98 protein-coding genes and 2 riboswitches (2 of these 100 cut by a window edge) are annotated in these 115343 nt (G+C 45.2%); of the genes, 94 read left to right on the top strand and 4 right to left on the bottom strand.

Annotated features, from left to right (window positions below; translation table 11 throughout):
• The 3 genes from ychF to prmC all read left to right on the top strand — a co-directional run.
• On the top strand, positions 1-314 hold the 3' portion of the coding sequence (gene ychF, locus AC0YN6_RS15680) for a redox-regulated ATPase YchF (protein WP_475747959.1). It extends 787 nt beyond the left edge of the window; 314 of the gene's 1101 nt are visible here — the last part of the coding sequence; the start codon falls outside the window, past its left edge; its stop codon occupies positions 312-314.
• A 245-nt stretch (positions 315-559) separates the two neighbouring features.
• The gene (gene prfA, locus AC0YN6_RS15675; protein ID WP_475747957.1) at positions 560-1630 is read left to right on the top strand and encodes a peptide chain release factor 1; all 1071 of its coding nucleotides are present in this window, start codon (positions 560-562) and stop codon (positions 1628-1630) included.
• A 439-nt stretch (positions 1631-2069) separates the two neighbouring features.
• Complete coding sequence (gene prmC / locus AC0YN6_RS15670; RefSeq protein ID WP_475747955.1) at positions 2070-3026, top strand: peptide chain release factor N(5)-glutamine methyltransferase; 957 nt, start codon at positions 2070-2072, stop codon at positions 3024-3026.
• Positions 3027-3614: 588 nt separating this feature from the next.
• Here prmC and AC0YN6_RS15665 read toward each other — a convergent pair.
• Together AC0YN6_RS15665 and AC0YN6_RS15660 are read right to left on the bottom strand one after the other, a co-directional pair.
• Positions 3615-4052 carry a carboxymuconolactone decarboxylase family protein gene (locus AC0YN6_RS15665; RefSeq protein ID WP_475747954.1) on the bottom strand — a complete coding sequence of 146 codons (438 nt, stop codon included), beginning with the start codon at positions 4050-4052 and terminating at the stop codon, positions 3615-3617.
• 108 nt (positions 4053-4160) lie between these two features.
• Positions 4161-5033, bottom strand: a complete 873-nt coding sequence (locus AC0YN6_RS15660) for an RNA polymerase sigma-70 factor (RefSeq protein WP_475747953.1) — start codon at positions 5031-5033, stop codon at positions 4161-4163.
• Positions 5034-5217: 184 nt separating this feature from the next.
• Here AC0YN6_RS15660 and spoIIR point away from each other — a divergent pair, with 184 nt between their 5' ends.
• From spoIIR to AC0YN6_RS15390, 54 genes are all read left to right on the top strand, one after another.
• Positions 5218-5973 carry a stage II sporulation protein R gene (gene spoIIR, locus AC0YN6_RS15655; protein ID WP_475747952.1) on the top strand — a complete coding sequence of 252 codons (756 nt, stop codon included), beginning with the start codon at positions 5218-5220 and terminating at the stop codon, positions 5971-5973.
• Positions 5974-6098: 125 nt separating this feature from the next.
• On the top strand, positions 6099-7160 hold the full coding sequence (locus AC0YN6_RS15650; protein ID WP_475747951.1) for an L-threonylcarbamoyladenylate synthase: 1062 nt from the start codon (positions 6099-6101) through the stop codon (positions 7158-7160).
• A gap of 130 nt (positions 7161-7290) precedes the next feature.
• Entirely contained in the window at positions 7291-7851 is a 561-nt protein-coding gene (locus tag AC0YN6_RS15645) for a manganese efflux pump MntP (RefSeq protein WP_475747949.1), read from the top strand.
• Between the two features lie 42 nt (positions 7852-7893).
• Complete coding sequence (locus AC0YN6_RS15640) at positions 7894-8472, top strand: low molecular weight protein arginine phosphatase (protein WP_475747948.1); 579 nt, start codon at positions 7894-7896, stop codon at positions 8470-8472.
• A gap of 104 nt (positions 8473-8576) precedes the next feature.
• A riboswitch (ZMP/ZTP riboswitch) is annotated at positions 8577-8657 on the top strand.
• A gap of 98 nt (positions 8658-8755) precedes the next feature.
• Positions 8756-9214 carry a ribose 5-phosphate isomerase B gene (gene rpiB, locus AC0YN6_RS15635; protein WP_475747947.1) on the top strand — a complete coding sequence of 153 codons (459 nt, stop codon included), beginning with the start codon at positions 8756-8758 and terminating at the stop codon, positions 9212-9214.
• 16 nt (positions 9215-9230) lie between these two features.
• The gene (locus AC0YN6_RS15630; RefSeq protein WP_475747946.1) at positions 9231-9836 is read left to right on the top strand and encodes a TIGR01440 family protein; all 606 of its coding nucleotides are present in this window, start codon (positions 9231-9233) and stop codon (positions 9834-9836) included.
• Positions 9837-9915: 79 nt separating this feature from the next.
• The gene (locus AC0YN6_RS15625; protein ID WP_475747945.1) at positions 9916-11163 is read left to right on the top strand and encodes a serine hydroxymethyltransferase; all 1248 of its coding nucleotides are present in this window, start codon (positions 9916-9918) and stop codon (positions 11161-11163) included.
• Positions 11164-11899: 736 nt separating this feature from the next.
• Positions 11900-13570, top strand: a complete 1671-nt coding sequence (locus tag AC0YN6_RS15620) for a peptide ABC transporter substrate-binding protein (protein ID WP_475747943.1) — start codon at positions 11900-11902, stop codon at positions 13568-13570.
• Between the two features lie 132 nt (positions 13571-13702).
• Positions 13703-14635, top strand: coding sequence for an ABC transporter permease (locus AC0YN6_RS15615; RefSeq protein ID WP_475747941.1), 933 nt, complete (start codon positions 13703-13705; stop codon positions 14633-14635).
• A complete protein-coding gene (locus tag AC0YN6_RS15610; protein ID WP_475747939.1) occupies positions 14632-15558 on the top strand; it encodes an ABC transporter permease in 927 nt (308 codons plus the stop codon). Before AC0YN6_RS15615 ends, AC0YN6_RS15610 begins: the two co-directional genes overlap by 4 nt.
• Positions 15559-15571: 13 nt before the next feature.
• Entirely contained in the window at positions 15572-16570 is a 999-nt protein-coding gene (locus tag AC0YN6_RS15605) for an ABC transporter ATP-binding protein (protein ID WP_475748115.1), read from the top strand.
• Positions 16567-17529 carry an ABC transporter ATP-binding protein gene (locus AC0YN6_RS15600; protein WP_475747937.1) on the top strand — a complete coding sequence of 321 codons (963 nt, stop codon included), beginning with the start codon at positions 16567-16569 and terminating at the stop codon, positions 17527-17529. Before AC0YN6_RS15605 ends, AC0YN6_RS15600 begins: the two co-directional genes overlap by 4 nt.
• A 367-nt stretch (positions 17530-17896) precedes the next feature.
• A complete protein-coding gene (locus AC0YN6_RS15595; protein ID WP_475747935.1) occupies positions 17897-19006 on the top strand; it encodes a glycine-rich domain-containing protein in 1110 nt (369 codons plus the stop codon).
• Positions 19007-19187: 181 nt separating this feature from the next.
• Complete coding sequence (gene upp / locus AC0YN6_RS15590; protein ID WP_475747933.1) at positions 19188-19817, top strand: uracil phosphoribosyltransferase; 630 nt, start codon at positions 19188-19190, stop codon at positions 19815-19817.
• A gap of 38 nt (positions 19818-19855) precedes the next feature.
• A complete protein-coding gene (wecB, locus tag AC0YN6_RS15585) occupies positions 19856-21004 on the top strand; it encodes a non-hydrolyzing UDP-N-acetylglucosamine 2-epimerase (protein WP_475747932.1) in 1149 nt (382 codons plus the stop codon).
• A 189-nt stretch (positions 21005-21193) separates the two neighbouring features.
• Positions 21194-21427: an AtpZ/AtpI family protein gene (locus tag AC0YN6_RS15580; protein WP_475747930.1), complete on the top strand. Its 234-nt coding sequence runs from the start codon at positions 21194-21196 to the stop codon at positions 21425-21427.
• The gene (locus tag AC0YN6_RS15575) at positions 21420-21788 is read left to right on the top strand and encodes an ATP synthase subunit I (protein ID WP_475747929.1); all 369 of its coding nucleotides are present in this window, start codon (positions 21420-21422) and stop codon (positions 21786-21788) included. The genes AC0YN6_RS15580 and AC0YN6_RS15575 overlap by 8 nt, the downstream gene beginning before the upstream one ends.
• Before the next feature lie 22 nt (positions 21789-21810).
• Positions 21811-22569 carry a F0F1 ATP synthase subunit A gene (gene atpB / locus AC0YN6_RS15570; protein WP_475747928.1) on the top strand — a complete coding sequence of 253 codons (759 nt, stop codon included), beginning with the start codon at positions 21811-21813 and terminating at the stop codon, positions 22567-22569.
• Positions 22570-22644: 75 nt separating this feature from the next.
• Entirely contained in the window at positions 22645-22860 is a 216-nt protein-coding gene (gene atpE / locus AC0YN6_RS15565) for a F0F1 ATP synthase subunit C (protein WP_053373757.1), read from the top strand.
• A gap of 85 nt (positions 22861-22945) precedes the next feature.
• Positions 22946-23428 carry a F0F1 ATP synthase subunit B gene (gene atpF, locus AC0YN6_RS15560; RefSeq protein ID WP_475747926.1) on the top strand — a complete coding sequence of 161 codons (483 nt, stop codon included), beginning with the start codon at positions 22946-22948 and terminating at the stop codon, positions 23426-23428.
• Positions 23425-23964: a F0F1 ATP synthase subunit delta gene (locus tag AC0YN6_RS15555; RefSeq protein ID WP_475747925.1), complete on the top strand. Its 540-nt coding sequence runs from the start codon at positions 23425-23427 to the stop codon at positions 23962-23964. The genes atpF and AC0YN6_RS15555 overlap by 4 nt, the downstream gene beginning before the upstream one ends.
• A gap of 25 nt (positions 23965-23989) precedes the next feature.
• Positions 23990-25504, top strand: a complete 1515-nt coding sequence (atpA, locus tag AC0YN6_RS15550) for a F0F1 ATP synthase subunit alpha (protein ID WP_475747924.1) — start codon at positions 23990-23992, stop codon at positions 25502-25504.
• 143 nt (positions 25505-25647) lie between these two features.
• Complete coding sequence (atpG, locus tag AC0YN6_RS15545; protein ID WP_475747922.1) at positions 25648-26508, top strand: ATP synthase F1 subunit gamma; 861 nt, start codon at positions 25648-25650, stop codon at positions 26506-26508.
• An 80-nt stretch (positions 26509-26588) separates the two neighbouring features.
• Entirely contained in the window at positions 26589-27992 is a 1404-nt protein-coding gene (gene atpD / locus AC0YN6_RS15540) for a F0F1 ATP synthase subunit beta (protein ID WP_475747921.1), read from the top strand.
• A gap of 24 nt (positions 27993-28016) precedes the next feature.
• Positions 28017-28415 carry a F0F1 ATP synthase subunit epsilon gene (locus AC0YN6_RS15535; protein WP_475747919.1) on the top strand — a complete coding sequence of 133 codons (399 nt, stop codon included), beginning with the start codon at positions 28017-28019 and terminating at the stop codon, positions 28413-28415.
• Positions 28416-28722: 307 nt separating this feature from the next.
• On the top strand, positions 28723-30945 hold the full coding sequence (locus tag AC0YN6_RS15530) for a methyl-accepting chemotaxis protein (protein WP_475747918.1): 2223 nt from the start codon (positions 28723-28725) through the stop codon (positions 30943-30945).
• Positions 30946-31115: 170 nt separating this feature from the next.
• Positions 31116-32729: a spore germination protein gene (locus AC0YN6_RS15525; RefSeq protein ID WP_475747917.1), complete on the top strand. Its 1614-nt coding sequence runs from the start codon at positions 31116-31118 to the stop codon at positions 32727-32729.
• On the top strand, positions 32726-33982 hold the full coding sequence (locus tag AC0YN6_RS15520; RefSeq protein ID WP_475747916.1) for a Ger(x)C family spore germination protein: 1257 nt from the start codon (positions 32726-32728) through the stop codon (positions 33980-33982). Before AC0YN6_RS15525 ends, AC0YN6_RS15520 begins: the two co-directional genes overlap by 4 nt.
• Positions 33983-33991: 9 nt before the next feature.
• Entirely contained in the window at positions 33992-34234 is a 243-nt protein-coding gene (locus AC0YN6_RS15515; protein ID WP_475747915.1) for a hypothetical protein, read from the top strand.
• A gap of 5 nt (positions 34235-34239) precedes the next feature.
• Entirely contained in the window at positions 34240-35475 is a 1236-nt protein-coding gene (locus tag AC0YN6_RS15510; RefSeq protein ID WP_475747914.1) for a GerAB/ArcD/ProY family transporter, read from the top strand.
• An 87-nt stretch (positions 35476-35562) separates the two neighbouring features.
• Positions 35563-35934, top strand: a complete 372-nt coding sequence (locus tag AC0YN6_RS15505) for an NADH-quinone oxidoreductase subunit A (protein ID WP_475747912.1) — start codon at positions 35563-35565, stop codon at positions 35932-35934.
• Positions 35919-36437 carry a NuoB/complex I 20 kDa subunit family protein gene (locus AC0YN6_RS15500; RefSeq protein WP_475747910.1) on the top strand — a complete coding sequence of 173 codons (519 nt, stop codon included), beginning with the start codon at positions 35919-35921 and terminating at the stop codon, positions 36435-36437. Before AC0YN6_RS15505 ends, AC0YN6_RS15500 begins: the two co-directional genes overlap by 16 nt.
• Complete coding sequence (locus AC0YN6_RS15495; RefSeq protein ID WP_475747909.1) at positions 36434-37072, top strand: NADH-quinone oxidoreductase subunit C; 639 nt, start codon at positions 36434-36436, stop codon at positions 37070-37072. The genes AC0YN6_RS15500 and AC0YN6_RS15495 overlap by 4 nt, the downstream gene beginning before the upstream one ends.
• 6 nt (positions 37073-37078) lie before the next feature.
• On the top strand, positions 37079-38179 hold the full coding sequence (locus AC0YN6_RS15490) for an NADH-quinone oxidoreductase subunit D (protein WP_475747908.1): 1101 nt from the start codon (positions 37079-37081) through the stop codon (positions 38177-38179).
• Positions 38179-39195, top strand: coding sequence for an NADH-quinone oxidoreductase subunit NuoH (gene nuoH, locus AC0YN6_RS15485; protein ID WP_475747907.1), 1017 nt, complete (start codon positions 38179-38181; stop codon positions 39193-39195). The genes AC0YN6_RS15490 and nuoH overlap by 1 nt, the downstream gene beginning before the upstream one ends.
• Positions 39196-39211: 16 nt before the next feature.
• Entirely contained in the window at positions 39212-39661 is a 450-nt protein-coding gene (gene nuoI / locus AC0YN6_RS15480; protein WP_475747906.1) for an NADH-quinone oxidoreductase subunit NuoI, read from the top strand.
• Positions 39662-40177, top strand: a complete 516-nt coding sequence (locus tag AC0YN6_RS15475; protein ID WP_475747905.1) for an NADH-quinone oxidoreductase subunit J — start codon at positions 39662-39664, stop codon at positions 40175-40177.
• Positions 40178-40181: 4 nt separating this feature from the next.
• Entirely contained in the window at positions 40182-40484 is a 303-nt protein-coding gene (gene nuoK, locus AC0YN6_RS15470) for an NADH-quinone oxidoreductase subunit NuoK (protein WP_339205398.1), read from the top strand.
• Positions 40485-40492: 8 nt separating this feature from the next.
• Complete coding sequence (gene nuoL, locus AC0YN6_RS15465) at positions 40493-42364, top strand: NADH-quinone oxidoreductase subunit L (protein WP_475747903.1); 1872 nt, start codon at positions 40493-40495, stop codon at positions 42362-42364.
• Positions 42361-43992: a complex I subunit 4 family protein gene (locus tag AC0YN6_RS15460; protein WP_475747902.1), complete on the top strand. Its 1632-nt coding sequence runs from the start codon at positions 42361-42363 to the stop codon at positions 43990-43992. The genes nuoL and AC0YN6_RS15460 overlap by 4 nt, the downstream gene beginning before the upstream one ends.
• A 3-nt stretch (positions 43993-43995) precedes the next feature.
• The gene (locus AC0YN6_RS15455; RefSeq protein WP_475747901.1) at positions 43996-45549 is read left to right on the top strand and encodes an NADH-quinone oxidoreductase subunit N; all 1554 of its coding nucleotides are present in this window, start codon (positions 43996-43998) and stop codon (positions 45547-45549) included.
• 609 nt (positions 45550-46158) lie between these two features.
• The gene (locus tag AC0YN6_RS15450; protein WP_475747900.1) at positions 46159-49263 is read left to right on the top strand and encodes a S8 family peptidase; all 3105 of its coding nucleotides are present in this window, start codon (positions 46159-46161) and stop codon (positions 49261-49263) included.
• Positions 49264-49401: 138 nt separating this feature from the next.
• On the top strand, positions 49402-49662 hold the full coding sequence (locus AC0YN6_RS15445; RefSeq protein ID WP_475747898.1) for a DUF1146 family protein: 261 nt from the start codon (positions 49402-49404) through the stop codon (positions 49660-49662).
• Positions 49663-49961: 299 nt separating this feature from the next.
• Positions 49962-51368 carry a UDP-N-acetylglucosamine 1-carboxyvinyltransferase gene (gene murA, locus AC0YN6_RS15440; protein ID WP_475747897.1) on the top strand — a complete coding sequence of 469 codons (1407 nt, stop codon included), beginning with the start codon at positions 49962-49964 and terminating at the stop codon, positions 51366-51368.
• Positions 51369-52785: 1417 nt separating this feature from the next.
• Positions 52786-54291 (top strand): efflux RND transporter periplasmic adaptor subunit, encoded by a 1506-nt coding sequence (locus AC0YN6_RS15435; protein ID WP_475747895.1) that lies wholly within the window; start codon positions 52786-52788, stop codon positions 54289-54291.
• Complete coding sequence (locus tag AC0YN6_RS15430) at positions 54288-55085, top strand: ABC transporter ATP-binding protein (RefSeq protein ID WP_475747893.1); 798 nt, start codon at positions 54288-54290, stop codon at positions 55083-55085. The genes AC0YN6_RS15435 and AC0YN6_RS15430 overlap by 4 nt, the downstream gene beginning before the upstream one ends.
• Complete coding sequence (locus AC0YN6_RS15425) at positions 55027-56217, top strand: ABC transporter permease (protein WP_475747891.1); 1191 nt, start codon at positions 55027-55029, stop codon at positions 56215-56217. The genes AC0YN6_RS15430 and AC0YN6_RS15425 overlap by 59 nt, the downstream gene beginning before the upstream one ends.
• Before the next feature lie 124 nt (positions 56218-56341).
• A complete protein-coding gene (gene spoIID, locus AC0YN6_RS15420) occupies positions 56342-57556 on the top strand; it encodes a stage II sporulation protein D (RefSeq protein WP_475747890.1) in 1215 nt (404 codons plus the stop codon).
• 81 nt (positions 57557-57637) lie between these two features.
• Complete coding sequence (locus tag AC0YN6_RS15415; RefSeq protein WP_475747889.1) at positions 57638-58381, top strand: peptidoglycan DD-metalloendopeptidase family protein; 744 nt, start codon at positions 57638-57640, stop codon at positions 58379-58381.
• Between the two features lie 191 nt (positions 58382-58572).
• The gene (spoIIID, locus tag AC0YN6_RS15410; protein WP_475747888.1) at positions 58573-58860 is read left to right on the top strand and encodes a sporulation transcriptional regulator SpoIIID; all 288 of its coding nucleotides are present in this window, start codon (positions 58573-58575) and stop codon (positions 58858-58860) included.
• A gap of 124 nt (positions 58861-58984) precedes the next feature.
• Positions 58985-59977 (top strand): rod shape-determining protein MreB, encoded by a 993-nt coding sequence (gene mreB / locus AC0YN6_RS15405; RefSeq protein ID WP_475747887.1) that lies wholly within the window; start codon positions 58985-58987, stop codon positions 59975-59977.
• A gap of 173 nt (positions 59978-60150) precedes the next feature.
• Positions 60151-61014, top strand: coding sequence for a flagellar hook-basal body protein (locus AC0YN6_RS15400; RefSeq protein ID WP_475747886.1), 864 nt, complete (start codon positions 60151-60153; stop codon positions 61012-61014).
• Positions 61015-61046: 32 nt separating this feature from the next.
• Complete coding sequence (locus AC0YN6_RS15395) at positions 61047-61886, top strand: flagellar hook-basal body protein (RefSeq protein ID WP_475747885.1); 840 nt, start codon at positions 61047-61049, stop codon at positions 61884-61886.
• A gap of 16 nt (positions 61887-61902) precedes the next feature.
• The gene (locus AC0YN6_RS15390; protein ID WP_475747883.1) at positions 61903-62217 is read left to right on the top strand and encodes a DNA-directed RNA polymerase subunit beta; all 315 of its coding nucleotides are present in this window, start codon (positions 61903-61905) and stop codon (positions 62215-62217) included.
• 129 nt (positions 62218-62346) lie between these two features.
• On the opposite strand, the gene AC0YN6_RS15385 is transcribed toward AC0YN6_RS15390, so the two are convergent.
• Positions 62347-64551, bottom strand: coding sequence for an Ig-like domain-containing protein (locus tag AC0YN6_RS15385; RefSeq protein ID WP_475747881.1), 2205 nt, complete (start codon positions 64549-64551; stop codon positions 62347-62349).
• 245 nt (positions 64552-64796) lie between these two features.
• Between AC0YN6_RS15385 and AC0YN6_RS15380 the strand changes: the two genes are divergently transcribed.
• The 17 genes from AC0YN6_RS15380 (at position 64797) to AC0YN6_RS15300 (ending at position 94543) form a co-directional block, all read left to right on the top strand.
• The gene (locus AC0YN6_RS15380) at positions 64797-65330 is read left to right on the top strand and encodes a CDP-alcohol phosphatidyltransferase family protein (protein WP_475747880.1); all 534 of its coding nucleotides are present in this window, start codon (positions 64797-64799) and stop codon (positions 65328-65330) included.
• 173 nt (positions 65331-65503) lie between these two features.
• Positions 65504-65935, top strand: a complete 432-nt coding sequence (gene fabZ / locus AC0YN6_RS15375) for a 3-hydroxyacyl-ACP dehydratase FabZ (RefSeq protein WP_475747879.1) — start codon at positions 65504-65506, stop codon at positions 65933-65935.
• Positions 65936-65968: 33 nt separating this feature from the next.
• Positions 65969-67696, top strand: a complete 1728-nt coding sequence (locus AC0YN6_RS15370; protein ID WP_475747878.1) for a phospho-sugar mutase — start codon at positions 65969-65971, stop codon at positions 67694-67696.
• 35 nt (positions 67697-67731) lie between these two features.
• Entirely contained in the window at positions 67732-69876 is a 2145-nt protein-coding gene (locus AC0YN6_RS15365; RefSeq protein ID WP_475747876.1) for a DUF5693 family protein, read from the top strand.
• Complete coding sequence (gene csaB / locus AC0YN6_RS15360) at positions 69840-71000, top strand: polysaccharide pyruvyl transferase CsaB (RefSeq protein WP_475747874.1); 1161 nt, start codon at positions 69840-69842, stop codon at positions 70998-71000. Before AC0YN6_RS15365 ends, csaB begins: the two co-directional genes overlap by 37 nt.
• A gap of 64 nt (positions 71001-71064) precedes the next feature.
• Positions 71065-71769: a WecB/TagA/CpsF family glycosyltransferase gene (locus AC0YN6_RS15355; RefSeq protein WP_475748114.1), complete on the top strand. Its 705-nt coding sequence runs from the start codon at positions 71065-71067 to the stop codon at positions 71767-71769.
• Positions 71770-71872: 103 nt separating this feature from the next.
• Positions 71873-73015: a glycosyltransferase family 4 protein gene (locus AC0YN6_RS15350; protein WP_475747873.1), complete on the top strand. Its 1143-nt coding sequence runs from the start codon at positions 71873-71875 to the stop codon at positions 73013-73015.
• Between the two features lie 263 nt (positions 73016-73278).
• Positions 73279-77451 carry an S-layer homology domain-containing protein gene (locus AC0YN6_RS15345; RefSeq protein ID WP_475747872.1) on the top strand — a complete coding sequence of 1391 codons (4173 nt, stop codon included), beginning with the start codon at positions 73279-73281 and terminating at the stop codon, positions 77449-77451.
• Positions 77452-78016: 565 nt separating this feature from the next.
• Positions 78017-80452: an S-layer homology domain-containing protein gene (locus tag AC0YN6_RS15340; protein WP_475747871.1), complete on the top strand. Its 2436-nt coding sequence runs from the start codon at positions 78017-78019 to the stop codon at positions 80450-80452.
• A 247-nt stretch (positions 80453-80699) separates the two neighbouring features.
• Positions 80700-82790: a hypothetical protein gene (locus tag AC0YN6_RS15335; RefSeq protein ID WP_475747870.1), complete on the top strand. Its 2091-nt coding sequence runs from the start codon at positions 80700-80702 to the stop codon at positions 82788-82790.
• A gap of 80 nt (positions 82791-82870) precedes the next feature.
• Entirely contained in the window at positions 82871-83365 is a 495-nt protein-coding gene (locus AC0YN6_RS15330) for a hypothetical protein (protein WP_475747869.1), read from the top strand.
• Positions 83366-83477: 112 nt separating this feature from the next.
• Positions 83478-83756, top strand: a complete 279-nt coding sequence (locus AC0YN6_RS15325; RefSeq protein ID WP_475747868.1) for a small, acid-soluble spore protein, alpha/beta type — start codon at positions 83478-83480, stop codon at positions 83754-83756.
• A gap of 162 nt (positions 83757-83918) precedes the next feature.
• Positions 83919-85133: a methionine adenosyltransferase gene (metK, locus tag AC0YN6_RS15320; protein WP_475747867.1), complete on the top strand. Its 1215-nt coding sequence runs from the start codon at positions 83919-83921 to the stop codon at positions 85131-85133.
• A gap of 152 nt (positions 85134-85285) precedes the next feature.
• Positions 85286-89674, top strand: a complete 4389-nt coding sequence (locus AC0YN6_RS15315; RefSeq protein ID WP_475747866.1) for an Ig-like domain-containing protein — start codon at positions 85286-85288, stop codon at positions 89672-89674.
• A gap of 187 nt (positions 89675-89861) precedes the next feature.
• Positions 89862-92570, top strand: coding sequence for a stalk domain-containing protein (locus AC0YN6_RS15310; protein ID WP_475747865.1), 2709 nt, complete (start codon positions 89862-89864; stop codon positions 92568-92570).
• A gap of 76 nt (positions 92571-92646) precedes the next feature.
• Positions 92647-93807, top strand: coding sequence for a sensor histidine kinase (locus AC0YN6_RS15305; RefSeq protein ID WP_475747864.1), 1161 nt, complete (start codon positions 92647-92649; stop codon positions 93805-93807).
• A 7-nt stretch (positions 93808-93814) separates the two neighbouring features.
• Complete coding sequence (locus AC0YN6_RS15300) at positions 93815-94543, top strand: response regulator (protein WP_475748113.1); 729 nt, start codon at positions 93815-93817, stop codon at positions 94541-94543.
• A 132-nt stretch (positions 94544-94675) separates the two neighbouring features.
• Here AC0YN6_RS15300 and AC0YN6_RS15295 read toward each other — a convergent pair whose 3' ends face one another.
• Positions 94676-95773, bottom strand: coding sequence for an LPXTG cell wall anchor domain-containing protein (locus AC0YN6_RS15295; protein ID WP_475747862.1), 1098 nt, complete (start codon positions 95771-95773; stop codon positions 94676-94678).
• Between the two features lie 31 nt (positions 95774-95804).
• Positions 95805-95888, bottom strand: a riboswitch (cyclic di-GMP riboswitch).
• Between the two features lie 246 nt (positions 95889-96134).
• Here AC0YN6_RS15295 and AC0YN6_RS15290 point away from each other — a divergent pair.
• From AC0YN6_RS15290 to AC0YN6_RS15195, 20 genes are all read left to right on the top strand, one after another.
• A complete protein-coding gene (locus AC0YN6_RS15290) occupies positions 96135-96596 on the top strand; it encodes a hypothetical protein (RefSeq protein ID WP_475747861.1) in 462 nt (153 codons plus the stop codon).
• A 116-nt stretch (positions 96597-96712) separates the two neighbouring features.
• Positions 96713-98842: an ATP-dependent helicase ComFA gene (locus AC0YN6_RS15285; RefSeq protein ID WP_475747860.1), complete on the top strand. Its 2130-nt coding sequence runs from the start codon at positions 96713-96715 to the stop codon at positions 98840-98842.
• Positions 98839-99732 (top strand): ComF family protein, encoded by an 894-nt coding sequence (locus tag AC0YN6_RS15280; protein WP_475747859.1) that lies wholly within the window; start codon positions 98839-98841, stop codon positions 99730-99732. The genes AC0YN6_RS15285 and AC0YN6_RS15280 overlap by 4 nt, the downstream gene beginning before the upstream one ends.
• A 104-nt stretch (positions 99733-99836) precedes the next feature.
• Positions 99837-100253, top strand: a complete 417-nt coding sequence (locus AC0YN6_RS15275; protein WP_475747858.1) for a TIGR03826 family flagellar region protein — start codon at positions 99837-99839, stop codon at positions 100251-100253.
• 108 nt (positions 100254-100361) lie between these two features.
• Positions 100362-100628 (top strand): flagellar biosynthesis anti-sigma factor FlgM, encoded by a 267-nt coding sequence (gene flgM / locus AC0YN6_RS15270; protein ID WP_475747857.1) that lies wholly within the window; start codon positions 100362-100364, stop codon positions 100626-100628.
• 8 nt (positions 100629-100636) lie between these two features.
• On the top strand, positions 100637-101140 hold the full coding sequence (locus AC0YN6_RS15265) for a flagellar protein FlgN (RefSeq protein ID WP_475747856.1): 504 nt from the start codon (positions 100637-100639) through the stop codon (positions 101138-101140).
• Between the two features lie 17 nt (positions 101141-101157).
• Complete coding sequence (gene flgK, locus AC0YN6_RS15260; RefSeq protein ID WP_475747855.1) at positions 101158-102717, top strand: flagellar hook-associated protein FlgK; 1560 nt, start codon at positions 101158-101160, stop codon at positions 102715-102717.
• 29 nt (positions 102718-102746) lie between these two features.
• Positions 102747-103718, top strand: a complete 972-nt coding sequence (flgL, locus tag AC0YN6_RS15255; RefSeq protein WP_475747854.1) for a flagellar hook-associated protein FlgL — start codon at positions 102747-102749, stop codon at positions 103716-103718.
• A gap of 123 nt (positions 103719-103841) precedes the next feature.
• On the top strand, positions 103842-104234 hold the full coding sequence (gene fliW, locus AC0YN6_RS15250; protein ID WP_475747852.1) for a flagellar assembly protein FliW: 393 nt from the start codon (positions 103842-103844) through the stop codon (positions 104232-104234).
• Between the two features lie 15 nt (positions 104235-104249).
• A complete protein-coding gene (gene csrA, locus AC0YN6_RS15245; RefSeq protein WP_475747851.1) occupies positions 104250-104474 on the top strand; it encodes a carbon storage regulator CsrA in 225 nt (74 codons plus the stop codon).
• A 130-nt stretch (positions 104475-104604) separates the two neighbouring features.
• Positions 104605-105420: a flagellin N-terminal helical domain-containing protein gene (locus AC0YN6_RS15240; protein WP_475747850.1), complete on the top strand. Its 816-nt coding sequence runs from the start codon at positions 104605-104607 to the stop codon at positions 105418-105420.
• Positions 105421-106075: 655 nt separating this feature from the next.
• Positions 106076-106486: a flagellar protein FlaG gene (locus tag AC0YN6_RS15235; RefSeq protein WP_475748112.1), complete on the top strand. Its 411-nt coding sequence runs from the start codon at positions 106076-106078 to the stop codon at positions 106484-106486.
• Positions 106487-106514: 28 nt separating this feature from the next.
• A complete protein-coding gene (locus AC0YN6_RS15230; protein ID WP_475747849.1) occupies positions 106515-108026 on the top strand; it encodes a flagellar hook-associated protein 2 in 1512 nt (503 codons plus the stop codon).
• Positions 108027-108037: 11 nt separating this feature from the next.
• Entirely contained in the window at positions 108038-108463 is a 426-nt protein-coding gene (gene fliS, locus AC0YN6_RS15225) for a flagellar export chaperone FliS (RefSeq protein ID WP_475747848.1), read from the top strand.
• Entirely contained in the window at positions 108423-108761 is a 339-nt protein-coding gene (fliT, locus tag AC0YN6_RS15220; protein WP_475747847.1) for a flagellar protein FliT, read from the top strand. The genes fliS (AC0YN6_RS15225) and fliT overlap by 41 nt, the downstream gene beginning before the upstream one ends.
• A 223-nt stretch (positions 108762-108984) precedes the next feature.
• Positions 108985-112563, top strand: a complete 3579-nt coding sequence (locus AC0YN6_RS15215; RefSeq protein ID WP_475747845.1) for a hypothetical protein — start codon at positions 108985-108987, stop codon at positions 112561-112563.
• Positions 112560-112856, top strand: coding sequence for an EscU/YscU/HrcU family type III secretion system export apparatus switch protein (locus AC0YN6_RS15210; protein ID WP_475747844.1), 297 nt, complete (start codon positions 112560-112562; stop codon positions 112854-112856). Before AC0YN6_RS15215 ends, AC0YN6_RS15210 begins: the two co-directional genes overlap by 4 nt.
• A gap of 59 nt (positions 112857-112915) precedes the next feature.
• Entirely contained in the window at positions 112916-113362 is a 447-nt protein-coding gene (fliS, locus tag AC0YN6_RS15205) for a flagellar export chaperone FliS (RefSeq protein ID WP_475747842.1), read from the top strand.
• 21 nt (positions 113363-113383) lie between these two features.
• Positions 113384-115147, top strand: coding sequence for a flagellin N-terminal helical domain-containing protein (locus AC0YN6_RS15200; protein WP_475747841.1), 1764 nt, complete (start codon positions 113384-113386; stop codon positions 115145-115147).
• A 100-nt stretch (positions 115148-115247) separates the two neighbouring features.
• On the top strand, positions 115248-115343 hold the 5' portion of the coding sequence (locus tag AC0YN6_RS15195) for a YaaR family protein (RefSeq protein ID WP_475747839.1). The gene runs 342 nt beyond the window's last position; 96 of the gene's 438 nt are visible here — the first part of the coding sequence; the start codon lies at positions 115248-115250; its stop codon lies off the right edge, out of view.

The following is a 115343-nucleotide window of genomic DNA, read 5'->3' as shown; positions in this document are numbered from 1 at the left end:
GCATGTCGGAGTCTGGCTTGAACCGTCTAATCAGTGCTGCTTACAAGCTGCTTGGTTTGTACACGTATTTCACAGCTGGCGTACAAGAGGTTCGCGCATGGACGATTCGCAGCGGAACGAAAGCGCCGCAAGCGGCTGGCGTTATTCATACGGACTTCGAACGCGGATTCATTCGTGCTGAGGTTGTTTCCTTTACTGATCTTGCAGCTGCTGGTTCGATGGTAGCGGCTCGTGAGAAGGGTCAAGTTCGCCTTGAAGGTAAAGAATACGTCGTACGTGACGGCGATGTTATCCATTTCCGTTTTAACGTGTAAATAATAGGGGAATAATAGAGCCCTGTAAGTGCATTATTGCGCTTGCGGGGCTTTCTTGCAGTTTGCTTGTGGTCTTAATGCCCGGTAACCATTGGTTTCTGCTTAGCATATGAAGAATAGAACGGTTGCTGAAACTGAAATTGGGCATGATTAGCTGGCTGTAAATCGAAACCAGCAGTCGATAGAAATTCGTTAATATGGTATAATGAACATTATCCTAATGGAATAAACAGAGGTGAATGATCGTGTTTGACCGTTTACAAGCACTCGCAGACCGGTATGAGAAGCTGAGTGAGCTATTGTGTGATCCGGATGTATCCAGTGATCCCAAGCGGCTTAGAGAGCTTTCCAAGGAGCAGTCAGATTTACAAGAGGCATATGATGCCTTTACGGAATATAAACAAGTTACCGAGCAGCTGAACGATGCTAAGTTGATGCAGGCTGAGAAACTCGATGACGAAATGCGTGAAATGGTTAAAATGGAAATCGACGAATTGAGCAAGCGTCAAGCTGAGCTTGATGAGACCATTCGTGTCGTACTATTGCCGAAGGACCCGAATGATGATAAGAACGTTATCGTTGAAATTCGCGGTGCTGCTGGCGGCGATGAAGCAGCTTTGTTCGCATATGAGCTTTATCGTATGTATACGAAGTTTGCAGATGCACAAGGCTGGCGTGTAGAGCTTATGGACTTCAGCGAGAATGACGTTGGCGGATTCAAAGAGGTTATCTTTATGATCAACGGCAAAGGCGCTTACAGCAAGATGAAATTCGAAAGCGGTGCACATCGCGTGCAGCGTATCCCAGTAACGGAATCCGGCGGACGTATTCATACATCGACTTCTACGGTAGCGGTTATGCCTGAGGTTGAAGATGTAGAGATTGAAATTTTCGACAAGGATATTCGAATTGATACATTCTGTTCCAGCGGTGCAGGCGGACAATCGGTTAATACGACGAAATCTGCGGTACGTGTATTGCACGTTCCAACAGGCATCATGGCTACTTGTCAGGATGGCAAATCGCAGAATGAGAACAAGGCGAAGGCACTTGCGGTTCTTCGTGCACGTATTTCCGACGTTCGTCGCCAAGAGGAAGAAGCAAAATATGCAGGCGAGCGTAAGAGCAAGGTTGGTACGGGAGATCGCAGTGAACGTATTCGTACGTACAACTTCCCGCAAAGCCGTGTAACCGATCACCGTATCGGATTGACGCTGCATAAGCTGGATGCTGTTATGAACGGGGATCTAACAGAAGTTATTGCGTCCCTGACGATTGCTGAGCAAGCTGATCTTATGGAACGTGAAATGGCTTAACCCTTTGCGCTGGGCTGCTGTTTGCTTATAATAAGCAAACAGTGGTCCGGCGTTTTGTTCGGTTTGGGGCAGAGAATGCCGCCAGAGGCCGTTTGGTGAAAGGGTTTAGGCTAGTTTGACCGCCGACGCGTGACCGAGCACCGCGTGCCGCGATGGCACCGCGCGCGGTGCGGAAAGTTGGCATTGATATGCAGTGTTCGATGTAAGTGAAACTCGATATAGAGAATAGTGATTGAGAGCTTGCTAACTATGCAATAAAGCATACTCTGCTTTTCTGTTCCCGGCGCCCTATACCAACCTACCCAGCGTGCTCCCAATCTACTGTCAATACGATTTTCGGCTCTAATATCGTGTTGCAAGTAGATTAGCAGCAGTTGTTTTTGTCGGAATGCGGTATTCGGATGGAGAATTAGTTTTTAAATAGAGAGGGCGATACGGAATGAGCAAGCATACGGAGGAGCAATGGTTTGTTGAGCCGTTAACGCTGCGGCAAGCTTCTGTGCAGGCGACCGCGATCCTGCAGTCGGAAGCAGTGGAGGAGCCTCGCAACAATGTAGAGATGCTGCTCATGCATCTGCTTCATTTGGACCGGGCTGCGCTGCTTCGCGATGGCATGGAGCCGTTTCCTTCTGAGCGGTTAGCGGAATGGGAAGGGCTCATACGCCGCAAAGCAGCAGCGGAACCGGTTCAATATATCATCGGCGAGGGATGGTTTTATGGCAAGCCGTTTACGGTTACGCCGGCAGTACTCATTCCGCGTCCCGAGACGGAGCTGCTCGTCGAGGCGGTGCTTGAGGCGGCGGATCTTATCTGGCCCCCTGCGCTGATTGCAGGGGATGCACAGACGCCGACGATCATCGACGTCGGCACAGGCAGCGGCGCCATCGCCGTAACGCTAGCTTCGCAGCGTCCCGCATGGCGCGTATGCGCGTCCGACCTATCGCCGGACGCGCTGGCAGTCGCCCGCACGAACGCGATCCGCCATGAAGCGGCGGATCGGATGAAGTTCGTGCAGGGCGACCTGCTCATGCCATTTATACATGGGCATGAGCAGAGTGAGCTGCAGCACGACGAGCTTCGCATCGACGTGCTCGTATCCAATCCGCCGTACATACCGGCGGCGGATATGCAAGGGCTGCAGCGCGAAGTCCGTGACTTTGAGCCGCATCTCGCGCTGGAAGGTGGGCCGGACGGGTTGATACCGTACCGCCGCATGCTGGAACAGCTTCCGCTGCTCGCGCAGATGCCTCGCATCGTCGCTTTCGAGCTCGGCATAGGTCAGCCTCGCATTGTAGCAGACATGCTGCGCGGCATGTCGCATTGGGATGACATTCGCATTATCAGCGATTACGCTGGAATTGAGCGTCATGTCATTGCGTCGCGCAAGGACAAATAAAAAGAATGCCTCGGTGTTTTATCTCCGAGGCATTATTTTTTTGTTATGGCTCTTATTGGGGGGAGAGTGTCTGCCTCGTCTAAATCAGGATGCTTGAATACACTCTATCTGCCCTGTGAATTCCCCGCAAACAGTGGAATGAGCAGCAGCCTATTGTATTAACTACAATAGAAACCTGACATGACAGCCCCAATACGGGCTACATTGCAGAAAGTACAATAGAATCAGGTTGCTGAGTGGATAACGGGGCGAAAAAGGACAATTCTATTGTACAAACTACACTGTAGCCCATGTATCGAATGTTGAGAAGTGTCTCGACTGCACACACTACACTGTAACCTAGTCTCGAATGTTGATTAGTGTCTCGACTGCACTAACTACACTGTAGCTTGGTCTCGAATGCTGAAAAGTTACTCGTTTGCACAAACTACACTGTAGCCTAGTCTCGAATGTTGAGAAGTGTCACGACTGCACAAACTACACTGTAGCCTAGTCTCGAATGTTGATTAATGCCTCGACTGCACAAGCCACACATTAGCCTCGACTCTAACCCTGTCCCACCGCCGAGCACTGCTTTACCCGCTAACCTTACTCTGGCATCATGTTCGTGCTTATCGCAATGCGGTTCCATGCATTAATCGTTACGATAGCCATAATGATTTCTCCGATTTGAATGCTGTCGAAATAACGAGCAACCTCTTCATACACGGCATCAGGCACATGCTCCTTCGTGATCACTGTGACACATTCCGTCAAGGCAAGTACTGCTCGCTCCTCCTTCGTAAAGTATGGGGTATCCCGCCAAGCGCTCAGAGCATAGATTCGCTGCTCGGTTTCTCCTAGGCTTCTGGCGTCCTTCGTATGCATGTTGATGCAGTACGCGCATCCGTTTATTTGCGATGCGCGAATTTTAATTAATTCCTGCAGCTGCTTGTTGATGCTTGTAGTGCCCAGGTATTTCTCCAGCCCACTCATAGCTTGATAGGCGGCGGGAATTTGTTTGGCAATAAGGACTCTTTCGGTCATGGTATTCATTCTCCTCTGCATTTTGTATGGTTTGTTCTCATCATCTAAGACAAAGCAGAGTCCTCGGTTGTGACAGCGGTCAAAAGATTTGATTTTTTATTTGATCTGTTAATCAACCTGAACATGCTTCAGCTTGTCAGGGTTCAACATTACAAATATCCGCTCTAACTTCTGCCCTGAAGCATCTAGCTGAAAGCTGATCACACTTCTTGGAGCACCGGCCTTCATAACAATGACACCGACTTGCCCGTTAACGACGGCGAATCGGTGACCATCTCCCATAAAACTTTTTGGTATAACGCCTTTCAAAAAGGCAATAACGCGCTCTCTGCTTATAATAGCGAAGATAGCCGCACGCACCTTGCCTCCCCCATCAGATATAAGAATTGCTTCTTCCGTGAGCATGGATATTAACTTATTGAAATTTCCAGAGGCAGCAGCCTCCATAAAGGCAGCTGCAAGCGGCTCAGCTTTGGTCTGATTTATAGGCAGCTGTGTCCGTTCTGCCTGGAGCTTCTCCTTGGCTCGGCTGTATATTTTTCGGCAGTTGGCCGCTGTTTTATGCAAACAGGAAGCGATATCCTCGTAATCATACTGCAAGGATTCTCTAAGAATGAACACAGCACGCTCCACGGCTGTAAGCTGTTCAAGCATAACTAGCAGCGCATAGGAAATGGTTTCATGCTCCAAGTAAAGCTCTGCGGGGTCTTGCTTGGAAGTGCTGACATCTGGCTCGGGGAGCCAGTGACCAATATAAATCTCTTTTCTTTTACGTGCTGATTGGCTGAGATTGATAGAACGATTCGTGATCATTCGTACAAGATAAGCTTTTTCATTCTGGATCTCACTGCCGTCTAGAAGACTGTAATCTGCAAGTACATCTTGTACTAAATCTTCAGCCTCGCTAAACGTGCCTAGCATCCGATATGCAATCGAATGGAGCAGCGGTTTATAAGAAGAATAGGTTTTTTCAAAATCCATTTAGCATCTCCTCTCCTTATTATTTCCATGTTCATAGTTTACTAATAGCTCGTACGAGAGATGATAAAAAAATAGATAGATTGCTAGGTTTATATAATCCGTTTGTCGGACATAATGACGGATAGATACGTTCCGGAACGCAAGCAGACGCACTGACGGGTGCGACGAGAGGAGCTTGTGTTATATGTCCAGCCATTATTCTATTCATTCCTATTCTAATATTTCTAAGTCTACTTCTTCTCATTCGAGTAATTCAAATAAGCTTGCTTATCGCAAATCATATGGCTTTATTATTTTTGCAATTATCGTTCTCATTATGAGCTGGGAAGCTCAGCAAATGGATGCTGCGGTCGCAGGCGGGCAAATTCCGCAGGAAGCGATTCGCCTTCGTATATTAGCCAACTCCGATAATCCTGCTGATCAAGTCGTGAAGCGTCTTGTTCGGGATGAAATCGTTAAAGCGATGAACAGCTGGGTGACAGGTCCTCAAACGATTGAGGAAGCACGCCAGACGATTATCGCTAATATGCCAGAGATTGAACGTATTACAGCAAAGGTACTGGAGAGCCGTGGTTTTGATTATGAGTTTTCAGCAGAGCTTGGCATGGTTCCATTCCCAACAAAAATGTACGGTAATGAAGTTTACCCGGCTGGCGAGTATGAAGCACTTCGTATTACGCTTGGTGAAGGTGCTGGTCAAAACTGGTGGTGCGTGTTGTTTCCGCCGCTGTGCTTCATTGACGCTGTAAGCGGAGAGGCATTGGCAGCGCCTAAAGCTGAGACTGAAGCCGTTGCCGCAGATGCTTCGACAGTGAAGACAGCCTCGCTGGAAACTGTTCCTGCTGACGCACCAATACAAGGAGAAGCGCCGGAAGCAAAGTTTTTTCTTTGGGAAATGATCAAATCTTTCATCGATTGGATTAAATCATTGTTTTCATAAGAAACGAGAGCTGCGCCTTGAATGGTGAAGACGCAGCTGTCGTTTCTGCTCGTTTATGGACGCTTATGCTATAATAAGCGAAAGACTAGACCATTTCATTTTGAAGCAAGGATTGAAGGATAGAGATGACGATAACAAACGTATGGCACGTGAAGCAGGCTCATGATAATCAACTGCATAGGGAGATTTCGGAAGCTGCGAATCATTTAAGAGAAGGCGGCCTGATTGCTTTCCCGACAGAGACTGTTTATGGGCTTGGAGCAGATGCAAGATGTACAGCGGCAGTCGAACGAATTTTCACTGCAAAGGGGCGTCCATCGGACAACCCCTTAATTGTGCATATTGCTGATCGAAAGCAACTAGATGAGCTAGTGCTGCCGTATCCAGCGCTGGCCTCGGCGCTTATGGACCATTTTTGGCCGGGACCGCTTACCATTGTGCTGCCGGTTCGTGATCATGTGCTCTCGCCGCTCGTGACCGCAGGGCTATCTACCGTGGGTATTCGGATTCCGGATCATAGAACGGCGCTTGCATTGCTTGAGTTGTCAGCGTGTCCGGTTGCTGCGCCGAGTGCAAATCGGTCAGGAAGACCAAGCCCTACGCTCGCCGAGCATGTACTCGAGGATTTAGATGGGCGCATCGATGGTCTTGTGGATGACGGCGCGACGGGTGTCGGTTTGGAATCGACTGTAATTGAGCTCAATGGCGAGCATGGTATCCGTATTTTGCGACCAGGCGGAATTACACTTGAAGCGCTGCGGGCAGCTGTACCCTCTGCGATAATCGAGAGCGGTTCGGTAGAAGAACCAGAGACAGCTCCGCGTTCTCCGGGCATGAAATATACGCATTATGCACCGCAGGGTGAGCTCGAGCTTGTACAGGGAGACTCTGAAGCTGTCGTAGCTTACATTCAAGAACAGGCGGCAGACGCGAGGGCGCGCGGTGAGATAACGGGTGTGCTTGCCTTTGAAGAGAGGCTGCAGCGATATGAAGCAGACCTCGTATTGACCTTAGGAAGTGAAGCGGAGCTTGGCGAAGCCGCGCATCAGCTGTATGCAGCATTGCGTAATTTTGACGGAGCTGGTGTGCAGCGCATTTGGGCAGAGGGCTGCGATGAGATGGGCATTGGCGCAGCGCTAATGAATAGACTTGTTAAAGCGGCAGGTAACCGAATAACTCGTGTATAGGTGGAAATTGTGCAATTGTTTTAGAATCATACTTTTAATAATAAATTAGCTTGATGCAGCTGTAGTATGTTTGTCCTCATGTCCGCATATGTTTGGTAAAGAAAACAGGCGGACATGGAGGAGATAGACTGTGGTAGAAGCACAATTGCAGGCTGGACAGTTTTTGACGCTGCTCATTATTGCGGTGGCACTCAGTCTAGACGCATTTTCTCTGGGGCTTGGCATTGGTCTCAAAGGCATTCGGCTGAGGGATGTTTTGAAGCTGGGCGTTGTGATTGCGTTGTTCCATATTCTGATGCCGCTGGCAGGCATTTTTACAGGGCAATACGTTGGTGCCCTCCTCGGAGATGTTGCCACGACTGCGGCAGGGATCTTACTGGTGCTGCTCGGAGGACATATGATTTATAGCTCACTGCGCGGGGAAGAGGTGCAATCCTTTGATCATAAATCTTTATGGGGTTTGCTCGTCCTTTCTCTTAGTGTCAGCATCGACTCCTTCTCGGTAGGAATTACGCTCGGTATGTTCGCAGCTAACATGTGGATGACGGTACTGCTTATTGGTCTGCTCGGCGGGCTAATGTCTATATTTGGCTTAATGCTTGGTCGTAAGGTGAGCGGCCAACTTGGTGAGTATGGAGAGGCTATTGGCGGAGGGATATTGTTCGTATTCGGCATCTTGTTTATTTTTTAATCGATAAAGAGCTTGTAATAGAATGCAAAAGGAGTGGGCAGTGTGAAACGTATTTTATTTGTTTGTACCGGCAATACATGCCGCTCGCCGATGGCAGAAGCAATGCTGCGCCGGATGGCTGCTTTGAGAGGGATTACCGTCGCTGTTCGTTCCGCAGGCATTTCCACCATCGATGGTCTGCCGGTGTCAGCTCAAGCAGTGGAAACACTTAAACAACGGGATATTGAACACAAGAGCACCTCGCTTGCACTGACAAGCGAGGCAGTTGGCTGGGCTGACATTATTTTGACTATGACAGTCAACCATAAGCGCGGGCTGCTGCAATGGCACCCTGAGGCAGTCGATAAAGTTTATACGTTAAAGGAATATGCGAATCTGGATGCTCGTGTGCTCGCTGATATTGAGGAGCTGGAGCAGTTGTATTCAGAGCTCCATATGAAGCAAGCGCTTGGTCAGCAGCTGACTGGGGAAGAAAGAAGACGTTTGCTTGAGCTGGAGCGCAGAATACCAAGCTTCGATATTGGAGATCCTTTTGGCGGTTCGCTCGCAATTTACAATAGCAGCGCCAATGAAATTGAGGATGCGCTTGTGAAGCTGCTGGATAAGCTGACCAAAAAATAATACTGCGTAACGTAAGATGAATCTCCCGAGGAAAGCTTTAGCGGGTTAAGCTAGTATGGATTGATTTTTGAAGATGTCTCAGTTATAATAAACTGACAATATACGGTTTCCGATGTAACTGGCGACGGAAGTGGGTAACCACGGTGGAGCATCGGAATATACGGCCGGTCGCCTGGGCAAAGAGCAGCATGCTAATTAGCATGTCTTGCTCTTTTTTCGTCTTTTTGAGCAAAAATAGGTATACTAGCACTGTGATGTTTCATTTCTAAGGAGGTCTTTTACGTTGAAAATTGCTATTGGTGCCGATCATGCAGGCTACCGTTTGAAGGACGAGGTTGTACCTTATCTTCAATCGCTTGGTCATGAAATTGAAGATGTTGGTTGCAACTGTGACCAATCGGTTGATTATCCAGACTATGCATTGCCCGTATGCGACCTTGTTACGAGCGGCAAAGCAGAGCGCGGTATTCTAATTTGCGGAACTGGAATTGGTATGTCGATTGCAGCTAATAAAGTACGCGGTATCCGTTGTGCACTCGTGAATGATATGTTCTCAGCCAAAGCAACACGGGAGCATAACGATACGAATGTTTTGGCGCTTGGGGAACGTGTTGTTGGTCCTGGAATGGCTTTGGAAATCGTTCGTATATGGCTGGAAACACCGTTCTCGAACGGGGAGCGTCATGTCGGTCGAGTAAATAAAGTGAAACAAATTGAAGAAAAGTACAGCAGCCAGTCCTAATTAGGGGGCCATCGCAATGAGCGTAAACGAAAACGTACAGCTTGGAGTCATTGCAGAGCAGGTAGAAGTCATTGTTCGAGAGCTGGTGTCGGCAGGCGGGCTTGTTATGAGTCAGCTGCTTGTAATCGGTGTAAGTACTAGTGAGGTGCTCGGTCACCGCATTGGGACTGCAGGAACGATGGAGACGGCTGCACAGATTTACGCAGGCGTGGAAGCTGTTCGACGCGAGGTAGGTTTCATTCCAGTTTATCAGTGCTGCGAGCATTTGAATCGCGCGCTTGTAATTGATCTAGCTGTTGCACAGCGATGGGGCTTCGAAATTGTTGGTGCAATTCCTGTGCCGAAAGCAGGCGGATCCATGGCGGCATACGCCTATCGTCAGCTGAAGGAGCCTTGTTTGGTGGAAACGGTACAAGCACATGCAGGCATCGATATCGGTGATAGTTTCATTGGCATGCATCTGAAGCGCGTAGCTGTTCCAGTTCGTCCGTCCATCCGTGAGATTGGGGAAGCCCATGTTACGATGGCCGTTACAAGACCGAAATTAATCGGCGGTTCCCGCGCAGTATACGAGCAGGACACGAGTATTACGGCAGAGCAATCGACTGGAGCATGCGAATAGCTGCGTGATGAGCCATGATGATTTTATTTTATAAACCATTTAATAATATAGGCTGTCTAATTTGAGGAGGAATTTGATCATGGAAAATTTGCGCAAACAAGACCCAGAAGTATTGAAAGCATTAGGACTCGAGCTTACGCGTCAGCGTGATAATATCGAGCTTATCGCATCCGAGAACATTGTTAGTGAAGCAGTATTAGAAGCAATGGGCAGCGTACTAACGAACAAATATGCAGAAGGTTACCCAAGCAAACGTTTCTACGGCGGCTGTGAGCATGTGGATATCGTTGAAGATATCGCTCGTAACCGTGCGAAAGAGCTATTCGGTGCTGAACATGCGAACGTGCAGCCTCACTCCGGCGCACAAGCGAACATGGCAGTTTACCTTGCAGCTTTGAAGCCTGGCGACACGGTTCTAGGTATGAACCTCGCACATGGCGGTCACTTGACTCACGGCAGCCCTGTTAATGCATCCGGCTTGCTTTACAACTTCGTGGCTTATGGCGTACAAGAGGATTCCTTCACAATCGATTACGAAGAAGTTCGCAAGCTTGCTTTCAAACACCGTCCTCGTTTAATCGTGGCAGGCGCAAGTGCATATCCGCGTACTATCGATTTCGAGAAGCTTGGCAAAATCGCTACTGATGTTGGCGCATTGTTCATGGTTGATATGGCTCATATCGCTGGTTTAGTTGCAGCTGGCCTTCATCCGAGCCCAGTGCCGCATGCACATTTCGTAACAACGACAACACACAAAACCCTTCGCGGTCCTCGCGGCGGTATGATCCTTTGTCGTCAACCTTGGGCTGCAGCTATCGATAAAGCTGTTTTCCCTGGTTCACAAGGTGGTCCATTGATGCATATTATTGCTGCGAAAGCTGTTGCTTTCGGCGAAGCGCTTAAACCTGAATTCAAACAATATGCAACACAAGTGGTCAAAAATGCGAAAGTCCTTTCCGAAGAGCTTGTTGCAAAAGGTTTCAACATCGTTTCCGGCGGTACAGACAACCACTTGATGCTGCTTGATACACGCAGTCTGAACATTACAGGCAAAGCTGCTGAGCATGTTCTTGATGAAGTAGGCATTACCGTTAACAAAAATGCGATTCCATTCGATCCAACTAGTCCGTTCGTTACTTCTGGTATTCGTATTGGTACACCAGCAGCAACCGCTCGCGGCATGGAAGAGAGCGCAATGAAGGTTATTGCTGAAGTTATTACACTCGTGCTTAACAGCCCGCAAGATCAAGATGTGCTTGCTAAAGCTCGTGGTATGGTTCGTGATCTTACGGCGCAATATCCGCTTTATCCAGGTATGACTTACTAATTTCAAATATTTATTACTTTAAATTAGGACCTACACGGTGCATATGCGCCGTTAGGTCTTTTTTGCTGTTTTAATCGTGTACAACTATTTTTTATGAAAATTTGTACAGGAATAATAAATGTATAAGTGATTCAGATGTAATGAGGTTGTATTTAATAGTAAAAGTGAAGGGCGTTACATCTATTTTTCCAGAAAATAATTAATGAATAAAATCAGAGGTTTTTGCTATGATTGAAGTGGATATGCAGTATTTTCATGAAATATACCGCTTGAAAACGATATATGATGGATTTAAATGGAATATAAAAGAATATATGTTTTAAATCGTAATTTATAAATTAAGACCTAAATTTGTTAAATATTAACTGGCAAAATAATAATTTTAAAAATTAACATCATAATTAATCGAATAAACGCTGTGAAGCATTAAAGCAACAGATTAATTAATTGAATAAACGCGTTAATGCGCTAAAGAAAAGTGTATAAAAGTATATTGAAACAAAAATTTACAGCTTACATATTCTTGATAAATAATTAACATGGTTGTATAGTGAAAAATATTATAAAACATTTATCTCATTGTTTAAATGGGGATGGTATTCAGCGCTGCTCAAGAGGATACGTATATTTGCATTGGACAAACTAGTTTTTGATGCAAATGTTTGTAAACGAAGCGCGTGCGTTGAACGATTTTACCCAAGTTGAACACAGTAGAGAAAAAAACGGGAGGATTACAATGAGAACAAGAAAGTCTGCTTTATCATTTATTGCTGCTTTACTCATTCTTGCTATTGTCGCTGTAGGTTGTACGCCGAAACCAGAAGCGGGCAACAACGGCAATACAAACGGAGGAACTTCCGGCGAGACATCCGAAGCGAAACCATTCCGTATGAATATTCACTCTGAGCCGTCTACTCTTGATCCTGCACTGATGGAAGACAATGTGTCGGGTACTTTGGCAACTGGAATTTACGAAGGTTTGACACGTAAAAACGAGAATGGCGAGTCCATTCCGGCTACTGCAGAAAAATGGGTAAAATCGGAAGATGGCAAAACCTATACATTTACAATCCGCAAGGATGCAAAATGGAGCAATGGTGACCCGGTTACAGCAAATGACTATGAATTTTCTTGGAAACGCGCAATTGATCCTAATGTAGGTTCAACTTATGCGTACCAATTTTACTACATCGTTGGCGCACAAGATTATAACGAAAGTAAAGTGGACAATGCTGATGGCGTAGGTGTTAAAGCGCTGGATGCTCAAACGCTTGAAGTTAAGCTTAATGCGCCTACTCCTTATTTCTTGAGCCTAACATCGTTCTCCGTGTACAATCCTGTTCATCAATCGGTGAAGGACAATGCCGCTTGGGCAGCTGATGCGAAAACAATCATCGGTAACGGTCCTTTCAAAATGAGCGAATGGCAGCACAATACGTCAATCAAGCTCGTTCCGAACGATAACTACTATGATAAAGACCAAGTGAAGTTTTCTGCTGTTGAATTTTCAATGATCTCTGATTCTGCAACTGAGCTTGCGAACTATGAGACTGATAAACTTGACTACACAGGTAAACCAACAGGTGAAATTCCAGCTGAACAAATCCCGGTTCTAAAAGAATCGAAGAAGGATGAGTTCTATACAAAAGGTATTGCAAGCTCGTACTACTACCAGTTCAATACGGAGAAAGCTCCTTTCAACAATGTGAAAGTTCGTAAAGCACTTGCGATGGCTATTGACCGTCAAGCAATCGTTGAGAGCGTAACGATGGCTGGCGAGGTTCCATCATTCGGTTTCGTTCCACCAGGCATCATTGGTGAGAAGGTAGATTACCGTACAGAAGTGAAAGATGATTTCTTCACTGAAGATGTGGAGGCAGCTAAGAAATTGCTAGCTGAAGGACTATCTGAGCTTAAGCTTGATAAGTTCCCTAAAGTTACACTAACTTTCAACACAAGTGATGGACATAAGAAAATTGCTGAAGCAATTGTTGAAATGTGGCGTATAAATCTTGGTATTGAGGTTGGTATCGAGAACCAAGAGTTCCCAGTTCTATTGGAAAACCGTTCATCAATGAACTATGACATTTCTCGCGCTGGCTGGGGAGCAGATTATAACGATCCAATGACTTACTTGGATATGTTTGTGACTGGCGGCGGTCAAAATAATACTGGCTTTGCATCTGCTGAATATGATGCTTTGATCAAAAAAGCAAATACAAGCGGAGATCAAAAAGAGCGTATGGCAGCTATGACTGAGGCTGAGAAAATCCTTATGGAATATATGCCGATCATGCCGATCTACTACTACAGCAACGTGTACATGCTTAAACCTGGATTCAAGAACATTTTCTCTGACTACAAAGGCGACGTTGACTACACAAGAGGTTATTACGAAGCGGAATAGTCGCCCTTCTTGCACCTGAAGCTAGGGATATATGCGGGGTGTCCGCATATATCCCTTTCTTGTTGACAGATTCAGACTTTAACACTAAAGCATTACTTCTTGTTTATATTCTGTAAGGAGGTGTCCATTGCGTTGATAAAATATGTATCCAAGAAGTTTCTGTCCATGATTGCTTCATTGTTTATTCTTGCGTCGGCTACTTTCTTTCTCATGAAGATTATTCCGGGCGACCCGTTCATTAGGGAAAAAGCGATTCCCGAAAAAATAAAAGAGCAGCTCTTTGCAATGTACGGCCTGGACCAGCCGTTGTTGAAGCAGTATCTCATGTATCTAAACAATTTGCTTCATGGCGACTTAGGGATGTCGATGAAACAGCAATATATGTCCGTATCTCGCATTATCAAGGACAGCTTTATTTATTCTGCTCAAATTGGACTTTTTGCAGTTATAGTATCACTGGCAATTGGTCTTATCTTAGGTATTGTCGCTGCACTTAATCACCGCAAATGGTTGGATAGCGCGACGATTATTATTGCCGTTCTTGGGGTATCGATCCCCAATTTCCTAGCTGCATCTATGTTGCAGTATGTTCTAGGAAGCAAGCTGCGCTGGCTCAATGTATCCGGTCTGAATGACCCGACAGATTTCATTATGCCTGTGCTTGCACTTTCCTTTCTACCGGCGGCATTCATTGCTCGTCTGACACGCTCAACCATGCTGGAAGTATTGTCTGCTGATTATATTAAGACCGCTCGCGCGAAAGGTTTGAGCGGCCGTATTATCTTGGTGCGTCATGCGCTGCGCAATGCTATTTTGCCTGTTGTCACTTATATCGGGCCGATGACTGCGAATATTATTACAGGTTCCGTCGTAGTCGAACAAATATTTGGTATTGGTGGAATCGGTAAATATTTTGTTCAAAGTATTACTAACCGCGACTATACGCTCATCATGGGGCTTACTTTATTTTACGGAATAATTCTTATGGTTGCTCGGTTCTTGACTGATATCGCTTATGGTTTAGTCGATCCGCGCATTAAGCTGTCAAGAGGAGGGGGGAAATGATGAAGGATAACAACTTTACGCCTGATCAATTCGCAAAGCTGAGCAAAGATGAGAAGCACACCGAAGTTGTTGTGCGCGAGAGCATATCCGCATGGAAAGATGCTTGGCTGCGTCTACGCTCTAACAAAATAGCGATGTTCAGCTTAGTTATTCTATTGATCGTCTCCCTGATGGCGATTTTTGGACCTATTATTTCAGAACAGGATTTTCAAACCAATCATCTCAAGGAGAAGAATCTAGGACCAAACTCTACTTATTGGTTTGGTACGGATGATCTCGGTCGAGATTTGTTTACAAGAACTTGGATGGGAGCAGGCATATCACTGCAGGTTGGTATTTATGCGGCTCTTGCTGATTTAGTTCTCGGTGTCATTATTGGCGGAATTATGGGTTATTTCGGTGGACGCGTGGATGAAATATTGAATCGTATTTGCGAAATTCTATACTCGATTCCAAATATGCTTATCATTATTCTTCTTATCGTTATACTCAATCCAAGCATGTTCACGATCGTTCTTGCGCTTAGTATAACCGGCTGGATCAGTATGGCCTGGATTGTACGCGGCCAAATTATGCAGCTCAAAAATCAAGAGTATGTCTTGGCAGCCCAAGCGCTCGGCGCAGGCACAGGACGTATTCTGTTCAGACATCTTATCCCTAATGCAATGGGTCCAATTATCGTAACGTTGACCCTGACTGTACCAAGCGCGATCTTCGCTGAAGCATTTCTAAGCTTCTTGGGTCTAGGGGTTCAATCCCCAGCGGCTTCTTTGGGTACGCTTATAAATGATGCAATAAAGGCATGGACGCTGTATCCATGGAGAATGATTTTCCCAGCAGCCGTTATAAGCATTACGATGCTTTGCTTTAATATTTTTGGCGATGGTCTGAGAGATGCGCTTGATCCGAAAATGAAGAAGTAGGAGGTGGTCAATGATGGAGAAGTTACTTGAAGTAAAAGACCTTCGTGTTAATTTCAAAGTTCGAGGCGGTATCGTTAAAGCGGTTCGCGGTGTGAATTTTCACGTCAACAAAGGCGAGGCAGTAGCCATTGTTGGGGAGTCCGGTTGCGGCAAGAGTGTAACCGCACAATCGCTCATGCGTTTGATTCCATCGCCTCCGGCCGATACTAAAGGATCAATTATGTTTAAAGGTAAAGAAATATTGAACATGTCCAAAAGTCAGATGGAGGACATTCGCGGCAAAGAGATGGGCATGATCTTTCAAGATCCAATGACCTCTCTAAACCCTACGCTAACGATTGGCCGTCAAATTACGGAAGGGCTAATCAAGCATCAAGGGATAAGTGGCGCGAAAGCGACGGAACGAGCGATTGAAATGCTCGATCTTGTAGGCATTCCAAACGCTGCTTCGCGGGTTAATCAGTATCCGCATCAGTTCTCGGGAGGCATGCGTCAACGGGCGATGATTGCCATCGCACTTGCATGTAATCCTTCGCTTCTTATTGCGGATGAGCCGACAACGGCGCTAGACGTAACGATTCAGGCGCAAATTATGCGAGTTATGAAAGATTTGCAGCAAAAAATGGGTACTTCTATTATTCTTATTACGCATGATTTAGGCGTTGTAGCAGATATGTGTGACCGCGTTATCGTTATGTATGCCGGTAAAGTTGTGGAAACAGGGACAAAATGGGAGATTTTCAAAAACCCTAAGCATCCTTATACAAAAGGATTGCTGCGTTCTCTTCCTCGTCTTGATCAGAAGAAGGATGAGCCATTGGTGCCGATTTACGGTATGCCACCAGATTTGATTAAACCTCCTGCAGGCTGCAGCTTCTGCGCTCGTTGCGATTATGCAATGAGAGTGTGCGTGGATAATGATCCTGAATTACTTCCAGTGGACGGCAATGAGGATCATGAGTCGGCATGCTGGCTAGCACATCCTTATGCAAATCGGGAGGTGTCAGTATGAGTACGCCATTAATTGAAATTAATAATTTGCGTAAATCTTTTAATTTAGGCGGAGGAGCGACGCTCCATGCCGTTAATGATATAACCTTCTCCATCAAAAAAGGAGAAACTGTCGGCGTAGTTGGCGAATCCGGTTGCGGAAAGTCAACAGCTGGTCGAACTATTATGCGACTTTATGAACCAACTAGCGGCGGTGTTAACTTCGACGGGCAAGATATTTATAAGTTGAAGGGCTCTAAGCTAAAGGATCTTCGCCGTGATATGCAAATGATATTCCAAGATCCATATGCATCATTAAACCCGCGTATGACGGTTATGGACATCATTGGAGAAGCGCTTGATATTCACAAGCTTGTTGCAAGCAGGAAAGAACGTAAGCACAGAGTTGAGAGTCTGCTTGATGTCGTTGGTCTTAATCCCGATCATGCAACAAGGTATCCGCATGAGTTCTCTGGAGGTCAAAGACAGCGTATTGGTATTGCGCGTGCGCTTGCCGTTGATCCGCGATTCATCATTGCGGATGAGCCGATCTCAGCGCTCGATGTATCTATTCAAGCGCAAGTAGTAAACTTAATGATGGATCTGCAGCGCAAGATGGGTTTGACTTACTTGTTTATCGCTCATGATTTGTCGATGGTTAAACATATAAGCGATCGTGTAGCGGTTATGTACCTTGGTAAAATTGTTGAGCTTGCAGAGAGCAGCGAGCTGTATGCAAGCCCTGCTCATCCTTACACAAGGGCTCTGTTATCAGCTATTCCAATTCCAGATCCAGAAATTGAAGCTACACGCGAGCGTATTGTATTGACAGGTGATTTGCCTAGTCCAATCAATCCGCCATCAGGCTGTCAATTCCACACACGTTGTCCAATTGCGACAAACAAATGTAAGGTAGATGAGCCTGCGCTTCTTGAAGTGAGAAAGGGGCATTTTGCCGCTTGTCACTATGCGTCAGTTTAAATATATAAAATGATTAATAAGGTGGAGCAAGGATCATTCCTGCTTCACCTTATTTTTGTTATGAACAAGTTGTACACAAGATTGTGCATAAGTTGTGGATAAATGTGGATAACCATTGATTTTATTGTGGATAACTATATGATTATTATTTATAATGTTAATAATATTATTAACATTATTCTTATTATCAATATTCTTCTTATTATTATTGTTCATATTATTATTATGATGTGAATAGATTGTTAATGATAGTTTGCAGAAATATATATTGTTCACCAATTAATCGCGAGGTAGAGCATTGCGTTGTCTCGTTCTCGCGGGAATTGTGTTAATATATGGGTAATACGAACTGATGCAGGAGGTTGAAATGGACCAAATAGCAACGATCATGGTTATAATTGTAATCTTTATTATTTTAGTGAGCGTGGTTTTAAAATCAAATAAATCTAAAGGCAATAATCAGCTCGGCAGAAGAGGAAGCGGCTCGGCGGGCCGTACGAACAGTTTTACACCTTGGCCAAATACTGAACTGCCTTCGGCGCTCGGGGTTCCTTACGGTCACCCGGCGAGAACTGCGGCAGAGCGTTTGGTATCTGCGCTAGGCCTGGATTTTGAGAGCCGAGTGAAGGATCGGGTACTAAAGGAGTTTCCGAGAATTTCAGATAAAGAATGGAATTGGACTTGGTTTGAGCTGAAGCGCTATTTTCTGATGTGCGGCATTATGCGCGGCGTTCCTATGTATAGCAAGCAGGCAGATGCGGTATGGCATGAAATGCTTATGTTCACGAGGGAGTATGAGCAGTTTTGCACGAAATTCTGCGGTGAGATGATCCATCATGCACCTCATGCGCCAAGTGCTCAGCCGCATCCTGGAGAAAGGGCGCTGTTTGACTGGGCTTATGGGGAATTATTCGGGCAAGCACCGGCGAGCGGCAGAATATGGGGGGCTTTTTACCGTACACGAATGTCGGAGCAAAGGCTGGAGGAACTTGCAGGATGGAGTCCTGAGGAGCTTCACAAGCAATGGTTTAATGTGAAAGCAACATCGCGGTATGCCGACCTGGATGCGACGGTCCGCTATATGATAGATCGAGCAAAATTACAGATTATTTCTGCTGGACACAGCAAGGAGCCGCGCAGTAATGATACACGCTTTGCAAACCGGCATGATTATGACCCTGCTCTAGGAGCAACCGGTTTGCTGTCCGGATTACTTATTTACAACTCTATTTCGCATCCAAACGATTTTGCTCAGCAAATGGATCAAGCGCAGTCCGAGGAAGAGCGTAAATCGAATGGCAGCGGAGATTCTACCTATGCATGCAGCGGGTCATCTGATGATGGGCGAGACCATTCAGGAGGAAGCGATAGCGGAGATGACGGATCAGGTGGCGATTCATCCTGCGGGAGCGGCGGAGGGGATAGCGGCGGGTCATCATGCGGGTCTTCCTGCGGCGGTGGCGGCTGCAGCAGCTAACGAAAAGGAATATACTTACAACTGACGGCGGCATCCATCTTGGTGACGTCGACAGTTGTATTCGCGTTCACAAAACACAAGATGCAACGGCTTGTTTACAATGCTATAATATACGGGATTGTGTCAAGACTACTGTAACAACACTACTAACATTAACAACAAACGGGAGGAATACCGCTCCATGAGCAAACTGATCATTTGCGACCATCCGTTAATTCAGCATAAGCTGACTTTTATTCGGGATAAAGAAACGAATACAAAAGATTTTCGGGAATTGGTTGATGAAGTCGCTACCTTGATGTCATACGAAATTACAAGAGAAATACCGCTGGATACGATTAAAGTACAGACTCCCGTAGCAGAGACAGACGCGAAAGTTGTATCCGGAAGAATGCTTGGGCTAGTACCTATACTTCGTGCTGGTCTTGGAATGGTCGACGGGATATTAAAGCTGATTCCATCGGCAAAAGTAGGTCATATCGGGCTTGCTCGTGATCACGAAACGCTGCAGCCGAAGGAATATTACATTAATTTACCAACGGATGCGCCGAATCGTCTTCTTATTGTCATTGATCCGATGCTGGCAACGGGGGGATCGGCTATCGCAGCGATCAATTCACTAAAGAACCATAATTGTGATCAAATAAAACTAATGTGCCTTATTGCTGCGCCGGAAGGCGTTAAGGCCGTACAGGAAGCACATCCTGATGTCGATATTTATATCGCGGCTCTGGATGAGCGGCTGGACGAAAATGGATACATTGTTCCAGGTCTAGGTGACGCTGGTGACCGCATGTTTGGAACGAATTAGCACAATGTCGTATGAAATGATAATAGGAGTGAAATCTTTTGTCTAAACTGAAGGTAATGACCATTTTCGGAACACGTCCGGAGGCAGTCAAGATGGCGCCGCTGGTACTTGAGCTGCAGAAGCGCGAGGACGAGATCGAATCGATCGTATGTGTGACCGCGCAGCATCGCCAAATGCTGGATCAGGTTCTTGATTTTTTCGAGATCCATCCGAACTATGATTTGAATGTAATGAAGGATCGTCAGACGCTAACCGAGACGACTGTGCGTGTACTAGAAGGCCTAGATCCTGTTCTTACACAAGCTAAGCCTGATATCGTTCTCGTTCACGGCGATACACAGACGACATTTCTCGCAAGCTATGCTGCTTTCTTAAAGCAAATACAAGTCGGACACGTTGAAGCAGGGCTCCGCACTTGGAATAAACTCTCTCCTTATCCTGAGGAGATGAATCGGCAGCTTGCCGGCGTGCTCTCTGATGTACACTTTGCACCGACGGAATGGTCGGCTAACAATTTGCGCAAGGAGAACAAGCCTGCTGCTGCTATTTATGTGACTGGAAACACAGCTACTGATGTATTTCAGTATACGGTAGATGAATCCTTCTCACATCCAGTCATCGACTGGGCGAAGGGGAAACGGATGATCCTTATGACAGCACACCGACGCGAAGCGCTCGGTGAGCCGCATCGCAACATTTTCAGAGCGGTGAAGCGGATTGCTGACGAGCATGAAGACGTCGTCGTCGTTTACGCGGTACATCCGAATCCAGCTGTAAGAGAGCCTGCAAATGAAATATTGGGCGACCACCCGCGCATTCGCTTGATTGATCCGCTCGATGTGTTTGAGTTCCACAATTTCTATCCGCATGCCTATATGATCATGACGGATTCGGGCGGTTTGCAAGAGGAGGCTCCATCGTTTGGCGTTCCAACACTTGTTCTTCGCGATACGACCGAACGCCCGGAAGGCATCGAAGCAGGAACGCTTGAACTTGTTGGTACGGATGAGGAGACGGTATACAGCAGGGCGCATGCGTTGTTAACCGATTCCCAGCTGTATGCTCGTATGAGCCAAGCTGCAAATCCTTATGGAGACGGTACAGCTTCCGAACGTATTGTAGACGCGATCTTGCATCATTTTGGCAGGCTAAAGGACCGTCCGGTTTCGTTCACACAACGTTCATAGATTGGTCCGAGGTAATGAGTTGAGAGGCGAATGTACAGCATACAGTAGTACTGTACGGTTTCCGGGACGCACAACACCTTATTTATCAAGGTTTTTGGTCAATATATTCATCAAAAGTTGCAGTGAATTCAATTGACAAACGTGTCTTAGCTTGGATAAAATAAATGAGGATTGACAGGGGTATGAACCATGAATAAAAAGGACAGAAGGGACAATCCGCTGTTTGCAGCCGGACTCGTTGGTGCACTCGGAGTGCAAGTCGCTGTTTGTATCTTTTTAGGCTATTGGATCGGCTCTTCCCTCGGGAACCGTTTTGGTGACGAGAAGGGATGGATGCTCGGTGGCATACTAGTCGGTCTGGCTGTCGGACTAATCTCAGCCATTCTGCTCGTTAAGAAGGTTATGGAGGAAGCCGATGGATAAAATAATGAAGACAGCATTACGCGCGCTTATTTATGCAATGGCGGTATGCCTGATCGTATGGGTGTTCCTTCCGGATTGGCGTACGGTGTCTCTCGGTCTTCTGGTCGGTTTGGCAGCAAGTTCCATGAATGCGTTTTTACTAAGACGCAGAGTAGAAATGGTCACCCTAGGAGCAGCGGGGGTTGGACCACGCAAGAGAGGCCTTGGTCTTGGAAATCGCATCGCAACAGTGTTGCTGGTTGCCATGATCGCCTATCGTTTTCCGGAGGATCTCAGCATGCCGGCCGCGTTAGCTGGCTGTATGGTCATGCCGTTTATTCTTTTGGTAGCAGCATATATTCACAATAAACGACAATCTTAGCGGAAAGGGGTGAAAATTTTAGATGCATGAATTTCCGGTGATGCCACTGGGGCCGTTTAATATCGACATTTCGACCTTGGTAGCACTTGTGGTTTCAGTCATTGTGACGTTCTTGATCGCTAAGCTGGCTGTTCGTAACCTTTCGGTGGACAACCCTTCGAAGATGCAGAACTTTTTGGAATGGGTCGTTGATTTCGTTCAAAACTTTATTTCAAGCACAATGCCTGCAAAACGAGTCAGACCGTTCATTTCTTTAGGAATGACGCTGATTATGTTCATTTTCATCTCCAACCTGCTCGGTTTGCCTTTCGGTATCGTAACCGAAACTAGTACTGTTAATGAAAATATCGGTGTTACGCAGGAGTTATTGGATGAGAAGCATGGTCACGTTGAACTTGCTTGGTGGAAATCGCCAACTGCTGATATTTCAGTAACGGCAGGGTTAGCGCTTATCGTATTCGTAATCGTCCATTTCCTTGGTCTGAAACAGAATAGAAAGCACTACTTGAAGCATTATTTCCATCCTTACCCAGTATTCTTCCCAGTTAACCTTATTGAGACAATCGCTAAGCCAGTAACACTTGCGCTTCGGTTGTTCGCTAACATCTTCGCAGGTGAAGTACTGATTGCAACAATCCTGATGATGGGCTGGATTGGTACGCCGTTCCTAGTTGCATGGCAGGGCTTCAGTCTCTTTGTCGGCGGTATTCAGGCTTTCTTGTTCACGATTCTGACGATGGTATATATTTCACAAGCTGCCATCCATGATGAAGAACATTAATTTTCGCTTTATGCCTTAGGTTAACACTGAGGTTGGCAATACAAAAAACAACAATTTTCGAGGAGGATTTTAAAAATGGAATTATTAGCAGCAGCTTTGGCAGTAGGTTTGGGTGCAGTTGGCGCAGGCGTGGGTAACGGTATGATCGTTAGTAAAACAGTTGAAGGTATCGCTCGTCAGCCTGAACTTCAAGGTAAATTGCAAACAACAATGTTTATCGGTGTAGGTATCGTCGAAGTTGTGCCTATCATCGGCGTAGTTATCGGCTTCTTGGCTTTCTTCCAAGCTTAATAACTGATACTGGCGGGGAAGGCCTTAGCCCTCTTCGCCTTCGTTATGATTAAGACAATATTGTGTTGGGAAAGGAGCGGCATCTATGTCATGGGTATGGGAATCGACAGTAATCGCAATGGTTGCGTTTGGTGTTTTGTACTGGTTACTCAATAAGTACGCATTTGGTCCATTATTCGAAGTAATGGAGAAGCGCAGACAGCTTGTGCTGGAACAAATGAATACAGCTGAAAGCAGTCGTAAAGCAGCTGAGCAGCAAATGGAAGAGCAGAAGGCTGCACTCCAGCAAGCTCGCAAGGAAGCTTACGAAATTATCGAACAATCCAGAACAACGAGCTCGAAGCAAGCAGAAGAGATCGTTCTTACTGCAAAAACAGAAGCATCCCGTCTGAAAGACGATGCTCTCAAAGATATCGAAAGCGAGAAAAACAAAGCTATTGCAGCTCTTCGTACAGAAGTTGGCGGCATTTCCGTGAAAATCGCATCGAAAATTATTGAGAAGCAAGTGGATGAGAAATCGCAAGAGCAGCTAGTTGGTCAATACTTGAAAGAAGTTGGAAATAAATGAGCCGCGACGCAGTCGTAGCGAAGCGCTACGCTAAAGCGCTGTTCGAAGTTGCTGTACAGCAAAAAGCTGTTTCAGAGGTAGAAGAGCAGCTTAAGCTGATCGTACAAGCTCTTGAACAGGACGCTGACATTGAAAAGTTTCTGTCTGTCCCAAGTATTGCTCCAGAACAAAAGATCGCTGTTCTAAAAGCAGCTTTCGGTGATCGTTTATCTGCACTGGTACTAAACACGGTTCAGATTCTTATCGCTCGCAGACGCCAAGATGTTATCGCTGATGTATATGCAGCATACACCAAGGTTGCGGGAGATTCGCTAGGTCAAGCACATGCTACGGTTTATTCCGCACAGGCTATGTCTGATGCTGAGCTTGCTGGTTTAGCTGCGCAGTTCGGACAAGTGACCGGCAAAACTATTATTGCACAGCAAATCGTAGAACCTGCTTTGCTCGGAGGCGTACAAGTACGCATCGGCGACCGTCTTTATGATGGAAGCTTGTCCGGCAAACTGGAACGTTTACAAAAATCGTTTAAAATCTAATGCACTGTAGATAGGGGTGAACGAATTGAGTATCAGACCTGATGAAATCAGCACGCTGATTAAACAACAGATCGAAAATTTTAAATCCGAAATTCAAGTCGTAGACGTCGGCACCGTAATCAATGTCGGTGACGGTATCGCCCGCGTACACGGTTTGGAAAATGCGATGCAGGGCGAACTGCTCGAATTCTCCAACGGTGTAGTCGGTATGGCTTTGAACCTTGAAGAAAGCAACGTCGGTGTCGTTATCCTTGGACCATACACGGATATTCGTGAAGGCGATCAAGTGAAACGTACTGGCCGTATTATGGAAGTACCTGTCGGCGAAGAGCTTCTTGGCCGCGTAGTAAATCCACTTGGTCAGCCGCTTGACGGCAAAGGCCCAATCAACACAACTCAATTCCGTGCAATTGAATCTCCAGCACCAGGCGTAATTGACCGTAAATCGGTTCATGAACCTATGCAAACAGGTATGAAAGCAATCGATGCAATGGTACCAGTAGGCCGCGGACAACGTGAGCTTATCATCGGTGACCGTCAAACGGGTAAAACGTCAATTGCAATCGATGCAATCATCAACCAAAAAGGCAACGGCGTAAAATGTATTTACGTTGCTGTTGGTCAAAAACAATCCACTGTAGCTAACGTAGTGGAAACACTTCGTCGCCACGGCGCACTAGAATATACAATCGTAGTAACTGCTGGTGCTTCTGAGCCGGCTCCATTGCTCTTCCTAGCTCCTTATGCTGGTTGCACAATGGGTGAATACTTCATGTATAAAGGTGAGCACGTTCTTGTTATTTACGATGATCTATCGAAACAAGCAGCAGCTTACCGTGAGCTTTCACTCTTGCTTCGTCGTCCACCGGGTCGTGAAGCATACCCAGGTGATGTATTCTACCTTCACTCCCGTTTGCTAGAGCGTGCAGCTAAGCTGAGCGATGCTAGAGGCGGCGGTTCAATGACGGCATTGCCATTCATTGAGACACAAGCATCGGACGTATCGGCATATATTCCTACGAATGTTATCTCGATTACTGACGGTCAAATCTTCCTAGAAGCAGATCTATTCTACTCCGGTCAGCGTCCAGCGGTTAACGTTGGTATCTCTGTATCCCGTGTAGGTGGTTCCGCTCAAATCAAAGCAATGAAAAAGGTTGCTGGTACGCTCCGTCTTGACCTTGCGGCATACCGTGAGCTTCAAGCGTTCTCGCAGTTCGGTTCTGACCTTGACAAATCGACGCTAGCTCGCCTTAACCGCGGTGCCCGCACGATGGAAATTCTTAAACAAGACGTTAATAAGCCGATGCCTGTTGAGAAGCAAGTTATCTCAATCTACTCTGCTGTTAAAGGCCACTTGGATGAGATTCCAGTTGTCGATATCCTTCGCTTTGAAGAAGAGTTCCACGCGTACTTGGATTCGAACAGCCCTGAAATCGGCAAATCGATCCGCGATACTAAGGATCTTGTTGCAGATAACGAGAAAGCTCTCGTTGATGCTATCAATAAATTTAAGAAAAGCTTCTCTGTATCCGCATAATTAAGCAAATACGGGTGAAACTTATACCTTCTTATTATCCAATATAGGTCTATGCCCGTTCATCATGTCCGGGCCTAGACTACTTTCTCCACCAACACCAGGCTTTGGAGCAGGTCCAAAGCAACAAAGGCGGGTGAAACCAAATGGCAAAAGGTATGCGCGATATTAAACGCGAAATCAAGAGTAAACAAAATACGAAGCAGATTACGAAAGCAATGGAGATGGTTGCCGCTTCCCGCCTAAGAAAGGCACAAGAAGCAGCGCAAGCATCACGTCCATATGCTGAGAAGCTGAAGGAAGTTGTAGCAAGCATCGCAGCTGGTACTAAAGATGTGAAGCACCCTATGCTTGAGAAGCGTCCAGTAAAGAAAACGGGTTATCTCGTTATTACTTCGGACCGCGGACTAGCAGGCGGCTACAATGCGAATATTCTTCGTAAAGTAACGCAAACGATTCGCGAGAATCATAAGTCAACTGACGAATATGTATTGTTCGTAATCGGACGGAAAGGTCGCGACTATTTCCGCCGCCGCAACATGCCTATCGTTGAGGAAGTTATTGGCTTGCCAGACTCTCCGACTTTCGCAGACATTAAATCGGTTGCTTATTCAGCCGTTAATATGTTCTCAGAAGGCGCTTATGATGAGCTTTACTTGTATTATAATGTATTCGTTAATGCAATTACTCAAGTGCCGTCAGATGTACGTTTATTGCCGCTTGAAGAAGTCGGCGGAAACGCATCCGTCACATCGTATGAATACGAGCCATCACCGGAAGGCGTACTTGAAGTGCTGCTGCCTAAATATGCGGAAACGCTTATTTACAGCGCGGTTCTTGACGGTAAAGCGAGTGAGTTCGGAGCACGTATGACTGCCATGGGAAGCGCAACGAAAAATGCAACGAAGATTATCAACCAACTGACGCTCACTTACAACAGAGCGCGTCAAGCGGCGATTACACAAGAGATTTCTGAAATCGTTGCAGGGGCAAATGCTCAATCTTAATATATATTCACTGCGAGGGCGAGGCGCTTGCGATAAGCGTACCGGCTTGCGGTAACAAGAAGGAACCAGGAGGGAAAACCATGAAAAAAGGACAAGTAGTATCCGTCATGGGTCCGGTCGTAGACTTAGAGTTCGAACGCGGCAATTTGCCGGAAATTTTGAACGCTGTCAAAATCGAGCAAAAGGGCGAAGCAGGCGGCATTGATATTAACTTGACGCTTGAAGTAGCCGTTCACCTCGGTGACAATAAGGTACGTGCCGTAGCTATGAGTACGACAGACGGTCTTGTACGCGGTATGACTGCTGTAGATACAGGCGCACCTATTACCATTCCGGTTGGTGCTCCAACGCTTGGTCGCGTATTTAACGTACTAGGCCAACCGATTGATGAAGCTGGCGATGCTACATCGGTAGTTAACCTTCCGATTCACCGCGCAGCACCTGCTTTCGACGAATTGTCCACGCAAGCGGAAATTCTTGAAACAGGCATTAAAGTAATCGATCTTCTTGCACCATACGCAAAAGGCGGTAAAATCGGCCTCTTCGGCGGCGCGGGCGTAGGTAAAACGGTTACGATTCAAGAGCTTATCAACAACATCGCTCAAGAGCACGGCGGTATTTCCGTATTCGCGGGCGTTGGTGAGCGTACTCGTGAGGGTAATGACCTTTACCACGAGATGAAAGATTCCGGCGTACTAAGCAAAACAGCGATGGTATTCGGACAAATGAATGAGCCGCCAGGCGCACGTCAACGCGTAGCTTTGACTGGTCTGACAATGGCTGAGTATTTCCGTGACGAAGAAGGTAAAGACGTACTATTGTTCGTCGATAACATCTTCCGTTTCACACAAGCAGGCTCCGAGGTTTCGGCCCTTCTAGGCCGTATGCCTTCCGCGGTAGGTTACCAGCCAACGCTGGCAACTGAAATGGGTCAATTGCAAGAGCGTATCACGTCTACGAAAAAAGGTTCAGTTACATCGATCCAAGCGATCTACGTACCTGCCGATGACTATACGGATCCGGCTCCTGCTACGACGTTTGCCCACTTGGACGCTACAACAAACTTGGAGCGTAAAATTTCCGAGATGGGTATCTTCCCAGCGGTAGATCCACTAGCGTCATCTTCACGTATCCTAAGCCCATCTGTTTTGGGTGCAGAGCACTATAACGTAGCTCAAGGCGTTAAGAAAATTCTTCAACGTTACAAAGAGCTTCAAGATATTATCGCAATTCTTGGTATGGACGAGCTAAGTGAAGAAGATAAATTGACCGTGTCTCGCGCACGTAAAATTCAACTATTCCTTTCTCAACCATTCCACGTTGCTGAGCCTTTCACAGGAACAAAAGGTAAATATGTACCTGTTAAAGAATCCGTTCGCAGCTTTAAAGAAATTCTCGATGGCAAACATGATGACCTTCCGGAAGAAGCATTCCGATATGTTGGTGTGATTGAAGAAGCCGTGGAGAAAGCCAAAACGCTTTAATAGCGAAAGGCGGGAGGAATCCACATGAGTTCTTTTTTAGTAGAGATCGTAACACCAGAGCGTAAAGTGTACGCAGAGACTGCGAAAATGGTTAGTGTAACAGGTGTTGAAGGTGAGCTTGGTATATTGCCAAATCACATTCCGCTTGTTACACCGCTTCGTATCGCACCTGTCGTTATCAAACGTGATAATAAAGTAGATGTTGTAGCTGTTAATGGAGGCTTTATCGAGGTACGTAAGGATAAGATCGTTATTCTTGCCGAGAGCGCAGAGCTTGCAACTGATATTAACATCGAACGTGCAGAAGCCGCTAAACAGCGTGCTCAGCAGCGTCTTGCTGCAAAGCAAGACCAGGTTGATTTCCGCCGTGCAGAGCTTGCTTTGCAGCGTGCGATGAATCGTCTGCATGTTAAACAAAAATAAGCATCACCCCAAAAAGCACTGTCCACGCCTTTCGAGGCGCGGGCGGTGCTTTTTTTTATACGAAGTTTAATGAATCATACATGAGAACGTTAAATACCTAACATAAATAGATGACCGAACGACTAATTGAGCAGAAATTGATGTAAGGTTGTCCGTGTGATTTCTAACTCAAGTCAGGTTCAATATTTAAATCTCCTATTTCTCCTTCGATTTCGACATAAAACTAGCAATTCGTATATTATTTCAAGAGTTGTATGTTAATATAGTTAACATAAATATAAAATGAATGCAGCGGGGGGAGAGTCATATGTTTGACTGGCTAGGGATAAAGGTAGGATTTCCGCTCTGGGTTTCATGGCAATTGAATAAAGATTTGAAGTCAGACGTTGAGCAAAGCTTTGAGGGGATTGCGGAGACGCGCAAGGAATTGCTTACGAACTGGGCGACGGAATATTGGAATTATATTGATCAATTAGGCGAACAGCTGAAAGCAGTCCTCGTTCAAAATGAAGATGGTTATACCTCTATCGTTCAGTCACAGATCGAACGACTTTTCGATAGAACCTATGCGCGCGGGATAGATATAACCGAACTTTTTTTCTTAGATGTGAGACAAACAGTTATCATCTCTACTTATGAGCCGCATATCGGAATGACCTATCAGGCGGGTAGTAGTTTGCAACAGGGTCTTGCATATATGATTCAAGAGAGCGGCTTCCGCAGATGTCTATTCGGCCCTTATAGTGACTCACTTACGTTAAAGCTGGGGCCTCGATCTTCATCCTTCCATGATAAAATGACTCTATTATTTATGCTTCCGATCTCCATGAATGGCAAATTAGCAGGGACATTGTGCGGACGTGTACCAAATGACGTACTGGGTGATTTGATCCAGCGTGAATCGGGTCACGTATACCCCGATTCGGGAGATAATTATTTATTTATGGCAAAGGCCGGCTTGAATAAGCAAATAGCACCGGGAACAGCTCTCTCACGCAGTCGCTTTGAGGATCGTACGTTTACGCATGGCGAGAATCTTAAGGATGGAGTAACTACGAATTGGGGTAAGGTTTCTATAAAGGAGCATACAGAGCTGGAGATCATATTTACAGATCCGGCTACAGGTCAACTGCATACAGGGGTAGCAAATACGATACGTAATGGAAGCAATTTATTTGTCGAATTTCCGGGTTACTCAGATTATAGACATATTTCTGTTATTGGAAAAGGAGTAACGTTTCAACTGCCGGATTGCCCCGATCAATGGGGCATGATGTGCGAGGGCGATTTGGAGGAAGTATATCGCATTCGCAGTATTGGTTGGAGACAACGCAAGCTGCTGCTTATATCAATGCTTAGTATAAGCGTTCTGACCATACTGCTCCTCCTGTTTGTAGCTGCTAATGCATCTGCTTTGGTAACTGCAATTGTCGGCGGCGTAATTAATCTATTAGGGGGCTTGCTGTTCAGTGTTATATTTCAGAAAAGGGAGTCTAAGCGGGTCGTGTCACACCTGCAAAAGATTAATCGCTTTATTCGAATAAATGCAGAAGGTAAAGGGGATTTGACGCAGCGTCTAAAACTAGGCGATTTCGATAATGATGAATCGAAGGAATTGGCCAAATGGATCAATAATATGATCGATTCCTTGGAAGGCATTATGCTTCAGGTCAGGATGGCTTCCGCAGATGTTTTAACCAGTCACAATGGGCTCAATGAATCGGCAGCGATCACATCGGCTTCTACAGAACGGGTGAGCGGGAAAGTAACCGATATGATTGGAAGCATCAGACTGCAATTGAAGGATATTGATATGGCGAAGGATGCGGCTGGTGACATGCGCACGACGCTGAGGCAGATCGAGGAACAGGCAGCCGAGCAGATCGCGATAGCCAAAAGCGAGGTTGATCGCATTGGGGATAAAATGCTTCACATTTCAGCTAAAGTTGGAGAGAGCAACGGCACCATTCATAAATTTATGGATACAGTGCAAGAAATACAAGGAGTCCTGCATGTCATTGAAGAAATATCAGCGCAGACGAATTTGCTCGCTCTAAATGCCTCTATTGAAGCAGCGAGAGTAGGCGAACAAGGAAGAGGCTTTGCGGTTGTAGCTTCGGAAATTCGCAAGCTTGCAGATATGACCAAAAAATCAACCGAAGAGGTGCATGGAATTACACGTCATATCTATGATGAAGCGAAGCGAGCTTATGCATCTATGGATGAAGGAACACGAGTGGTTGAGGAAGGCAATCAGCTTGTTGCGGCTGCAGCGAGTACGCTTGCTTCTGCGCATGCCGAGGATCTCCGCAAGACGCAGGTTGTAGATGAGGTTGTGCAGCTCATGGAGAAGATTGCGCTCGTGAGCAGAGAGAATCGTAAGGTTTCTTCCGATGTGGAGTGTAAAGTACAAGAGCTTATTGGCGAAATGATGAATGTCCGTCAGACATCACAAAGTGTTGAGTCGATTACGAAGCTGCTTCAGCAGCTTGTTGGTCAGTTTAAGCTGACAGAATCAAGAATTCGATAGTAATGATAATAAAGTGCCGCAGAAACCCGTATGAAAAACGGAGCTGCGGCATTTTTTTATGCAACGGTCAACGTTATTCCTGCATCTAATAGGGCTGAATACATAATTATGCCATGGAATAGTTATCCTATGAGTGAATCCAACCATGAACAGAGGAAGGTGAGGGGTGAATGTTCCGATCCTATAAGCAAGGAAACGGCGCGACTGGCAAGAAGGCTGATAATCGAATAGCCAAAGCCGAGAAGCATGAGAAGGAGCAGCTTCAACCTTTCGCGGAAAAGGCCCTTTTCACTTCTCTGGATCAGAATCTGGAGGAAATGAAGCGCGAGCTTGGAGAGAGCCAGGATGTTATTTTTCGAGAGCTGCAATTAACAGATGCAGGGCATACCAAAGTACTCATTGTCTATGTGCAAGGAATGGTTGATGATGACCGAATGGATGAGTTTGTCATCCAACCGCTTCATAGAGAAAGGTTTCCGCATGATGCTGAATTGAAGCCGCTTGAGCTGCTAAGCTTTATGAAGAGCAGTCTGCTTTCAACAGGCATTATTAACGATATACGTGATTGGAAGATGTTGTTTCAAAAGCTGTTAATGGGTTACTGCATCGTCATGATCGAGGGTGCAAGTCAGGCAATAGGAACCAATGTTGTAGGCGGAGCAAGACGAAGTGTAGAAGAACCGAGAACTGAAATGGCCATACGTGGTCCTAGAGAAGGCTTCACGGAGTCGATTCGAACAAACACATCTTTGCTCAGGAGAAAAATACGGAGTCCGAAACTATGGATGGAGCAATGGACGATAGGTGAGATTTCACAAACACCAGTATGCATCATGTACATCAAAGGTTTGACAGATGAGAATGTACTGACCGATTTAAGAGAACGGCTGGAAGAGATTCAGATTGACGGCATTTTGGAATCAGGGTATATCGAGGAATTGATCAATGATCAGAAGTGGTCACCATTCCCAACCATTATGAGTGTAGAGCGCCCGGATGCGGCAGCTGGCAATCTACTAGAGGGTAAAATCGCCATTTTCGTTGACGGAACGCCGTTCGTACTTATTGTCCCAACGATACTAAACATGTTTTTTCAGTCGCCAGAGGATTATTATCAACGATTTGATATTGGAACCTTCTTGAGGCTGCTTCGTTTTGTTTCTTTTTTAATCGCGCTGCTCATGCCGTCGATTTATGTTGCGATCGTTGGTTATCATCAAGAAATGATACCGACTCAGCTGCTGCTAAAGCTGGCCGCACAGCGAGAAGGCGTGCCTTTCCCTGCCTATTTAGAAGCTTTTATTATGGAGTTTGTGTTTGAAATTTTGAGGGAAGCCGTTGTGCGGATGCCGAGTGCTGCGGGAAACACGATTTCAATCGTAGGCGGTTTGGTTATCGGACAATCGGTCGTTGAGGCGGGCATTGTCTCGCCAGCAGTCGTTATCGTGGTTTCCTTCACTGCAATTGCCAGCTTCGTATCACCGAAATATAGTCTTGGTATTGCTGCACGATTGCTGCGTTTTCTTCTACTTCTCGCAGCCTCCACACTTGGTTTTTACGGAATTGGAATCGTTGTGCTGCTGCTTCTGCTGCATTTGAGCAATTTAAGGTCGTTTGGTATGCCTTATATAAAACCATTTGCACCGCTGTACTGGAAGGATATGAAGGATACGTTTGTGCGAGCTCCTCTCTGGATGATGCGTGAACGCCCGCAGAAGCTTGCTGCGGGGAATCGGATTAGACAAGATATTGATACGGAGCATAGGAAGGAGCCGGGGCAATGAGCGAGTGCAGCACCAATGCGAGCAAACGTTTAAATACGTTCAAGATAATAGGACCTAAACTCTCTCTTGTTTGGACTGTTTGTGTGCTGGCATTATTAAGCGGCTGCTGGGATCTGCGCTATTTGGACAAGCTTGGCGTCGTTCTCGCTCTAGGTGTGGATGAAGATCCAACTGAAAAAAATAAACTGCAGCTGACGGTTCAGGTCGTACTCCCGCAAAACGTTGCAGCGGAAACGAAGGGGGGCATTGGCGGTACAGCAGTGACGACGTTTACAGAGAACGGCGACACCATTTTCGAAGCGATTCGGAAAATGTCGACAAAAACGTCTAGAAGGCTTTTTTTCTCTCACACGCAAATGTTAATTATAAGCGATGAAATGGCTAAAAAAGGAATTTATCCGTTAGTTGACTTAATAGAGAGAAATCCTGATATACGTACGGATGTTTTTGTTGTCGTCACGCGAGGAGTGAAAGCGGCAGATATGCTGCGATTAACGACACAGACGGAACCCATTCCCGTTAATCAGTTTCGTGAAATGATTGAGGTGAACCAGTCTTCCTATGCGTTGAACTATGTCGTAGATGTTAAAGATCTAATCAAACAAACGGGAAAGGGGAAGCAGCAGGCCGTTCTCCCTTCTATCCGGATAGAAGGGAATGAGGGAATGGGACATTCGAACGATAATATCAATAGTATCCCGGCGAAGGCTATTCCAGTGCTGTCAACGATGGCTATATTTAACGAAGGGAAGCTTCTAGGTTACTTGAAGCCTGAGGAATCAAGAGGATTATCTTGGCTGCATAATAAAGTAAAAAGCACCGTTGTAAAGCTTGCTTGCCCAAATGCTGAGGGGGATTTGATGGTTGAGGTGCACGATGTATCGACAGAACATAAGGTCAAACGCGGTCCAGATAATAAGCCAATCATACGGATTGAGATTAGGGTGGTTGGAGGCATTCAAGAGATCATGTGCCCTGGCGTGAAAGTATCTCAGGAAAAGGTGCTGAATGAAATTGGCCAGTTGACAAGTAAAGCGATAGAGGCGGAGGTAGAGGGTACAATCAATCGTCTGCAAAAGATATTTCGTTCGGATGTATTAGGCTGGGGCAAAGAGATTTATTACCAGCAGCCAGCGATTTGGAGGGAATTAGAAGGTGATTGGGAAACAGAATTTCCGGAAGTGAAAAGTGAAGTAATCTGTACAACCTCAATCGTAGGTTCAGGTATTCGGGGAGAATCTATAGTGAAGTGAGTGAAAGATATGATGCCTCTCATTGTCATCTTCTTATTTACCGTTTCGATTGGAACGGTAATATGGAGACGAAACAGTCAAAAGCAGCGCAAAAGTGAACGAGGCTGGGCTTTGTTTATTTTGGCGATAGGTACGGTGCTCATTATGGCAATGCTTCTACACGTCCCGCTTCCTACTCCTGTGGATTGGATGATAGTCTTATTGTCACCTGTATATAAACCTATAATAAGGTGGATAGAGGAGGATTCATAACAGAAATGAGTAAATACGCAGGAATGAACAATGCAGAGATTACATCAGGGCAATGTGCCAAACTGTTGTTCATGTTCGCACTGGGCAGTGCGGGACTCCTATTGCCTACGACTGTCATTTCAATTGCCAAGCAGGACGGATGGATATCCATGCTGCTAGCTGGGCCGTTTAATTACTTTATTCTAATGATCTTCCTAGCGCTTGCCGACCGTTTTCCGAATATGTCGCTTGCTCAATACGCAGAGCGAGTACTTGGGGTCTGGCTGGGCAAGTTGCTTACTTTGTTTTATATTGTGTTTTTTCTATTGCTCAGCGCACTTGTACTGCGCAACATATCAGATTTCTTAAATCTATCCGTATTACCGCAAACACCCGAGTGGTTCATTGACGTCACCTTCATGATTGTCATCGTATATGGTGTTTTGCTCGGTATAGAGACGATTTCTAGAACCGGTGAGATTCTTTTTGGCTGGGGATTACTAGTTGTCACAGTTGTGTTATTTTCCTTGTTTAATCAATTTGATTTCCATAACTTTGAACCCTTCTTGTACGACGGATGGATGAGACCGGTTAAAGGTGTATTTCCGATTTTAGGCTTCCCGATTGCCGAATTCGTATTTATTGCAATGATATTTCCAATTGTGCGGCAACAGGATCGCAAAAAGCTGAGAAAATCACTCAAGCTTTCTGCTGCAGCTATAACTTTCCTATGTACGATAGTTACGATTTTTTTACTCGCCGTGATGGGAGTAGATGAGACGAGCAGAAGCCCGTTTGCAGTTTTTGATATGGCAAAAAATATTAATATCGAAGAAATATTGGTACGTGTTGAAATTTTCATTGCTATGATTTGGATTGGAACCGTCTTTATGAAGCTGGCGCTTTGTGTCTATGTGCTAACGGTCATAACCGCGCAAATGCTCAATTTGTCTAGCTACAGGCCTATGGTTGTTCCTTATTCGTTTATTATTGTACCGCTCTCGTTACTGGTCTATCGAAATTCCGCTCATGCGCAGCAATTTACAATGGGAGTATGGACGGTATATAGCTTATTGCATGGTTTTGTTTTCCCATCTTTGCTGCTTCTGGTAGCGGTGATTAGAGGGAAAAAGGATATGAGCGATTGTCGTTTCCGAGATGAGCCGGCTTCTCAAGGTTTCAAGCAGAAGGAAGAGAATTCGACAGAAAGTGCAACAGAATTAACGAACAATGAACCTGTCAGCAATCCAACTCCATCATAGACGGCAGTGGAAGCATTTGTTATAATTGTGAGGCAAATTGACCAAGCGGCAACGGTTCGTACCTATTGAATTAACGGAGGCGATCGTGTGGAAAACTACTCCAATAATTATGTCGTCGTGGCTATTTTTATCGTGCTTGGTATTCTGCTTCCGGTTGCTGCATTGACTGTCGGGAGACTGCTGAGACCGAATAAGCCGAATGTGTTCAAACAGACCACCTATGAAAGCGGCAATGAGCCGGTAGGTGAGGGGCAGGTCCGTTTTAACATCCGCTATTACTTGTTTGCATTAATGTTCGTCATTTTTGATGTGGAAACCGTATTCTTATATCCTTGGGCCGTTGCATATAATAAGCTCGGCTTATTTGTGCTAGTCGAAATGTTGATTTTTGCGGGAATGCTGCTTATTGGTCTTCTATATGCCTGGAAAAAGAAGGTGCTGAAATGGAATTCAGTTTAGAGTCAATTTCGATAGAGGAACGCAAAGAGCTGGAGCGCAACGTATTTATGGGCACCTTGGAGCAATTAAAGGCTTGGGCAAGAAGCAACTCGTTATGGCCAATGACATTCGGTTTGGCGTGCTGCGCAATTGAAATGATGGGAACGGGCGCATCGCATTATGATCTGGATCGGTTCGGGGTTATGTTCCGCACTTCGCCGCGCCAGTCCGATGTTATGATTGTGGCCGGTACAGTTACAAAAAAGATGGGGCCGCTTCTTAGACGTTTGTATGATCAAATGCCTGAGCCGAAGTGGGTTATCGCAATGGGCTCATGCGCAACGGCTGGCGGACCATATGTTAAATCATATTCAGTCATAAAGGGTGTCGATCAGATCGTACCAGTTGATGTGTATATACCAGGCTGTCCACCTAACCCGGCAGCGCTGATCTACGGCATTAATAAGCTGCAGGAGAAAATCCGCTACGAGGCGAAGACTGGGAAGCGGGTGACCGGTCGATGAGTGAAGAAGAGAAACCGCTTACAAATACACCTCCGGCAGACCCGGAACGGGAAGCGAAGCTGAAAGCGGCTGCTGAGGCGCGTGCGGCAAGGGCTGCTGCAAAGGTGCAGGCTGAAGCGGAAGCGCAAGCAGTGCAAGAGGAGCCTAAGCCGCCCTCACCAAGGCAGCCTGAACTAGAGTCTCTAGTAGCTCTCCTTAAGCAGGAGGTAGCTGAGGCTGCGGTTGAGGATGCCTACCTAAATGAATTGAACGGCGATATGCCCATGATCATTGTGAGCAACTCGCACTGGAGGGAATCAGCAAGGCTGCTTAAAGATCATGAACAGCTGCGATTTAACTTTCTGCGTAATGTGTCAGGTGTCGATTATGAGACACATATCGAAGTGGTTTATCATATGATTTCGCTCGGAACGAAGAGGGAAGTTGCGATTAAAATAAAAGCAGATCGGGAAGCGTCATCCGTATATTCCGCGACGCCTGTCTGGGCGACGGCAAATTGGAATGAACGAGAAATATATGATTTATTAGGAGTAGATTTTCCCGGACATCCTGATATGCGACGGATTATGATGCCGGACGACTGGGTTGGCCATCCGCTGCGCAAAGATTATGAGTCGATAGATTCGGAGGTGTAGGCAGCCTTGATTCGTACAGAAGAACTGCTCTTAAATGTTGGTCCGCAGCATCCGAGCACACATGGTGTATTTCGAATCATCGTTAAGCTCGATGGTGAAGTGATCACTGAGGCGACACCCGTCATGGGATATTTGCACCGAGGTACCGAGAAGATCGCGGAAAATCTTAATTTCACACAAATTATCCCTTACACAGATCGAATGGATTATGTCTCTGCGATGACAAATAATTATGTACTCGTTCATGCAGTAGAGACGATGATGGGTCTGGAAGTGCCGCAGCGAGCAGAGTATCTTAGGCTTGTCGTCATGGAGCTCCAGCGCGTAGCGAGCCATCTTGTCTGGTGGGGAACCTATCTGCTTGATATTGGTGCTATGAGTCCGTTTCTATATGCTTTCCGCGACAGGGAAATGATTATTGATCTATTCAATGAACTGTGCGGTGCCAGATTAACCTACAACTATATGCGTGTCGGCGGAGTGAAATGGGATGCGCCTCCAGGCTGGCTGGATAAGGTGCGAGACTTCATTCCATACATGGAGAAGAAACTGCAGGAATACGATAAGCTCGTCAGCGGAAATGAAATTTTTCTTGCTCGCATTAAGGGAGTTGGAACATACGATGCGGCAACAGCGATTGACTACGGCCTTACAGGGGCGAATCTTCGTTGTACAGGAGTAGACTTCGATATCCGCAAGGCAGAGCCATATAGCTTGTACAGCCAATTTGAATTCGATGTACCGCTCGGCAAAGTCGGAGATTGTTATGATCGTTATCGCATTCGGCTTGAAGAAATTCGTCAAAGCCTGCGTATTCTAAAGCAAGCGATGGAACAATTCCCTGGCAGCGGGGAAACGATGGGCAAGGTTCCGCGCGCGATCAGACCTCCTGCTGGCGAGGTTTATGTGCGTATCGAATCGCCGCGCGGCGAAATCGGATGCCATATCGTATCCAAAGGCAAAGCTGAGCCGTATAGGCTCAAGTTCAGAAGACCGTCATTCGTTAACTTGCAAATACTGCCGAAGCTGCTTGTAGGCGAAACGATGACGAACCTCATTACGATATTGGGCGGCATTGATATTGTCGTCGGGGAGGTCGATTGCTAATGCAGTCTTGGCTTAACCAATCGCTAACTTGGGGAAATGCGCTTGTACTATTTCTATGGGCCGTTGTATTCCTCTTCATCGTGCTTGGTTTCGTTACGTATGCGATATACTTCGAGCGGAAGGTGATTGGCTGGATGCAGCTGCGCATCGGCCCGAATCGTGTCGGTCCTCTTGGCTTGCTGCAGACGGTAGCTGATATCTTCAAGCTTCTGATCAAGGAAGATACGATTCCGCGCAAGGCGGATCGGGCTTTGTTCATACTTGCCCCTGTTTTAGCCTACATACCGGCTTTCTCCGTACTGGCCGTGCTTCCTTATACGCAAAACCTATATTTCGCAGATTTGAATGTCGGGTTGCTCTATTATGTGGCTTTGTCGGGGATCTCTACGCTTGCGATTGTGCTGGGCGGTTGGGCCTCTAATAATAAGTATGCACTCCTTGGGGGTATGCGCTCCGCGGCACAAATGATAAGCTATGAAGTACCGCTCGTCATTTCAGTTGTAGGTGTTATTTTACTGAGCGGCAGTCTGAATCTACGTGACATTGTAATGGCGCAGGACGGCGGCTGGTTTTGGAATTGGAATTTCATCCCTCAAATCATTGGATTCGTTATTTTCATTATTGCAGCGGTTTCGGAGCTCAATCGTACCCCATTTGACTTGCCGGAGGCGGAATCGGAGCTTGTTGCGGGTTATCATGTCGAATACAGCGGCTTTCGGTTTGCGTTCTTCATGCTCACGGAATACGTATACGTTTATGCCATAGCTGCTCTAACAACGGTACTGTTTCTGGGAGGCTGGCACGCTCCGGTGCCATTTCTTGATTTTGTACCTGGGCTTGTATGGTTTCTGCTCAAATTTGCGTTTATTGTGTTTTTCTTATTTTGGATTCGTGCGACGATGCCGCGTATACGTGTGGATCAGCTTATGGGGCTTGGCTGGAAGGTACTGCTCCCGGTGTCGCTGCTTAACGTATTTCTAACTGCTGTATATTTGGAGTTGTTTATTAAGAACTAGCAAAGGGGGGAAGGAAATGAAAGGAATGCTGCAAGGACTGGGTGTAACGCTCAAATCAATGACGGCTCCAAAAGTGACCACCTCCTATCCAGACGTGCCCTTTGTCATGCCGGATCGGTTCCGTGGTATTCAGCACTTTATTCCTGATTTATGCATCGTATGCAATCAATGTGCACGTATTTGTCCAACGGACTGCATTACGCTGACAGGCAAGCCGAACCCTGACCCTGAGAAAAAAGGCAAGGTAATTGAAACGTTCGATATTAATTTTGAAATTTGCATTTTATGTGATTTATGCACTGAAGTTTGTCCAACCGAAGCGATTGTCATGTCCAATCATTTTGAGCTGGCTACCTTCAGCCGTGATGATTTGTTTAAGGATGCACAGTGGCTGACGGACAATAACACACTTACTCGGCAGGATAATAACAATATCGGAGCGCCGGCCAAAGGGGGCGCAAAATAGTTGTTCAATATTGAATTTACAGGCGAGTTTATCGCTTTTTTTATCATCTCGGCTATAATAATCTGCGGCGCAGTACTCATGGTCAGCTTAGAGAAAGTTGTACATATGGTGATCTCCATGGCAGCTGTGTTTCTAGGATTAGCTGCAATGTTCGTCCTGCTTGAGGCGGAGTTTGTCGCATTCGTTCAGGTTCTTATTTACGCTGGCGCAGTATCGATTCTTATGATATTCGGAATTATGATGACGAAGCATCAGGCAGGGGAGCGGGACCCTGTGAAGCCGCTGCACGAGGCGCTTGCCGCAATTGGTGCGCTCAGTTTGTTCGGCGTATTGTTTTATGCGATCCGCTCGACCACCTTCCCTGAGCCGCAGCCTTTTAATCCGGGAGAAGACAATACGATGGCAATCGGAGAGCTTCTGTATACAGGGTATGTGATCCCATTTGAGCTGCTCTCGGTGCTTTTGACTGTAGCATTTATTGGAGCAATCGTGCTTGCCAAAAAGGAGGAGAATTAATTTCATGCTTCCTTCCTACTTAACGATGGCTGCTATCCTGTTCTGTATCGGGTTGTACGGTGCATTGGTGAAAAGAAATGCGGTCGTTGTTCTACTCTCGCTAGAGCTCATGCTAAACGCGGTGAATTTGAATTTAATTGCGTTTTCGAAGTATGGTGTCGTTCCGTCCTTGACGGGCCAAATCTTTTCCTTATTCACGATTACGGTCGCTGCAGCTGAGGCAGCGATTGGGGTAGCTATACTAATTGCTTTGTTTCGCTTGCGCGGGACAGTTAACGTCGATGAGTTTGACAAAATGAGGAGGTAGCGCAGCGTATGATTATGTACTCACAGTCGGCTTGGTTAATCCCGCTGTTTCCGCTGGCAGCATTCCTCGTTTTGACGGCGCTCGGCCGCAGCTATCGACGAGCTGGCGTTTCCATCGGATCACTTGGTTCATTTGGTGCTTTTGTTCTGTCTTTATTCATTATGATTGATCGACTTGGCGCCAATGAAGTGGATTATAATTATTCCTTTGATTGGATTTCGATTGGGGATTATACGCTTAAGATTGGGTTTGAGGTGACCAATCTCACAGCACTCATGCTGGTGGTTGTGACCCTAGTAAGCTTTCTTGTTAATGTCTACTCCGCCGGCTACATGAAGGATGATGAGCGGATTACCGTGTTTTATGGTTATGTCGCTCTTTTCACATTTTCCATGTTAGGGCTCGTATTATCCGATAACTTATTATCGCTTTATATTTTCTGGGAGCTAGTAGGCGTTTGTTCGTTTCTACTAATTGGCTTCTGGTATACACTTCCGCAAGCACGTGCAGCGGCGAAGAAGGCTTTCATCGTAACACGGATTGGCGATGTCGCCTTGCTTCTCGCCATTCTGCTTCTGTTCTGGTATATGCCGGATCATGCGCTTGACTTTACTACGATTCAAAGCGTGTTCCAAGGACAGTCAGGTGCGATTACGAATGGGATAACGACGTTGATCGCTTTGCTTATTTTTGTTGGCGCTATGGGCAAGTCGGGTCAGTTTCCGCTTCATGTGTGGCTGCCTGATGCGATGGAGGGTCCGACACCGATTAGTGCGCTCATCCACGCTGCTACAATGGTCGCGGCAGGAGTGTTTCTTATTGCGCGGACGTTTGATATTTTTCAGGATTCAGCGGCGGCAATGGAAACAATCGCTTATGTAGGCGGATTTACAGCCATATTCGCAGCAACGATTGCGCTGGCTCAAAATGATATTAAACGGATTTTAGCGTATTCTACGGTAAGCCAGTTAGGATACATGATGATGGCGCTCGGACTTGGTTCTTTAACAGGCGGCATCTTTCATCTATTCACACATGCATTCTTCAAAGCTTTACTTTTCCTTGGGGCTGGAAGCATCATTCATGCGGTGCATACCCAGAACATACATGAGATGGGTGGACTCGGATCCAAAATGCGAGTAACCGCATGGACCTTCGCGATTGGCGCATTGGCGCTTGCAGGCATTCCGCCATTATCAGGCTTTTGGTCAAAGGACTTGATTTTGACAATTGCATGGGAAACGAACCCATTGTTATTTATTGTGGGGCTGGCAGCAGCTTTTTGTACGGCGCTTTATATGTCTCGGCTGTTCATCCTTGTGTTTATGGGGAAACCAAACAAGGCTTCGTCTCATGTGAAAGAATCGCCTGTTTCCATGAAGGTGCCAATGATCGTACTGGCTGTACTGGCTATAGCTGCTGGATTCATTGAAACTCCTTGGAACGGCTGGTTCGGCTTGTGGATTAATGATGGAGCAGAAACGGTACATAGCAGCGGTGTAGCCATTGTTGCATCCATCGCGGTTGGTCTGCTCGGTATTTATATCGGTTGGCTCATCTACGGGAAAAATAGTGTGAACAGAAACGCATTGCAGGAAAAAACACCTAAGCTTGTGAAACTGCTTGAACGCGGTTATTACATAAATGAGCTTTATGAGGTTATTATTGTGAAGCCGCTAAAGCTGATCGGTTCCGCTCTTATGGTGTTTGATTCCTTTGTCGTAGACGGGATCGTCCGAATAACAGGTGTAGCGGTAACCGCAGCGGGGAAAGCCGTTGATCGGCTGCAGAACGGGCAGGTACAAACCTATGGTCTGGCTGCTGTCATCGGCTTTGTTATTCTTGTGGTTGCTATCGTTGGAAGGAGGTTCCTGCCATGAGCATCCTGAATGACATGCCTATTTTATCATTTATTTTGCTGTCACCATTACTTGGCATCATTGTGCTATTGCTGCTTCCTAAGCATCGGAGCAGTTGGCTGAAGACAACGGTTGTCATCACAACATTAGTTCCTCTGCTGCTCTCGCTTTGGCTTTATGCTGATTATAATAAACAGCAGGGCGGTTCAGCGTTCGACGAGCAGTACAGTTGGGTGGAGCTGCCTCTTAATAAGGAATCGCTAAATAACGCTTCTGAATTTATGTTTATATTCCAATATGAGCTGGGCGTCGATGGAATATCGCTTCCGTTGTTGCTTCTCGCGACACTTGTGTCCGCGATGGCCGCACTTGCCGCCGTCCATATTAAGAAGAGATGGAAATCTTTTTTTATATGGTTCTTGCTGCTGGAGATAGGAATGCTTGGCGTATTTCTAGCCCGCGACTTGTTTTTGTTTTTTATATTTTTTGAGCTTACGCTCATTGCGATGTATTTCTTAATTGGCATCTGGGGCTACTTCCATCGCGAACGAGCGGCAAATCAGTTTCTGATCTATAACGGAATTGGATCAGCTATTATGCTGATTGCCTTCGTTATTCTTGTGAATACAGCAGGCTTCCACATTGACCAGGCGGGCGATCAAATCAGCTTTATTTATAGCGGCAGCTATGCCGACATTTTCCACAACATGACTGATTCGGCGGCTTGGGTTAACATGACCCCAGAGCAGCTTGGCACAATCAATCCATTCCAAATGACGGATACGACGCAGTGGGTGCTGTTTATTATGCTGCTGGTCGCTTTCGGCATTAAGCTGCCGATTTTCCCGTTCCATACTTGGATGCTGAAGGTGCATACTGAGGCTCCAACCTCAATTGTAATGATTCATTCGGGCATATTGCTAAAAATGGGCACGTACGGCTTGCTTAGATTTGGGATATTACTCTTCCCGAGTCAAGCTCGAGAATATGCGACAGTGCTGGCTGTGCTCGGCGTCATTAATATTTTGTATGGAGCACTGCTAGCCTTTAGACAGCAAGAGTTCAAGCTCGTACTCGCTTACTCTTCCATCAGCCATATGGGGATTGTCTTGCTCGGGCTTGCTGCTATCAATGAAATTGGCCTGCAGGGAGCGGTGTTTCAGCTCGTATCTCACGGTCTCATATCCGCTTTGTTATTTTTGATCGTTGGCAGTATTTATGAACGCACGGGAACAACTGAACTGTCGGAGCTGGGCGGTTTAGCACGCTCTATGCCATTCATCAGCGGAATACTGCTGACGGCGGGCCTTGCATCTCTAGGGCTGCCGGGCTTGTCCGGCTTTATTGGAGAGTTTCTATCTCTGCTCGGTCTATTCGAGTCACATCGCTTGCTGACGGCAGCGGCGGCGCTTGGCATTATTTTGACCGCGGTTTATGTGCTCCGAGCCGTGCTGAAAATTACATTTGGTCCGCAGCGTGAGGCGTTTGGCGCATTGAAGGATGCGAGACTTATAGAGGCTGTTCCGATGATTGTGCTGCTTGCTTTCATTGTGCTTCTAGGTTGTTTTCCTTCCATCCTCACGGATACTGTACAGTATGGAATGGATAGGCTTTTCGGACAATTACTTGCAACAAGGGCGGGGGGATAAACCATGAACGAAGCTGTTTCATTCATACCACTGACATGGACCGATACGTTCTACCTTGCCCCTGAGTTTACGCTCGCCGTTATGTTTTTGCTTCTTGTAATACTGGATTTGTTGCTGCCGAAGCGTGTTAACAGACTTTCTATGGGTTGGTTAACGCTTGCAGGTATATTGGCGTCGCTGCTGTTTGTAATGCTTCGAATGGTGGATATGAATCAGGGCGGAGTTTCTGCTGAAGCGATACAGCTGCTCGGCAATAGCTACCGCATTGATGATTTCTCAAGCCTGCTGAAAATTGTGTTTTTGACAGGAACAGCGCTTATCATTCTGCTCGCAATCGGTTCGGAGCGAGACGAGGATGCGATAACGGAAAAAGCAGAGTATTTCTATCTGGTGCTGCCCGCTCTAATGGGAGCTATGATGATGGCCTCCTCAGGAAATTTGGTGACGTTGTACATTGGTTTGGAGCTGCTCAGTATAACCAGCTATGTGCTGGTAGGAATGAGACGCAAATCGTCATTATCAGCCGAGGCTGCATTCAAGTATGTCGTAACGGGCGGAATATCCTCCGCGATGGTGCTATTCGGAATGTCTTACATCTACGGCATAACGGGATCCGTTGATCTTGCTGTTATTGGAGAGGCTTTACCGCGAGCGCTGGAGGATTTCAAGGCACTTGCTTATGTAGGCTTCTTCTTTATGATTGCCGGCTTCGGTATTAAGATCGCCGCAGCTCCGTTTCACGCTTGGGCACCTGATGTATATCAAGGGGCTCCGACCCCTGTGTCAGCATTTCTGGCCGTAATTGCCAAAGGGGCGGCGCTGGCAGCGATATTCAGAGTCATGTTCAGCACGGGACTGTTAATCGTTGACGGGAATGCTGCTGAAGTATCGGGCGATATCTTCTTCGCACTATTAGTGCTTGCTGCTGCTGCGATGCTCGTAGGAACAACGGCCGCACTAACGCAAAGGAACATGAAGCGCTTGCTGGCACTGTCTGGTGTAGCCAACGCTGGATATTTGCTGGTGCCTATTGGGATTTCAATAACCGTGGTACATAGCAGCAACTTTTCTGAGTTTGTTTATTATCTGGTTGCGTATTTGTTTATGACGATCGGTGCGTTTGCTGTGTTTACTGTCGTAAGCCGCGCTTCGGGACACGAGGAGCTGAAGAGCTTCGCGGGGATGTACTACCGGGCGCCATGGACGGCCGCTGCTATGGTTGTGTTCATCTTATCTTTGTCGGGCTTGCCGATTTCCGGCGGTTTTTTTGGAAAGCTGTTCATCTTGCTGGGGGCAGCAAGTGCCAAAGCATACTGGCTAGCAGCTATTATCGTCGTAAGCAGCGTCATTTCTTACTATTTCTACTTTGGCATTGTGCGTCAGATGTTCATGCGAAGCGGAGAAGAGAACAACGAGATTCGTATCTCAGGAGCGACGGGACTCGTGATCTGGTTGTGTGCGGCGGCTACGGTTGCGTTAGGTATTTTCCCAGGACCACTAATGAAATGGATCGACACGATATTCTCTATTAGCGGTGATTTGATGATCACTAGATAAACCAATTGATTGGAAATTCATAAAAAGCGTCATTGTGATATGAAAGCTTAAAATGTGAGAGAACGTTCGAAAGGTATGGCAGCTATATAAAGATGAGAGAAGATCATTTAAGTGGATATTATCTGCTTAGATGATCTTTTTTATTTGGATGAGGCTAATTCAAGCGGAATTTCTTGATTTGGTTTGGTGCTAGTTTGGTTAAAAATGAGCAGAAATAACATATGACTGTTTCATTGAAGTTTGTTGTGGGTATTGTGCAGTAAGGGGACAATAGTAGATAAAGAGCACTATGCTATCTATGAAAGCGGGTTCGCGCTCGTCAATATTTACCGGGAAATAATAGATTGTGCCGAATTTTGCTTTTCTTATGTTTGAAGCGATTTAAATGTAGGACTTTTGTCCTTTTGTCTCTCTGAAACAAGGGAAATGATGTCTGTAACGAGAAAACATTATGATAGAGTATTCAAATTGTGATGCTGTCTGGAACGAGAAAAAATATGAAGGAATATTGAAAATGTAATGCTGTCTGTGATGAGAAAATATATTGAAGGAATTTCGTTTTAAATTGTGAATAACCTTCACCCATTTGATACGAAAAGGCAGGATAGGATGAGTAAACGAAAAGTATCGAGACTCTCGAAGATATCATATGCGTTTAGTCAGCGGCTATCGATAGATAGGCTGGCAATTGCAATAGCAAGCTTATACAAGCAAGCAAGCGGCATGGCTGCGCGAATGCTCATTCGTCGCGCCCTGCCCGCGCTGTTGGTCGGGAGCATCGCCCTTGGGGGCATAGCCCCCGGAGCAGCGCCTACGGCGTCCGCAGAGGTCATCTCTGCTGCGGACGCCGTAGGCGAAGATGCAGAGCAGCCGCAAAGCTGGCTGCTCAAATGGAGCGATCCCGCGCTCGCATATGAGCTGCGCGGGACGGAAGTGCTTCGCCGCCAGAATGAGGCGGCGGTCATGCTCGTACGTCCGGCTGCTGAAAGCGCGGACGTACAGGAATGGCTGCGCCGGCTGCGAAGCTTGCCGGGCGTAGAGTACGTGCACCCGAATAATCGGGTGCACATGCTTGCTATGCCTGCCGGCGAGTCTGAGGACGATGCCTCGGCAGGCGCAGGCATAGCGAGCGGCTCGGCGCAGCAGGAGCCGCAGGCGACTTCACCAGCAGAGCCTCCGGAAGCTGAGGCTTCTCTCTCGGCGTCGCGAGCAGCGGCAGCCTTGGCGGCCACGATGCAGGCCAATGATCCTGAGCTGCCTAAGCAGCTCTATCTCAAGCAGATCGGCGCGCAAAAAGCGTGGGAAACCGTTCGTGAGCAGCAGCAGCTTACCATTGCGATCGTGGATACGGGCGTTGATTTAGAGCATACGGATTTGAAGAATAATCTCGTTCCGGGAGCTAACTTAGTTAGTCCGGGAGATTCGCCTGATGATGATAACGGCCACGGGACTAGCGTAGCGGGTGTGATAGCAGCAACGGCTAATAATAGAATAGGCATTGCAGGCATTGTCTGGAAAGCCAAAATAATGCCGATCAAAGCGCTTGATCATCGAGGCGACGGTACCGAGCAGGAGCTTGGCGAGGCGATATTGTACGCGGTTCGCAGCGGTGCAAAAATCGTCGTGCTGTCAGTCGGCTTACATCGCTATTCTCCCTACATGCTCGATATTGTGCAATATGCAGAAAGCAAAAACGTACTGCTCGTGGCAGCGGCAGGAAACGACGGGGGAACCTTTGGAGAGAAAGCGGCGGTGAAATATCCGGCAGCATATCCAACCGTACTCGCAGTCGGGGGCGTTAAGGCCAATAATATGGTCGATAATCGTTCGAATAAAGGAACCGAGCTTGATCTAGTTGCACCATGGAATGTATATACAACAGCCATTGGCGGATTATACAAGAAAGAGGAAGGTACATCAATGGCGGCTCCACAAGCCGCTGCTGCAGCGGCGCTCATATGGGCACGCTACAAGGACTTGAAGCCTTACCAAATACGTGAGCTGCTGCGACAAACAGCCGTGGACATCGGTTCGCCCGGTGTCGATAGCTCGTCAGGTTATGGCTTGCTTCAAATTGACCAAGCCGTTCGCTCCACATTAAAACAGGATGGCTTTGAACCGAATGACAGCCAAACGAAAGCAGCACGTTTTCCGCTTAATACACAAATTTCTGCTGAACTTCGAGGGACAGCGGATCATGATTGGTATCAAATTGAGACGCCTTATGATGGGAAGCTGACGCTTCAATACGAAGGACTGGTCGCGAGCGGCAGCATTGTGCCTCCTGTTCGGCTCACTCACTACTTTAATGGCGTGAAGCAGACCACAAGGGATACGAAGCTTGCAAGCAGATCCATTGATCTTGAGGTCAAGAAAGGCAAAAATGCCATTCATCTTGAGCTGATTAATCAGAGCAGCAATGATGTACTGCCATACCAGTTGACCTCTTCTTTTACGATGAAGCCGGACGATTACGAGAAAAATGATAAATCAGTTGAAGCAGCTGCGCTTCAACCTCGATCTCAGTCAATAACCGGTAATTTTCATCAAACGGCTGATCGGGACTGGTTTGCAGTTACATTCACACAGAGCGGCGAACTTCGTCTCGTCCTCAGTACGAATACGGCTCGTATTGACGCTGGTCTAGCGATTCAAAAAGCAGGGCAGCAGTTAATGGAGTATGACGACCAAGGAGAAGGGGAGACAGAGCAGTCTTCAGTCATAAGTGTGACTCCTGGTAAATATTATATTCGTGTTCACAATGCGATCTCATCCGAAGCAAGCCCGACAATAGGCACCTATAAGCTGACGATGGATTATTTGCCTAAATATGATGATCCGAATGAACCGAACGATAAATCGTACGAAGCATTCATGATTAATCCAGGAACGGAGTATCTTGGTGTTATTAGCAGCTACTCAGACGTAGATTGGTTTCAAATCCGGGTTTCAAACACTAGCTTCATCAGTATGACAATAAGCGGTGTACCGCTTCATGCTGATCTTAGCCTGCTGTTGTATGATAAGAGAATGAAACAGCTTACGGGCTCTCGAACAAGAAAGAGCGGCAAGCTGCAGTCTGAAGATCAACTTTTGAATCCAGGCGTATATTACGTAAAGCTGTATTCAGACGAACCCTTTGACAAGCAGTATTATCGGCTAAAAGTGAAGTCGGAGGAGTTGATTGCTGGATTCCGAGATATTAAAGGCCACTGGGCACAGAATGAAATTGTTGCATTAAATAAAAAAGGGATTATTAACGGATCAGGGAATAATCGTTTTGAGCCGAAACGCGCGATCACGCGAGCGGAGGCCGTCTCAATGGCGGTGAAGGCATATAAACCGATCTCTACGGGTACAGTCAAAGGGAAACGGTTTAAGGATGTTTCATTGAACCACTGGGCTTATGATGCGATTGCAATGGCTGTAGACAAAGGGTGGATTAAAGGGTTCCCGAATGACGTATTTAAGCCGGATCAGCCAATTACTCGAGCAGAAATGGCGATGCTTATCGGTCATGCGGATGGCGTACAGACGCGGCTGCCGATTGTAGACCCATTTTCCGATGTGCCCAAAACGCACTGGTCAGCATCCATGTTATACACAATGAAGTTGAATGGGCAAATTGCAGGTGTAGAATCGAATCAATACAAACCGAATCAGCAGGCCAGCCGTGCGGATTATACCTTGCTGCTTTACCGATTCATCACCTAATATTTACATAAAACAAATGAGCATCATAATCCGTTAGTAATATAAAGCCAGATGTGCCAAATATACTTGTTGTGAGTGTCGTTAATGGAGTGGAGTTTGGAGCTTAAAAGATGAGAAAGCTCGGGAGGCATCAAGGACGTGAATTACGATTTTACCAACACAATGCAGAACTATACCGGCATGACCGGATTATTCTCCATTATCATTGTTATTCTGAGTATCATTCTTGTATGGTTTGTATTGCAGGAGGTCAAATGGGATACTTTTTTTCGATTTCCACGGAGTCCAAAAGCAAGGCTGTTTCAAGTTTTCGTTGCCATTATTATGGGCCATTTGTTAGCTAAATTTATTTTGGAATATTGGGGTTACACCGTCCTGCTTAAAAGCTTTGTCGAATAACAAAAGCGAAACATGTCAACAATGGGTAATACATGACGGTCTCAAAAAGCAGATGACTTACGAATAGGTATCAATTAGGACCTGTAATCGATTGGGAACGTAGTTTTTCCGTGGGAAAGAAGCGTTTCTGGAGAATAAAGTCATAAATTGCGGTCGGAATCGCATGCAAAAAGTGGGAATAATATAACGCTTGTCGATTGGTGTAAATGAATGATAAGATGAAGGTTGGGTAAAGTGAGAAATTCCTTATCATTCAAGTTTAGGAAATAGAAAATGCAGTTCGCGGAGGGAACCAAAAGATGACCAAAATTATCGTCCGCGGAGGCCAGCGTTTGAAGGGAACGGTCCGTGTTAGCGGAGCAAAGAATGCAGTACTCCCCATTTTAGCGGCCTCATTATTGGCGACAGAAGGAGACAGCGTCATCTATGACGTACCCCTCCTCGACGACGTTATGACGATTCAGAAAGTGCTCGCCTCTTTAGGCGCACAATTATCCTATAATAATGAAACGATGCGCATTACAGCGCAGTCTATTACGACTTATGAGGCTCCATATGAGCTTATTCGGAAAATGCGTGCATCTTTCCTTGTTATGGGTCCTTTACTTGGTCGCATAGGCAGGGTTAGAATTTCGTTGCCTGGCGGCTGCGCGATCGGAACTCGTCCGATTGATCAGCATTTAAAAGGCTTCGAAGCGATGGGCGCGGAAATTACGCTTGGTCAGGGCTTTATCGAAGCCAGCACAAAGACACGTCTTAAGGGTGCGAAAATTTACCTCGACGTAGCAAGTGTAGGGGCGACAGAAAACATTATGATGGCAGCTGCGCTCGCAGAGGGCACTACAATTCTTGAGAATGCAGCTAAAGAGCCAGAAATCGTTGATTTAGCTAACTATATTAATGCAATGGGCGGTAAAGTTCGCGGTGCAGGTACAGGTGTCATTCGTATCGAAGGCGTGGATCGGATGTACGGCGCTGCGCATAATGTTATTCCTGACCGTGTGGAGGCAGGTACGTATATGATCGCAGCTGCTATTACAGGCGGTGACGTATTCGTGGAAGGTGCTATTTCCGATCATTTGACTCCAGTTATTTCGAAGCTGCAAGAGATGGGTGTAGAGATTACCGAGAGCGATAACGGGATTCGTGTTCAATCCAGCGCACAATTGAAATCTGTCGATGTTAAGACGTTGCCGCATCCTGGCTTTCCGACAGATATGCAATCTCAAATGATGGCTCTTCTACTCGTATCCGAGGGAACGAGCGTCGTTACGGAAACGGTTTTCGAGAATCGTTTTATGCATGTCGAGGAATTTCAGAAGATGAATGCTCAAATTAAAGTGGATGGACGTACAGCTATTGTCAGCGGAGGCTTGCCGCTAACAGGTGCAAAGGTATGTGCAACCGATTTGAGAGCGGGAGCAGCACTTATATGTGCGGCCTTGCGCGCAGATGGAGAGACTGAAGTAACAGGTTTGCATCATGTCGATCGCGGTTACGTCAACATTACAGGCAAGCTTGCTTCGCTCGGTGCAGACATCCAACGTGTTGAATTGATGAATGATGATGCAGCGGCAAGTAAGCCGGCAGTTGCAGCTCATGCTTCATCAGCAGCTCGGGACATTGCTCCTGTAGTCGACACCTCCGCTTCCTATAAGCGTGAGAAGGAAGTGGCTGTCCTTAAAGTACAGCCAACTTGGGCTTAACCTAACGAAATCAAAAACAACGAAGAAGCTGTTTCAAATAAGTCGTCATTGGCTTATCTGAAACAGCTTCTTTTTTTGCTTGGATGTACTGAATAAATGATTTGTCGTCGATATTTGATTTAAAGAGTATGCTTTGTTCTCGCCTCTTTGGGGTGAGACGAATCATACTCTTTTTCATACCCATCGCTTAATGTGCAAATGACAGCATGCTAGATTATTGTAACTTTAAGCACACCAGTGCTCGTACAGCACCAAAGTAACCATAGTTAGTGGTCTGTAAGAGCATATACGTGCTTACAGAGCGAATACGACGTGTGCGTCACGCGAAAGCATGGCTATAAGCACACCAGTGCTCCTACAGCGTCAAAGTAACCATGGTTAGTGGTCTGTAAGAGCATATGCGTGCTTACAAAGCGAATACGACGTGTGCTTCACGCGAAAGCATGGCTATAAGCACACCGGTGCTCTTACAGCGTCAAAGTAACCATAGTTAGTGGTCTGTAAGAGCTTATACCTGCTTACAGAGCGAATACGACGTGTGCTTCACGCGAAAGCATGGCTATAAGCGCACCAGTGCTCCTACAGCACCAAAGTAACCATGATTAGTGGTCTGTAAGAGCATATACGTGCTTACAGAGCGAATAGGAAGTGTGCGTCACGCGAAAGCATGGCTATAAGCACACCAGTGCTCTTACAGCACCAAAGTAACCATGATTAGTGGTCCGTAAGAGCATATACGTGCTTACAGAGCGAATACGACGTGTGCTTCACGCGAAAGAATGGCTATAAGCACACCAGTGCTCCTACAGCGTCAAAGTAACCATAGTTAGTGGTCTGTAAGAGCATATACGTGCTTACAAAGCGAATACGACGTGTGCGACCTGCTTAAAGTACCGCTATAAGCACACCAGTGCTCTTACAGCGTCAAAGTAACCATGATTAGTGGTCTGTAAGAGCGAATACGTGCTTACAGAGTGAATACGACGTGTGCGTCACGCGAAAGAAAGGCTGTAAGCGCACCAGTGCTCTTACAGCGTCAAAGTAACCATGATTAGTGGTCTGTAAGAGCATATACGTGCTTACAGAGTGAATACGACGTGTGCGTCACGCGAAAGACTGGCTGTAAGCACACCAGTGCTCTTACAGCACCAAAGTAACCATGGTTAGTAGTCTGTAAGAGCATATACGTGCTTACAGAGTGAAAACGACGTGTGCGTCACGCGAAAGAATGGCTATAAGCACACCAGTGCTCTTACAGCACCAAAGTAACCATGGTTAGTGGCCTGTAAGAGCATATACGCGCTTACAGAGTGAATTCGTCGTCTGCAGGCGTGTGAGGCAGGCTTGTTCATCTTCCGTTCATTTTTGAATGCTATAGTCGATCTCACTAAGACCAATGGAAGGTGGATTGAAGTAGATGAAGAAGTGGACGATAGGACTCAGCATTTTTATCATTCTGGCAGCAGCTGGAGCAGGTGCCTATTATTTTTATTTTGCGAAGGATAAGGAAACAGCAGGAGTGATGCCGACGTCTCTTACGGTGCAGGCAGTCAAAGGGTCTATCAAAAAACAGATTAGCGGGACAGGATCGGTAGCAGCTAATTCGAGGGAGACAGTAACTGCCGGCAAGAGCGGTACCATTGCGACGGTGAATGCCAAAAAAGGGGATAAGATCAAGGCGGGGCAAGTTCTCGTTACCTTCGAGGCAGCGGAAGACAATGATGACAAAATAAAATCGATTGGCAAAAGCATAACAAAGCTGCAAGAATCCATTACAGGATACCAAGAGGAATATAAGGAAGCAACGGGCACCGAAAATGAAGAGGCCTTGAAGAAATCGCTTCAGAAAAATATTGAAAGTGCGAATGCTGAGATCGCGGATTATCAAGATCAGTTAAAAGATATAAGTGAAGAACAAGCAAAAGAGGAAAAAGTAGTGACAGCCTCCATTGATGGCGAAATCACTGAAATGACGATTGAAGTAGGCGATGAGGTCAATTCAAATACGACGATAGCTGCAATTGTAGATTATACGACGCTTGAATTTGTTACGTCCGTTGATGAATTGGACATTTCTGCATTAAAGGTGAATCAATCAGCAGGCCTCTCGTTAAGTGCGATAACAGACAAGACGATCGATGCGACCGTTTCTGAAATTGCTATGGAGGGAACTTCGAATAACGGATCATCTGCGTTTGAGGTGAATTTACTTCTTAAAGATATTGAAGGCGTCAAGGCGGGCATGTCGGGTGAAGCCGCAATAACGATTGCGTCGAAGGAAAATATCATTCTTGTGCCGGTTAATGCTGTCGTTGAAATGGGTGCAAGGTCTTTCGTTCGTATTCCGGCTGACAATGGCGGAGAGGCAGCGTCTACGACAGGTGCAGTCAGACAACAGCAAGCTGGCGCTATTGATCCAGATGCTGCAACTAGTGAAAAACAAAGAGCTGCTGTGCAAGAGAATAAGACAAGCGGAGCACAGAAAGCGCCGACCCAAGGTGCAGCAACGGACGGAGCAAGGCAAGCTGCCGGGGCAAGAACAGGAACGAACCAACCGACGGCAATAGACGGTGCTGCTCCGGCAGGACAAGCAGGAGCAGACCGCGCAGCAGCTCGAGACGAATTTACATCAGGAGGAGGCCGTGCAGGTGGAAGAATGCCGGACGCGCTCGGAGGTCAGCTTGTCGAGGTGACAACAGGGCTGAGTGATGAAAGCTTCGTTGAAATTGTTTCAGGGCTTAAAGAGGGAGATAGTGTGCTTGTTCCGATTGCTCAAGGAACGGCTGGCATGGGAAGCGGGTCCCAAGAGATGAACATGCAGGGAGGTTTCGCTGGCAACGTTATGGTCTTCCCAGGTGGAGGCATGGGCAATGGCGGCATGGGAGGCGGCGGAATGCGAAGCGGCACAGGTGCAATGCGATGAGTTCGAAGCTGAATGTTCCATTAATTGAAATGAACAATCTCACGAAGTCGTATAGGATGGCGCGTGAAAAGGTGACGGTGCTGCACGAGGTATCACTCACAGTTGCACATGGTGATTTTTTGGCAATCGTAGGTCCATCAGGGTCTGGAAAGTCCACTTTAATGAACATTATCGGCTGTCTGGACTTGCCAAGCGAAGGCAGCTATAAGCTTGAAGGGCTTGAGGTGACCGGGCTAAGTGACAATAAGCTGACGGAGATTCGCAATAAAAAAATCGGATTTATTTTTCAAGGCTATCATTTGCTACCGAAGCTTACGGCGCTTGAGAACTGCGAGCTTCCGCTCATTTATCGGGGTTTGCCTGGTAAGGAGCGGCGAATGCGGGCGAAGGAGGCATTGGAGAGAGTTGGGCTTGGGGATCGGATGAATCACCGCCAAAATGAGCTCTCAGGCGGACAACAGCAGCGGGTTGGTATTGCGCGTGCCCTGGCAACCAATCCTCCTATATTACTTGCAGACGAGCCAACAGGAGCGCTTGATTCCAAGACAGGCATGGAAGTGCTGAATATGATGGATGAGCTGCATCGCGGGGGTCAAACTATCATCTTGATTACACATGATATGGAAGTTGCGAAGCGGGCAAGCCGTACGGTCATTATACGGGATGGGGTGTTGACGGAGCAGGAACAGGAGCGGGAGCTAGAGCTGGAGCTGGAGCTAGAGAGGAGGAGTAGCCGTGAAACTTACGCAAGGCCTCAAGATGGCAATCAAGAGTGTCTTATCCAACAAGCTTAGAACGATTCTTTCCATGCTCGGTATACTAATTGGTGTTGCTACGGTTATTGCATTGGTTGCTATGGGGAAGGCATCCTCCAACGAGGTAGCCAAGCAAGTGTCATCTCTTGGGAGCCCGAATTCGCTCTCCGTTAATATTATGGGCCGTGGGACGGTTACAACGCTGTCCGTAGAGGAAGCAAACGAGCTAGGCAATGTTGTGAATGTAGCGGGAGTTGCGCCAGTCACAAGCACAACAGGATATGCGAAATATGGTAAAACGTCAGTGTCCGTTACGGTAGAGGGGATCACCGCTGCGTATGAGGAAGTGAAAAGTTTTCCTGTACAGGACGGAAGGTATATTGCCCCTCCAGATATTAAAAACAATACAAAGGTGGCTCTTATCGGCGTCGATACCGCGGCAGACTTGTTCGAGGATGCGGGTGAGGACCCAGCATCAGCTGTAGGTAAGAAAATTACAATTAACGGTTATATTTTTACGATTGTGGGTCTGCTGGAATCACAGGGAAGCTCACTGACCGGATCGAATGACGAAAAAATATTAATTCCGATTACTACCGCTCAGAAAATATTTCAAACAAGCGGTGTTTCTACTATTCATTTAATCGTGACGGATATAGATCGAATGGCGGTGACGGTTTCAGCGGTAGAGGCGGTTCTCTATGAGAAATTTCGAGGGAATGAGAATGCCTACCGCGTGTTTAATCAAGAGGACGCGATGGAGACTTTAAACTCTGTAAATGAAACGATGAGCAGGCAGCTCATTTACGTGGCAATCATTTCTCTTATCGTAGGAGGAATTGGCATTATGAATATTATGCTAGTGTCTGTTACGGAGCGGACGCGAGAGATTGGCATTCGCAAATCATTGGGAGCGAAAAAACGGGATATTTTGTTCCAATTTTTAGTAGAAGCTGTTTGCATAAGCGGCTTGGGCGGTGCACTCGGAATCGGGCTTGGATACATCGCTTCTTTTGTAATCGGAATGATTATGAAGACAGAAACAGAGGTTCCTATTGATACCGTATGGTTAGCATTTGTTTTCTCAGCTCTCGTTGGCGTCATATTCGGATATCTCCCCGCGAATAAAGCGGCAGGGCTGCGTCCGGTTGACGCGCTTCGCCATGATTAGACTTTGAGGTTCTACCCTATCATTTGCACTCATAGAATGAACCATCAGGATCGGTTTAAGAGAGCGGGAGTCGGCGACAGCTGATTCCTTCCTTCTTTTTCAGGCCAAGATGGAAGGAGAGCACATGAGACAAAGAAGAGGGAAGCATTCCATAGTTTCGATAATCGATCGTTTGCGGACAAGCAGATGGATGGCTTTATTTGCAATCGGCGCGATGCTGGGAGCATCCATTATGCTGGTAAGGCTATCACTCAATGAGCTGCGTAATGTGCAGGCTGCTCGGTCTTTGACGGACATGGCAGCTGTACAAAATGGTGTTCAAACGATGCCGGAAATAGGTGCATTGGATGATGATTTGGATAAGCCCCTAGAGTGGCTTCCGTCTTCAGAGGGTAGTACTTCCAAACAGCCGAACAAGAAAACTACCGGTGACGAAGCACAAGTAGAAAAGCCGGATACACTTGATCGTCTTATTGTTCGGATTTACTTGACGAAGGAGAAGCGGATTGAGCGGGTTCCGCTTGAGGCTTATGTTCGTGGTGTAGTAGCGGCGGAAATGCCGATTGACTTCGAGCTTGAGGCGTTAAAGGCGCAAGCCATTGCTGCACGCACGTATATGATTCGTAGAATTTTTCTCGGCAATGACAGCGGAGTCCCGGTAAAGGGAGCAGATGTGACGGATACCACCGACCATCAGGTATATATTTCTGTTGCAAACCTTGCGAAAAAATGGCCTAAGGATGAGCAGAAGGCAAAAATGAGCAAACTTGATCAAGCGATCATACAGACGAGAGGTAAAGTAATTACATATAAAGGAGAGCCGATAGAGGCTGCTTTTTTCTCGACCAGCAACGGATATACCGAAAACTCGGAGGACTATTGGAATCAAGAGATTCCTTATTTGCGAAGCGTGGCAAGTCCATGGGACAAGGAGCTCTCGCCGAGGTATAAAGAAACGATAAAATTATCCTTAAATGAGTTTTATAGCAAGCTTGGCGTTGAGAAGAAGAAGAACTCTGCCAATCCCGCTATTCGTGTAGTAGAGAAGACAGAAGGAAATCGAATCAGCAAGATTATGATAGGAGGAACATCCTTTACCGGGCGCGAAGTAAGAGAGAAGCTAGGACTTGCTTCCTCTCAATTCATTTGGAACATTAAAGGGAAATCAATTTCGATAACGACGTACGGCTATGGTCATGGAGTAGGCATGAGTCAGTGGGGAGCCAATGGCATGGCGCAATCGGGGAAGAATGCCGAAGCTATTCTTTCATATTATTATTCTAGCGTTCAAGTGGAGCGAGCTTCAAAGCTATCGGAAAAACTAGGAGCTCGCTCGTAATTTAAACTCTTTCAATATTTGTAATAACCTCACGTATAAACCTAGCAGATCTGGCAACAATGGCTAGTGAGGTGATAGAAAATGAATGATCAAAATCAAAGTAAACCGAAGCAAAGTCCAGAAGAAACTCCCAAAACTGTTCTGGGAGGAACGTCTGCCGCCAAATCTAGCAGTGGATGGAAGAACCTTTTTGCAAAGCGATGGGTATCTCCAGCAATCTTCATGGCCGCGGCAGCAATTATCGTAACCTTAATGTGGATCTATCAGGGGGCGGATCAAACGAAGCCTGTAACGGGAAAACCTGATCCTTCTGAAGTTTCACAAGGGGAGAATACTGCAACGCAAGGCGAGGATGAAGAAGTACTTGATGTCATAGCTGCTAACGAATCTATCCATTGGCCGCTTGCTGACAAAACAGTATTGAAAGAAGAGCTTCCATTCTACGATGCGAAAGCAAGCGACGCAGAACGCGAGGCAGCATTGGTTCAGACAGGAGACACTTTCTCTCCTCATATGGGTATCGACTTTGTTGACCCAAGCGGTAAAGCGTTCGATGTACTTGCGGCACTTTCCGGTAAGGTTACTTATGTAGAGAAACATCCGACAAACGGCAATTCAGTCGAAATCACACATGCCGGCGGCCTAGTGACTGTTTACCAAAGCTTAGCGGAAGTTGCAGTTAAAGAGGGCGATGATGTAACCCAAGGTACTGTCATCGCAAAAGCGGGTCGTAACGATCTGGAACGCGATCTGGGCATCCACCTTCATTATGAAACAAGAAGCAACGGCAAGCCGATTAATCCAAGCTCATTGATCACAGAGTAAGACGAGCTGAGAATAACGTCACGTTAATAAAAATAGGACTTTAGTCGTACAGGCGGGGAGTAATTCCCTGCCTGTTTTACGTTTTTATGAAAATTTATTCACATTCCGGCCTGTCAGGCTTGACCACAACGAATATATACGATGCCTACTCATATAATGTACCAAACTATCTCGAGTAGGGAGGCGGGAACGTGCACGATTACATTAAGGAGCGAACCATTAAAATAGGCCGCTGCATCGTGGAAACGAAGCACACGGTGCGAACGATTGCCAAAGAGTTTGGTGTGTCCAAAAGCACGGTGCACAAGGACTTAACGGAGCGGCTTCCTGAAATAAACCCCGATTTGGCCGATCAGGTTAAGCACATTCTCGAGTACCACAAATCAATTAGACATCTTAGGGGAGGGGAAGCAACCAAGATAAAGTATAAGAAAACGAGCACAAAGAAACGTGAAGTACTAGCTGCAGGTAAACCCTGAAGTTTTTTCACGAATTATAGAGGAATTTTGTCTTTTTTGGCGAATAATAAACGTTAGCGGTTTCCATGTCAAGGGAACCAAATGTACGTTTAGTAATTATTATTCGTTGGGGGACTTAAGCCTTATGTGGAGCAAGGATATTGGGATTGATCTTGGTACAGCAAATGTATCCATACATGTAAAAGGAAGAGGCGTCGTACTCGATGAGCCTTCAGTTGTTGCCATTGAAAGCGATTCGAAGCGCGTGCTGGCAGTAGGTGAGGAAGCTCACCGCATGGTAGGGAGAACACCTGGTAATATTATTGCGATACGTCCGCTGCGTGATGGTGTTATTGCAGATTTTGAGATTACCGAAATTATGTTAAAAGCATTTATTGATCGCGTCGAGGGACGGAAATGGTTGAGCCGTCCCCGTATTCTTATTTGTGCTCCTACTAACATTACTTCAGTGGAGCAGAAAGCCATTCGTGAAGCTGCAGAACGAAGCGGTGCAAAGGAAGTATTTCTTGAGGATGAACCAAAAGCGGCTGCTATAGGGGCTGGAATGGATATCTTCCAGCCTAGCGGCAATATGGTCGTTGATATTGGCGGAGGCACGACGGATGTGGCCGTTCTTTCTATGGGCGACGTTGTCACTGCCTCCTCTATTAAAGTTGCAGGGGACAAGTTCGACGATGCAATTATGAAATTTATCAAAAATAAATACAAGCTTCTAATTGGTGAAAGAACAAGTGAAGATATTAAGATTAAGATCGGTACGGTGCTTGATGGCGGACGCCAAGAGGAAATCGATATTCGCGGAAGAGATATGGTATCGGGTCTGCCTCTTACACTAACGATTCGCTCAGGCGAGATTCGCGAGGCCCTTTGGGATTCCGTTATGTCCATCGTAACAGCTGCTAAAACGGTGCTGGAGCGAACGCCGCCAGAACTGTCAGCGGACATTATTGACCGCGGTGTCATTCTAACAGGCGGGGGAGCTTTGCTGGGCGGACTCGATGCGCTTCTAGCAGAAGAACTCAAGGTACCTGTACTCATTGCGGAAGATCCGATGCACTGCGTAGTTAAGGGAACAGGAATCCTTCTAGATAACTTGGACAAGCTCGGGAAGAAGTAAAGACGGTGTGCGACCTGGGAATTGAAGTTTTGCGCGGGTAGGGAGCCTTAGGGGGGCGTAGCCGAGGCGTAAATGAGTCAAAGGTCGCATGGACAAGCTATTCAGACAGCCTTGCTTTCAACCGATAACATATATAGTTAGGATCGTTTGGAAGTACTAAGGAGGTAACAAAGATGTTAAGAGGAATGTATACCGCTGCGTCGGGCATGATTTCTCAGCAGCGCAGACACGATACGGTTACCAATAATATTTCTAATATAAATACGCCTGGATACAAACAAACCAATGCAGTGACTCGTTCGTTTCCGGAAGTGATGCTGTCATTGACAGGTGTAGGTAAAGAGAATATACCGAACATTGGGAAACTGACAAACGGTGTATTTGCGGAAGAAAGCTTGTCTATCCATTTGCAAGGTGACTTGACACAGACGAATAATTCGTCTGACTTTGCATTGGTCTCCAACATTGAAATGGATGGGTTATCCTTTGACGCATCCGGTAAAAATATTGGACCGGATGGAGAGGTTACGTTTCAGCCGCAAGCCTTTTTTACACTACAGGATCAAAATGGTGAGATTCGTTATACAAGAGGCGGGAAGTTTACGCTAACTGAGGACGGCTTCCTTATGGGAAGTGACGGGTCGAGTGTCCTTGGGACGAACGGACAGCCAGTGCAGATGCCTGCGGGTATTGGTCTAGACAGACTGGTTCTGACAGCAGATCAACGTTTCACTGATCCGAGTGGGGAAGATGTTGGCGTTCAACTGCTTATTAGCCGTATTGATAATCCTAACGAGCTTGTACGTGAAGGGAACGGAAGCTTCCGATTTGCTGGAGAGGATGGCGAAGCAGTCGCTATCGCTCCGAACGAGCGTGTTGAAGTGAGACAAGGATACATAGAGCGTTCTAATGTGGATACTGCGCAAGCGGCAGTTGATCTAATGTCGGCACTCCGTGCTTATGAAGCGAATCAGAAGGTTATCCAATTTTATGATCAAAGCTTAAGCAAAGCAGTCAACGAAGTCGGTCGCGTGTAACATTAGGTTGAAGAAGCGGAGGTGCACAAAGCATGAACAGTTCTATGATTAACGCAATGGTATCGATGAATGGGCTTCAACAGAAGCTGGATCTTCTCGCTGATAATATTGCCAATGTCAATACAGTGGGTTACAAGCGCAAGGAAGCAACGTTTCAGGATCTTCTAACTAACGCTCGGGTTCAACCTGAGGCTTTCAATCAGCCTGGTCGAAAAACACCAATGGATTTCACACAAGGCTGGGGTTCGAGAATGACAATGGTTCAGCCTAATCTGTCTCAAGGTCCTATGCAGTTGACAGATAAGGAAACGGATATTGCGATTGAGGGAAATGCGCTGTTCGAGGTGGAAGTGGACGACGCTGGCAACCGTGCATATACGCGCAACGGTGCGTTTCAGTTGACGGTGGGCGCAAACGGTGATACGATTTTGGCAACAGAAGACGGTTATCCGGTAGTAGCTAACGTAAGAGATACGGCTGGAAACGAAATTGAAGGCAATATCGTAGTACCTCAAGGGTACAGTTTAAAGGTGAATCCGGATGGGACGGTACTTGGGGTATCTTCTCAGCAAACGATCCAGCTAGGCAGCATTAAGCTGCTGCAAGCGTCGCGTCCTGCGGCGTTGACTGCGGTTTCTGATAATCTGTTTGTTGTTGCGAACGGGATTAATGTTGGTGATGTTGTACAGCTGATCGAACCGAATTCGGAAAACAACATTGAGCTGCGTCAGGGATACTTGGAGCAATCCAATGTCGAGCTTACGGACGAGATGACCGAGCTTATTAATGTGCAGCGCGCTTATCAATTGGCTGCTAGAGCGTTATCGTCAAGTGACACGATGATGAGTCTTACAAACGGACTGCGCGCATAAGGATAGGATGATGTTTATGAGTATGGCCGATGAGCAGATGGACCTTGATACTAAGGGAACCGATAGTAAAGCGGAAGAGAGAGGCTCTGGAAGGCAGAAACGCGGTGGCCGCGTGAAAGCCGAAGGGAGCTCCAATAAGAAGCAACGGCCCAAAGGGGTAAGTATGCTGCTGTGGTTTTTACGCAAAAGCATCGTACCATTAATAATGGTCATTATGCTAGTGGCAGGCTTGTACATTGGTTATGTCGTGATAGGTAAGCAGCCAGGGGACGAGGTTTTCAGCTTTGCTACATGGCGACATCTGTATGATTTAGTATTTGCTGAATCTTAATGATAAAAAAAGGATTGCCCGCTGCGCAGCATTTGCTGCATAGCGGGCAATCCTTTTTTTGCGGCTGCGATTTGATAAGCAAGTGTTAGACTCGTCATGAGACTAGCCTAACACTTGCTGCATGCAGGGCTACTTTACGCTTACTCTTATCGTAACGGTCTTGCCTGAATAGGTTGCTTTAATGGATGCAGATCCTTTGCCAACCGCAATGATTCGTCCATTGACTACAGTTGCGACACTAGCTTTGGAAGATGTCCAAACCGCTTGATCGGTAACGTTAGCCGGATTTCCGGTCGTAAAGTTGGCCTGCAGACTAGCTGTATAACTTCCTCCTGGGCTGAGCTTAACCGATTTGCTTGAGAGGACAAGTGATTTCAACTTCGGTGATACCACGATCGGCACAATGACAGTCTTGCCTTGATATGAACCGGTTATTTTAGTCGTTCCTACGGCAACGGCTCTAACGGTTGCACCGCTAACCGTTGCAATGTTTGGATTTCCTGATTCCCAATTCATTTTTGATCCTAGTGAAATTTGCTTGCCGCTCTTGTAGTAACCAGTAACCTTGACCGATTTGGATCTGCCAGGGTAAAGATCCAGAGAAAGTGGATCAACGACAAGCTTGACGATTTCTTCTTCTACTTTCACCCGTACAGTTACACTCTTATTTAGATAAGTGGCTGTAAGCGTGATGCTCCCTACTTCTAAGCCCTTCATGGTCGTCTCTTTCAGCACGATATCCTCTGATGTGGTTTTCCATTTCACTCTGCTTGAAATATCTTCCTCTTCTCCGTCCGTATTAACGACGGTTACGGAAGGGAAAGGTGTTTCTTTTCCTAAAATAAGACTAAGTTCCTTTACGCTAGTAATCAATTTCAAGGGCTTCATATGCACGATTAATTTTACACTCGTTTTATGACCTTGAAGAGTTGCGGTAAGAGCGGATTCTCCAAGAGATTTGGCCGTCCATTCGTTGTCTTTAATGGTGGCTACTTTCTCATCTGCAGAAGTCCAAGTCACGATTTTGGATACATCAATCTTCGTGCCATCAAAAGTCGTTGCCATCACGATTGGAAGAGCTTCGCTGATCCCGGTAAAACCGTCAATGGTTTCTACTTCTACACTAAGCTCATTAATACTCGGATATACCGTAACTTCTATACTGCGGCTTACGCCCTTATGGCTTGCCGTAATTCTAGTTGTACCAACAGATTTAGGTGTAACCTTACCTGCTGAAACGGTAGCTACGATGACGTTTGAGGACGTCCATTCGGCTTCGCTTGTAATATTGTAAGAAATACCTGAATTATTTAACACATCTGCTCGAACTTGCAGCGGTTCATCCTGCAGCAGCAGATGGTATTCCTTCTCGGGAGAGAGCTTAATCGATTGATAAACAGTACGAACGACGACATCAATAGAAGTGCTCACTCCCTTATATGATACGGTTATCGTCGTTTTACCAGCGCTTACCGCTGAGATTACGCCTTTTTTGACAGTAGCTATTTTGTCGTTGGAGCTTGTCCACTTGGCTTCATTTGTAACCGCAAGCGTGCCGCCAGTCTTAGGGGCTACGGATGCAGTTAATGTTTTGTCATCGGAGCCGATGTTGAGCTCGACCAAGTTGCCTGAAGTGCCCGAATCAATCGTAATTGATTTGTATGGCGAGGTAACATTTACTGTAATGGTATCAGCTTTTCCCTTTACTTTGGCTTTGATTGTAACGGCTCCGACACCTAATAATGTAACAACACCTTCATCGACTGTTGCGATCTCAGTGTTGGATGAGGTCCAAACGGCGTCACCTGTTACGTTTTTCGGCTCATCGCTTCCTTTCAAGCCGTTTAGCGTAAATGCTAATTTTTGATCAATTTCAATATCTGTAGTTGTTGGTGCCGTTGTTCCGTTCTGCATCAGGGTTACGGAATCATAAACATAATCTGATGAAGCTTTGATGGAGATCGTGTAGCCTTTATAAGTAGCGCTTATCGTTGCGGTTCCTTTACCCACACCTGTTAATACGCCTTTTTCCACTTTGACGAGAGCCGTATTGGATGATTTCCATGTTGCATCCGCTGTAACTTCCTTTTTATCCCCTGAAATGGTCGCGAATACCGCTAGATTGACCTTATCATCATCAACAAATGTTTCCAGTGATGACGTGCTGCTGTTGTAATCCGACGAGTCATAGGTAAAATCAATGCCTGTTACCGTATCTTCTGCAGCTTCTACAACTCCAGTTACTGAAGTCATGACAATTGCGAATGCGAGCGCAGCTACAAGCCATCTGCGTGTTGCTTTCAACGACTTACTTAATTGTAAACTTAAATTCACTACATCCCTGTCCTTTCTTGTTTAAAATAATTGGTATTCTATTTATAACGGTAAACAGAAGTTGAAAGTGAATAACGATCACGAAATGTTAACATAAAAAGATTGCAAATAGTCAGTTAGAACTAGCTTCTACAAATTACTTAGCATGTTAGGAATAGCGATAGTTTTATTTTTATGGGAGGTAGTTGTATAATAGTTGGGAACCATGGTGGACAGTCAGTAATAGGTGGAGGAGCGGTGAATAGTTGAATCTGCCGAATCTATTAACATCATTGCGTTTTGTATTCATTCCAGTCTACATCGTTGTTTTTGTAGAAGGTCACATGATACCTGCTTTTTTGATTATGGTTGCTGCGGGTGTGACAGATGTTCTTGATGGTTATATCGCGCGCAGAACAGGTCAAGTTACAGTGGTTGGAATGATGCTTGATCCGCTTGCGGATAAGCTTATGCTAATCACGGTTATTGTATCGCTGCTTATATCCGGTCATATTTCTTGGGCAGCGGCTGCAGCGATGTTTTTGCGCGATTTGGGCATGATAGCGGGAGGACTATATTTTCACTTTCGAGGAAAAAAGACGGTTCCTGCCAATTGGATGGGAAAGCTGACAACCGTGCTTTTCTATGTGGCGATTATGCTTATTTTCTTTGAAGCTCCGAATGCTCACTATTATTTGTGGGTGGTCATTGCCTTCTCATTTGTGACTTCAATGATGTATATCGTGATGTTTAGGGCGCTGAATAAACATATAACGGAGACACCAACCGGACATTCGTGATAATCAAGTCACTACATATGAACAAAGAGGCTTGGCGTAGGACACTTCGGGTCCAAGCAGCCAAACCTCTTATCTTAACCTTCATAAACTGCAGTTTATGAGGGATATGTATAGTATCGTACAAAATGTTACTTTTTATACTACCTAACTATTGAAAGGGGCTTTTTTTAAAAATGATGGACATTAATCAAATTCAAGAAATTATTCCGCACCGCCCGCCGTTTCTTCTAATCGATCGGATTTTGGAGGTTGAGCCAGGCGTACGCGCAGTCGGTCTCAAAAATGTTACGATGAATGAACCTTACTTTGTGGGTCATTTTCCAGGCTATCCCGTTATGCCAGGCGTACTTATCGTAGAAGCGCTCGCGCAGGTGGGTACAGTAGCGATGCTTATGATTGAAGCCAATCGCGGAAAACTTGGTTTTTTTGCTGGCATCGATGGATTCCGCTTTCGCGGTCAAGTAAAACCTGGCGATACATTAACGCTTGAGGTTCAGATTACAAGACTGAAGGGTTCTATTGGTAAAGGGCAAGGAACAGCAAGGGTTGGCGATCAAATCGTTGCCGAAGGCGAGCTTATGTTTGCGTTATCTAATCCTTCATAAATATAAATTCATGAATGAAAGAGGCTGCTAATTATGACGAATCCAACAAATGTGAGTGTTATTGATAAATATGAAGCTTGGCTTAATGATCCGCTTATTGATGCAGGAACAAAGGATGAACTTCGCGGTATAGCAGGACAAGAAAAAGAGATAACGGATCGTTTTTATCGCGATCTTGAATTTGGTACAGGCGGCTTGCGCGGCGTGATGGGCGCAGGTACAAATCGTTTGAATGCTTATACGGTCGGTAAAGCGACACAGGGACTTGCTAATTGGCTCCTTGCCGGCAGATCGGCTGAAGGATCAACTCCTTCGGTTGTTATTGCTCATGATTCACGCAACTACTCACCTGAGTTCGCACTGGATGCAGCGCTTGTGCTTGCGGGCAACGGCATTACTACTTATTTATTTACTGCGCTGCGCCCGACACCACAGCTTTCTTACGCGGTGCGTGAACTGAAAGCATCCAGCGGTATTGTCATTACGGCAAGCCATAATCCGCCTGAGTACAATGGATATAAAGCATACGGCGCAGACGGCTGCCAGCTTATTCCGGAAGAGGCGGAACAGGTTATTTCTGCAATCAGTCAAATCGCGGGGTTTGATGAAGTGAACAGGTTGAGCCGTGAGGAAGCGGAGGCTAAGGGCTTGCTGCGCTGGCTTGGCGATGATGCTGATCAACAATTCATTGACACGGTAGTAGCTCAAAGCTTGAATGCTGATCTCATCAAAGGGGAAATCGGTGAGAAAATCAGCGTCGTGTTCACACCTCTTCATGGGACAGGCAATATGCCTGTGCGCGAAGTATTGAAAAAGGTCGGTTTCAAAAACGTGCACATCGTACCGGAACAAGAGCAGCCAGACGGATATTTTAGTACGGTTAAGTCTCCTAATCCGGAAGAACGTGAGGCATTCACACTTGCGATGAAGCTTGGACAGCAGGTTAATGCTGATATCATTATCGGTACTGATCCCGATGCGGACCGTATGGGCGCAGTTGTGAAAAATAACGAGGGCGAGTATGTGGTGCTTACGGGTAACCAATCCGGTGCGCTAATGGTATATTACGTACTTAGCCAGTTGAAGGAACGCGGGCAGTTGCCAGACAATGGCGTTGTTATCAAGACGATTGTAACAAGTGAGCTAGGTGCTGAAATTGCTCGTTCATTTGGCGTAGCTGTTGAGAATACGCTGACGGGCTTCAAATATATCGGAGAGAAGATGACTCGTTATGAACAAACGGGTGAGCACACTTTCCTATTTGGCTATGAAGAGAGCTACGGTTATTTAACGGGCACCTATGCACGTGATAAAGATGCGATCGTTGCTGCGCTTCTGATTGCTGAAGCTGCAGCTTATTATAGCAATCAAGGAAAGACGTTGTACGATGTTCTGCTTGAGCTGTACAAAGAGTTCGGTTTCTATCTAGAAGGCTTGGAGTCACGTACACTTAAAGGTTTTGACGGAGTTCAGAAGATTGGCGCTATTATGGATGATTGGCGTCAAAATCCGCCTGTAGAAATCGGCGACATTAAAGTAGAGCAAGTACTCGATTACGGCAAAGGTCAGGATGGCCTACGCCCAGAGAACGTATTGAAATATTTGCTTGAGGACGGTTCATGGTTCTGTCTGCGCCCTTCGGGCACAGAACCAAAAATCAAAGTTTATTTTGCTGTTAAGGGTGAGTCGAAGGATGATGCTGCTGAAGCGCTGCAAACATTGAAGACCTTCGTTATGGAACGGGTAGACCGTACCGATTAAAACGATTATTAACAAGTTTAGAACGGAGGAATTGTGTGTTTTCACGTTGGCAGCAATGGAATCGGCGCGCAAGATTTGTACTTTGGATCATTGCAATACTTGGAGTAGCGGCAGCATTGCCGCTCGGTGCCGTTCGGATGGAAATGGAAAAGACGTCGAAGCAAGTAGACTATGTGTTTGATTACCGTGATGTTATTGAAGTTGCAGAGAAGCAGGCAAGGCCGCAGCAATTCCTAACGGAGAAGCTGGCTATGCTGAAGGAATCCGGTGTTACTACGATGGCTGTCTATGAAAGTTCACTGAAGGATTTACAAACTTCAGGCAGACTGACATTTTACAGCAGTAGAGATGCTGCGCTGCTGCAAAGTAAGTTCGAGCCGGTAGGTCAAAACTTTACTTATATTTTATTTAATGGACCCAAAGAAGCAGAAATGATTGGTCCAATCGTGCGCGAGGCATTGGATCGTTCAGAGGCTGTATACAGCGATTGGTCATACGGCGGCCGTAATGGTCTAGTTGTAGAAATGCCAATTTCAGAAGCGATTATGAAAACAATGGATTTTGACCCTATGTCCTTAGAAACGATTCATAATGCAGGGTTTAATATACTGCCGCGTTTCTCTGATCGTATTAAGCCTTATGATCAGGCTGCTACGGATGCTGTCCTTGCGAGATTGAAGACATATGGGGTTGACCGTGTATTGTTCGAAGGCGATAAAGTAAAGGGCGCATCAGATCAAGCGATGGACAACAGCCTGTATCAATTCGGTGAATTGCTCAAAAAATACGATATGGGCGTTGCTACTATCGAAAATTTGAAAAAACCGCAGCAAGGCATAAATAAATTAGCTTATATTACAAATTATAATGTAGTGAGATTATATTCTTTGTCAGATAACGATGGGATGACGATGAAGCCAGAAGCGATTGCTGATCGTTTTCTGCTAGCGGCAAAGGATCGTAATATCCGTATGTTTTTCTTGAATGGGACAGCCCAATCGAATACGGATAAAGCTCAAGTTGTACATTCTTTGGATCGAATCGCGGAGGCGATGAGTGAAAAAGGCGGTATAGTAGAAAAGCTTTCGAAGGCAGGCTTTACACCTGGCAAACCAAAACCGTTTGATTATGAACAGCCTTCGTGGAACAAACCGGTACGTGCAATTGTTGCCGTTGGCGCAATCGCATTAATTACGTTGTTGGCTGGTGCTTTTATTCCTGGTGTCTATATTCCGGTTTTTGTTATCGGTTTATTTGGCAGCGCAGGTTTGTACAAGCTTAACAGCTCGCTCATGGAGCAGGCGCTCGCATTAGGTGCTTCGATTGCAGCTCCTACTCTGGCTCTTGTGTGGGTGATGAACCGGATTTATTCCCGCACAGTCGGAGAACGTCGTGTTATTGGCGGAGCGAAATGGTCGGTAGGTCGGAGTCAGCAAGGTCAGGCTCCTCAGCAGTCAGGCGCTGTCTATGAGAACGGCAATCGCATGAAGTGGATTTTCCCTGCGTTGTCTATTGGAAGACGTTTTGGTTTAGCTTTGAATTGGTTTATTGTGGCGACACTAATCTCGCTTATGGGAGCGCCGATTATAGTTGGATTGTTGAACAATATTACGTACAATCTCGTATTAGAACAATTCCGCGGAGTAAGTGTGCTGCATTTGGCGCCGATTGCATTGGTAGCCATTTATGTATTTTTCTATAACGGACAAACTTCAATCGGGAAGCTGCGCAAGCTGCTAGCACAACCGATTACTCTAACGTGGATTATCGTAGCTTGTTTCATTGGTGCTATCGGGTTTTATTACTTGTCTCGTACAGGAAATAGTGGACAAGCTCCTGCTATTGAGCTGCTTATTCGCGGCTGGTTGGAGTCTACATTCGGTGTACGACCGCGCTTTAAAGAGTTCATGCTTGGTCATCCGCTGCTGCTGCTTGGTCTGTTCCTAGCACTGCGCTACCGTGCAGCATGGCTGCTTGTCATTGTCGGTTCTATTGGTCAATTGACGATGGTGGATACATTTGCGCATCTTCACACGCCGCTTCACATTTCAATGATTCGTGTAGCGCTCGGCTTGGGTACAGGTATTATTATCGGCTGTATTTTGATTTTGGCGTGGCAGCTAATGGAAGGAGCAATTCGTAAATGGGCACCAGCAATCATTCGCAAATTCGTCGAATAGTCATTTCAGGCTATTACGGCTTCCGCAACAGCGGTGATGAAGCGGTACTCAAATCGATTTTGCTTGCATTAGAAGAAGAAGGTAAGGCACAGGGCGTACAAATTCAGCCGATTGTCTTATCGGCTGATCCGGCTTGGACGACCCGTATGTATGGAGTTGAAGCTGTTCGACGTATGCATCCGGCGGACTTGATCAAAGCGTTGAAAGGAAGCGACGGTCTGATTAGCGGAGGCGGGAGCCTCCTTCAAGACGCTACAGGCACGAAGACGATTCCTTATTATACAGGTGTCATGAAGCTGGCGCAGCTGCTCGGAAAGCCGACGTTCGCATACTCTCAGGGTATTGGTCCTGTAAATCGGCGCTGGATGGACCCGCTCATCCGGGGAGTGATGAAGCGTAGTAGCTATGTATCCGTTAGGGATACGGAGTCAGCCGCTTTGCTCGAGAGGATTGGCGTTCCTGGTGATCGGATCGATGTAGTGCCCGATCCAGTCATGGGCTTGCTGCTTCCAGCTGGTTCATCTGCAGCTTCTGGACAAGCCGCAGCCAAGATTAGCCCTCCTGCTGCGCCGCTAGTCGGTGTGTCACTGCGCCGCTGGCGCAGCGACGGCGCCGATCTCGAGCGCGCCGCCGAAGCGCTAGTCGCGCTGACGAAGCGCATGCCAGTACGGCTGCGCTTCCTGCCGTTCCACACCCCCTCCGACACAGAAGCGTCGGAGCAGGTGATGGAACGGCTGCGCGGCCGGCTCGGCAACGGTTCCACCGCCGAGCTTGCCGCGCCCGGCGACGACCCCCAGCAAATGCTGCTGGAGGTCAGCCGGTGCGACGCTTTGTTCGGCATGCGCCTCCATGCGCTTATCTATGCTGCAGGCCAAATGGTTCCTATGCTTGGCTACTCTTATGACCCAAAGATCGACCAATTTCTCGGTCGATTAGGCCTCAAAGCCGTCGGCACGACCGAGCAGCTTGATGCCGAACAATTCGCAGAAGCAGCTTGCTTGCTGCTATCGGACAAAGAGAGCTGGCAGGCAGCACACAAGCCAGCAATCGATCTTTTAAAACAACAATCGCAAAGACCGGCGCAACAAATTGTACATTTGCTGCGTCATACAATATCGAGGTGAGTTCCTCTTGTCGAAACAAATACCAACTGTGCCGATATACGGCATACCATTCTCCAAGGTGAGCATGGATGAGACAGTCAGTTACTTAATAGAAAAAATTGAAGCAAGACGGGTAACGCATGTGATTACGGCAAATCCGATTATGATTATGTCTGCCGTCGAAGATCCGAGCTACAGTAAAATGATGCGACGTGCAGATCTTATCGTGCCTGATGGAGCTGGAGTTGTATGGGCAGCCAAATACGTAGGACAGCCAGTTGCAGAACGAGTGACAGGGTTTGATCTGTTGCATCGTCTTCTGCAAGAAGGCGAGACGCGTAAATGGAAGGCCTATCTGCTTGGCACCTCGCAGGAGATTATTGAAGCGGCGGCAGAGAAGCTGCAGCTGCAATACCCTCAAGTGAAAATCGTAGGTTATCGGAATGGATTTTTTGGCCCGGATCAGGATGAAGAAGTAGTAGAAGAGATTCGTGCGGCTACCCCTGATTTATTATTCGTGGCTCGAGGAGCGGATACGCAGGAGCCATGGATTGTGAAATTCAAGCATAAGCTGAATGTCCCTCTGATTATGGGCGTAGGCGGCAGCTTTGACGTTGTTTCAGGAAAACTAAAGCGAGCTCCTGAAATTTACCAGAAGCTTCGTCTTGAATGGTTTTATCGCTTGCTGCAAGAGCCGAAACGCTACAAAAGAATGCTTGTTTTGCCGAAATTCGTAGTGAAAGTGGTTCGCGACAAAGAAAAAGTAACAAAACATCGACCTACACCGTGAAATTCTCGTTAAAACCATGAAAATTGGATGAAAACGGGGTTGGAGTTTCCTTTACAATCGGAGTATAATTCACTTCGGTAGAGAGAAAAGGGGAGTTGCACACATGCCGGTAGGCTTGCTGTATTCAATTGGGTTCATAATCGCTCTAGTTCTTGCCATTGCGATGACGCCGCTTGTTAAGAAATTTGCATTCAAAGTAGGCGCAATAGACAAACCAAATCATCGCAAAGTACACACGCGCATAATGCCGCGTCTTGGCGGTCTAGCTATTTATATTGCATTCGTAGGCGCATTCTTTATTTTATCGCCATTTATACCGGAGGGCTTGCTCCGTCCGCAGGATTCAAACATGATCAACGCGCTGCTAGTCGGCGGTACGATGATTATTATTTTAGGTGCTTTCGATGACCGCTTCGAGCTTTCGGCAAAAGTGAAGCTTATCGGTCAAATCGCGGCAGCATGCGTAGTCGTTTTCGTCTTTGACGTAAAGATCGACTTGCTGAACATTCCGTTTGGTGAAACGATGCAGCCGATTGCGGGCTGGATCAGCATTCCGCTTACGATTTTATGGATCGTTGGCGTAACGAATGCGATTAATCTGATCGACGGCTTGGACGGGCTAGCTGCTGGAGTATCAGGAATTGCAATTGCAACCATTGTTGTGATGGCATCTCTGATGGGCTTCCAACCTGTTATTCTGTTAAGCACATTGCTGCTTGGCGGAATTGTCGGATTCCTTGTCTTCAACTTTCATCCCGCAAAAATATTTATGGGCGACTCGGGCTCGCTGTTTCTTGGATTCAGCTTAGCAACGCTTTCGATGCTTGGATTCAAGCAGGTAACGATGGTATCGTTTGTAACTCCGCTGCTCATTATCGGCGTTCCGCTTTCGGATACCTTCTTTGCAATCGTTCGCCGCTGGGTTAACAAAAAACCGATTTTTGCTCCAGACAAAGGACACCTGCATCATCGTTTACGCGATCTAGGCTTCAGCCACCGTCGTACCGTCCTAATCATTTGGGGTGTAGCTGCAATATTCGGCGGACTCGCAATCGTACAATCAGCTGTCGTGCAATCGAGCGCAGCGAACTGGATTACTTTTGCCGTCATTTGTATGCTAATGTTTTTCCTGCAGATCGGTGCAGAAATAACAGGTATTGTGGACAAAACACGCAAACCGCTTATTAATTTTTTAGCCCGCATGAGGCTTCGTCTCAAGCTGGATGCTGAATCTCGTTCGAAATAAAAAAGAGCTCTGAATCCTATTATGGAATCAGAGCTCTTTTTTTTTGCTCTAATTGGAGCAATTGTCTAAAAAAATGGGAGCCAAAAGCCGATAACAACAGTACAGAACTTTTCTGCAGTCAGTCTCGTCTAACTGCAAATGTACGAAAGCTGACTAAACAGTAAAAGGGAGGAAGATTTATTCGGAGGGAAGCTATACATTCGTTAGGTCATCTATCATTCTAATACCCATGCTCAACACATACATAAAGGAGGAACACTGCTTTGAAAAGATTAGTTTCATTAGTGCTAACACTGGCATTGTTAATTACATTGTTGCCGCCGCTTGGAGCGGTACAACCAGTTGCGGCCGCAGGCTCTTATTTCCTATTTCCAAATGAGAATGCCACACCTGGAAGCGCAAGAATTGTATCCAGTCAATCTATAAAGCTCGAAGGAACGATTAACGGAGTGGTCGGTAATTCGATTAGCTATAACGTCAAACAAGTAACATGGAACGGGACTAATGAAGAACCGAAAGAAGTGAACACAACAGAAGAAATTACAACAGGTATTTCCACATCAAGCGGAGATAATAGCATCGTAATTTCGAATCTAACTCTTTTTCCGGGATTGAATAAAATCACATTTAAAGGAATATCAGGTACATCAACAGTTAGTGAATCAATCTATATTCAATATCGCAATAGTCCTATGCTTTACGATCTTAAAACTACATTCGAGAACAAGGATTATGTAATGCCGGAAGACCAGCCGACGATGCTTTATTCCACGGCACCTATCATACAGCAAACTGGTGAAATTGTTATTTCCGGTAAAGCGCCAAATGCACAGAAAGTAACAGTGGTTATTAATGGAAGAAGCTACGAGTTCAATGTCTCTGCAGCTACCAGCGACAGCAGATTCAGTACCTCTTTGCTAAGTATTCAGAAGGGGATCAACACGATCGTTTTGAAGGTACATAATAATGGACAAGTTGTGGAGACGACACGTGAGATTGCGTTTTACAACGGTGAAGTGACATTTTACGATCTGAAAATGTTTACAGGTTCGCAGTCGGCTGTCTTGGAGCCGAATTTGAACTTCTCAACAGATGCAACTGGTGTACAAGCGATTAATGTATCTGGTAACGTCATCGTACCGCTTCCATTATATGATGTAACAGATATTAATAATGATGGAAATAAAACGGAAATAGTAGACGTAACTGCAGCAAATCTTGAAAAAATGCTAAGCGTAGAGCTGAAGCAGGGTGGATCATCTGCAGTAACGATAGCACCGACTGTAGGATCAGTGACCTACACGCCTACAGCCATTGATAACACCACTAAATTCATTACGGTATCTTATAAATATAAATTGCCAACACTTACGTTTGATAAATCCAACCAGATTCGCTTTATAGCGCCTAATGGCAGTGCTCTGCAAGGCTCGAGTTGGATACCTTTCGCTGTGCGTAACAATAGCTTAGCGTATATTTACGATATCAATTATTTATCAGGCTATGATCCGTCTATGAATACAACACCAATAAATGCAGGTCGACTTCAAGGGCTGCAGGGAACAGATATTCCGAGTGACGGTGTTAATGTTTATTCTATGCCTATGGGAGTAGAAGTGCTCGTTGGCAATTATGGCGGGCTTGCTGCTCCATACGATAACCTATTTAAGATCAACAGCAAGGAGCAAGGGGCTCTAGACTCTGGATTTACACAAATCAAACATTCCGAGGTTGTTTATCGTACCGTTAATAACCAATCTACTCCGTTTTTGCGGTTGTTTATTGAAATTAATAAGCTGCCGACTTTCGGAACGAATTCAATTTCATTCCAGCTAAATGACCCGGCCGGAGCTACTGCTGAAGTTAAAACAATCATTGCTAAATTATTGTATGGACCGTATGTGAAGTTCGATACTTTAGTTGAAGGCATGAAGGTGGATTACGATTCGGTAAGAGAAACTGATCCAATCACTTTGCTCGACAAGTTGGGTATGTTTAGTGGTCAACTGTTTAATGTAGCGAATGATGCGGATGTTGTCTATGATGATAAGGGAACGGCTAAACAGTCTGTATTCTTATACATTAACAATGTAGAGATCCCGCTTGAAAAGACTTCAATCAAAACGAAGTTTCAGCCTTTAGGCACTAGCGCTGAAAAAGCTAAAACTGCGGCTTTTATTTTCAATATTCTCAATAAAGCTGGGGAGAACAATGTGAAGTTCGTATTCCGTACAGCTAAAAACAATTATGAGAGTACTTTTAAATTCAGTATTGTACCGACGAATTTACCAGTAATACCAGCTCCAGATACGGATGGGGTTTACCCTTACAGTGCCAATTTGTCAAAGCCGCTTCCAAATGACGCTAATTTCCCTAAGCAAGGCAGCGTTTATACAACGAAGGAAGCTAGGCTAAATGTATACGGAACATTTGATTTCATCGATCTTGGCGATGAAAACTATTTCCAAACCGGTCATCAAAATTTAGGTGCAACGCAAGGACAATACATTGTACGAATTTCATCACCAAATTGGAAATCAGATATTAAATGGGATCTAACGAGGGAGTTTACTCCGACTAAAAACGGAGTTCCATTGCCGGAATTTGCAACAAAACCATATAATTCAGGTTTAGATGCTAATGGCAATGACAAAAACGTATCAACAGCAGATGCGAAAATTGATTTCTTCTATGATGTAGACGGTCAATACTTCTACTTCAAAATTATTAACCAAAAGATGCCTGAAGATGGAAGTTCACAGGTCTATAGCATAACAGTGTTTAATAGTGGCGAGGCTGGTCCGCGCGCAACCTATCGCATGGAAATCGATGCAACTTCGATTCCATACTCGATCTTGGCACCTCTCAAAGAGAAGCGAATCATTAACCAAAACTATGTTGAAGTCATTATCGCTTCTCCAGGTGCTGAGTCAATTGTAGTTGGTAAAGAAGCTGCTAAAAAAGTGAAGTTCATCGATTACAGTCAGAGTACGACGCAATTAATTGATGCATTTAGTATTACAGTTAAAGATGTAAAGCCTAACAAACCAAGTAAAATTGAATTTACGATAACACGCGGCAAGGACAAGATTAAAGATTCATTTGAAGTTGTATACCAGCCGGCGAATATTCCTGGTGCACAGTATTTGCAAAAAATGCAAAGCTCACATAAAGTGTTTAACAACAGCCTTGTCCTTTCGTTTGCTAGCAAGAGCAAGCTGGTTCGACCTACTTACAATTCGTCGTCTAATCATTCAGGACAAGTATACAGCGATAATGATATTTTGTTTGCGATCGCGAGCCCAAATGATGGAATTGTAGATCGCCATGAGTTCGAGAGTCAACCGCCGAACTATTCGGCAAATAGTTTGGCTGAGGGTAACCTGCACATTGGCTACCGATTCCAAGATCAAGCTAGACAGTTTATTAAAGCGAGTCCGCTCTTCTGGATAGATGGCGGGCAGGCGGATAATCCTGATCCATCCTCGCCGCTATATGATCCCGTAACAACAGGAACTGATCCATTCCCGTTCCCGAACGTAGTGGGCAAAGCATCAGACAGCTTCGCGAAACGCTGGAATAAGTTTGGTCTGGAACTTGTTCCATCAGCACCAGGCAAGCTAACATTGTCGTATGATGCTAACGTGTCGCAAAGCGCAGGAACAACGATTACTGTATTCCGTTTTGATCCTTATTACAGTACATGGGAAAATATCGGTGGTGTTGTAGATGAGAAAAAACATACAGTTACCGTTCCATTTACTAAATTCGGGTATTATGTTGTAGTTAAGCTTACTCGGGGATATTACGACATTAACGATCACCCTTATGCACGAGAAGCTATGGAGGCCATTTATTCGAAAGGTGTAATGAATGCTGTTGATCCAATTGGTAGTTTCGGGGCAGATCGCTATGTAACTCGTGGGGAATTCACTCGGATGATTATAAGAGCGCTGGATATTCCGCTCAACTTTGGTGGAGATCTGCATTTCTCTTACTACCCGGAGACGATTACAAATGCGAATAACGCTAATTCCATTTATGACTACCGTTACATCGAAACAGCTGCTCGCGCAGGATTTGTTCGCGGTACTAGACCAGGATTCTTTGATGAAGATGTAGATTTGTCTCGTCAAGATGCTTCAGTTGTTTTGGCAAGAGCATTGAACCTGAAGATGGAGACCAATGCACAAAAAGCAAAGTCAGCGCTGGATAAGGCGTTCAAAGACTCAGGGAGCTTTGATTATTACGCGATCCCAGCAGTTCTCGCAATACAGAAAAAAGGCTTTATTCTAGGTATGCCGATTGATGTGAGCAAACCGAAGGCTGGATCTGTATTTGAACCGAAGGCTAAGCTTTTGCGCAGTGATGCCGCAATAATAATGGCTAGAGTTATGGCTGATTTAGGGAAGCTGCCGAAAATTTATGGTAAGTAGGGAGTGAAGTGGGGGCTGACCGCTTGGTCAGTCCTTTCTTTTCATATATAGAGGAGAAAGATTATCCATGGAAAATGTTTTGCATCGACGAGCTCTATGAAAACAAGCTATACTGTCAGAGTGACCAATGATAAAGCAGCAGGGTATACATACGTGGAAAAACAAGAAGAGAAAAACTTTTAAATTTTTTTTCAGAACATCGCAACTTTTCACTGTCGCGTGCGTTTAAATACATGACGTTGTAACAAACACATGATTTGATGCGCGAGACTTACTCTTGCTGGAAACAAATTGGAATGAATTCACAACTTCCTCTTTACGGTACGACCTGCCCATTGTATAATGTTATAGTGGTGCCGTGACTCTAGCAGTATTCTCGCATTTTTTACAAGTTTCTACGACATGATCTTACAAATGGGTTTATCATAATCGTAGACATCATTTATATCAAATCTATGCTCAACTCTGGAAAGGGGGTGAATCGGCTATGAGGGAAAAGAGCAATTCACTATTTAAACAAAACTCTCAACAACCGCACGTATTTAGAGGAGGAGAAATAAAGGTTATGAAGAAAAAAATAGCAGCATTTGTGCTAGCTTCTGCGCTAGTACTTCCATTATCCGTTCCAGCTTTTGCAGCAACACCATCTGATGTAGTGGGCAAACCAGTACAATCAGCTGTTGAAGAACTAACAGCACTAGGAATCATTCAAGGTTATGAGGATGGCACGTTCAAGCCTGATAACACGATTACTCGCGCAGAACTTGCGAAAATTATCGTAGTTGCTACAGGTAACTCAAACGCTGCAGCTTTGATGCAAGGAGTTAAACCAAGTTTCAAAGATGTTAAATCAAATGCTTGGTACACTGGCTATATCAATGTAGCAGCTACTAAAGGATTTATCCAAGGCTACAATGGTAGCTACCGTCCTTCTGACAGCATTAAGTTTGAAGAAGTTGTAGCTATCATGACTCGCGCACTTGGCTACCAAGACAAAAAATTGTCTGGTGCTTGGCCTTATAACGTCCTACTCCAAGCTCAAGATCTTAACCTGTTCGATGGCATAGACATCGCAACTGGAACGAAAGCGAACCGTGGTGTTGTAGCTGAATTGACTTCAAACACAATCAACACGCAAACAGTTACTTACGGTGGTACTAACGGCGACGTTATTAGCTACGGTGATAAACTTGTTGCAAAAATCGGTGAAACTTCGAAAGCTGTAGTTTCAGCAGCAAACCTTACAAAAGACAAAGAAATCTCACTTGATGGTGTTCTTGTTAAAACATCTGATAAATTCGTAGTAACTGGTGGAAAAGCTCTTGCTGATCTAGTAGGTCACACGGTTACAGTTGTTAAAACAAAAGACAAAAAACAAGTTCTTGCAGTAACTGATGCACAAGATGCTGGAAAAATCATTGCTTTTGAAAACAACAGCAATGCTGCAGCTGATACAGTAGCTAATAGCGTTTATCTTACTGATAAAAACGCTAAAACTTACGCAACTGTACCTAACACTAAATACCTAGGGTTCACTAAAAACTTCTCATTAACATCATCACTTGGCGGTAATCTTGCTGCTGGCGAGAAAGCTACTTTGTTCTTGAATGCTGATGACCAAGTACAATACGTTAGTGTAGTTAACTACACTGACAACCAAATCGTTTCAAGCTTTGATGCAAAAACACCTTTCCGTGATGCTCGTTTCAACCTAAAACCAAATGGTTCTGTGAGCGTTAAAGAAACAACATCAATCAAACTTAACGGCGTTGCTGCAACTGTAGCTGAAATCAAAGAAGACGACATTATCCGTTATGTATACAACGGAACAAATGCTGTAGTTCTTGAAGCTACTCGTAATGTAGTTACTGGTAAAGTTGAAAAAGTTAAGACTGAAGGAACTAAAGCAATCTATACAGTAGCTGGTAAAGAGTATGAAGCTATTACTGGACTCGCTGGATTGACATTGAACAACGAATACTCATTGTTGCTGAACCATGAAGGCAAGATTGCAAGCTCAAAAGCTGCATCTGCAAGCACTTCAAGCAACTATGCAGTAGCAATTAAAACGAACGTAGATAAAGTTGCAATCATTGAAAACAATGAAGTAACTCAACCTATTTACAACAAGCTTGACCTATTCTCTGCTAAAGAGAACAAAAACATCGTAGTTTACCTGAAAGATGCTGATCTTACTGGTACTGTAGTTGATAACTCTATCGTTAAGTTGACTTACAACGCTGACGGTAAAGTAACTAAAGCTGCTGTACAAACTGCAACAGCTGCTGCTGGTCCTATTGTTAAGGATGTAACTGCTACAACAATTACTACAACTACTAATTCGACATACTATGTAAACAGCAACACTGTATACTTGGATGCTTCGAACCGTGCAAACGATGAAATTGCTGTATCATCGGCTGCAAAAGTTACTAAAAATGATGTAGTATCAGTTGTTCTAAATTCCACTGATCTAGTAACTGCTGAATTGGTTGTTCTAGTATCTGATTCAGATGCTACAAACACAGAATCAACAGTTCGTGGTACATTCATCAGCAAATATGTTGAAGCTTCAGGCAACACGACTTCATACATTGTTTCATTGAATGTAAAAGGAACAGCTACTCCATTCGCAGTTACAGAAACAGTATTTAACGCTATTACTGCTGACGACAAATACGAAGTAGTAACATTGGATAAACTTGTGGGCGGTAAATACACTGAGCAAACAAGCACAGTTACTCCAGTACAAGATCTATCAGCTGTAAAATCTTCAAACAGCACATTTACTGCTGATGAAGTTAAATACATCGTTACTCCTAACACTGTTGTATATGCACTAGACAAAGATAACAACCTAACAGTTGATACTTTTGGTGCAATTACATCTGTTGATGGCGGAGTAATTGGTACAGACTTCAACCTTTATGTAATTGGTTCTGACAACTCAGTATCTGATTTCACTGAAGCTGCAGTTGTAGTTGTTAAAGTATTGAAGTAGTATTAAACGGGTAAGCTGATTACATCAGCTTAACAGAGAAAGGCCGACGCTAATGCGTCGGCCTTTTTTGTTCATATACTATTCACATAAATGGTTTATATTTATAATCATGATTAAAAGATTAAAAGTACATAAAATATGTTTTTGAATAAAAGGAGGTTATAAATTAGATATTTTATAAATGGTGAAACATAACAGTAGTTTCCGACGTCTAAACATGTATATCAAAAGATATGGAGTGGATAAAATGACTCGAGGAAGTTTTAGTAAATTATCAAAGTATGTTTCATTATTAATTGCACTTATTATTTTCGTATCAGTTGTTCCAGTGACAAATGCAGCAAATACTTCAGCAGTATTTAAAAAGGTAAGTCTATCTAAAGCCTCCTATGTCCAATTAACAGATGCTAATCTTGTACCAAGTGCTAGTGGTGCAACAGCAAGTTTTACATTTACGTTTTATAATGGAGATAGCACACCTATAAATTTAGTTGATTATTGGGCGAGGTTGAAGTCTACTGGTGGTAGTAAATATAATTTGACACTTTTGGATGCAGACAAGAAAAAGAAAGTACTGCCAAAATCCTCAACGACTGTAACTTATTATAGTGAGGTCAGTTCGAAAATTACATTAGACCAGTTAGTAGTGAACATCGTTAAGTTCGATTTCAGTGTACCCGGTTATGAGAGATCTGTAGCAAAATATACTTTTCCTAAGGGATTCTCCAATTATGTGAAAGCAGGTGGTTTTAAATCTGTATTAATTGGTAACTCTAACGTGAATGTAAGAATTGATCAGATTAATGCTACAAAAAATGAGAAAAATTATGTGTTTAATTTATCTCTTGTAGCTCGCAATAAGGGGAAATTCGGAGTCGCTTTACCCCAATATAATTATTATATCCAAACGCCATCAGGACTTTATAAGCTAGCATTAAGAAATAAAACGGACGAGACGCTCATTTTAGAGCCGACAGTTTTAAATGCAGTACGATTAACAGGAAACATTCCTCTTAATGTTTCCACTAGTGGTTGGAAGCTTGTTATAACACAAGCAATTGGAGTTGCAGAAGCAGCCAAAGTTGAACTTCCAGTAGTTGTTATGGAAGCTCCATTTAAGCTCACTACAACGACAACAACAGCAAAAACATCATTTACTAATGATAATGGTACTTATGAAGTCGAATTGAAAAATGTTCAACGCTTTCCTTTAAATAATCAGGATCAAGTCGTAGCAGAATTAGTTATTCGCAATAAAGAATCTGTGTATTTACCATTGCCTGAACTATCAGGGCTATTTTCAATTGATGAAAATATTAAGCTTACAACAAAAACTATTAAAAATAGTGGGGTTATAGGTATAGCTCCAGGTGCAGAAACTACTATTAGCTATGTAGGAACTATTCCTTATTCATATCAATGGAAAAAATTCAATTTGAAATTGAGCGAGAAAGTTAATGAGACGTCAAATGAGGTAGCAGAATTAACGAAGTCAACTGTTACACCAATTTCAGTAATAGGATTAGGATCTACATACTCCCAACAAAGTAACGGGGTACCTTTCACAGCACAAGTTGTAAATGTTGGAACTTATACTGGTGTGAAAAATGACACCTTTGCTGTAACCGTCGATGTTACGAATAAACAAAATAGAAGTAGTTCCTTGCCAGCTTGGTCTGGTTACTTCCAAACAGCTGATGGAAATATTTTTGAAGCAAAAGTTCAAAAGACAGCTAAAGTTCTAATAAATCCATCGAAAAAGGAACAAATGACCGTTTGGACTGAATTGCCTACTGGTATTGATAAAACAGGTATAAAGCTTATTCTAGGTGAAGCATATAACGATAATGGACTAATTCAAGGAACAGGTGAGGCAACTGGCTACTTGCGTGGAGTTCAATTGTCACTTCCTGAAGAAAAACAAGCAACTTCTAGTTTTAAAGAGTTACAAGTAGGTCCATATACTATTGAGATGAATTATTTTAATTCGTTTATGGATGGTAACATACTTGACGCAGATATCGGCGGGATAGTTACAAAAAATAATGATTATGACAGTTATACACAATCACAATTAGTTTTGGAGTTAGAGCGTGAGGATATTAATCAAGTTATTATTTCGAAGACTATTTCTTTTGAGGGCAATGTTGAAGGAAGCATCAAATGGAAACTTGGTAGTAACTATAGCGAACTAAAAGAAGAAATTAAAAATTTGGCTATATGGGATAATTACACTTTGAAGATTTATGATACCTTTAATGGGAATAAGAAATTATTAGCTAGTGTACCGACACAATGGTCTATGGCAATAAATTGGCTTGACGGTACTCATCAATAAAAATGGGATAAAAAAACTGGTTTCTCCTACTTAAATCTAGTATCTTTATAGGAGATGAGAGATAGAGAGGAGACTTTTCAGTGAAAAAGAAGGTACTACGCGGTATAATTGCTGTTGTATTAGTAGGAGCAGGCGTGTGGGTTGGCGTGAACTTTGCTTCTCCGCTAGAAGCAGAATCCAATGCGCTGACTCCTGGCTCTGTAGAAGATCCTGTTGTCACTAAGAGCTATGTAGATGAACAGCTTGCAAAATTAGGCGGAGGCTCTGCAGGAGGAGGTACAACGACACCACCTGTTGCTGATTCTTCGTTAGAAGTTGTTATAGTGCCAGCAGGTAAGACACTTATGGCAGGCCAAGGTACAGAAGTCATTGTACGTGTAGGCAAAGCAATTGCTTTCAGCTCTGATGCAAGCGGTATTGCTGATCTTACAGGCGGTACGGATTTAACGAAGGGTAAAGCTGTTCCGACCAATCATTTGCTGCTATTCCCACGTGAAGGACGCGGCATATTGCCGGACCCTAACCAAAAGAATGGTCTGACAGTATTGGTTAAAGGGAGTTACTCCTTGCAATAATTTGGATGGATGCTCAACATTTTACCCGAATTGACAATAGATTATACGCTTCAAAGTTGATGAAAGGATGCACAATACAATTGTGTTCCTATATTCTTCGGAGGTGTCATTTATGAGTCGTTCGAATAAAGTAATTGTACCAACCAGTAAGGCAGCTCTTAATCAAATGAAATATGAAATTGCTGCAGAATTTGGGTTAAGCTCAGGCGGTTATGCAAATGCAGGAGCAGACACTGAATTTGCTGGAGAGCTAGGTGCCTCTTCTAGCGCTGGAGCTGGTCAGAACGTTCATTGGTCTGCTTTATCCACACGACAAGCTGGTTCAGTGGGCGGAGAGATCACAAGACGGCTGATTGCACAAGCAGAATCAGTACTTGGCGGTTACCAGTAGTTATTATTGGAAATTCCGGCGTCCATTGACACAAAGCGACATTTTCGGTATCATACTGTTTTAGAAGAGTTGTCAAACAACCTTTTCCTTAGGGAAAAGGTTCATTTTTTATGTAGAATGTCCGCACTTATTGAATATTAAGGTTGTAGGAGGTTGATACGGATGTCGGTTAAAGGACGCCATTTGTTTACGTCAGAATCAGTTACTGAAGGCCATCCGGATAAGATTTGTGATCAAATATCCGATGCTGTCTTAGATGCATTTCTAGAAGCAGACCCAAACGCTCGTGTTGCTTGTGAAGTTTCTGTAGCAACAGGGCTAGTTTTGGTTATTGGAGAAATTAGCAGCCGTGCTGATTTTATTGATATTTCTTCAATTGCTCGTCGTACAATTAAGGAAATTGGTTACACTCGTGCCAAATATGGCTTTGACTCCAGCACATGCGCAGTATTAACATCGCTCAATGAGCAGTCTGCTGACATAGCACAAGGCGTTAACGCAGCGCTTGAGACTCGTGATGGCAAAGATATGAAGCAAGAGAATGAAGATATCGGCGCAGGCGACCAAGGACTAATGTTTGGTTTTGCTACAAACGAAACTCCTGAGCTTATGCCGCTTCCTATTGCTCTTTCTCACCGTATCGCTCGTCGCTTGTCCGAAGTTCGTAAGAACGAAACTTTGGATTACCTTCGTCCAGATGGTAAAACGCAAGTTACAATTGAATATGCTGACGGCAAACCAGTTCGTGTAGACACGATTGTTGTTTCTACACAGCATGCGGAAGAAATTACGCTTGAGCAAATTCAACAAGATATTCTTGAGCATGTTATTAAGCCGGTTGTTCCTGTTGAGTGGCTTGATGCTGAAACTAAATATTTCATTAACCCAACTGGCCGCTTCGTAATCGGCGGGCCGCAAGGTGATGCCGGTCTAACTGGCCGTAAAATTATCGTTGATACGTATGGCGGCTACGCGCGTCATGGCGGCGGCGCATTCTCAGGTAAGGATCCTACAAAAGTTGACCGTTCAGCAGCCTATGCTGCTCGTTATGTAGCTAAGAACATCGTAGCTGCAGGACTTGCAGACAAATGCGAAATCCAATTGGCTTACGCAATCGGTGTTGCTCAACCGGTATCGATTAACGTGGATACTTATGGTACAGGTAAAATTGGCGAAGATAAGCTCGTTGAGCTCATCACTAGCAACTTTGACCTTCGTCCTGCAGGCATTATCAAGATGCTTGATCTGCGTCGTCCAATATACAAACAAACGGCTGCATACGGTCATTTCGGTCGTACAGACGTTGATCTTCCTTGGGAACGTGTCGACAAAGCTGATAAGCTTAAAGCAGACGCTGGCGTTCAAAGCGGAGTATAAAACTTCAAGAGCTGTCCAAAAAGTAGATTATCTACTTCTTGGACAGCTTTTTTGTTTGTCTATCGCTACAAAAATGAAGTTTAACCTAAATTTTTCATGCTAAGAAGCCGACAAATAAGGTACTAGTGTAATTTTTTGAGGAGTGAATTGAAATGAATCGAACGAGCAAGCTATCTTCGTTTATCGCCGTTATGCTGCTGCTCCAATTAAGCCTGTCAGGTTGGTCTTTGGGCCCTCATCAAGCGGATGCCGCATCTGCGGGCCCGGTCGTATTAAGCTTAAGCCCTTCCGATGACCTTAATAATGTATCAATATCGGCTGATTTAAAGATGACCTTTGATGAGAATGTAAGCAAAGGCTCTAATTCCACGTCTATTTCTATCTTTGATTATGCAACCAGCAATTTGGTGGAGAGTATTCCTTTATCGTCTCATCGTATCACCATTGATTCAACACAGCGTATTGTGACTATAGATCCGGAGAAACATTTTGCCTTAAACACAAATTATTACATATTGGTTGACGCAGGTGCGTTTGTTAATCAATCCAACGGTGTAGGATATGCTGGAATTAATAGCGCAAGCAGTTGGAATTTTCGAACGGTCGCTGAAGTAGACGTAACTAGACCGTCTCATACAGGCGTGTTTCCTTCGGCAGCCCCTATAGGGGTAACTACTCCCATCACGATTTCATTTGATGAGCCTGTTTATGTTGCAAGTGGAAACATTCAGATTAGTTCTTTAGAGGACAAACGGACGATTGCCGTTACATCCAATGCCGTAAGAGGCAGCGGGACGAACCAAATCGTAATTCAGCCGCCGGCAGCACTACAGCCTAATACAACCTACACCGTTACGATTCCAGATACGGCATTTCAAGATGCAGCGGGGAATCTATATTACGGTACATCATGGAGCTTTACTACAGACGCAGCACCCGTAAATGTGGCAGCGTTTGCTCCCTTAGACAATGCTACTTCTGTACCGATCAACTCAGGACTTGCCATCACTTTTGATAAAAACGTACAAGCACGTGCAAATAAATATATTGAAATACGCAGAATAAGCAATAATACTACCATAGAACGAATTAAGGTTTTGTCTTCAAATGTTAATGTAGTGGGTAATCAGGTGAAAATTTCGCCTAACACGACTCTTGAGCCGAATACGGCCTATTATGTATTGATTGATGCTGGCGCGTTTACGCAGGTGGACCCAAGTGGTGATCAATGGTATCACGGTATTGCTGGCGCATCGGTTTGGAATTTCAGTACAGATCCTGGCAATGAAAAGACGCCCCCTGCTGCAACAGAATTATACCCAGCAGCAGGTGCAGCGATCAGCAGCCTAGGCTCTGTACTCAAAATTAATTTTAATGAACCGGTATTTCCAAGCAGCGGGTTTATTGAAATTAGAGAGTCTGCAACGGGAGCATTATTCCGTTCCATCCCTATTACATCGGAACGTGTGACCGGCGGAGGAACTTATCAATTAACAATAGATCCAAATAGGCTGATCACCAGCGAGGTGGAGAAAGCTTTCGTAAATAATACGAAATATTATGTAACAATCGGCAATCGCGCCATTCGCGATGCGGCGGGTAATCACTATGAAGGAATCACTTCACCGACTTATTGGTCCTTCACCGTTTCTCAAGATACAGTAAGACCAACGTTATCCTTATTAAATCCAATAAACAATGCCGTTTCCGTAGGATTAAGTCAATCCTTAACAGCGACGTTCAGTGAAGCCATTAAGAAAGGCGCTACAGGTGCGATAACATTTAATCCTATTGGCAATAATGAGCTTAAGCCTATTCCTGCTAGCTCTTATGTTCATGGAACCTATAATAATGTATTGGTCATTACGCCCTCCGAAGCCTTGCATGCTAATACGGTTTATTATGTAACGATTGATGCAAGTGCAGTGACTGATTTAGCAGGCAACAGCTTTGCCGGCATATTGAATGAATACCAGTGGACGTTCCGTACTTTCGGTTCGGATACAGCGGCTCCTGTCATAAGCAAGCTGGAGTGGAGCGGATCAACAATTACTTTGACCTACAACGAGGAGCTGAACGTGCATACAATTCCATCACCGGGCAGCTTTTACGTGACGGTCAACGGGGCACCTCGAACTGTAGCCGGCGTACAGGTTCGAGGGGAAGCAGTTATTCTTACTTTAGCGAGTCCAATTGTAGCTGGCCAGCTGGTGAAGCTATCCTACTCGAAGGCTGCAACAGGACTTATTCAAGATACATCTGGAAATGAAGCAGCAAGTATTGCCAATCAGGACGTAGCGGGTGCAAAGGATATCAACCCACCGAAGATCGTAAGCGGGAACGCTACTGGCAGCGCAATTACTCTGTCTTTTGACAAGGATTTGATGTCAGTAAACAGCTATGCCTATTTACAATTTACTGTTAACGTTGGCGGCGTTAACTATAGTACGACATCGATCTCAAGCAAAGGGAACAACATTTTACTAACTGTAAATGGAGCGATTCAGAATTATCAGAACGTCACTGTTTCTTACGCTCCAGGAGCTTATCCAATTAGGGATATGGCCGGTAACTATTTGGCTGGTTTCAATAACTACAGCATGTATAGCACACCTGATACGGGAACTCCTACGTTGCAATATATAAGTTACAACAGTAATCTTGTTACCTTGAAGTATAACAAAAGCTTGAATTCACAAACGGTACTGTCCCCTGGGCAGTTTAGTGTCCTTGTAGATCGTGTCGCACGCCCTGTCATTCAGGTTTACATTTCAGGCGACTCCGTCATACTGACGCTATCGACAGGAGTGATACCTGGACAAGTCGTATCTGTATCTTATGTACCGTCTGTATCGCTAATTACGGATTTAGCAGGTAATGCTGCACCGTCATTTAATAATGTCACTTCAAGCGGAAGCGGTGGCAGTGGAGGCGGCGGGCAAAACGCAAACATTTCCGGAGTGATTGCCAAAGGCTCAACATTAACGATTAGTTTTGGTGAATCGTTAAATGCCGGCTATTTGCCTTCTACCACTTCGTTTCTCGTAAAAGCAAATAATTCTTTAAGAATGGTTTCGAGAGTAGATATTAGTGGATCTTCGGTTATTTTAACGCTTGCTTCTCCCATACTGATGGGGGAAACGGTGACCGTAACTTATTTTTCTACGACTTCAGGGCTTCGAACAAATAACGGTTCGACAATAAATAGCTTTACGGACATCCATGCAGCTAATCAGACGACGCTGCTCGATGGATTGTCTGGTGACTTCGAAGCTGCAGATGGCGGCGGTATTGGTCTGAAGCTTACGTCAGCCACAACGATGTTTGATACATCACCGACTGGCACACAAGCCAACCGTTATACGGTATCATACGAGAAAGTGCTTGCAGCATACCAAGCAGCTCGCACAGCAGGTTTATCTATTCCTCGTGTCGCGTTTAAGGTGCCTTCAACTGAACGCGCAGCGATCGTAGCTATTCCAATAAGCGCGCTTGATGCAGCCTATCGTTTAAATGCAAACTCAATATTTGCTGTTCAATATGGCGATGTGACCTATGAGCTGCAATTAGATGCGTCGGATTATATGAAAATCAATACTTTGCTAGGAGGCAGCATCGCACAAGGACAATTGCTCATTCGAATCGATCAAGGGCTATCTGCATTAACGAGTACGATCAGTTCAAAAATTAACAGCTCATACACGAGCTTGCTGTCTGGTCCTTATCACTTCGATGTGGTTGTTCTGAGCGGTGCTGTACAGAAGCCTTATAATGATTTTAGCAATTATGTGTCGCGTACGATTCAAACCTCTCAAAATGTAGATGCAAGTAAGACAGCAGTTGTCTGGTTTGATCCTGCAACAGGCGGGCTATCCTACGTTCCGACCGTGCTGTCAACAAGCGGTGGCAGGACGACAGCAGCTTTTAAGAGCAAAGGAAATAGTGCTTATGCGCTAGTATCTAGTGCGGCTGCCTTCTCTGACCTATCAAAGCACTGGGCAGCTTCTGCAATTCATATTATGTCGAGGAAATTCATCGTGGAAGGCCGCTCAGCGACGAAGTTCGAACCGCAGAAGGCTATTACACGCGGAGAGTTTGCAACCTATATTGCCAAAGGACTCGGTTTAAGCAGCGACAAGGCAGCAGCAGCTAAGTTCAAGGATGTAAATGCGAGCACGGCGATGGGAGCCTACATTGGAGCCGCATCAGCAGCCGGAATCGTTGCAGGTAATACAGACGGCACCTTCAAGCCTAACAATCCGATTACAAGGCAGGAAATGGCTGTTATGATGATCAGAGCAGCGAAGGTGGCTGGTCTTACGGTTCAACTGCCGGAATCAGCTTCGGCTTATCTCAAGAAGTATACGGATCGCGGTAAGGTTGGCGCATGGGCGCAGACAGACATGGCGAAATCGGTGTATATTGGGGTTATTAGCGGCAAAACAGCGACAACGCTCAGTCCACAAACGAATGCAACGCGTGCTGAAGGAACGGTCATGATCCTTCGATTACTGGAAAAGGTGAAATTTTTGAGTTCATAAATAGAGTTACAAACCTTAGCTCGCCTATACGGCGAGCTATTTTTTTATACTAGTTACTTCAACCATATTCATAGCGGATATCTATCAACCTATAAAAAACGATAGCAGTCTTCTATCATGCGGAACTTTTCTATCACTCTTGTAGTCTATAACTATTAGATTATTCGATGGGAGAGTTGTAATTCTAATGAGCAAGTTTCAAAAAATAATAGATCGAAAGTCAGAACGCTTAGGAAAAAGGGTTATTATCGTAGTATTAGGTGGAGCGTTGCTGGTACAGCCATTTGCTGCAATCATGCCGAGCAGCTGGCAGAGCGCAGTAATCGAGCCAGCGGAGGCTGCTGCTGATCCTGTCCTCAAGCTGTCGCAGCAATCATTCATTACGGCAGGCGCTAAGCGTTTGGACTACGTTTTCAATACGACGCGAGGAAACGCAAAGGTAAAAACCGATGTGCATGTCATTGAAATAGATCTAACGAATCCCTATGTATCCTTAAATACGATTAGCGGAAAAAACAATAGCATAGGTCAATTAAACTCAATACTAAATATGACAAAAGAAAACGGAGCGGTAGCGTCCATTAATGCAGATGTATTCGTAATGGGCAATGAAGGTGCTCCGCTTGGCGGACAAGTAGCAAACGGACTGTTGATGTCGAGTCCTGCTAAACTAAAGGGAATGTATGCCTTCTCGGTATCCAAAGACCGCAAACCGATGATCGATAACTATACCTTTAATGGCTCGGTAACGGCAGCAGATGGTTCTGTATTCCCGCTTGAAGGACTGAATCAATCGGCTTATATTCCCGAGACTACAGGCACTAACTTTAGTCATGTCAATATGATGTATATCTATACAAGTGCATGGGGAGGAGTAGAACGTCCGAAAAATTCGGCCTCTACGCCTACGGAAGTGTTAGTTCGCAATGGAATTATTGAGGAAATTTCAATCGACAAGGCGATAGCTGGAAAAGTGCCAGCAGATGGCTACATCCTTCGGTCGCATGGTCTTGCAGCTAAGTTCGTAAAGGAGCATTTACAAGTCGGCGAACCTATAAATGCAGATTATTCACTAGTATCACAAACAACAGGAGCGAAGATTGATCCAAACGCCTTCGAAATGATGGCAGGCGGACATACGCTATTAGTTAATGGGGGAGCAGCGGCAACATTTTCCCGTGATGTTACCGGAGTAAGCGGCTCCTCTTATACTTCTCGTTCAGCGGTCGGCTATTCACAGGACGGGACTAAGGTCTATCTCATTACAAGCGAGCGTTTCGGAGGCAACACAGGCTTAAGCTTGAAAGAACTCCAGCAGGTTATGCTGCAGCTTGGGGTTTATAAAGGAGTCAACCTCGATGGTGGCGGTTCCACGACGATGGTCGAGCGTCCGCTTGGAAGCTATGATTTGAAGCTGGCGCATTCCACCCAATATGGCTCCACCCAAAGAAGCGTATCGAACGGAATAGGGGTATTCACATCAGCTCCAGCGGGTTCACTCAAAGGCATTTCTGTGAGCGGTGCTAACATCATGTTTATAGGGCAGAAATCATCATATGCATTAAAAGGTTACGATACGTACTATAATCCGTTTGAAGTAGACAATACATCAGCGGTATGGAGCTCTGACAAAGCTATTGGAACCTTTCAAGGAAATGAATTCACTGCGACTAAGGCTGGCAAAACGACACTTAGTGTGAAGTCTGGCGCGATCTCAACAAAACAAGAAATCGAAGTGATTGGACAGGATCAAATCACATCACTCTCCATTGATACGACAGCGGGCCAGCTGACAAAAGGAGCCACCATTTCTGTCCCGCTTACCGTAAAGCTCAAAAATGGAAGTTCACACAAGCTAAGCGCTGACTCTGTGAAATGGGAATTTATCGGATTTACTGCTGCTCGTTCTGGCGATACTTTGACCGTACAATCCGTTAATCCAGGAGCGACTCTCGGCTATGCTATTGCAAGGTATGACGGCTATCCAGCGATGATTCCCTTCACCCAAGGCGAGGCAGTCAGTACCTTTGAGAATTTCGAAAAATCGACCTATCCAATTACATCACAGGTCACGCCTGCTGATACGACAACAGGAAGCGTGAGCTTAGTTTCGGATTTCGCAGGACAAAAGTCGGCAAAAGCATTGAAGGTGGATTATGATTTCACAAATGGCACTGGAACAAAAGCATCTTATGCAGTGTTTAATACAAATGGCCGTACAATTGAGGGTTCTCCTACTTCGATGACGGTCGATCTTTACGGAGATAACAGTCTAAACTGGGTTCGCGCAGAGTTTATCGATGCGGACGGCAAAGCGCATCTCCTCGACCTTGCCAAGCAGCTTGATTGGAGCGGCTGGAAAAACGTGAAGATGAATTTGTCATCTGCAAAGATGAAATTCCCAGTCAAACTGAAAAGAATATATGTTGTGACCATTGCAGAAGGCCAGGATGAACGAGCAGCTACAGGTTCGATCGGACTAGATAACATGATGCTGCAATATCCGCCTTCCGTAACGGTTGATACAAAAACTAAGGTCGTAATGACTGTAGGTAAATCAGCAGCGACAGTGAATGGTAAAGCGATTCAGCTCGATTCGGCGCCAATTGTGTTGAATGGAACGACATTTGTACCGGTGCGATTCGTATCCGATGCCATGGGAGCCAAGTTGTTATTTGACGGTAAAACGGGGCAAGTTACAGTTCTTCGGGGCAATAAACTGATGGAAATGACACTCGGTAAAAAGGATCTTATTTTAAATGGTACGCTGCAATCGTCAGAAATAACTCCAATAGTTCGTAATAATCGAACGTTAATTCCAGTGCGCTTATTTTCGGAGAAACTAGGCCTTAAGGTCGGGTATGACGGGAAAGCCAAAAAGATTACCATCGATTAACGGTGGACGAAAGATATCCAATCTGTGGTATGATAGAGTGGATTAACCTTTAATATAGAAAGGTTGCCGATCTGCCGTGGACCATCTTACAGTCGATATAAATCGAGTTATTAAAAATGCAATTGAAGTGATGGAAGATAGTAAATACCAGATTTATGAAATATGTGAATCAGCGCGTACGGAGCTGGAATCGCTCGAGCAGGAGCTTGAAGTCGTGCTTCAAGAAACGGTGAAGACGATAGATAAGGTTGATCAGCTCGAGCAGGACTATCGCCGTGCGCGTATAAGGCTGACAGAAGTAAGTCGGGATTTTGTGCGTTTTAAGGAAGAAGACATTAAGTCTGCTTATGAGAAGGCTACACAAATCCAGTTGGATTTAATGGTTTACCGCGAGAAGGAATCCTATTTGAAGGCGCGTCGGGATGACTTGCAAAAACGTGTTCGAAATGTGGAAAATTCAATTGAACGTGCTGAAACGATTGCTTCACAAATAAATGTTGTGCTTGAATATTTATCGGGTGACCTTAATCAGGTTACACGTATTATTGAATCTGCCAAAACGAGGCAGCTGCTCGGCTTAAAGATTATTTTGGCCCAAGAGGAAGAGCGTAAACGGATCGCTAGGGAAATCCATGACGGACCAGCGCAATCACTCGCCAACATTGTACTTCGAACAGAAATTGCAGAACGTATGCTAATCAAGCAGGAATTTGTAATGGTACAGGAAGAATTAGTAGATTTGAAAGGACAAGTTCGTTCCGGTCTAGAAGAAATTCGCAAAATTATATTTAATTTGCGTCCAATGGCTTTGGATGATTTGGGACTTGTACCGACTCTTCGCAAATTCACGCAGGATTTTGAAGAGAAAACAAAAATACATACCGTATTCGAGCTGATCGGAAAAGATTCTCGGATGCCCTCTGCAATGGAAGCGGCGATCTACCGCCTAGTTCAAGAAGCTTTTACCAATGCACTTAAGCATGCGAGCGCTTCTCATATATCGCTCGAAATTAACTATCAGCCACAGCATATTTCACTCGTCATTCAAGATAACGGTGTTGGTTTTAATAGCGGTTTAATTGAGCAGGATGCTACTAGAAACGCACACTTTGGATTGGTAGGAATGAGAGAACGCATTGAGCTGATTGAGGGAAGGATGGATATAGACTCAAATCCCGGTAGAGGGACGAAAATTATAATAGATATACCTACTACTGCCGAATCTAGAAAGGAGTAAGATGATGATGACCCAAAGAGTTGCAAGCAATGTGAATACAATCAAAATTTTACTTGCGGATGACCACCAGCTTTTTCGAGAAGGACTAAAGCGAATTCTGAATATGGAAGACGATCTTGAAGTCATCGGCGAATGTGGAGATGGGATTCAAGTTTTGGAGTTCTGCAATCATACCATTCCTGAAATTGTCCTGATGGATATTAATATGCCAATCGAGAACGGTGTCGTCACGACAGAACGTTTGAAAAATATGTTTCCTGATGTAAAGGTTATCATTTTATCTATCCACGACGATGAGAGCTACGTATTCGAAACCCTTCGAAAAGGGGCTACCGGTTATCTTCTGAAGGATATGGAGGCGGAGTCGCTCATTAATGCTATTCGTTCGGTTGTCCAAGGACATGCTTATATCCATCCTAAAGTAACAGGCAAGTTGATTAATCAGCTTCGTCGCATGACGTATTTGGATGAAATGGGCATCGTGTCCGGAGCAGCTGCTGCTCAAGAGCCGGGAGTGAAGTTCGTTGCTGGCGATGAAAGTCCGCTCACTCGCCGCGAGGCAGAGGTATTGAGACTTATGGCAGAAGGCAAAAGCAACAAGCTTATTGGGGAGTTTTTATTTATTAGCGAAAAAACGGTTAAAAACCATGTGAGCAGCATTTTGCAAAAGATGGAAGTTGATGACCGGACACAAGCTGTTATTCAATCGATTAAATACGGATGGGTTACGTTATAGTAACCTTTTCGCTTATTATTTATATATCGAGGAAATACCCGTATCGGTTGATGCGGGTTTTTTGTGCTGTAAAAAAGAGAAAACACTCCTAAGCTGCTTATTAAGCAGTCTAGGAGTGCGAAGTTGAAGTATCTACCTTCTATTTCTTTGCTTACGGAGATTGAGGAAACCGACTGAAAGAGCGAATGCGCCGATAAGATAATATGGAATCGGACTGGATTCACCTGTTTTTGGGAGGGTACTTAGCGGAACTTGATCCTCCTCTACATCAATAACGGTATCGATTGGAGGCTCACCCTCTTCACCAACTCCGCCCACTGGCGGCTCTTCTTCATCTATTTCGATAATTGGCGTTGCCTCAGGGGATGGCGTAGGTGACTGGGTTACCGTAGGAGTTGCAGTAGGTGTAGCTGTAACTGTAGGTGTGGACGATGGTGTAGATGATGGCGACTCAGAAGGAGTAGTCACAGGTGTAGACGATGGTGTAGGTGAAGGCGACTCAGAAGGTGTAGTCTCAGGTGTAGATGTTGGTGTAGGTGAAGGCGACTCGGAAGGAGTAGCCACAGGTGTTGATGTTGGTGTAGGTGAAGGCGACTCGGAAGGAGTAGCCACAGGTGTAGATGTTGGTGTAGGTGAAGGCGACTCAGAAGGAGTAGCCACAGGTGTTGATGTTGGTGTAGTAGTTGGCGTTGGAGTAGGTGTAGGAGTAGTAGTAGTACAACTACTATTAAGCTTCACCTTCCAGGCTACAGCTCTGCTGCCGTGAGCATTTGAACCTAACTCGAGAAGCAAATCTCCACTGTAGATGTCTAATTGATAAGGCAAGCATGCTGGGATATCAATCGTGACGGTATACGTACCGGCTTTAGGATAAATAAAGGATTGTCCGTCATAGTGTTTTTGTAAGTGGTATGGAATTGTTGTATCGCCGGGACTTGCAACCCAGTCATCTGGACTTACATAAGATGAGAAACTGACTTGAACGCAATCGATTTTTGTCTTAAAGGTGGCAGTAGCTGTTCCGTCGTTATTATCTACGATGTTGGATTGTGCTTTAGGGATATCATCTCTACTGGTTGAAAATTGCTGGCAGCTATTCTCATTTGAGGGCACGGCTGCAGTTGTTTCTTGATTGTTTACGCCTTCTGCAAGAGCCAGGGAACTAAGCGTTAGCGAGAAAATCAGTAGGAGTGCTAAGCCCATTAACAATTGTTTTTTATAATAGCGCATTTTTCACTCTCCTCTTAGATAGGTAGTGGAGTTCTAAGAGGGCCGGTTACACTACTAGCTCCATATAATCCAAGTGTCCAGTTGCAGATTATATTTCATCGCTTCCCTGGTTATGATGATTGTAACAATCCACCTCTTCCTTTCTATATGCGTGAATTCCTTAAATATGTAAAGATTCATAATAAAATGATAACATATACCGTAGATTGCTCAAGGGTGTTTCTTTGTCATAAAATGACTGAAATTAGGAGAAAAAAGGGGACACTTTTTGACACAACGCACATTTTGTCATCTTGTCCAGAAGCAGCGGAACCAGTGGGCTCTTCATGGCATATAGTGTCACAAAGAGGAGGTGGCCGCCATGTTTGAAGTTCTACTACTTATTGTTGGCTGTTATGTTTTGGCTGCATTGTCGGTGCATCTGGCGTATCGAATTTGGCGAGTGCGACAGAAATCGAGCAAGCATTACGTGCTTGTTGCGGACGTCCGGCAAAAAAATATGGAATGGTATGTACGATCGCTGTTTTATTTCTCCAAGCGAATGGGCAAGAATGTTCGATTGACGATTGTTGATCAAGGGGTAACGGATGAAACACTAGCTATTGTTGAACGACTAACCAGAGAAGGCAATGAGGTCATAGTACACCCTAATGGAAATGGTTCACTAATCACAAACGATGATGGTAAGCGTTTACAGAAAAAAGGTGTAGATGGAACCCAGCTGCTGTGGCTGCTGCAGGCAGAAGGGATTGTATCGCATTCCGATCATGCAGTGCTGGTTGATTTGCAAAACCCAGCTGATTTGTCGAAAATGCCATTTTAGTATATACTTTGCGGTAATGAAATAATTGGAGTGAAGCACACTCAATGGCGCGAACTGCGTCGTTGGGTGTGCTTTTTTTTGTTTTTAGGTACGTATCGTGAAGGGAGCGGATGAGAATGAAGGCTCAGGTATATGTTGTGGAGGTATGCGGATGCTGGAAGGCTTGGGTGACCATAAATGCGAAAGTGGACAAGCAATTTTGGATGAATGGGGCATTTGATGAAGCGGGTTGTGTTAATGAAGAAACTGCGGATGAAGGCTGGTTATTGCAAGAGGCGCTCCCGCTCGGTGTTGCCTGCCTTGCAGTAGAACTTTGGGACAAGGCTGCTGCTCCAAGCCACGGAATTAAAAGAGCTGTGCATAAAGAGTTAAACGAAGAAACAAGGCGAAATGCTAGTTTGGAGGCAATACAGCTGTTGATGATATGTGTGGCGGAGGCGAAGGCTGAAGGAGGGAGAACAGAAGGACAGGCTGGGCGCGTTCGAAGTTTGAACGGGGGAGTGAAGAGAGGTGAAAATGATTACAAAGCTAAAGGTTTTGGTTATTGGCAGCGCTGGGGCGGTCGGAGGAATCGGCAAGGAGCAGCTGATGCTGAGCGTATTTCTGAATTGGCAGAGCGGTGGGTTCGGTTCGGGGTTTCGGATAGCGGGCGAGAGCTTAGCGCAGCGGAGCTGGGAGAAATCGCGGCAGGGGCGAAGATTGCCGCGGATATGATGCAGGGACGTGCGCTATTGCGAAGCGAGGCACACGCCCTGTTAGCTGGCGCAGCCTGTCCCGGTGCCGAAGCTGGCTGGAGCGGTGTGCTCCAGCTTGCTTCGCTGCTCGGGCGGGTGCGCCTCAGCGGATCAATCGCCGCAGGTAACGGCGGGCGATTGGACGTTTTTTGGCGCCGTAGGCGTGAGCGCAGCTGTAAGCGCTGCGGGAGCGGTGAGGCGCAGCTGTATCGCACGGCATGTGCTGCGTGCGGGAGGCAGTGCGCCTATTGCATGGCGTGCATTGGGATGGGGCGGAGCCGGGAGTGTGAGCTGCTCGTTACGGGGCAGCGCAGCGGGTTGCTATTGGCAGAAGCGAGCGCAGGCAGCTCTGCAAAGGTAGTAAAGCCGGTTGTATATGAACAGCGGCTTAATAAATGGGAGCTTAGCCCGGCGCAGACGGCGGCAGCGGCAAAAGCACTGCAGTTCGTGGAGGGGCCGGCAGGGGAACGTTCTTTATCAAAGGCGGAAAATCCGAAGCAGGTGAGGGAATTTCTCCTCTGGGCCGTCACGGGAGCGGGCAAGACCGAGATGATTTTTCCGTTGATAGAATCTGTGTTGCTCCGGGGAGGCAGGGCGCTTATTGCAACGCCGCGCCGCGATGTTGTGATCGAGCTTGACCCGCGCATTCGTAAAGCTTTTCCAGAGGCTTCTGTCGTTACTTTGTATGGCGGCAGCGAGCAGCGTTGGGAGAGAGGAGATATTACACTTGCTACAACCCATCAGCTTCTGCGTTTCTATCAGGGTTTTGACCTCGTCGTTGTGGACGAGCTCGATGCTTTTCCTTATGCTGGCGATCCACAGCTCCATTTTGCAGCTGATAAGAGCTGTGCACCTGGGGCTGCTCGATTGTTATTGTCAGCTACGCCGCCAAGTGAACTACAGCGAGCGGCCAAATATGGCAAGCTTCCTCATGCTAGAGTTCCTGTACGTTATCATCGCCATCCGCTGCCAGTACCGAATCTTCTTCAAACACCGACTGTGAAGCAGATGCTTCAGCAGCGTAAGCTGCCATCAAAGCTATTAACCGTCATGCGATCATCGCTGGAACGTAATGCTCAGTTATTTGTGTTCGTTCAGCAGATTACACAAACCGAACCTATGGCAGCTTTAATACGAGCGGCACTCTCACATTCTGCTGTATCTGCAACCTCCTCGCAGGATGCAGAGCGAACAGAGAAGGTGCAGCGTTTTCGCTCGCGAGAGATTCGGGTGCTTGTCACAACTACTATACTAGAGCGGGGAGTGACCATTCCCAAAAGCGATGTGTATATTTTGGATGCAGACGGGAGGCTCTTTGACGAGGCCTCCTTGGTACAAATGGCAGGAAGGGCTGGGAGAAGCGCGGAGGATCCGTTTGGCCGCGTCTACTTTTGCAGCCGCGATCGCAGCAGGCCGCAGCAGCTTGCGGTGCAGCACATAAAAAAAATGAACCGCATGGCTCGCAAGCAAGGCTACCTGCTCCCCAAAGTCAAAGGAGGCTCGCCCAAATGACCGTCTCGCCCAGAGCATGGCTCCAGCGTCTTCAATCCGCCTTCACCACAGCCGCGCAGCTGCTCGCTCCCCACTCTGCCGCATGTCTCCTATGCGGCAAACCGCAAAGCGAGGCTCGCAGCGCGAGCAGCTACAACAACCCGAAGCTGACGCCCCAGCTTCGACATTCCCTTTGCGGAGCGTGCCTCTCCGCAATCCCATGGCTCACCCGCATCGCCTGCCGCAGATGCGGGCGAGGTATCCCATGCGAAGACTGCATACGTCGTCCGCATGGCGCATTCATAATGAACCGCAGTGCGGTTCATTACAATCCAGCGATGAGGGCGATGCTCGCCCTCTATAAATATAGGGGCAACGAGCAGCTTGCCCCTTTGCTTGGGGAGATGCTGCTCCCTGTTTTCGAGGCAATGACCGCTGAAATCATCCATCAGTCTAATGCAGCTAACAGTCACATCAAGAAAGGGAAAATAAAAATAGCGCATTGCTGGGACGCCATTACCTATGTTCCAGTCAGTGAAGAGCGAGCAGCAGATCGAGGCTTCAATCAAGCAGAGCAGCTTGCTAGTCATATTGCAGTGCGACATCGCTTGCCTCTCTTGCAGCTGCTCATTCGTTCTCGTCACCCCGAGAAGCAAAGCTTCAAAACACGTTCAGAAAGAATACGTGATTCCAAATCCCTGTTTGACATTAAAGCAGATGAGCTGCGCGTCATGATTACTCATCCAGCACGCTCTGTTGGCAAAGATCAGCTAAACCACAGATCCTATCGCATTCTTTTGATAGACGATATCTATACGACAGGCAGTACAGCGGAAGCTTGCTCTGAAGTGCTACATCGTAATACAGAGCTGCCGCTCGATATCTATATATTGACCTGGGCTCGCTCCTAAATGATTGCCAGCTCGTAGAGCAGCAAACAGATTCATAGTGAAAAAGTTAATGTTATCGATTAGAATATAACTAATAGCTTTACAATATAAGGGGGCTCAGAGCGATGAACCTAGATAATTGTCCTCGCTGCGGTAAGCTTTTTGCAAAAAACTTTAGAGACGTATGCCCGGTATGTATACGAGAAATAGATAAAGAGTATGAACTTTGTGCAAATTATTTGCGTGAGTTTAGAGGCTCGATTATTACAGAGGTATCTGAGGCTACTGGCGTTTCCATTAAACAGATCACGAAGTTTATCCGCGAGGGTCGTATTTCCATCATGAACGCACCGAATATGTCTTATCCTTGTGAATCCTGCGGAACGCTCATTCGTGAGAATCATCTATGCGATAGTTGTCGCCAACGCCTTGTAAAGGACAAGAACCAGATGTTCGAAGACTTGACGAGGAAAGAACAATTAAATTCGTCACAAAATGCAGCAGGGATTTACAAAGGTTTAGAAAGATATAACGATAAATGATTTAAGTTTATATTTGATCTTCTATAAAATTTCACTTGACTCGAGCCGATAATACTTGTAAAGGTAATCGGCTTTTTTAGTTCCTGTAAATAATGAGGTGGGTAAACAATGAAAATAAATGAGACGAATCGTATTGGCGCGCTTAATCCGTACCATAAACAAATGGAGTCCAGAATCGGTGGACCAGACAAAGCAAAGCAGAAGGACGAGGTTCAAATTTCTGCTGCTGCCAAGGAATTGTTATCGACAAGCAAGGCAAGCGGAGCGGACAGAACAGAACATATTGAGCAGCTTAAGCGTGCGGTAGCAACGGGCAACTATCATGTGGAAGCTGGCAAGCTTGCCGAGAAGCTGCTTCCCTATCTGAAGGAGTAGTTCACTAAATGAACGAGTATATCCAGCAAATCATAGCGATTTTGCGTGAGCTATTAGACGAGCATCTGCAGCTCATTGAGTATGGAAATGCGAAGACGTCGGCAATTACGGTAAGTCAGGTCGAGACTCTCTCATATATTTCGAGCAAAGAGAAGAAGAGCCTTCAGCGAATTCTGGATCTGGAGCAGCAGCGGGTTTTTATGATCGGAAAATATATGCTGTCCCAGAAGCTGACTTCTCACCGTTCATTCAAGATGGAGAAGTTGATACAAGCGGTCTATCATGTTGAGGAGAAACAGCAGCTTCAAACGATATGGGTAGATTTATCTGCGGCGCTTAAGAAGCTTCAAGATATTAACGATTTTAATCAGCAGCTTGTCAAAATGAATCTCGATCATTTGCATTTCACAGAAGACCTGCTGTTCGGTCCGGAAGAAAATGAAGCAACCTATCATCGTGATGTACAGGGCTTGGTTGCTAAGCGCAACAGCCGATTCGAAACGAGGACGTAGAGAGAGGGCATGATACAATGGCATCAACATTTCATGGTTTAGAAACAGCACGACGCAGCTTGTTCACCACACAATCTGCTCTCAATACAACAGGTCATAACATCTCGAATGCCAATACGCGCGGTTACTCACGACAAGTGGTTAACATGACTGCTTCCCGGCCTATTGAAGCAGTAGGATTCTCTAAATCAGTAGCGGCTGGTCAGCTTGGTACAGGTGTTGAGGCGACTTCAATTACACGTATTAGAGAAAAATTTCTAGACAATCAGTTTAGAAATGAATATAAATCACTTGGCAATTTCTCCGTCCAGTCAGATACGCTTTCGAAATTAGAAGGCATTGTCAATGAGCCAAGTGATACGGGCATGAGATCACTAATCTCGAATTTCTTTAATTCTTGGTCGGACTTGAGTAAAAATCCAGAGAATGCTGACGGTCGGAAAGTCATTGCTGAACAAACGCTGGCAATGGTCGATGCTTTTAATTATACAGCGAAGCAACTGGGTGATTTGAAAGCGGATTTGGGCGAGAACGCACAGATTAATCTGGATACGCTCAATTCGATTACAACGAGTATCGCGCAATTGAACGGAGAAATTAAACGAATCGAAAGCCTGGGCGATAACGCTAATGATTTAAGAGATCAGCGTGATTTACTTACGGATGAGCTATCGGGGCTAGTGAACATTCGAGTAGAAGATCAAGAGAGTGGCTACCGAATTACAATGGGGGATATCGAACTCGTTCAAGGGACAGCTAAGAATGATTTAGATATGGAAGCAATAAACAACGCATTTGCATCAGGCGATCTTAATAACGGCGCGATTCACGGTACGATTTATGCTAGGGACCATTATGTAGAGAACTACATTAGCGAGCTTGACAACTTGGTGCAGACGATGGCGAATGGTGAATTCGAAGTTACGCTTCCTAAAGGCTCGGTCTTGCCGAGAGGTACCGTTCTCAATAATATAACCTACACAGACGCGAATCGTACATTACAAGAAGATACGATTGTTACGGTGAAAGGCCTTAATGGTTTGCACCAGTTAGGTTACACATTAGGTGGATCAGAACCGGGATTGCCGTTATTTACGGACAAAGCAGGCGGGACAGCAGGCCTAAATGCCGGTAACATTACTCTTAATCCAGCCATAGTAGCCAACTCCAATTTAATTGCCAGCTCTATGCGTACGGAGACGAATGCGGATGGCACAGAAACTACGATCAGCGGGAATAACTCATTGGCCGTGCTTTTCTCACAAATGAGAGACGTTCGCTTTGACTTTGATGCAGGTACTGGGGAAAACAAAAATACGGTAGATGCATATTTCCGATCAGTTGTCGGACAGCTTGGTGTACAAGCTTCTGAATCCACTCGGATGCTAAATAACCAGCAAACGATAGTGGATCAAGTGGATTCTCGCAGACAATCCGTCAGCGGTGTCTCGCTCGATGAAGAAATGTCGAATATAATCAAATTTCAGCATGCCTATAATGCAGCTGCTCGGAATATGACCATGATTGATGAAGTTCTTGATCGGGTTATTAATTCAATGGGCAGGGTTGGATTGTAAAATTAAGAGGAAGTTGAAGGTGATATACGATGTCATTACGCGTCACGCAATCGATGATGAACACGCAGTTGCTGCGAAATGTTTCAAACAACCTAGTGCGAATGAATAACTTGCAAAATCAGCTATCGACAGGTATGAAAATTAATAAGCCGTCGGATGACCCAGTAGGCATTACGTTCTCACTTCGTTATAGAACAGAGCTTGATTCGAACAACCAATACTTAGACAATGTAAGTTCTTCTTTATCTATGCTTGAGTACACGGATTCCACAATTGGTCAAGCGGGTGAAGTGATGGCGCGTGCGAGAGAATTACTTGTACAAGGCTCCAATGGCACGCTTGAGCAAACAAGTCTTACTGCGATAAAAACAGAAATTTCGCAGTTATATAATCAAATGGTTGAGATCAGCAACAGCCAATTCAACGGAAAACAAGTTTACAATGGTGAAAATACGAATGTTAAGCCATATCCGGCGACAACGCTAGAGGAAACAGCAGATATAAATGCTGTACCTCCTAAGCTGAAAGCTTATCAAGTAGCATCGGACAGCGGTTCCATTAAATATGAGCTGTCTCCAGGGATGAGCATGGCGACTAATATTACGGGCAATGAAGTTTTTGGTGAACAGGTGGATCCAGCTGCGAGTGTAGAGGATATGAATAAGAGCGACAATGTTTTTCTATTGCTGCAGCGTGCTTTTGATTCGCTCGGTTCAGGTGACCAAGAGGGTGTTTCAAATCTGCTTGGACAAATCGATAGCCGCGTAAGCAAAATGCTGACGACGCGTGCAGAAGTCGGTGCAAGGATGAATCGTGTTGAAATTATTCAAAACCGACTCAGTGAGGTTGATATTAACTTGCAAACCGTGCTATCCAAAACCGAGGATGCAGATATGGCTGAAGTCATTACGAATATGAAAACAGAAGAGAATGTGTACCAGGCTTCATTATCAGTAGGTGCACAAATCATTCGTCCGAGTCTTGTTGACTTCCTGAGATAATGGGAGTCTGAACGGCAAAACACTAATTTATTTAATTAAAGACTATAGACAGTATGCATATGGCAGACTAGGTCTATAGTTTTTATTATTTCATGTGTACAGTTTAGCTTAGGAGGTTATTATATGAGTACAGATTTGACGGTCTATCAGTTTGAGCATGGAATTCCAGGGTTCGAGAACTTGCATGAGTTTGTATTTACAGACGTAGAAGACGGCCTTCCGGTGAAAATCATGAAATCAGTAGAAGACGAGGGTATATCGTTGTTGGTTGCAAGCCCGTTTTTGTTCTATCCCGAATATGAGTGGAGATTGCATGATCCTTCTAAGAAAGAGCTTGATATTTCTAATGAAACGGACATTGAAATATGGTCTATCGTAACGGTACAGGAGGATCCATCACGTTCAACCATTAATTTAATGGCACCGATTGTGTTGAATACCAATAAAAAAGTAGGGAAGCAGCTGATCCTTCACGACAATACCTATAGCACACGCGCCCCGCTTATTCGAGAATAAGGAGGAAGTCATGCCATGCTTGTATTATCCCGCAAAAGCAACGAGTCTATTGTAATAGGCGGCAACATAGAAATCATGATCCTCGGTGTTGAAGGCGATAACGTCAAATTAGGCATAAAGGCACCGAGAGAAGTAGATATATACCGCAAAGAAATCTATCTGACCATTCAAGCTGAGAACCGTGCAGCGGCAGCGAGTCCACTATCTATAGAGGATGTTTCAAAATTATTCAAAAAATAATTTTTTTAAAGCTATAAACAAATGAGGAAATCTGTCGATATATATATTAGCACGATAACTGGACGGCCGACCTTTTATCGGAAGCCCCGCAAGGATGCGGGAATTCGAAAATTTCAAGGAGGAAATAACAATGATTATTAACCACAATATCGCAGCTTTGAACACACACCGTCAGCTAGGTGTAAACAATGCAGCTACTAGCAAAAACATCGAGAAATTGTCTTCTGGTCTTCGCATCAACCGTGCAGGTGACGATGCAGCTGGTCTAGCAATCTCCGAAAAAATGCGTGGTCAAATCCGTGGTTTGGATCAAGCTTCCCGTAATGCTCAAGATGGTATTTCCATGATTCAAACAGCTGAGGGTGCTCTTAACGAAACTCATAGCATTCTTCAACGTATGCGTGAATTATCGGTACAATCTTCCAATGATACTAACGTACAAGCTGATCGTGATGCACTAGATGAAGAATATCAAGCATTAGTGTTAGAGATTGACCGCATCTCCGATGAAACAGAGTTTAATACTCAAAAACTGTGGGATGGTACTACAAATACAGTTGATTTCCAAGTTGGCGCAAATGGTGGGCAAAAAATTAGTTTTACTTTTTCTAATGCTGACGCTGCTACGCTTATGGGAGCTGCAGCAGGTGATTTGAAATCGAAAGCCAATGCACAAACTGCTCTTGGTATTATTGATACTGGGATTACAGCTGTCTCTACATTACGTTCCAAGTTAGGTGCTGTGCAAAACCGCTTGGAGCACACTGTTAACAATCTGGGTACTACATCTGAAAACTTGCAGGCTGCTGAATCTCGTGTTCGTGACGTAGATATGGCAAAAGAAATGATGAGCCAAACGAAGAACAGTATCCTTGCACAAGCTGCACAAGCTATGCTTGCACAAGCGAACCAACAACCACAAGGCGTACTTCAATTGCTTCGTTAATCATAGCGATTTACAAGGAGATCCTAGACTATCTAGGGTCTCTTATTTTCGTTAAGGATTACTCTTGTAAAAACTAGTAATACTTTGCGAGAAGTTCGTAAAGTGGATATTCATATGAAATTTGGGATTGTATTTTGTGGTCATTGTATCAGTTTATTGCTAATCAGCGGGTATGAGACGTTCTCTACCTTAAAATGTCTTGAGTGGCAATGAAGCAGAATTTAAGATTGGCAAGGTTATGGTAGATCCGGGTGAGGTAAACGTACAAAATTTGATTGACATGGTCAAAAAAGAGGCATGTATACCTGAGAACTAAATCTGTGGAGAGTCCATAGCCAACAACCGTGAAGCGTACTTTAATTGCTCCGTTAATCTTAACGAAAACCAAGGAGGTCCTTGTCTACCTAGAGTCTCCTTAAACATTCCATGGTACTTTAATTATTGAACATAAATTTGTAGCTGTGAAAGTAGTGTGATAATTATATTCAATGATGAGGAGAGCGAATATTGGTGTGTAACTGAGGAGGTTTTTCCAATTTTTATGAGTATCAAGGATGCACATAAAGGCAATCTAATTGCTTCATTTTTCTCTAATCATTCGCTAATTATGAACCGATAAATAAACTAGGACTATAAAGTTGGAGGCTGTATCGTGATGAACATTAATTCATCAATGGGAGCAAACGGATTCACTAATCGCGCAAGTTTAGGAAGTAAATCTATTGAGCCAGATATAGATCGCGTAAGGGACACTTCATCTCACTCATCTGAAACGATTACTACTATCACGAGTTTAGGAGACCTCAAGAGAGCGGAACTGCGCGGTGAGAACTACACGGTAAGTGACGAACAAATTGTGAAAGCAATTGATCGTGCTATCAAGGCTATGCAAGGAAAGGCAACAAGTCTGGAGTTTACCGTTCATGAGAAGACGAGAATGATTGCGGTAAAGGTGCTCGATAGTGAATCGGGGGAAGTGATTCGTGAGATTCCACCAGAGAAATCATTGGACTTTGTTGCGAAGTTATGGGAAATGGCTGGATTGTTGATTGATGAAAAGAGATAGGATCTATTCTGAGAAAGAGGTGTGAGTTATGCGAATTAGTGGTCTTGCTTCAGGTATGGATACAGATGAAATTGTTAAAAAGTTAATGGCTGCACAGCGTATCCCTATGGATAAGCTAACACAAAAGAAGCAGTTGCTTGAGTGGAAACGCGATGATTATCGTACGCTAAATAAAAAAATACTTGATTTGAAAAATGCAGCGTTTGATATGAAACTGCAGTCTAGCTACAGTGCGCCAAAAGTAACGTCCTCACAGGAAAACGCAGTGACGGTAACGGCTGGTAAGAATGCAAGTGAAGGACAATATTCTATCAAAGTTGAATCACTGGCATCTGCAGCATCCATGATGTCAGAGAAATTTGATCCCGAAACTACAGGTGCGACAAAGTTGGTGGGACTTGGAGAAAATGGAAGTGGGATATTAGAGCTTACAGGTATCGGTGAAGCGGTAAAGATAGACATCACATCTGATACTACCATTGATGAATTGATTGCGAAGGTTAACAGCAAATCAGGTACTACTGGCGTAAGAGCAGTCTACGATGAAAAAGTGGATCGATTATTTTTCTCAACTGCCAAAACAGGTGAAGAAAGTGCGATTAAATTAGAGCTCACAGGTGGCCCTTCTGGAGTAACACTCAATGATGTTTTGAAAGTTAAAACGGAAACGGAACCGGGAAAGGAAAACACAGCATTAGCAAAAGGAACAGACGCGATCGTATATTTGAATGGCAGTCTCACACCGGATAAGTTTTCAACAAATTCGTTTAGCGTTGCTGGAATAAATTTCACCGCGAAGCAAACAACGGGCGATACGGCGGTCAATATTACCGTAACAAAGGATGTCGAGGCCGTCTTTGATAAGATCAAAAATTTTGTCGACAAATATAATTCCCTTCTTGATGATGTGAACAAGGAGATATCGGAGAAACGTAATCGTGATTTCCAACCTTTGACGGCTGAAGAGAGGGAAGCGATGTCCGAAGAGGAAATTAAGAAGTGGGAAGAGCAAGCAAGGAGTGGCATGTTAAGGAGTGATACGTTGCTGTCCAACGGTATGAGCTCTATGCGCGTCGCTGTGGCAGGCTCTATAGAAGGATTACCTATCTTGGCATCTATTGGTATTTCAAGCGCAAATGTAGTCGGCTCCACGATTAGCGGCAGTTACTTGGATCAAGGTAAGCTTTATATTAACGAAGGTAAACTTAAAGAAGCTTTAGCTAATAATCCAGATCAAGTAATGGCAATATTCACTACAGACGGGGCAACTGAAAAAGAGGATGGTATTGCGACCCGTTTACATGAGAAAGCATCTGCCTTATTCTCACGAATAACAGAAAGAGCAGGAACGGAAACTTCACTTGAAAATAAATATGAGCTTGGGAAATCAGCGAAACAGATCAATGATCAAATAACAAGATTAGCGCGTCGATTAGAAGATTTAGAAGCCCGTTATTATAAGCAGTTTACAGCTATGGAGACCTATATGAATAAAATGAACTCCCAAAGCTCATGGCTTGCTCAGCAATTCAGCTCGTAGGAGGATGACATATGCAGATGCAACAACGTAATAAATATCTCGAAACTACGGTTCAGACAGCAACGCCGGCTCAGCTTCTCATTATGCTGTATGACGGTGCCATTCGTTTTTGTCGTCAGGGTATTAAGGCGTTGCAAGAAAATAACTATACAGAGGCAAACTCGAACTTGCTTAAAGCTCAAGATATTATTAGCGAGTTCATGATAACCATTGACCGTTCATCTCCAGTTGCTGACGGGTTGCTTCGATTGTATGAATATTTTAATATGCTGCTCATAGAATCGAACATCAAGAAGAGCGTAGAACCTGCCGAAGAAGTGCTTGCTCATCTGATTGAGTTAAAAGAAACTTGGTTCCAAGCAGCAAAACAATATAATCAATTGGCAGGTCAATCGAATGGAAATGCTTATGCTGCGTCTCATTCAACTGTCGGCTGAGTTAGTAGAGAAAATTAATAGCTGTGAGCTTGAGGATATGGAAGAATATATGATGGAGCGTGATCAGATTTTTGCTGAGCTTCAACAGTACTCTCCTACTGACGAGCAAGCAGCAGCATTACGCCCCTTAACACAGCGTATCCTCGAATCGGATACCGTTATTACCGGCAGAATGACGGAGCTATATAACGAGGCTAGCGATGAGATTGACAAGATTAATAAAGGCAAGCGTTCAAAAACGATGTATCAGTCAGCATATGCTGGCGATGATAGTTTGTTTTTTGATACAAAGCAATGAAACATAGTTTTAACATATACACTAATAATGAACCTGCGAATACCTGTATTTTTCATACGGATATGGCAGGTTTTTTTGTTTTGTTGTAAAGGACAACGGGAGTTATATATGACGAAAGTTAGTTTTCACAATGTATAGCGCCGACTGTTTCTATTAAAAAAAACGTTATCTATACCGATAAATAATCAAGAAGAAAAAACGATATACCGATGGAGGTATAGGAATGAAGATTATCACGAATACAACTGGTGCTGCAGCCCCCCCTAATGATATTCCTATGGAATTGAAAAACGGAGACGCTGTACAAGCAACAGTGAAAGAGACCGTATCCTCAACAGAGGCAAGTGTGCAAATTCGGGGAAAAGAGGTATTGGTCAAATTTGATGGTAAGGTACCTTCCAAAGGCGAGCAGGTTGTTCTTACAGTTACACAAGCAGAGGCAAGCCCTATACGAGTTAAACTGAATGAATCAGCTAATCGTCGGCCTATCGATATAAGCATTCCTAAGATGGCAGAAACGATAAGTGATACGTATTCAAATGAAGATAAACAAATTGCTAAACTACTGGCGGATAAGGGCATCCCTACCTCTCAGGAAATGATGTCAGATATCCGAAATTATATGAAGTCCGCTTCCGGTTCTTTAAATCAGAAGCTGGAGACGCTTCGCACCATGGCCCAGAAGGGGCTGGATATTAATGCAGCCTCACTTACAGCTGTACATGAAGCCATACACGGTGAACCGCTTAACCGGCAATTGTCGGGGCTCATTTCTGCGAAGAAGAGTGAGGATCCGAATATACAGCGACAATCTTCAACATTGAAGAGAGATGAGCTGATCTCCAAGTTGGAAGAGTTATCGCGCAGTAATCCGCGAATCCAAGTGTTAGCTAAAGCTTTGATCGATCAAATCAACAAGTCACCTAGCATGAAGCAGGAGAGTTTAGATCAACTGCTGGACGGAGTGAATGAAGCCAAACGCTTGTTGACGGAAAATAAGGTAGAAGCTGCCCAAACGAAGTTGACTAAGCTAATGACTGTAGCAACAGAGCCCCCAGCTACAGCTAGAACAGACAATCAACCAAGCCAGTCGACATCAACAACAAAAAGAGATGAGCTGCTCTCCAAGCTGGACGAGCTGTCGCGCAGTAATCCGCGTGTTCAAGTACTAGCTAAAGCTTTGATCGATCAAATCAACAAGTCACCTGGCATGAAGCAGGAGAACTTGGATCAGCTGCTAGACGGAGTGAATGAAGCCAAACGCTTGTTGACGGAAAATAAGGTAGAAGCTGCTCAAACGAAGTTGACTAAGCTAATGACTGTGGCAACAGAACCCCCAGCTACAGCTAGAACAGACAATCAACCGAGCCAGTCCACATCAACAACGAAGAGAGATGAGCTGATCTCCAAGTTGGAAGAGTTAACGCGCAGTAATCCGCGTGTTCAAGTACTAGCTAAAGCTTTGATCGATCAAATCAACAAGTCACCTAGCATGAAGCAGGACAACCTGGATCAACTGCTGGACGGAGTGAATGAAGCCAAACGCTTGTTGACGGAAAATAAGGTAGAAGCTGTCCAAACGAAGTTGACTAAGCTACTGACTGCGGCAACAGAACCCCCAGCTACAGCTAGAACAGATAATCAACCGAGCCAGTCCGCATCAACAACGAAGAGAGATGAGCTGCTCTCCAAGTTGGAAGAGTTAACGCGCAGTAATCCGCATGTTCAAGTACTAGCTAAAGCTTTGATCGATCAAATCAACAAGTCACCTAGCATGAAGCAGGAGAACTTGGATCAACTACTAGACGGAGTGAATGAGACTAAACGCTTGCTGGCGGAAAATAAGGTAGAAGCTGCCCAAACGAAGTTGACTAAGCTACTGACTGTGGCAACAGAACCCCCAGCTACAGCTAGAACAGACAATCAACCGAGCCAGTCCACATCAATGAAGAGTGACGATCTCCTTGCCAAGCTGGAAGAGATCATCCGCATTAATCCGCGTATCCAAGCATTAGCTAACGCTTTGATAGAGCAAATTACGAAGTCACCTGGTATGAAGCAGGAGAACTTAGACCAATTGCTGCAAGGTCTGAGTGACATAAAGCAATTACTGACGGAAGACAAGGTAGATGCTGCTCAAACTCAGTTGACTAAGGTTCTGGCAATGGTAACAGGCAGCGAAGCGAATAGTAAAACTGTTGAGACGCCGCCTAAGATACTTCCGGTTCAACCCAGTGATAAGCCATCCTTTATTCAAATTGAAGAAGCATTAAAAAACGAGCCGAGTTTAAGCAAAATTATGAATATGGTTAAAAGTCTATTAGCTGCTAATTCGGAGCTGCTTACAGAATCGGATGTAGATGACTTGCAATGGGCGCTGAGCGATACACGCAGATTGCATCTTAATGGGAAGAGTGATGCGGGAAGAGAGCGAATGCAGCAAGCTATTCAATTATTAAGATCATCGCCAGTCCACGAAGAGACTGTCACAGGAATGAGGAATAATAATAATTTAGAAAATCTGACCCAACAACCAAATGATTCGAAGCTGCCTATTACAAATGCCGAGGGTACGAACTTATTTGAGAAGGATTGGATCGTGAGTCCAGTATCTAGTCAAGAGGTTGAAAAGCAGAGTATGCATGGTGTAGAAGCGGAGCTTGCTACAAAGACGCTTATAGTTAAAGAAATAACGCACAGGCTAAGTACTGCAGCGAATGATTTTAAAACATTGAAACGGGAAATTACCCGTAACCTAGACGTTATACAGATGTCGATTCAAGCGTTAAACAAAGATGCATATTCTCAAATCAAGCCACTGTTAGAATCGACTATTGATATATTGGATAAAGCTATTTTAAAGAGTGATATTACCATGTTGACGGACATGGGTACGGAGAAACAGCTGCTTGTAGCTAGTACTAAGCTAGCTGATGCACGTAAGTTGCTCGCAAATGGAAAATTTGCAGCAGCTGCCGACATCGTGAACGGCGTAAAGGCTAGTCTGGAACAACTAAATTGGCAACCGTCTGATGTGAAGGTGAAGCACCTTCTAGTCAAAGCACAGAATTACGCAGAGCCATCACCGTTATACCATAAACTATCGACAGAATGGGATTCTATATCACAGACCGTTCAACAAACAGAGCCCTCCGCTAGGCAAGCCTTTGAGATGATTCGTTCATTAGGGCTTAATCATGATAGTGAAGCTGCTCAATGGCTGGTGAAAAAAGACGAGGTAACTGGTAAAGATCTTTTTAGTCAAAATGTGAAATCATTGTTATTACAAATGTCCCAAGAAGAAAACGGTCAGGCCGGACGGATGGCGGAGCAAGCTTTGAATAATCTGACAGGACAGCAGCTGCTTAATAAGCCTGACAGCAGTTCTTCCATGCAAGCTCTATTCGTCAATCTTCCGCTCCTTCTCGGCGGGCAGCCGGAAAATATTAAAATCATTGCGAACTCCAGACAAGAAGGTCAGAAGATGGACTGGGAGAACTGCAGCATGTATTTTGCAATGGAAACGAAGAGGTTGGGCGATCTTGGCATTGCCATTACGGTTTCAGATAGACGACTGGCTCTGACGCTTAAAAACAATACACAAGGTTTTCAAGAGAAAATGGAGCCCCTAGTAGAGGCGTGTAAGGAAAAACTCAGCGATATCGGGTTCATTATTTCTGGGATTAAGTTTTCAAGTTTAAACCGTCAAGAAATCGATGATCCTGTACCTTCTCCAGGCAGCGCTATTCCAAGCAAAATACAGCCAAATCTGTCTGCGAAAGGATATGATTTCAAAATATGAACTATAAATGGATAAGTCCGAATAAAGGGCGGGAATCAGGCGAGAAAACGGCTACCGTTATACGCTATGACAAAGATAAGGATAAAGCGCCAACCATTGTCGCTCATGGGAAGGGGCATGTAGCCCAGAAAATTATCGAAATGGCGCAAAGCCACAAGATTCCGCTTCAAGAAGACCCCCTCCTTGTTGAAAATTTGATCGATATGGATTTGGGGGAAAACGTACCGCCGCAGTTATACTCGGTTATTGCTGAGGTATTGCTGCTTATAGAAAAAATGGATAAAAAGGCTTAACAATTGATGGGAATATTCCGATATAAATAGAAGCTAGTGAAATTCAGGAGGATACCATCGTGGTAGAACATTTAACAGAAGAAATTGTTCATCAAAAAACGCCTCAGCAATTGACAAGTCTCCTTTATGAAACTTGTATTATGCGATTGGAGAATGCGGCAGATGCTTTAAGAAATCAGCGCTACATTGAAGCTAACCAAGTGCTGCAAAAGTGCAACGATATTCTCTACAGATTAGGCGCAGGCATCAACTATGGAGCAGGCATCGTTGCGGATCAATTGGAAGCGTTATATGACTATATGGCTAGAAAGCTGATTGAAGCGAACATCACTAAAGATGTAACCATTGTTGAAGAAGTATTAAAACTTTTGAAAAGCCTGTTCGAGGCATGGAATTTAGCGTTAGCGAAAGGCACTGACATTCAGTCACCCGTTCTCAAACAGCAATCTAGAGCCTACGATATGGATTTAAACTATAATTCGCCCAACGTGAATTGGAAAGAATAACACAAGAGGAGATAACTAAACATGCGTATAAACCATAATATTCAAGCACTTAATGCATACAGAAACTTGTCAAACAACAGTATGGGGGTATCTAAGCATCTAGAGAAGTTGTCTTCAGGTCTTCGCATTAACCGTGCAGCAGATGATGCTGCGGGGCTAGCGATCTCAGAGAAGATGCGCTCCCAAATTAGAGGATTAGATATGGCTGAACGCAATACAATGGATGGAATTTCATTGCTGCAAACAGCAGAGGGAGCTCTTGGTACAACGCATGAAATTTTGCAGCGCATGAGAGAATTGACTGTACAAGCAGCTAACGGAACGCTGGAGGACGCGGATCGGAGCGCGGTACAATCGGAGATTGATCAACTGACTTTGGAAATAGACCGTATCGCCAAAACAACACAGTTCAATTCAAAGCCGCTGCTTCGCGGCTCCGTGGATGGACGCGCTTTTGTAGAAATGAAGGATTCGGAGCTTACTTATGCGGCGGGCGGCACTTGGAGCGGAACGATCGCCGCACAGCCTACTGAACCGGCTTCTGTGGAGCTTACATTAGATTTTGACTTTGGAAAACAAATTGCAATAGATGCGAATGGGAAAACTTTTGAAATTAATGGAAAAACGTATTCGATTGAAACGGATCCAAATGCAGTAGTTCCTAACGGCCAAATCGCAGTGTATGTTGACCCTTGGAACGGTGGGGGGGATGATGCAGCTGCCATTGCCAATATCAATGCTACAATGAGTAAATTAGTAGAAGCGATTAGAGATAATGATCCGACGTTCGATACAACGAACTTTACACAGACGAACGCTTTAGATGACGGCACCCTAGGAAATAGTACTATTAACAATGGGTCTCTAGTGTTACGTACTGTCAGCAACTTGAGCCCTGCTGATGCACAAAAAATTACAGTATTTAGTGCAGCGCCAGGAGCAGCTTTTGTGGATGAGAACAAAGCACCTGTAACTACTCTTATTGCGTCAAAAGAATCCTTGGTTGCTAAGTCTGTTACACTATCGTTTGCAGAGGTACCGAAACCTGGAGATATACTAACGATTGATGGTGTTGATATTACTTTTGGAACAGGTCTTGCGACTGATCCAGTTGGAAGTATTAATATTACAGATAAATCTGTTTATGATGTACTAAATGAAATCAAGACAAAGTTGACGGACGCAAGAATAAGCGGAACAGGCGCCGCGGCAGTTGATGCGGTTAATGTTGTCGGAAATTCTCTCATTTTATCGACTAACAAGACCGATGACGGAGTATCGAATGGTATGGAAATTTCCATAACGGATTCTGATTTTGTAACGACTGCGGGAGACGATCTGAAGATCAATATGCAAATTGGAGCCAATGCAGGCGAGAATATGGAAGTAAGCATTTCAGTAATGGATGCAGCTAAGCTGGGCTTGGCTCGTCAAGCTGATCATTCTACTGTTATTGGTACTCCAGGAGTAGATGCTGTTGCTGGTGTTGATATCAGTAAAGCAGATCTTGCAGAAGCGGCAATTAAAGTATTGGACGAGGCAATCAGACTAGTATCTGAACAACGTTCGACTCTAGGGGCGTACCAGAATCGGATGGAGCATACGATTAACAACCTCGGTATCGCTGAAGAAAACCTTACGTCAGCTGAATCCCGTATTCGTGATGCTGACATGGCAGAGGAAATGACAGGCTTCACAAAAGCAAATATTATCAATCAAGCTGCAACTGCAATGCTTGCACAAGCTAACCAATTGCCGCAAGGTATTCTGAAGTTGTTGCAGTAAGCGACAAATCAAATAAAAAGGGAGTTAAAGATCCGTTGGGTCTTAACTCTCTTTTTCCTTTACAAGGTATAATGGTTTGGAAAGGCAGGTTATTGCTATCATGGAAGTTCAAAAGGTAAACAAGGCAGGATTGGATCGGATAAAGTCGAAGCAAGAGACCCCGGCTGAAAGTATAAGCTTCTCCGCGATGATGTCG

This window comes from Paenibacillus sp. J22P15 (assembly GCF_056269345.1).
Note: the sequence above shows the minus strand (reverse complement) of the source record. Positions and strands in the feature narration are given on the sequence as shown.

What these genes read in the sequence shown, in the direction of transcription:
- nuoH (WP_475747907.1), top strand. Translation starts at nt 38,179, where the DNA reads ATGCAGTCTTGGCTTAACCAATCGCTAACTTGGGGAAATGCGCTTGTA.
- AC0YN6_RS15325 (WP_475747868.1), top strand. Translation starts at nt 83,478, where the DNA reads ATGAGTCGTTCGAATAAAGTAATTGTACCAACCAGTAAGGCAGCTCTT.
- upp (WP_475747933.1), top strand. Translation starts at nt 19,188, where the DNA reads ATGAGCAAACTGATCATTTGCGACCATCCGTTAATTCAGCATAAGCTG.
- AC0YN6_RS15390 (WP_475747883.1), top strand. Translation starts at nt 61,903, where the DNA reads ATGAGTATGGCCGATGAGCAGATGGACCTTGATACTAAGGGAACCGAT.
- AC0YN6_RS15285 (WP_475747860.1), top strand. Translation starts at nt 96,713, where the DNA reads ATGAAGGCTCAGGTATATGTTGTGGAGGTATGCGGATGCTGGAAGGCT.
- AC0YN6_RS15280 (WP_475747859.1), top strand. Translation starts at nt 98,839, where the DNA reads ATGACCGTCTCGCCCAGAGCATGGCTCCAGCGTCTTCAATCCGCCTTC.
- AC0YN6_RS15610 (WP_475747939.1), top strand. Translation starts at nt 14,632, where the DNA reads ATGATGAAGGATAACAACTTTACGCCTGATCAATTCGCAAAGCTGAGC.
- AC0YN6_RS15515 (WP_475747915.1), top strand. Translation starts at nt 33,992, where the DNA reads ATGATGCCTCTCATTGTCATCTTCTTATTTACCGTTTCGATTGGAACG.
- atpB (WP_475747928.1), top strand. Translation starts at nt 21,811, where the DNA reads ATGCATGAATTTCCGGTGATGCCACTGGGGCCGTTTAATATCGACATT.
- AC0YN6_RS15520 (WP_475747916.1), top strand. Translation starts at nt 32,726, where the DNA reads ATGAGCGAGTGCAGCACCAATGCGAGCAAACGTTTAAATACGTTCAAG.
- AC0YN6_RS15605 (WP_475748115.1), top strand. Translation starts at nt 15,572, where the DNA reads ATGGAGAAGTTACTTGAAGTAAAAGACCTTCGTGTTAATTTCAAAGTT.
- AC0YN6_RS15665 (WP_475747954.1), bottom strand. Translation starts at nt 4,052, where the DNA reads ATGACCGAAAGAGTCCTTATTGCCAAACAAATTCCCGCCGCCTATCAA.
- AC0YN6_RS15460 (WP_475747902.1), top strand. Translation starts at nt 42,361, where the DNA reads ATGAGCATCCTGAATGACATGCCTATTTTATCATTTATTTTGCTGTCA.
- fliS (WP_475747848.1), top strand. Translation starts at nt 108,038, where the DNA reads ATGCAGATGCAACAACGTAATAAATATCTCGAAACTACGGTTCAGACA.
- AC0YN6_RS15350 (WP_475747873.1), top strand. Translation starts at nt 71,873, where the DNA reads ATGCCGGTAGGCTTGCTGTATTCAATTGGGTTCATAATCGCTCTAGTT.
- AC0YN6_RS15210 (WP_475747844.1), top strand. Translation starts at nt 112,560, where the DNA reads ATGAACTATAAATGGATAAGTCCGAATAAAGGGCGGGAATCAGGCGAG.
- AC0YN6_RS15200 (WP_475747841.1), top strand. Translation starts at nt 113,384, where the DNA reads ATGCGTATAAACCATAATATTCAAGCACTTAATGCATACAGAAACTTG.
- AC0YN6_RS15650 (WP_475747951.1), top strand. Translation starts at nt 6,099, where the DNA reads ATGACGATAACAAACGTATGGCACGTGAAGCAGGCTCATGATAATCAA.
- AC0YN6_RS15370 (WP_475747878.1), top strand. Translation starts at nt 65,969, where the DNA reads ATGACGAATCCAACAAATGTGAGTGTTATTGATAAATATGAAGCTTGG.
- AC0YN6_RS15315 (WP_475747866.1), top strand. Translation starts at nt 85,286, where the DNA reads ATGAATCGAACGAGCAAGCTATCTTCGTTTATCGCCGTTATGCTGCTG.
- AC0YN6_RS15575 (WP_475747929.1), top strand. Translation starts at nt 21,420, where the DNA reads ATGGATAAAATAATGAAGACAGCATTACGCGCGCTTATTTATGCAATG.
- AC0YN6_RS15625 (WP_475747945.1), top strand. Translation starts at nt 9,916, where the DNA reads ATGGAAAATTTGCGCAAACAAGACCCAGAAGTATTGAAAGCATTAGGA.
- AC0YN6_RS15455 (WP_475747901.1), top strand. Translation starts at nt 43,996, where the DNA reads ATGAACGAAGCTGTTTCATTCATACCACTGACATGGACCGATACGTTC.
- AC0YN6_RS15580 (WP_475747930.1), top strand. Translation starts at nt 21,194, where the DNA reads ATGAATAAAAAGGACAGAAGGGACAATCCGCTGTTTGCAGCCGGACTC.
- AC0YN6_RS15290 (WP_475747861.1), top strand. Translation starts at nt 96,135, where the DNA reads ATGTTTGAAGTTCTACTACTTATTGTTGGCTGTTATGTTTTGGCTGCA.
- flgK (WP_475747855.1), top strand. Translation starts at nt 101,158, where the DNA reads ATGGCATCAACATTTCATGGTTTAGAAACAGCACGACGCAGCTTGTTC.
- AC0YN6_RS15495 (WP_475747909.1), top strand. Translation starts at nt 36,434, where the DNA reads ATGAGTGAAGAAGAGAAACCGCTTACAAATACACCTCCGGCAGACCCG.
- AC0YN6_RS15630 (WP_475747946.1), top strand. Translation starts at nt 9,231, where the DNA reads ATGAGCGTAAACGAAAACGTACAGCTTGGAGTCATTGCAGAGCAGGTA.
- AC0YN6_RS15265 (WP_475747856.1), top strand. Translation starts at nt 100,637, where the DNA reads ATGAACGAGTATATCCAGCAAATCATAGCGATTTTGCGTGAGCTATTA.
- atpG (WP_475747922.1), top strand. Translation starts at nt 25,648, where the DNA reads ATGGCAAAAGGTATGCGCGATATTAAACGCGAAATCAAGAGTAAACAA.
- fliT (WP_475747847.1), top strand. Translation starts at nt 108,423, where the DNA reads ATGGAAATGCTTATGCTGCGTCTCATTCAACTGTCGGCTGAGTTAGTA.
- atpD (WP_475747921.1), top strand. Translation starts at nt 26,589, where the DNA reads ATGAAAAAAGGACAAGTAGTATCCGTCATGGGTCCGGTCGTAGACTTA.
- AC0YN6_RS15620 (WP_475747943.1), top strand. Translation starts at nt 11,900, where the DNA reads ATGAGAACAAGAAAGTCTGCTTTATCATTTATTGCTGCTTTACTCATT.
- AC0YN6_RS15415 (WP_475747889.1), top strand. Translation starts at nt 57,638, where the DNA reads ATGAATGATCAAAATCAAAGTAAACCGAAGCAAAGTCCAGAAGAAACT.
- AC0YN6_RS15430 (WP_475747893.1), top strand. Translation starts at nt 54,288, where the DNA reads ATGAGTTCGAAGCTGAATGTTCCATTAATTGAAATGAACAATCTCACG.
- AC0YN6_RS15435 (WP_475747895.1), top strand. Translation starts at nt 52,786, where the DNA reads ATGAAGAAGTGGACGATAGGACTCAGCATTTTTATCATTCTGGCAGCA.
- mreB (WP_475747887.1), top strand. Translation starts at nt 58,985, where the DNA reads ATGTGGAGCAAGGATATTGGGATTGATCTTGGTACAGCAAATGTATCC.
- AC0YN6_RS15300 (WP_475748113.1), top strand. Translation starts at nt 93,815, where the DNA reads ATGACCCAAAGAGTTGCAAGCAATGTGAATACAATCAAAATTTTACTT.
- atpE (WP_053373757.1), top strand. Translation starts at nt 22,645, where the DNA reads ATGGAATTATTAGCAGCAGCTTTGGCAGTAGGTTTGGGTGCAGTTGGC.
- AC0YN6_RS15600 (WP_475747937.1), top strand. Translation starts at nt 16,567, where the DNA reads ATGAGTACGCCATTAATTGAAATTAATAATTTGCGTAAATCTTTTAAT.
- AC0YN6_RS15275 (WP_475747858.1), top strand. Translation starts at nt 99,837, where the DNA reads ATGAACCTAGATAATTGTCCTCGCTGCGGTAAGCTTTTTGCAAAAAAC.
- csrA (WP_475747851.1), top strand. Translation starts at nt 104,250, where the DNA reads ATGCTTGTATTATCCCGCAAAAGCAACGAGTCTATTGTAATAGGCGGC.
- nuoL (WP_475747903.1), top strand. Translation starts at nt 40,493, where the DNA reads ATGATTATGTACTCACAGTCGGCTTGGTTAATCCCGCTGTTTCCGCTG.
- AC0YN6_RS15310 (WP_475747865.1), top strand. Translation starts at nt 89,862, where the DNA reads ATGAGCAAGTTTCAAAAAATAATAGATCGAAAGTCAGAACGCTTAGGA.
- AC0YN6_RS15215 (WP_475747845.1), top strand. Translation starts at nt 108,985, where the DNA reads ATGAAGATTATCACGAATACAACTGGTGCTGCAGCCCCCCCTAATGAT.
- spoIIR (WP_475747952.1), top strand. Translation starts at nt 5,218, where the DNA reads ATGTCCAGCCATTATTCTATTCATTCCTATTCTAATATTTCTAAGTCT.
- AC0YN6_RS15400 (WP_475747886.1), top strand. Translation starts at nt 60,151, where the DNA reads ATGTTAAGAGGAATGTATACCGCTGCGTCGGGCATGATTTCTCAGCAG.
- flgL (WP_475747854.1), top strand. Translation starts at nt 102,747, where the DNA reads ATGTCATTACGCGTCACGCAATCGATGATGAACACGCAGTTGCTGCGA.
- csaB (WP_475747874.1), top strand. Translation starts at nt 69,840, where the DNA reads ATGGGCACCAGCAATCATTCGCAAATTCGTCGAATAGTCATTTCAGGC.
- fabZ (WP_475747879.1), top strand. Translation starts at nt 65,504, where the DNA reads ATGATGGACATTAATCAAATTCAAGAAATTATTCCGCACCGCCCGCCG.
- AC0YN6_RS15355 (WP_475748114.1), top strand. Translation starts at nt 71,065, where the DNA reads ATGGATGAGACAGTCAGTTACTTAATAGAAAAAATTGAAGCAAGACGG.
- AC0YN6_RS15555 (WP_475747925.1), top strand. Translation starts at nt 23,425, where the DNA reads ATGAGCCGCGACGCAGTCGTAGCGAAGCGCTACGCTAAAGCGCTGTTC.
- AC0YN6_RS15395 (WP_475747885.1), top strand. Translation starts at nt 61,047, where the DNA reads ATGAACAGTTCTATGATTAACGCAATGGTATCGATGAATGGGCTTCAA.
- metK (WP_475747867.1), top strand. Translation starts at nt 83,919, where the DNA reads ATGTCGGTTAAAGGACGCCATTTGTTTACGTCAGAATCAGTTACTGAA.
- nuoI (WP_475747906.1), top strand. Translation starts at nt 39,212, where the DNA reads ATGAAAGGAATGCTGCAAGGACTGGGTGTAACGCTCAAATCAATGACG.
- murA (WP_475747897.1), top strand. Translation starts at nt 49,962, where the DNA reads ATGACCAAAATTATCGTCCGCGGAGGCCAGCGTTTGAAGGGAACGGTC.
- AC0YN6_RS15230 (WP_475747849.1), top strand. Translation starts at nt 106,515, where the DNA reads ATGCGAATTAGTGGTCTTGCTTCAGGTATGGATACAGATGAAATTGTT.
- nuoK (WP_339205398.1), top strand. Translation starts at nt 40,182, where the DNA reads ATGCTTCCTTCCTACTTAACGATGGCTGCTATCCTGTTCTGTATCGGG.
- AC0YN6_RS15525 (WP_475747917.1), top strand. Translation starts at nt 31,116, where the DNA reads ATGTTCCGATCCTATAAGCAAGGAAACGGCGCGACTGGCAAGAAGGCT.
- prmC (WP_475747955.1), top strand. Translation starts at nt 2,070, where the DNA reads ATGAGCAAGCATACGGAGGAGCAATGGTTTGTTGAGCCGTTAACGCTG.
- AC0YN6_RS15535 (WP_475747919.1), top strand. Translation starts at nt 28,017, where the DNA reads ATGAGTTCTTTTTTAGTAGAGATCGTAACACCAGAGCGTAAAGTGTAC.
- AC0YN6_RS15510 (WP_475747914.1), top strand. Translation starts at nt 34,240, where the DNA reads ATGAGTAAATACGCAGGAATGAACAATGCAGAGATTACATCAGGGCAA.
- atpF (WP_475747926.1), top strand. Translation starts at nt 22,946, where the DNA reads ATGTCATGGGTATGGGAATCGACAGTAATCGCAATGGTTGCGTTTGGT.
- AC0YN6_RS15240 (WP_475747850.1), top strand. Translation starts at nt 104,605, where the DNA reads ATGATTATTAACCACAATATCGCAGCTTTGAACACACACCGTCAGCTA.
- AC0YN6_RS15295 (WP_475747862.1), bottom strand. Translation starts at nt 95,773, where the DNA reads ATGCGCTATTATAAAAAACAATTGTTAATGGGCTTAGCACTCCTACTG.
- AC0YN6_RS15340 (WP_475747871.1), top strand. Translation starts at nt 78,017, where the DNA reads ATGAAGAAAAAAATAGCAGCATTTGTGCTAGCTTCTGCGCTAGTACTT.
- AC0YN6_RS15660 (WP_475747953.1), bottom strand. Translation starts at nt 5,033, where the DNA reads ATGGATTTTGAAAAAACCTATTCTTCTTATAAACCGCTGCTCCATTCG.
- AC0YN6_RS15335 (WP_475747870.1), top strand. Translation starts at nt 80,700, where the DNA reads ATGACTCGAGGAAGTTTTAGTAAATTATCAAAGTATGTTTCATTATTA.
- AC0YN6_RS15595 (WP_475747935.1), top strand. Translation starts at nt 17,897, where the DNA reads ATGGACCAAATAGCAACGATCATGGTTATAATTGTAATCTTTATTATT.
- AC0YN6_RS15530 (WP_475747918.1), top strand. Translation starts at nt 28,723, where the DNA reads ATGTTTGACTGGCTAGGGATAAAGGTAGGATTTCCGCTCTGGGTTTCA.
- fliW (WP_475747852.1), top strand. Translation starts at nt 103,842, where the DNA reads ATGAGTACAGATTTGACGGTCTATCAGTTTGAGCATGGAATTCCAGGG.
- spoIID (WP_475747890.1), top strand. Translation starts at nt 56,342, where the DNA reads ATGAGACAAAGAAGAGGGAAGCATTCCATAGTTTCGATAATCGATCGT.
- AC0YN6_RS15500 (WP_475747910.1), top strand. Translation starts at nt 35,919, where the DNA reads ATGGAATTCAGTTTAGAGTCAATTTCGATAGAGGAACGCAAAGAGCTG.
- AC0YN6_RS15235 (WP_475748112.1), top strand. Translation starts at nt 106,076, where the DNA reads ATGAACATTAATTCATCAATGGGAGCAAACGGATTCACTAATCGCGCA.
- AC0YN6_RS15450 (WP_475747900.1), top strand. Translation starts at nt 46,159, where the DNA reads ATGAGTAAACGAAAAGTATCGAGACTCTCGAAGATATCATATGCGTTT.
- flgM (WP_475747857.1), top strand. Translation starts at nt 100,362, where the DNA reads ATGAAAATAAATGAGACGAATCGTATTGGCGCGCTTAATCCGTACCAT.